This window comes from Rhizobium sp. BK176, from assembly GCF_024808055.1.
Genome location: NZ_JANUBV010000006.1, coordinates 1 through 113,515 on the forward strand (window position 1 = coordinate 1; position 113,515 = coordinate 113,515).

112 protein-coding genes, 1 tRNA gene, 1 other RNA gene and 1 riboswitch (1 of these 115 cut by a window edge) are annotated in these 113,515 nt (G+C 60.6%); of the genes, 58 read left to right on the forward strand and 56 right to left on the reverse strand.

Annotated elements, in window-relative coordinates:
* Positions 1-168 precede the first annotated feature (168 nt).
* The 7 genes from FHT76_RS19050 to FHT76_RS19080 are packed head-to-tail and all read left to right on the forward strand — an operon-like array spanning position 169 to position 7,627.
* On the forward strand, positions 169-1,194 hold the full coding sequence (locus tag FHT76_RS19050) for a LacI family DNA-binding transcriptional regulator (protein ID WP_183862041.1): 1,026 nt from the start codon (positions 169-171) through the stop codon (positions 1,192-1,194).
* Positions 1,195-1,213: 19 nt separating this feature from the next.
* Entirely contained in the window at positions 1,214-2,236 is a 1,023-nt protein-coding gene (locus FHT76_RS19055; RefSeq protein WP_183862043.1) for an ABC transporter substrate-binding protein, read from the forward strand.
* A 60-nt stretch (positions 2,237-2,296) separates the two neighbouring features.
* Entirely contained in the window at positions 2,297-3,124 is an 828-nt protein-coding gene (locus FHT76_RS19060; protein ID WP_183862045.1) for an ABC transporter permease, read from the forward strand.
* The gene (locus tag FHT76_RS19065; RefSeq protein ID WP_018859249.1) at positions 3,121-3,900 is read left to right on the forward strand and encodes an ABC transporter permease; all 780 of its coding nucleotides are present in this window, start codon (positions 3,121-3,123) and stop codon (positions 3,898-3,900) included. The genes FHT76_RS19060 and FHT76_RS19065 overlap by 4 nt, the downstream gene beginning before the upstream one ends.
* Positions 3,893-4,918 carry an ABC transporter ATP-binding protein gene (locus tag FHT76_RS19070; protein WP_183862047.1) on the forward strand — a complete coding sequence of 342 codons (1,026 nt, stop codon included), beginning with the start codon at positions 3,893-3,895 and terminating at the stop codon, positions 4,916-4,918. The genes FHT76_RS19065 and FHT76_RS19070 overlap by 8 nt, the downstream gene beginning before the upstream one ends.
* 4 nt (positions 4,919-4,922) lie before the next feature.
* Positions 4,923-5,843 (forward strand): nucleoside hydrolase, encoded by a 921-nt coding sequence (locus FHT76_RS19075; RefSeq protein WP_183862049.1) that lies wholly within the window; start codon positions 4,923-4,925, stop codon positions 5,841-5,843.
* The gene (locus tag FHT76_RS19080) at positions 5,840-7,627 is read left to right on the forward strand and encodes an adenine deaminase (RefSeq protein WP_183862051.1); all 1,788 of its coding nucleotides are present in this window, start codon (positions 5,840-5,842) and stop codon (positions 7,625-7,627) included. Before FHT76_RS19075 ends, FHT76_RS19080 begins: the two co-directional genes overlap by 4 nt.
* A gap of 56 nt (positions 7,628-7,683) precedes the next feature.
* On the opposite strand, the gene FHT76_RS19085 is transcribed toward FHT76_RS19080, so the two are convergent.
* On the reverse strand, positions 7,684-8,859 hold the full coding sequence (locus tag FHT76_RS19085) for a M20 aminoacylase family protein (RefSeq protein ID WP_183862053.1): 1,176 nt from the start codon (positions 8,857-8,859) through the stop codon (positions 7,684-7,686).
* 200 nt (positions 8,860-9,059) lie between these two features.
* Here FHT76_RS19085 and FHT76_RS19090 point away from each other — a divergent pair, with 200 nt between their 5' ends.
* A complete protein-coding gene (locus FHT76_RS19090; RefSeq protein ID WP_183862055.1) occupies positions 9,060-9,722 on the forward strand; it encodes a sulfite oxidase-like oxidoreductase in 663 nt (220 codons plus the stop codon).
* Positions 9,723-9,907: 185 nt separating this feature from the next.
* Positions 9,908-10,690, forward strand: a complete 783-nt coding sequence (locus FHT76_RS19095) for a helix-turn-helix transcriptional regulator (protein WP_246712604.1) — start codon at positions 9,908-9,910, stop codon at positions 10,688-10,690.
* Here the strand turns inward: FHT76_RS19095 and FHT76_RS19100 are convergent.
* From FHT76_RS19100 to FHT76_RS19110, 3 genes are read right to left on the reverse strand one after another with little or no spacing between them, the layout of a single operon-like run.
* Complete coding sequence (locus FHT76_RS19100) at positions 10,687-11,295, reverse strand: hypothetical protein (RefSeq protein ID WP_183862057.1); 609 nt, start codon at positions 11,293-11,295, stop codon at positions 10,687-10,689. The genes FHT76_RS19095 and FHT76_RS19100 overlap by 4 nt on opposite strands.
* 40 nt (positions 11,296-11,335) lie before the next feature.
* Entirely contained in the window at positions 11,336-12,079 is a 744-nt protein-coding gene (locus FHT76_RS19105; protein ID WP_183862059.1) for a CbtA family protein, read from the reverse strand.
* A 13-nt stretch (positions 12,080-12,092) separates the two neighbouring features.
* A complete protein-coding gene (locus FHT76_RS19110) occupies positions 12,093-12,302 on the reverse strand; it encodes a CbtB-domain containing protein (protein WP_183862061.1) in 210 nt (69 codons plus the stop codon).
* Between the two features lie 28 nt (positions 12,303-12,330).
* A riboswitch (cobalamin riboswitch) is annotated at positions 12,331-12,482 on the reverse strand.
* A gap of 43 nt (positions 12,483-12,525) precedes the next feature.
* Here FHT76_RS19110 and FHT76_RS19115 point away from each other — a divergent pair.
* From FHT76_RS19115 to FHT76_RS19125, 3 genes are all read left to right on the forward strand, one after another.
* A complete protein-coding gene (locus FHT76_RS19115) occupies positions 12,526-13,089 on the forward strand; it encodes a histidine phosphatase family protein (RefSeq protein WP_210296686.1) in 564 nt (187 codons plus the stop codon).
* A gap of 360 nt (positions 13,090-13,449) precedes the next feature.
* On the forward strand, positions 13,450-15,015 hold the full coding sequence (locus FHT76_RS19120) for a bifunctional diguanylate cyclase/phosphodiesterase (RefSeq protein ID WP_183862065.1): 1,566 nt from the start codon (positions 13,450-13,452) through the stop codon (positions 15,013-15,015).
* A gap of 221 nt (positions 15,016-15,236) precedes the next feature.
* Positions 15,237-15,860, forward strand: coding sequence for an outer membrane protein (locus FHT76_RS19125; protein ID WP_183862067.1), 624 nt, complete (start codon positions 15,237-15,239; stop codon positions 15,858-15,860).
* 260 nt (positions 15,861-16,120) lie between these two features.
* Here the strand turns inward: FHT76_RS19125 and FHT76_RS19130 are convergent, their stop codons facing one another.
* Both FHT76_RS19130 and FHT76_RS19135 read right to left on the reverse strand, forming a co-directional pair.
* Positions 16,121-16,381, reverse strand: coding sequence for a hypothetical protein (locus FHT76_RS19130; RefSeq protein WP_016557240.1), 261 nt, complete (start codon positions 16,379-16,381; stop codon positions 16,121-16,123).
* Between the two features lie 633 nt (positions 16,382-17,014).
* Positions 17,015-17,164, reverse strand: coding sequence for a hypothetical protein (locus tag FHT76_RS19135; protein ID WP_183755687.1), 150 nt, complete (start codon positions 17,162-17,164; stop codon positions 17,015-17,017).
* Between the two features lie 1,225 nt (positions 17,165-18,389).
* On the opposite strand from FHT76_RS19135, the gene FHT76_RS19140 reads away from it, so the two are divergent.
* Positions 18,390-18,575 (forward strand): hypothetical protein, encoded by a 186-nt coding sequence (locus tag FHT76_RS19140; RefSeq protein ID WP_183755689.1) that lies wholly within the window; start codon positions 18,390-18,392, stop codon positions 18,573-18,575.
* Between the two features lie 179 nt (positions 18,576-18,754).
* On the opposite strand, the gene FHT76_RS19145 is transcribed toward FHT76_RS19140, so the two are convergent.
* The 5 genes from FHT76_RS19145 to FHT76_RS19165 form a co-directional block, all read right to left on the reverse strand.
* A tRNA-Met gene (locus tag FHT76_RS19145) sits at positions 18,755-18,831 on the reverse strand.
* A 109-nt stretch (positions 18,832-18,940) separates the two neighbouring features.
* Positions 18,941-20,140: a tRNA 2-thiouridine(34) synthase MnmA gene (gene mnmA, locus FHT76_RS19150; protein ID WP_183755690.1), complete on the reverse strand. Its 1,200-nt coding sequence runs from the start codon at positions 20,138-20,140 to the stop codon at positions 18,941-18,943.
* 184 nt (positions 20,141-20,324) lie between these two features.
* Positions 20,325-21,737: a chromate efflux transporter gene (gene chrA, locus FHT76_RS19155; RefSeq protein ID WP_183862071.1), complete on the reverse strand. Its 1,413-nt coding sequence runs from the start codon at positions 21,735-21,737 to the stop codon at positions 20,325-20,327.
* A 1-nt stretch (position 21,738) separates the two neighbouring features.
* Positions 21,739-22,554, reverse strand: coding sequence for a sulfurtransferase/chromate resistance protein (locus tag FHT76_RS19160; RefSeq protein WP_183862073.1), 816 nt, complete (start codon positions 22,552-22,554; stop codon positions 21,739-21,741).
* 257 nt (positions 22,555-22,811) lie between these two features.
* On the reverse strand, positions 22,812-23,582 hold the full coding sequence (locus tag FHT76_RS19165) for a siderophore-interacting protein (RefSeq protein WP_183862075.1): 771 nt from the start codon (positions 23,580-23,582) through the stop codon (positions 22,812-22,814).
* A 293-nt stretch (positions 23,583-23,875) separates the two neighbouring features.
* On the opposite strand from FHT76_RS19165, the gene FHT76_RS19170 reads away from it, so the two are divergent.
* Positions 23,876-24,490 (forward strand): O-methyltransferase, encoded by a 615-nt coding sequence (locus tag FHT76_RS19170; protein ID WP_183862077.1) that lies wholly within the window; start codon positions 23,876-23,878, stop codon positions 24,488-24,490.
* 9 nt (positions 24,491-24,499) lie between these two features.
* Here the strand turns inward: FHT76_RS19170 and FHT76_RS19175 are convergent, their stop codons facing one another.
* Positions 24,500-25,651 carry a TDT family transporter gene (locus tag FHT76_RS19175; RefSeq protein ID WP_183755694.1) on the reverse strand — a complete coding sequence of 384 codons (1,152 nt, stop codon included), beginning with the start codon at positions 25,649-25,651 and terminating at the stop codon, positions 24,500-24,502.
* A gap of 115 nt (positions 25,652-25,766) precedes the next feature.
* Here FHT76_RS19175 and FHT76_RS19180 point away from each other — a divergent pair, with 115 nt between their 5' ends.
* The gene (locus tag FHT76_RS19180) at positions 25,767-26,666 is read left to right on the forward strand and encodes a LysR family transcriptional regulator (RefSeq protein WP_183862080.1); all 900 of its coding nucleotides are present in this window, start codon (positions 25,767-25,769) and stop codon (positions 26,664-26,666) included.
* Positions 26,667-26,886: 220 nt separating this feature from the next.
* Here FHT76_RS19180 and FHT76_RS19185 read toward each other — a convergent pair whose 3' ends face one another.
* Entirely contained in the window at positions 26,887-27,345 is a 459-nt protein-coding gene (locus FHT76_RS19185; protein WP_183755696.1) for a helix-turn-helix domain-containing protein, read from the reverse strand.
* A gap of 71 nt (positions 27,346-27,416) precedes the next feature.
* On the opposite strand from FHT76_RS19185, the gene FHT76_RS19190 reads away from it, so the two are divergent.
* A complete protein-coding gene (locus FHT76_RS19190) occupies positions 27,417-29,663 on the forward strand; it encodes a heavy metal translocating P-type ATPase (RefSeq protein ID WP_183862082.1) in 2,247 nt (748 codons plus the stop codon).
* Between the two features lie 43 nt (positions 29,664-29,706).
* Here the strand turns inward: FHT76_RS19190 and FHT76_RS19195 are convergent, their stop codons facing one another.
* From FHT76_RS19195 to ybgC, 16 genes are all read right to left on the reverse strand, one after another.
* Positions 29,707-30,879: a transporter substrate-binding domain-containing protein gene (locus tag FHT76_RS19195; protein ID WP_183862084.1), complete on the reverse strand. Its 1,173-nt coding sequence runs from the start codon at positions 30,877-30,879 to the stop codon at positions 29,707-29,709.
* 276 nt (positions 30,880-31,155) lie between these two features.
* Entirely contained in the window at positions 31,156-31,464 is a 309-nt protein-coding gene (locus tag FHT76_RS19200; RefSeq protein ID WP_183862086.1) for a hypothetical protein, read from the reverse strand.
* A 366-nt stretch (positions 31,465-31,830) separates the two neighbouring features.
* Entirely contained in the window at positions 31,831-33,426 is a 1,596-nt protein-coding gene (serA, locus tag FHT76_RS19210; RefSeq protein ID WP_183862088.1) for a phosphoglycerate dehydrogenase, read from the reverse strand.
* A gap of 86 nt (positions 33,427-33,512) precedes the next feature.
* The gene (locus FHT76_RS19215) at positions 33,513-34,694 is read right to left on the reverse strand and encodes a phosphoserine transaminase (protein ID WP_183862090.1); all 1,182 of its coding nucleotides are present in this window, start codon (positions 34,692-34,694) and stop codon (positions 33,513-33,515) included.
* A gap of 141 nt (positions 34,695-34,835) precedes the next feature.
* The gene (locus tag FHT76_RS19220) at positions 34,836-35,636 is read right to left on the reverse strand and encodes an outer membrane protein (protein WP_259129053.1); all 801 of its coding nucleotides are present in this window, start codon (positions 35,634-35,636) and stop codon (positions 34,836-34,838) included.
* 178 nt (positions 35,637-35,814) lie between these two features.
* Entirely contained in the window at positions 35,815-36,585 is a 771-nt protein-coding gene (locus FHT76_RS19225; protein ID WP_183862094.1) for an outer membrane protein, read from the reverse strand.
* Positions 36,586-36,776: 191 nt separating this feature from the next.
* Positions 36,777-38,129 (reverse strand): phosphoglucosamine mutase, encoded by a 1,353-nt coding sequence (gene glmM / locus FHT76_RS19230; RefSeq protein WP_114714619.1) that lies wholly within the window; start codon positions 38,127-38,129, stop codon positions 36,777-36,779.
* Positions 38,130-38,367: 238 nt separating this feature from the next.
* Complete coding sequence (gene ftsH, locus FHT76_RS19235) at positions 38,368-40,299, reverse strand: ATP-dependent zinc metalloprotease FtsH (RefSeq protein WP_183862096.1); 1,932 nt, start codon at positions 40,297-40,299, stop codon at positions 38,368-38,370.
* 98 nt (positions 40,300-40,397) lie between these two features.
* Entirely contained in the window at positions 40,398-41,717 is a 1,320-nt protein-coding gene (gene tilS, locus FHT76_RS19240; RefSeq protein ID WP_183862098.1) for a tRNA lysidine(34) synthetase TilS, read from the reverse strand.
* Positions 41,718-41,729: 12 nt separating this feature from the next.
* Positions 41,730-42,731, reverse strand: coding sequence for a tol-pal system protein YbgF (gene ybgF, locus FHT76_RS19245; RefSeq protein WP_183862100.1), 1,002 nt, complete (start codon positions 42,729-42,731; stop codon positions 41,730-41,732).
* A gap of 160 nt (positions 42,732-42,891) precedes the next feature.
* Positions 42,892-43,422: a peptidoglycan-associated lipoprotein Pal gene (gene pal / locus FHT76_RS19250; RefSeq protein WP_040675631.1), complete on the reverse strand. Its 531-nt coding sequence runs from the start codon at positions 43,420-43,422 to the stop codon at positions 42,892-42,894.
* Positions 43,423-43,578: 156 nt separating this feature from the next.
* Complete coding sequence (tolB, locus tag FHT76_RS19255; protein ID WP_016557211.1) at positions 43,579-44,889, reverse strand: Tol-Pal system beta propeller repeat protein TolB; 1,311 nt, start codon at positions 44,887-44,889, stop codon at positions 43,579-43,581.
* A gap of 22 nt (positions 44,890-44,911) precedes the next feature.
* Positions 44,912-46,042, reverse strand: a complete 1,131-nt coding sequence (locus FHT76_RS19260; RefSeq protein WP_183862102.1) for a hypothetical protein — start codon at positions 46,040-46,042, stop codon at positions 44,912-44,914.
* A gap of 8 nt (positions 46,043-46,050) precedes the next feature.
* Positions 46,051-46,506: a protein TolR gene (tolR, locus tag FHT76_RS19265; protein WP_025660914.1), complete on the reverse strand. Its 456-nt coding sequence runs from the start codon at positions 46,504-46,506 to the stop codon at positions 46,051-46,053.
* 29 nt (positions 46,507-46,535) lie between these two features.
* Positions 46,536-47,255 (reverse strand): protein TolQ, encoded by a 720-nt coding sequence (gene tolQ, locus FHT76_RS19270; protein ID WP_016557208.1) that lies wholly within the window; start codon positions 47,253-47,255, stop codon positions 46,536-46,538.
* A gap of 441 nt (positions 47,256-47,696) precedes the next feature.
* Entirely contained in the window at positions 47,697-48,161 is a 465-nt protein-coding gene (ybgC, locus tag FHT76_RS19275; protein WP_016557207.1) for a tol-pal system-associated acyl-CoA thioesterase, read from the reverse strand.
* Between the two features lie 119 nt (positions 48,162-48,280).
* On the opposite strand from ybgC, the gene FHT76_RS19280 reads away from it, so the two are divergent.
* The 7 genes from FHT76_RS19280 to FHT76_RS19310 all read left to right on the forward strand — a co-directional run bounded on the left by FHT76_RS19280 (position 48,281) and on the right by FHT76_RS19310 (position 54,465).
* A complete protein-coding gene (locus FHT76_RS19280) occupies positions 48,281-49,501 on the forward strand; it encodes an NAD-dependent epimerase/dehydratase family protein (RefSeq protein WP_183862104.1) in 1,221 nt (406 codons plus the stop codon).
* The gene (locus FHT76_RS19285; protein WP_183862106.1) at positions 49,498-50,319 is read left to right on the forward strand and encodes a glycosyltransferase; all 822 of its coding nucleotides are present in this window, start codon (positions 49,498-49,500) and stop codon (positions 50,317-50,319) included. The genes FHT76_RS19280 and FHT76_RS19285 overlap by 4 nt, the downstream gene beginning before the upstream one ends.
* On the forward strand, positions 50,316-51,200 hold the full coding sequence (locus tag FHT76_RS19290) for an NAD(P)-dependent oxidoreductase (protein ID WP_183862108.1): 885 nt from the start codon (positions 50,316-50,318) through the stop codon (positions 51,198-51,200). Before FHT76_RS19285 ends, FHT76_RS19290 begins: the two co-directional genes overlap by 4 nt.
* Before the next feature lie 65 nt (positions 51,201-51,265).
* Entirely contained in the window at positions 51,266-51,997 is a 732-nt protein-coding gene (locus tag FHT76_RS19295) for a hypothetical protein (RefSeq protein ID WP_183862110.1), read from the forward strand.
* 96 nt (positions 51,998-52,093) lie between these two features.
* Positions 52,094-52,681 (forward strand): 5-formyltetrahydrofolate cyclo-ligase, encoded by a 588-nt coding sequence (locus FHT76_RS19300; RefSeq protein ID WP_183755711.1) that lies wholly within the window; start codon positions 52,094-52,096, stop codon positions 52,679-52,681.
* A gap of 2 nt (positions 52,682-52,683) precedes the next feature.
* A complete protein-coding gene (locus tag FHT76_RS19305) occupies positions 52,684-53,508 on the forward strand; it encodes a TIGR00282 family metallophosphoesterase (RefSeq protein ID WP_183862112.1) in 825 nt (274 codons plus the stop codon).
* Between the two features lie 120 nt (positions 53,509-53,628).
* On the forward strand, positions 53,629-54,465 hold the full coding sequence (locus FHT76_RS19310; protein WP_259185768.1) for an MBL fold metallo-hydrolase: 837 nt from the start codon (positions 53,629-53,631) through the stop codon (positions 54,463-54,465).
* A 29-nt stretch (positions 54,466-54,494) separates the two neighbouring features.
* Here FHT76_RS19310 and FHT76_RS19315 read toward each other — a convergent pair whose 3' ends face one another.
* Positions 54,495-54,998, reverse strand: a complete 504-nt coding sequence (locus tag FHT76_RS19315) for a pyridoxamine 5'-phosphate oxidase family protein (RefSeq protein ID WP_183862116.1) — start codon at positions 54,996-54,998, stop codon at positions 54,495-54,497.
* Positions 54,999-55,172: 174 nt separating this feature from the next.
* On the opposite strand from FHT76_RS19315, the gene FHT76_RS19320 reads away from it, so the two are divergent.
* Both FHT76_RS19320 and FHT76_RS19325 read left to right on the forward strand, forming a co-directional pair.
* Positions 55,173-55,919 carry a YebC/PmpR family DNA-binding transcriptional regulator gene (locus FHT76_RS19320; protein ID WP_183755714.1) on the forward strand — a complete coding sequence of 249 codons (747 nt, stop codon included), beginning with the start codon at positions 55,173-55,175 and terminating at the stop codon, positions 55,917-55,919.
* Between the two features lie 221 nt (positions 55,920-56,140).
* The gene (locus FHT76_RS19325) at positions 56,141-56,629 is read left to right on the forward strand and encodes an invasion associated locus B family protein (protein WP_405049283.1); all 489 of its coding nucleotides are present in this window, start codon (positions 56,141-56,143) and stop codon (positions 56,627-56,629) included.
* A gap of 203 nt (positions 56,630-56,832) precedes the next feature.
* On the opposite strand, the gene FHT76_RS19330 is transcribed toward FHT76_RS19325, so the two are convergent.
* From FHT76_RS19330 to FHT76_RS19365, 8 genes are all read right to left on the reverse strand, one after another.
* Positions 56,833-57,168: a cytochrome C oxidase subunit IV family protein gene (locus tag FHT76_RS19330; RefSeq protein ID WP_183755716.1), complete on the reverse strand. Its 336-nt coding sequence runs from the start codon at positions 57,166-57,168 to the stop codon at positions 56,833-56,835.
* A gap of 8 nt (positions 57,169-57,176) precedes the next feature.
* Positions 57,177-57,905 (reverse strand): heme-copper oxidase subunit III family protein, encoded by a 729-nt coding sequence (locus FHT76_RS19335; RefSeq protein ID WP_183862120.1) that lies wholly within the window; start codon positions 57,903-57,905, stop codon positions 57,177-57,179.
* A 10-nt stretch (positions 57,906-57,915) separates the two neighbouring features.
* The gene (locus FHT76_RS19340) at positions 57,916-58,626 is read right to left on the reverse strand and encodes a cytochrome c oxidase subunit 3 (protein WP_183862122.1); all 711 of its coding nucleotides are present in this window, start codon (positions 58,624-58,626) and stop codon (positions 57,916-57,918) included.
* Entirely contained in the window at positions 58,623-60,398 is a 1,776-nt protein-coding gene (ctaD, locus tag FHT76_RS19345; RefSeq protein ID WP_183755719.1) for a cytochrome c oxidase subunit I, read from the reverse strand. Before ctaD ends, FHT76_RS19340 begins: the two co-directional genes overlap by 4 nt.
* Before the next feature lie 55 nt (positions 60,399-60,453).
* Positions 60,454-61,263: a cytochrome c oxidase subunit II gene (locus FHT76_RS19350; protein WP_183862125.1), complete on the reverse strand. Its 810-nt coding sequence runs from the start codon at positions 61,261-61,263 to the stop codon at positions 60,454-60,456.
* Between the two features lie 143 nt (positions 61,264-61,406).
* Positions 61,407-61,793 (reverse strand): cytochrome c family protein, encoded by a 387-nt coding sequence (locus FHT76_RS19355; RefSeq protein ID WP_183862127.1) that lies wholly within the window; start codon positions 61,791-61,793, stop codon positions 61,407-61,409.
* A 184-nt stretch (positions 61,794-61,977) separates the two neighbouring features.
* Complete coding sequence (locus tag FHT76_RS19360; RefSeq protein ID WP_183862529.1) at positions 61,978-62,979, reverse strand: LLM class flavin-dependent oxidoreductase; 1,002 nt, start codon at positions 62,977-62,979, stop codon at positions 61,978-61,980.
* 119 nt (positions 62,980-63,098) lie between these two features.
* The gene (locus FHT76_RS19365) at positions 63,099-65,408 is read right to left on the reverse strand and encodes a methyl-accepting chemotaxis protein (protein WP_183862129.1); all 2,310 of its coding nucleotides are present in this window, start codon (positions 65,406-65,408) and stop codon (positions 63,099-63,101) included.
* A 240-nt stretch (positions 65,409-65,648) separates the two neighbouring features.
* Between FHT76_RS19365 and ruvC the strand changes: the two genes are divergently transcribed.
* The 4 genes from ruvC (at position 65,649) to FHT76_RS19385 (ending at position 68,530) form a co-directional block, all read left to right on the forward strand.
* The gene (gene ruvC, locus FHT76_RS19370; protein WP_088693257.1) at positions 65,649-66,161 is read left to right on the forward strand and encodes a crossover junction endodeoxyribonuclease RuvC; all 513 of its coding nucleotides are present in this window, start codon (positions 65,649-65,651) and stop codon (positions 66,159-66,161) included.
* A 34-nt stretch (positions 66,162-66,195) separates the two neighbouring features.
* A complete protein-coding gene (gene ruvA / locus FHT76_RS19375) occupies positions 66,196-66,813 on the forward strand; it encodes a Holliday junction branch migration protein RuvA (protein ID WP_183755723.1) in 618 nt (205 codons plus the stop codon).
* A gap of 79 nt (positions 66,814-66,892) precedes the next feature.
* Positions 66,893-67,933, forward strand: coding sequence for a Holliday junction branch migration DNA helicase RuvB (gene ruvB / locus FHT76_RS19380; protein WP_007527359.1), 1,041 nt, complete (start codon positions 66,893-66,895; stop codon positions 67,931-67,933).
* A 33-nt stretch (positions 67,934-67,966) separates the two neighbouring features.
* Complete coding sequence (locus FHT76_RS19385; protein ID WP_183755724.1) at positions 67,967-68,530, forward strand: DinB family protein; 564 nt, start codon at positions 67,967-67,969, stop codon at positions 68,528-68,530.
* A gap of 21 nt (positions 68,531-68,551) precedes the next feature.
* Here the strand turns inward: FHT76_RS19385 and FHT76_RS19390 are convergent, their stop codons facing one another.
* The 7 genes from FHT76_RS19390 to FHT76_RS19425 all read right to left on the reverse strand — a co-directional run bounded on the left by FHT76_RS19390 (position 68,552) and on the right by FHT76_RS19425 (position 77,162).
* Positions 68,552-69,934 carry a virulence factor family protein gene (locus tag FHT76_RS19390; RefSeq protein WP_183755725.1) on the reverse strand — a complete coding sequence of 461 codons (1,383 nt, stop codon included), beginning with the start codon at positions 69,932-69,934 and terminating at the stop codon, positions 68,552-68,554.
* Complete coding sequence (gene mprF, locus FHT76_RS19395) at positions 69,931-72,534, reverse strand: bifunctional lysylphosphatidylglycerol flippase/synthetase MprF (protein ID WP_183755726.1); 2,604 nt, start codon at positions 72,532-72,534, stop codon at positions 69,931-69,933. Before mprF ends, FHT76_RS19390 begins: the two co-directional genes overlap by 4 nt.
* Positions 72,535-72,741: 207 nt before the next feature.
* Positions 72,742-74,868: a mechanosensitive ion channel family protein gene (locus tag FHT76_RS19400; protein WP_183862531.1), complete on the reverse strand. Its 2,127-nt coding sequence runs from the start codon at positions 74,866-74,868 to the stop codon at positions 72,742-72,744.
* Positions 74,869-74,974: 106 nt separating this feature from the next.
* The gene (gnd, locus tag FHT76_RS19405) at positions 74,975-75,994 is read right to left on the reverse strand and encodes a phosphogluconate dehydrogenase (NAD(+)-dependent, decarboxylating) (RefSeq protein WP_183862131.1); all 1,020 of its coding nucleotides are present in this window, start codon (positions 75,992-75,994) and stop codon (positions 74,975-74,977) included.
* A 282-nt stretch (positions 75,995-76,276) separates the two neighbouring features.
* A non-coding RNA gene (ssrS, locus tag FHT76_RS19415) (6S RNA) lies at positions 76,277-76,435 on the reverse strand.
* Between the two features lie 60 nt (positions 76,436-76,495).
* On the reverse strand, positions 76,496-76,873 hold the full coding sequence (locus FHT76_RS19420; protein WP_183862132.1) for a cell division protein ZapA: 378 nt from the start codon (positions 76,871-76,873) through the stop codon (positions 76,496-76,498).
* 13 nt (positions 76,874-76,886) lie between these two features.
* The gene (locus tag FHT76_RS19425) at positions 76,887-77,162 is read right to left on the reverse strand and encodes a DUF4164 domain-containing protein (RefSeq protein WP_114714520.1); all 276 of its coding nucleotides are present in this window, start codon (positions 77,160-77,162) and stop codon (positions 76,887-76,889) included.
* 334 nt (positions 77,163-77,496) lie between these two features.
* Between FHT76_RS19425 and tkt the strand changes: the two genes are divergently transcribed.
* The 8 genes from tkt to FHT76_RS19465 all read left to right on the forward strand — a co-directional run bounded on the left by tkt (position 77,497) and on the right by FHT76_RS19465 (position 87,008).
* Positions 77,497-79,470 (forward strand): transketolase, encoded by a 1,974-nt coding sequence (gene tkt / locus FHT76_RS19430; RefSeq protein ID WP_183862134.1) that lies wholly within the window; start codon positions 77,497-77,499, stop codon positions 79,468-79,470.
* Positions 79,471-79,532: 62 nt separating this feature from the next.
* Positions 79,533-80,543 carry a type I glyceraldehyde-3-phosphate dehydrogenase gene (gene gap / locus FHT76_RS19435; RefSeq protein WP_183862136.1) on the forward strand — a complete coding sequence of 337 codons (1,011 nt, stop codon included), beginning with the start codon at positions 79,533-79,535 and terminating at the stop codon, positions 80,541-80,543.
* A gap of 161 nt (positions 80,544-80,704) precedes the next feature.
* Entirely contained in the window at positions 80,705-80,845 is a 141-nt protein-coding gene (locus tag FHT76_RS19440) for a hypothetical protein (RefSeq protein WP_183755976.1), read from the forward strand.
* Positions 80,846-80,935: 90 nt separating this feature from the next.
* Positions 80,936-81,256: a hypothetical protein gene (locus FHT76_RS19445; protein WP_183862138.1), complete on the forward strand. Its 321-nt coding sequence runs from the start codon at positions 80,936-80,938 to the stop codon at positions 81,254-81,256.
* Between the two features lie 322 nt (positions 81,257-81,578).
* A complete protein-coding gene (locus tag FHT76_RS19450) occupies positions 81,579-83,429 on the forward strand; it encodes a potassium/proton antiporter (RefSeq protein WP_183862140.1) in 1,851 nt (616 codons plus the stop codon).
* A 70-nt stretch (positions 83,430-83,499) separates the two neighbouring features.
* Positions 83,500-84,702, forward strand: coding sequence for a phosphoglycerate kinase (locus FHT76_RS19455; RefSeq protein WP_183862142.1), 1,203 nt, complete (start codon positions 83,500-83,502; stop codon positions 84,700-84,702).
* Between the two features lie 223 nt (positions 84,703-84,925).
* Positions 84,926-85,951 carry a class I fructose-bisphosphate aldolase gene (locus FHT76_RS19460; protein ID WP_183862144.1) on the forward strand — a complete coding sequence of 342 codons (1,026 nt, stop codon included), beginning with the start codon at positions 84,926-84,928 and terminating at the stop codon, positions 85,949-85,951.
* A gap of 139 nt (positions 85,952-86,090) precedes the next feature.
* Entirely contained in the window at positions 86,091-87,008 is a 918-nt protein-coding gene (locus tag FHT76_RS19465; RefSeq protein ID WP_183862146.1) for a PhzF family phenazine biosynthesis protein, read from the forward strand.
* On the opposite strand, the gene FHT76_RS19470 is transcribed toward FHT76_RS19465, so the two are convergent.
* The gene (locus FHT76_RS19470; protein ID WP_016557171.1) at positions 87,005-87,169 is read right to left on the reverse strand and encodes a hypothetical protein; all 165 of its coding nucleotides are present in this window, start codon (positions 87,167-87,169) and stop codon (positions 87,005-87,007) included. The two genes, FHT76_RS19465 and FHT76_RS19470, sit on opposite strands and share 4 nt — an antisense overlap.
* Positions 87,170-87,342: 173 nt before the next feature.
* Between FHT76_RS19470 and FHT76_RS19475 the strand changes: the two genes are divergently transcribed.
* From FHT76_RS19475 to FHT76_RS19485, 3 genes are all read left to right on the forward strand, one after another.
* Positions 87,343-88,623, forward strand: coding sequence for an MFS transporter (locus FHT76_RS19475; RefSeq protein ID WP_183862148.1), 1,281 nt, complete (start codon positions 87,343-87,345; stop codon positions 88,621-88,623).
* A gap of 21 nt (positions 88,624-88,644) precedes the next feature.
* Entirely contained in the window at positions 88,645-88,836 is a 192-nt protein-coding gene (locus FHT76_RS19480) for a DUF1192 domain-containing protein (RefSeq protein WP_183862150.1), read from the forward strand.
* Between the two features lie 375 nt (positions 88,837-89,211).
* Positions 89,212-89,727, forward strand: coding sequence for a DUF1465 family protein (locus FHT76_RS19485; protein WP_016557168.1), 516 nt, complete (start codon positions 89,212-89,214; stop codon positions 89,725-89,727).
* An 81-nt stretch (positions 89,728-89,808) separates the two neighbouring features.
* On the opposite strand, the gene FHT76_RS19490 is transcribed toward FHT76_RS19485, so the two are convergent.
* The gene (locus FHT76_RS19490; RefSeq protein ID WP_183862152.1) at positions 89,809-90,279 is read right to left on the reverse strand and encodes a nucleoside deaminase; all 471 of its coding nucleotides are present in this window, start codon (positions 90,277-90,279) and stop codon (positions 89,809-89,811) included.
* Between the two features lie 166 nt (positions 90,280-90,445).
* Complete coding sequence (rpmE, locus tag FHT76_RS19495) at positions 90,446-90,667, reverse strand: 50S ribosomal protein L31 (protein ID WP_007527409.1); 222 nt, start codon at positions 90,665-90,667, stop codon at positions 90,446-90,448.
* Positions 90,668-90,859: 192 nt separating this feature from the next.
* Here rpmE and FHT76_RS19500 point away from each other — a divergent pair, with 192 nt between their 5' ends.
* From FHT76_RS19500 to FHT76_RS19510, 3 genes are all read left to right on the forward strand, one after another.
* Positions 90,860-92,662: an ABC transporter transmembrane domain-containing protein gene (locus tag FHT76_RS19500; RefSeq protein ID WP_259185770.1), complete on the forward strand. Its 1,803-nt coding sequence runs from the start codon at positions 90,860-90,862 to the stop codon at positions 92,660-92,662.
* A gap of 148 nt (positions 92,663-92,810) precedes the next feature.
* A complete protein-coding gene (locus tag FHT76_RS19505) occupies positions 92,811-93,254 on the forward strand; it encodes a hypothetical protein (protein WP_183755739.1) in 444 nt (147 codons plus the stop codon).
* Between the two features lie 136 nt (positions 93,255-93,390).
* Positions 93,391-93,579: a YegP family protein gene (locus FHT76_RS19510; protein WP_007527415.1), complete on the forward strand. Its 189-nt coding sequence runs from the start codon at positions 93,391-93,393 to the stop codon at positions 93,577-93,579.
* 29 nt (positions 93,580-93,608) lie between these two features.
* Here FHT76_RS19510 and FHT76_RS19515 read toward each other — a convergent pair whose 3' ends face one another.
* Positions 93,609-95,255 carry an FAD-binding dehydrogenase gene (locus tag FHT76_RS19515; RefSeq protein ID WP_405049282.1) on the reverse strand — a complete coding sequence of 549 codons (1,647 nt, stop codon included), beginning with the start codon at positions 95,253-95,255 and terminating at the stop codon, positions 93,609-93,611.
* Positions 95,256-95,473: 218 nt separating this feature from the next.
* Between FHT76_RS19515 and FHT76_RS19520 the strand changes: the two genes are divergently transcribed.
* Together FHT76_RS19520 and FHT76_RS19525 are read left to right on the forward strand one after the other, a co-directional pair.
* The gene (locus FHT76_RS19520) at positions 95,474-95,812 is read left to right on the forward strand and encodes a YciI family protein (RefSeq protein WP_016557162.1); all 339 of its coding nucleotides are present in this window, start codon (positions 95,474-95,476) and stop codon (positions 95,810-95,812) included.
* Between the two features lie 7 nt (positions 95,813-95,819).
* Entirely contained in the window at positions 95,820-97,070 is a 1,251-nt protein-coding gene (locus tag FHT76_RS19525) for an RNA polymerase sigma factor (RefSeq protein ID WP_183862158.1), read from the forward strand.
* A 2-nt stretch (positions 97,071-97,072) separates the two neighbouring features.
* Here FHT76_RS19525 and FHT76_RS19530 read toward each other — a convergent pair whose 3' ends face one another.
* From FHT76_RS19530 to FHT76_RS19540, 3 genes are all read right to left on the reverse strand, one after another.
* Positions 97,073-98,104, reverse strand: a complete 1,032-nt coding sequence (locus tag FHT76_RS19530; RefSeq protein WP_183862160.1) for a peptidoglycan -binding protein — start codon at positions 98,102-98,104, stop codon at positions 97,073-97,075.
* Positions 98,105-98,107: 3 nt separating this feature from the next.
* A complete protein-coding gene (locus FHT76_RS19535; RefSeq protein WP_183862161.1) occupies positions 98,108-99,208 on the reverse strand; it encodes a flagellar motor protein MotA in 1,101 nt (366 codons plus the stop codon).
* Between the two features lie 100 nt (positions 99,209-99,308).
* Positions 99,309-100,109, reverse strand: coding sequence for an inositol monophosphatase family protein (locus FHT76_RS19540; RefSeq protein WP_259185771.1), 801 nt, complete (start codon positions 100,107-100,109; stop codon positions 99,309-99,311).
* Between the two features lie 213 nt (positions 100,110-100,322).
* On the opposite strand from FHT76_RS19540, the gene FHT76_RS19545 reads away from it, so the two are divergent.
* Entirely contained in the window at positions 100,323-100,901 is a 579-nt protein-coding gene (locus FHT76_RS19545) for a TetR/AcrR family transcriptional regulator (RefSeq protein WP_183862163.1), read from the forward strand.
* A 72-nt stretch (positions 100,902-100,973) separates the two neighbouring features.
* On the forward strand, positions 100,974-101,714 hold the full coding sequence (locus FHT76_RS19550; RefSeq protein WP_183862165.1) for a 3-oxoacyl-ACP reductase family protein: 741 nt from the start codon (positions 100,974-100,976) through the stop codon (positions 101,712-101,714).
* A 106-nt stretch (positions 101,715-101,820) separates the two neighbouring features.
* On the opposite strand, the gene FHT76_RS19555 is transcribed toward FHT76_RS19550, so the two are convergent.
* Entirely contained in the window at positions 101,821-102,903 is a 1,083-nt protein-coding gene (locus FHT76_RS19555; protein ID WP_183755746.1) for a tetratricopeptide repeat protein, read from the reverse strand.
* Between the two features lie 10 nt (positions 102,904-102,913).
* On the reverse strand, positions 102,914-103,567 hold the full coding sequence (locus tag FHT76_RS19560; protein WP_183862167.1) for a thiamine phosphate synthase: 654 nt from the start codon (positions 103,565-103,567) through the stop codon (positions 102,914-102,916).
* A 108-nt stretch (positions 103,568-103,675) separates the two neighbouring features.
* Between FHT76_RS19560 and FHT76_RS19565 the strand changes: the two genes are divergently transcribed.
* Positions 103,676-104,440: a sulfite exporter TauE/SafE family protein gene (locus FHT76_RS19565; RefSeq protein WP_183862169.1), complete on the forward strand. Its 765-nt coding sequence runs from the start codon at positions 103,676-103,678 to the stop codon at positions 104,438-104,440.
* A 68-nt stretch (positions 104,441-104,508) separates the two neighbouring features.
* Positions 104,509-104,769 (forward strand): helix-turn-helix transcriptional regulator, encoded by a 261-nt coding sequence (locus FHT76_RS19570; RefSeq protein ID WP_016557152.1) that lies wholly within the window; start codon positions 104,509-104,511, stop codon positions 104,767-104,769.
* A 151-nt stretch (positions 104,770-104,920) separates the two neighbouring features.
* Here FHT76_RS19570 and FHT76_RS19575 read toward each other — a convergent pair whose 3' ends face one another.
* Positions 104,921-105,094 (reverse strand): YdcH family protein, encoded by a 174-nt coding sequence (locus tag FHT76_RS19575; RefSeq protein ID WP_016557151.1) that lies wholly within the window; start codon positions 105,092-105,094, stop codon positions 104,921-104,923.
* A gap of 229 nt (positions 105,095-105,323) precedes the next feature.
* Between FHT76_RS19575 and FHT76_RS19580 the strand changes: the two genes are divergently transcribed.
* The 9 genes from FHT76_RS19580 to FHT76_RS19620 all read left to right on the forward strand — a co-directional run bounded on the left by FHT76_RS19580 (position 105,324) and on the right by FHT76_RS19620 (position 112,847).
* The gene (locus FHT76_RS19580) at positions 105,324-105,527 is read left to right on the forward strand and encodes a YdcH family protein (RefSeq protein WP_016557150.1); all 204 of its coding nucleotides are present in this window, start codon (positions 105,324-105,326) and stop codon (positions 105,525-105,527) included.
* 16 nt (positions 105,528-105,543) lie between these two features.
* Positions 105,544-106,038 (forward strand): 5-(carboxyamino)imidazole ribonucleotide mutase, encoded by a 495-nt coding sequence (gene purE / locus FHT76_RS19585; protein ID WP_016557149.1) that lies wholly within the window; start codon positions 105,544-105,546, stop codon positions 106,036-106,038.
* Positions 106,035-107,111 (forward strand): 5-(carboxyamino)imidazole ribonucleotide synthase, encoded by a 1,077-nt coding sequence (locus tag FHT76_RS19590; protein ID WP_183862171.1) that lies wholly within the window; start codon positions 106,035-106,037, stop codon positions 107,109-107,111. The genes purE and FHT76_RS19590 overlap by 4 nt, the downstream gene beginning before the upstream one ends.
* 164 nt (positions 107,112-107,275) lie before the next feature.
* Positions 107,276-107,401, forward strand: a complete 126-nt coding sequence (gene ykgO / locus FHT76_RS19595) for a type B 50S ribosomal protein L36 (RefSeq protein WP_003582204.1) — start codon at positions 107,276-107,278, stop codon at positions 107,399-107,401.
* A 101-nt stretch (positions 107,402-107,502) separates the two neighbouring features.
* Positions 107,503-108,117, forward strand: a complete 615-nt coding sequence (locus FHT76_RS19600) for a hypothetical protein (RefSeq protein WP_183755750.1) — start codon at positions 107,503-107,505, stop codon at positions 108,115-108,117.
* Between the two features lie 64 nt (positions 108,118-108,181).
* Positions 108,182-109,255: an alpha/beta fold hydrolase gene (locus FHT76_RS19605; protein ID WP_183862173.1), complete on the forward strand. Its 1,074-nt coding sequence runs from the start codon at positions 108,182-108,184 to the stop codon at positions 109,253-109,255.
* Positions 109,256-109,355: 100 nt separating this feature from the next.
* On the forward strand, positions 109,356-111,095 hold the full coding sequence (gene ggt / locus FHT76_RS19610; RefSeq protein WP_183862175.1) for a gamma-glutamyltransferase: 1,740 nt from the start codon (positions 109,356-109,358) through the stop codon (positions 111,093-111,095).
* A 123-nt stretch (positions 111,096-111,218) separates the two neighbouring features.
* On the forward strand, positions 111,219-111,803 hold the full coding sequence (locus tag FHT76_RS19615) for an AraC family transcriptional regulator (RefSeq protein WP_259128927.1): 585 nt from the start codon (positions 111,219-111,221) through the stop codon (positions 111,801-111,803).
* A gap of 69 nt (positions 111,804-111,872) precedes the next feature.
* The gene (locus tag FHT76_RS19620; RefSeq protein ID WP_183862177.1) at positions 111,873-112,847 is read left to right on the forward strand and encodes a threonine/serine dehydratase; all 975 of its coding nucleotides are present in this window, start codon (positions 111,873-111,875) and stop codon (positions 112,845-112,847) included.
* 30 nt (positions 112,848-112,877) lie between these two features.
* Here the strand turns inward: FHT76_RS19620 and FHT76_RS19625 are convergent, their stop codons facing one another.
* A protein-coding gene (locus tag FHT76_RS19625) for an SDR family oxidoreductase (protein WP_183862178.1) crosses the window boundary here: on the reverse strand, positions 112,878-113,515 show its 3' portion. Its footprint extends 160 nt past the window's final position; the window shows 638 of its 798 coding nt (coding positions 161-798); its start codon lies beyond the right edge, outside the window — the gene reads right to left on this strand; the stop codon is at positions 112,878-112,880.

A 113,515-nucleotide genomic window follows, 5' to 3' on the forward strand; every position in this document is an offset into this window, starting at 1 on the left:
GGCGAGCTGAGCCACACGAGACAGAAAGCCCCGCAATCGCGGGGCTTTTTTATGGCCGCTATCGGTAGCCAAAGCCGATAATGACGGCAGCGGCGATTTTGGATTCGACAAGTTCGCCGGCCTGATGTACGCAGTGATTAAACGATTAATCTCCGTATGTCGGAAACCATGCCTCCAACGCGACCTGGACCGAACCTGAGCAGGATTGCGACGTCGCTTGGCGTATCTGTCGCGACGGTTTCCAATGCGCTCTCTGGCAAAGGCCGCGTTTCCGAACAACTGGCAGAGAGGATCAAGGAACATGCCGCCGAACTCGGCTACGTTCCGAGCCAGGCCGGACGCGCGCTTCGTACCGGGCGCAGCGGCGTCCTCGGCCTTGTTCTGCCTGACATCGCCAACCCAATTTTCCCGAAGCTCGCCCAGGCGATCGAATTCGCCGCCACTGCCGCCGGTTACGGCGTGCTCATCGCCGACTCCCGGGGGGACGTCGCCACCCAGACCGAGGCGATCAACCGTTTGGTCGAGCGCGGCGTCGAGGGTATGGTAATCATTCCGCGCCGCGCGACCCGAATTTCCGCCGCCGCCTGCCCGGTCGCCGTCATCGACACAGCCTCCACCCCTGGCAACACCGTGGCTGCCGATCACATGCAGGGCGGCTGGGCGATCGCCAACCATTTGGCCGAGCTTGGACATCGGCGCATCCTCATCATCGGCAACAATCCCGGCTCAAATGTTCAAAACGACCGCGTGGGCGGCATCCGCTCAGGTCTCCGCCCCGGAATGAGTTCGGCAACACTCTGGATCGAGACGCTGGAGCGGCAAAACGGCAGCGGGTGCAGTTTGGGACTCGCTGAGAAAGTGCGCGAGGGCTACACGGCGTTCGCAGCGCTGTCGGATTTGCAGGCCTTGCGAGCCCTCACAGAATTGCAGCGCGACGGCATTGATGTGCCAAGCGTCGCAAGCGTAACCGGCTTCGATGACCTCATCTGGTCACCCGTCATCACCCCATCCCTGACGACGGTGGCGATGGACATGCATACCATCGCAGAGATCGCCATTACGTCATTGCTGCAGACCATACAGACGCGCGGCAGCCGCGAGGGCGTGCTTGTCACGTCTGAGACCGACCGAGTTCCAATGCAACTGATCGTTCGCCAGTCCTCCGGGCCGGCGGACCCGACACGAATATCCTGACAGACGGAGAACAGCTGACATGAAGAATGCCCTCATCGCTTCGGCCGCGCTATTGGCGCTGTCGCCCCTCGCCGCGAAGGCAGAAGAAAAGACGCTTACGATTTCCGTCTATGCCTTTGCTCAGGATGACTTCAAGTCGATCGTCTACGATCCCTTCGAGGCCAAGTGCGGCTGCAAGCTTGTGGTCGAGACTGGCAACAGCGTCGAGCGGCTTGCCAAGATGGAGGCCAACAAGGCGAGCCCCGTTATCGACATGGCCGTCGTCTCCATGGCCGATGCCCTGTCGGCCACCCGCAAGGATCTGATCGACAAGGTCGACACCTCCAAACTCTCCAACTTCGGCAAGCTCTATGACCTCGCCAAGGACCCGAACGGCGACGGCATGAGCGTCGGCTACACCTTCTACGCCACCTCGATCGCCTATCGCTCCGACAAGATGAAGATCGAGTCCTGGGCAGACCTGTTGAAGCCTGAATATGTCGGCCATGTCGCCTTCCCGAACGTCACCACCAACCAGGGCCCTCCGGCGCTGTTCATGCTCGGACAGGCGCTCGGCAGCGACAAGCCGGATCTGAAGACGCCGATCGAGGCGGTCGGCGAGAAGAAGGACGAGATCGTCACCTTCTATGAGAAATCCTCGCAGCTGGTGCAGCTGATGCAGCAGGAAGAAATCTGGGCCGCCCCGATCGGCCGCTTCTCCTGGGCCGGCTTCACCAAGCTCGACGTTCCCGTCGCATGGGCAACGCCTAAGGAAGGCCAGACCGGCGGCATGAACGTGATGGTCGTGACCAAGGGCTCGAAGAACCGTGATCTCGCCCTGCAGTTCATGGACTTCTGGCTCTCCACCGAAATCCAGACGAAGCTTGCTGAAAAGCTCGTCGACAGCCCGGCGAACAAGGAGGTCAAGCTCTCCGAGGAAGCCGCCAACAACCTCACCTACGGCGAAGAAACCGCCAAGAGCCTGAAGCTCATCCCATCAGCAGCCGCGCTCGACAACCGCGATGCCTGGCTGAAGGAATGGAACGAGAAGGTCGGTCAGTAATTTCGAGGCCGGCTCCGGAACCTGCCGGAGCCGGCCCTTCAATCCGTCGAAAGTCGTTTCATGTTTCAGAACCGCGCAGAAGCCTTGGCGCTTGCCCTGCCCGCAGCAGTCTTTGCCGCGCTGGTCTTCCTGCTGCCCGTTGTCGTCCTCCTCTCCGAAGGCTACCGCATCGACGGCAGCTGGACGCTTGGCGCCTATACCGGCTTCTTTTCCGAGCAGCTGAATCGCACCGTCTTTCTGCGGACCTTTCGCCTAGGGCTTGAGGTTACGGCTGTCTCGGCCGTGATCGGCTATGCCGCAGCCTTCGCGATCGTCAACCTGCCACCGAAGGGCAAGGGCCGGATGATCGGCCTCATCACCCTGCCGTTGATGATCTCGCCGGTTGCCCGCACTTATGCCTGGATCGTCATTCTCGGCCGCACCGGCATCGTCAACCAGGCCATCCAGGGCCTCGGCCTCAGCGACGGCCCGCTGCGGCTGCTCTTCACCGAGACCGCCGTCTTCATCGGCCTGCTGCAGCTCTTCCTGCCGCTGATGATCCTGTCCCTGATCAGCGCGCTCGAGAATATGCCGAAGGATGCCATTCCCGCCGCCCGCGTGCTCGGCGCCAACTGGTTCCAGGTATTCTGGAAGGTGATCCTGCCGCTCACCCGCGAAGGCCTCGTCGTCGGCGGCACGCTCGTCTTCACCGGATCGCTGACCGCCTACATCACCCCCGCCGTTCTTGGCGGCTCGAAGGTGCTGATGCTGGAAACGCTGCTCTATCAGCAGGTGTCGGTTGCCAACAACTTCGTCTCGGCAAGCGTCATCGCCTTCATGCTGATCGTCATGAGCTTTGCCGCCAACATCCTGCTCAAGCGCCTTGCCACGGCGAGGAACAAGCGATGACCGCACGCATTCTTTCTCCGCTGGTCCTCGGCCTGTTGCTGATCTTCCTGATCGGCCCGTTCCTGATCATCATCGCCGCATCGCTCTCGGCCGGTGACACGCTGGCCTTCCCGCCACAGGGCCTTTCCCTCAAGTGGGTCGCCAAGGTCTTCACCATCGACAGCTTCCGCGAGAGCTTCGCCATGTCGATGTTCCTTGCCGTCTTCGGTACGCTGACAGCGCTCGTGCTCGGCATCCCCGCTGCCTATGCGCTCTCGCGCTACAAGCTCCCCTTCGGCGAAACCGTCCGTACGATCGTGTCGCTGCCGATCATCGTACCCGGCATCATCGTCGGTCTGGCATTGCTGCGCTACCTCGTCGTGCCTTTCGGCTTCAACATCACGCTGGCCCTGTTCATGGCGCACACGGCGCTCGTGCTGCCCTACGCCGTGCGCGTCGTCTCAGCCAGCCTCAACAACCTGCGCTCGGATATGGAGGAAGCAGCCGTCCTGCTCGGTTCCTCACGCGTCGGCGCCTTCTTCCGCGTCGTCATGCCGAATATCCGTGGCGGCATCCTGGCCGCCTTCATCCTCGGCTTCGTGACCAGCTTCAATCAGGTGCCGGTCTCGCTCTTCCTCTCCGGTCCCGGCGTGCGCACGCTGCCGATCGACATGCTGGGCTACATGGAGACCACTTACGATCCGTCGATCGCGGCGCTCTCCTCGCTGCTCGCCTTCCTTTCCATCGGCATCGTCTTCCTTGCCGAACGCTTCCTGGGATTCTCTCGTTATGTCTGACGCCTATCTCACACTCGACAAGCTGACGCTTGCCTACGGCGATACGGTCGCGGTCAAGGATCTGGATCTTACGATCGCCAAGGGCGAGCTCGTCGCCCTGCTCGGCCCCTCCGGATGCGGCAAGACGACGACGATGCGCTCGATCGCCGGCCTGCTTGCTCCGGCATCCGGCCGCATCACGCTCGATGGAACCGAGATAACCCGCGTCTCCGCCAACAAGCGCAATGTCGGCCTGGTCTTCCAGTCCTACGCGCTGTTCCCGCATCTGACGGTCTACGAGAACGTCGCCTTCGGCCTGCGCCTGAAGGGCATAGGCGGCAAGGATCTCGATACCAAGGTCACATCAGGCATCAAGTCCGTCGGCCTGGCCAAGTTCGCAGACCGAAAGCCTGTCGAACTCTCGGGCGGCCAGCAGCAGCGTGTGGCCCTTGCCCGCTCAATGGTGATGGAGCCGAAGGTTCTGCTGCTCGATGAGCCCCTTTCCAACCTCGACGCCCGCCTGCGCCTTGAAATGCGCGCCGAACTGCAGCGCGTCCAGAAGGAAACCGGCGTCACGATGATCTTCGTCACCCACGACCAGATCGAAGCCCTCGCGCTCGCCGACCGGATCGTGGTGATGCTGAACGGCGGCATCGAGCAGATCGGCACGCCGGAGGAAATCTACAACAAGCCCGTCTCGGCCTTCGTCGCCGATTTCGTCGGCTTCGAAAACGTCTTTGCGCTGGAAAACGGCAAGCTCGCGACATCCACCACATCAGTCGAGCTTTCCGGTCCGGCGCCGCAGGCCGCAAAGGGCCTGGCCTGGCGTCCGCGCATGGTGATCCTTGGTTCAGGTCCTTTCCAAGGCACCGTGCGCGGCACCTCGTTTGCCGGCAACACCCGCGAATACCTGCTCGACACGCCGCTTGGGCCGATCAAGGCCGAGGTCGATGCCGAACTTCCGACGCATGCGATCGGCTCGACGCATGCCTTCGATCTGCCGCTTGCCGCTGCAGCGCCCCTCTCACGTTACAGGTAACATCATGGGCGTCTGGATCGACACCGATATGGGCTTTGACGATATCGCCGCGATCCTCGTGGTGACGCACGCAAAGCTCGACATATCAGGCATCTCGCTCGTCTTCGGCAATACGCCGCTGCCGCAGGTGCGCGTCAACGCATCAGGCGCCGCCAAAGCCTTCGGCTGGACCTTCCCGATCCACAGCGGTCGCGCCATGCCCGTCCTCGGCTCGCTCGAAACCGCGCAGGCGATCCTCGGCGAGACAGGCATTCCGACATCAGGCCAAAGCCTGCCCACCGCCGCACCGCTGGTGGAGAGCGACGCGTTCACCGCCCTCTGCCGCTGGCTGGAGACCGATGGCCCCCATCGAATCCTCGCGCTCGGTCCCTTGACCAATCTCGCTGCCCTCGCATTGGCACGCCCGGACCTCGCCGCCCGCATCACCGAACTGACCTGGATGGGCGGCGGCGTCACGGCGGGCAATCACACGGCGTCCGCCGAGTTCAACGCGCTGGCCGACCCGGAAGCGCTTGCCATCGTTCTCGCCCATAATCTGCCGCTACTCATGGTCGATCTCGATCTTTGCCGTAAGGTTATCGCGACGCCTGACGACGTCGGCCCGGTGCGAGACGCTGGCGGTCACAATGCCGCGTTGCTGGCCGATATGCTCGACGGCTACATCGGCATCGGAACCAGCCGCGGCAGATCGGGAATGGCGATCTACGACCCGTCAGCCGCAGTTGCCTTCGTCGCGCCCGAGATTGTCACGTTCCGTCCGGCGCGCATCGATGCCGAATTGCAGGGCCAGCATACCCGTGGCCGCACCGTGGTCGAGACCCGGGCGACGCATGCAACCTTCAACGCCGAATACGCCATCGGTATCGACGCCGAAAAGGCCCGCGCCTTTATCCTCGGCGCACTGATCGATGAGGCCGGCCGATGAGCGTCACCGAACCGAAAGATCTCAACGATCCCGCACTTCGCGCCCGCGCCGTTGCCGCCGCGCGCGGTGACGCGCCCTTCGATCTGCTGATCTCGGGCGGACGCCTGCTCGATGTCGTCACCGGCCTGACCCGCGACGCCGACATCGGCGTCGTTGGACCGCTGATCGCAAGCGTTCACGCACCAGGTAGCCGCACCGACACTGCCAAGACCGTCGACGCAGCAGGCAGCATCGTTTCGCCCGGTCTCATCGATACGCACATGCATGTCGAAAGCTCGATGGTGACGCCCGCCGCCTATGCGGCAGCCGTCGTTCCGCGCGGCGTGACGACCATTGTCTGGGATCCGCACGAGTTCGGCAACGTGCATGGCCTGGACGGCGTACGCTGGGCAATCGAAGCGTCCCGCTGCCTACCGCTCCGGACCATCGTTCTCGCGCCTTCCTGCGTTCCTTCCGCTCCGGGGCTTGAAGTCGCCGGCGCGGATTTCGACGCATCTGTTATCACCGAAATGCTGCGGTGGCCTGGTGTAGGTGGTGTTGCCGAAGTCATGAACATGCGCGGTGTCATCGACGGCGATCCGCGCATGACCGACATTGTGAATGCCGGCCTCGCATCCGGGAAACTGGTCTGCGGCCATGCCCGTGGGCTCGAGGACGCTGACCTGAATGCTTTCATGGCCGCCGGCGTCACTTCGGATCACGAACTGACCTCCAGCGCCGACCTGCTGCAGAAGCTGGCCGCCGGGCTGACCATCGAGTTGCGCGGCTCGCATGACCATCTGCTGCAGGAATTCGTAACCGCTCTCAACGGTATCGGCCATCTGCCATCGACGGTCACGCTCTGCACCGACGATGTCTTCCCGGACGAACTGAAGGACGGCGGCGGTCTCGACGACGTCATCCGCCGGCTCGTCCGCTATGGGATGAAGCCGGAATGGGCGCTGAGAGCCGCCACCTTCAACGCGGCACAACGACTGAAGCGCTCGGATCTCGGCCTGATCGCTGCCGGTCGCCGCGCGGATCTCGTGCTCTTCAAAGACCTCATTGGCTTCGCCACGAAAGCCGTCATCGCCAATGGCGCAATCGTCTCAACATCGGGTGAAATGGACGCCCACTTGCGCTCGTTCGAGACGCAGGCATTGCAGAACTCGGTCAAGCTGACGTCCCTGACGGAAGATGACTTCAGGGTTCCCGCCACCGGCAAGCGCGTTCGTGTCGCCACGATTGACCGCCCCCGTTTCACCCAGTGGGGCGAGGCGGAAACTGGCGTCGACGGCGGTTTCGTCGTTCCGCCGGCCGGAAGCACCATGATCGCGGTCGCGCATCGGCACGGCAAGGTCGATGGCAGGCCACGCGTCGGCTTCCTCACCGGTTGGGGAGAATGGCGAGGAGCCTTCTGCACGACTGTCTCGCACGACAGCCACAACCTTACCGTCTTCGGCGGCAACGCTCGCGACATGGCAGTCGCCGCCAACGCGGTGATATCAGCGGGCGGCGGCATGGCCGTCGCCAAAGATGGCCAGATCGAAGCGCTTCTGCCGCTGCCGGTGTCGGGCCTCGTGACGGAAGCCCCATTGGCAGAAACGGCGGCGTCCTTCCGAGCGATCCGCAAGGCGATGGAAAAGATCGTTGACTGGAAACCGCCCTACCTAGTTTTCAAGGCATGCTTCGGCGCCACGCTTGCCTGCAACGTCGGCCCGCATCAGACGGATCGAGGGATATCCGACGTTCTGACCGGCGAAGTGCTCGAAAGCCCCGTAATCGAGATTCTCGAGAGCGAATAACCTCAGCATCCGGGCACTGCTGCCCGCCTGCTCAATCTATCAATCGCTCAAACGATCTACAGCGTAGCCTTCAGCTCACGCTCGACCAGAGCCGTCCAGAAGGCCGCGCCATAACCAAGCGCATGGTCATTGAAATCATAGGCGGTGTTGTGGTGCAGGGCGCCATCGACGGCAGGACCGTTCCCGAGCCAGACGTAACATCCCGGCGCATTCTGGCCGAAGAAGGCGAAATCATCGCCTGCCGTCGACGGCGGGAAGCTGGTACGCACCTTGTCCCCGAACACCGCTCCGGCAGCGCCTAACGCACGCGCGGTCGCATCGCTGTCGTTGACCACAGGCGGGATGCGCCGTTCGAACTGGTAATCAACAGCAATGCCGAACATCGCCGCCGTGCCCTTCGCAAGCCGTCCGATCTCTTCCTCGAGTTGGTCGCGGACCTCAGGCGAATAGGCGCGGGCGGTCCCCCCGATTTCGACGATATCGGGGATCACGTTCAACGCCTTGGGATCGCCCGCCTGCAGCGAACAGGCGCTGACGACCGCCGGCTGCAACGGATCGACGACACGTCCGACAATCGTCTGCAACGAGGTCAGGAAGGTGCCGGCTGCCGTGATCGGATCCTTGCCGAGGTGCGGCTTGGCACCATGCGTTCCGGTACCCCGGAAGGTCACACGCCAACTGTCCGAAGACGCCAGTTGCGGCCCTTCGACCACGGCGATCTCATCAACGGCGAGGCCAGGCATGTTGTGAAGGCCATAGACGGCATCACATGGGAAGTGCTTAAACAAGCCGTCCTCGACCATCTTGCGCGCCCCGCCTCTGCCCTCCTCGGCTGGCTGGAAGATGAAATGCACGGTTCCGGAAAACGCGCGCGTTGCCGCCAGATGCCGTGCCGCGCCGAGCAGCATGGTCGTATGTCCGTCATGCCCGCAGGCATGCATCTTGCCCGCAAATTTGGATTTATACGGGCGATCCGCGGTCTCCGGCATTGCAAGCGCATCCATATCGGCACGCAGCCCGATCGTGCGCGTCCCGCTGCCGACCTGCAACGTACCGACAACGCCGGTGCGGCCTAGGCCCAGATGAACCTTGATGCCCGCCTCTTCCAATAGCTGCGCGACGATGCCGCTCGTGCGCTCCTCCTCGAAGCCAAGTTCGGGATGCGCGTGCAGATCGCGACGCAGCGAGGTCAAGAATGGCAGATCGTTCTCGATCCGGGCGGGAATGGGCATGTGCCGGACGTCCTGTAAAAGCGCGCAGGCGTCAAAACTGCGCCATGGTGGTCCCTCTTATTCAGCAAATACCCCGGAAATTCAACCTCTTCGATGCTCTCGCCGCAGCCGATGGCCCGGATCCATGCGACGATCTAGGAGCGACGCTTGACAGTGCGCGGAGGTGAATGGCCTAATCGCTGCAACGCGAAAGGCCAGCAATGAGCGACGATCAAACCCCGACTGACAGCAAGCTCACGACGTCGAAGCGCCGCTGGGCAGCAGAAGGAAAGTTCCTCACCGGCCGCATCAGCCGCCCGCAAGCCGAGCGACTGCCACCCGGCCAGCATCTCGTCAAGAATTGGCCGGTCCTTGATCTGGGTCAGCAGCCAATCATCTCGACGGATACGTGGCGCCTTGAAGTCCGGGGGCTTGTCGAAACGCCGCTTGATCTTTCCTGGGCCGCCTTCCACGCGCTGGAGCAAAGCGTCAAGGTCACCGACATTCACTGCGTGACGACGTGGTCGCGCTATGACAACAAGTGGAAGGGCGTGTCGACCCGTGATCTGCTCGATCAGGCGATGCCAAAGCCGGAAGCCTCCTATGTGATGCTGACGAGCTATGACGGTTACACGACGAACCTGCCGCTCGCGGATTTCGCCGCCGAGGATGCGATCCTGGCAACATCCTGGGAAGGCGTGCCTCTGACGCGTGACCATGGCGGCCCAATGCGGCTCGTGGTTCCGCACCTCTATTTCTGGAAGAGCGCGAAGTGGCTGCGTCGTATCGAGCTGCTGCCGGCCGACGCCGCGGGTTTCTGGGAACAGAACGGCTATCATATGCATGGCGACCCGTGGCGGGAGCAGCGCTATTCTGGGGATTGATACCAGTAGCGATTGCTACTCCGCGCGGGACGACAGGACAGCGCCTCTCGCTTGCTCGCTATAGTTTCGCGAGACGCCCTCTCGGGGCCTCCTCAAACCGACAAGTAAGACCCGCATAGCGGGCAATTGGCGCGAACCGAAATTCACCCCAGAATAGAGATTGGAAGTAATGCATTTTCAAATTAATGCCTTATGACAATTTGAATGCTGTCACTATTGAACCTGCACCCATTTTAGGTTGTTGTTGCATGCCGATTCCAGATATCGCGTATGAGTTGATGAACAAGCACACCTCATTTCACACTGTCACGCAGAAACTGCTGGACGCGTGGCTGCATACCACGCCGCAGCCGCCTGCTGCGCCGGAAGACATCTATCGCGACGTTGTGGATCTCCTAACGATCAGAATGAGGATGACACTTGTGGTTCTCGATGGAGAGGATCCGCTGCAATGGTATCTCAAGGTCGTACGCTCCTCTGGCTTCAGCTCACGCCTGCTGAACATCAATAAGCTGTTCGCTGATCAACGCATCGGCGAGTTCAAGGACCGTACGTACATGGAAACGGCTGTCATCCCGCGCTATCGTGAGGTGATTGCGACGCAGAAACCGTCGATGGAACTGGTCAAAACGAGGGTCCTGGGCGTCAATCTCGGATATGAGCGACTGATCCTTCCCCAAAAGACAATGGCGCGGCGCCCGTCCTGGCTGCTGACAGTTTCGAACGGGCGGTTCATGTTCAACCCGCCTCAGCAGCAGGCTCGCATGGATGCGACCGACGAAGCGGTGATCCAGCTTTTGACCGAAGGGGCTACGGCCAAGGAGATCGCGGCTGATCTCGGTATTTCGCATCGAACCGTCGAACATCGGCTGGAGCGCATGAAAGAGCGCTACGGCGCGAAGAACACCGTGCACCTTACGGCGATGCTGGTTGCAACGCACTTCGACCGCGATGTCGAGAAAAGTTAGGGTGCGATCCGTCGAAGCAGGCGCCGCCCGCCATAGACCGCAGCCAGCAGCGCCGCCGCAAGCGCCGTCAACGTCGCCAGACTAGCGGGATGCAGCGGAACAGCGCTCCAGGAGGGACGAACGATATCTGCAGTGTTGAACGCCTCTCCGCTAAACTCGCAGGTGATCAACGCCAAGCCGCGCAGCACCATGCCGGCATCGATTGCCGAGACGATGGCCTCGGCTTCGACAGCCTCGCCGCCCATGCTCCGCATCGATAGCAGCACGGCCTTCGTTGCCGCGAGATAGGCGTGCGAGCATTCGTTGAACGGGCTGGCCTCGTCGGTCACCCCACCAGGCATTTTGCCCCACAAACAGTAGGCATGCTGGATTTGGGCGTAGTTCAGCACACGCCGGAATGGCTCTGTCGTGTCCGTCGCGCGGGCCGCGAGACCGATGATCCGATCGCGATACTCGGCGAACATGATCATTTCGCCATGTGAGATTTCGGCAATCGCAATGCCGGTATGAGGTCCGCTGCCGCTGCGCTGGTGTGCTTCCGCAACCGAGCAAAACTGTAGCAACGCGAGCAGGGACAAAAGGAAAATTGAGTGCCGAAAGATCATCGTTTGAATGAGGCTCCGGATCGCTCCGGAGCCCCTCCGATCAATGGAAGGCCGGCGCGTGAGCGCGCAGCTTTGCAACGGCGCCAAGCTTGCGCTCGGCGAGCGCACCGAAGGCCACACCGAGGACGCTCCACAAGATCAGGTGCATGCCGATCGAGGTCGTACGGAAACGCCAAAGGACCGCCGCCGAATAGTCTTCCGGCACCTCGTTGATCGGCGGGAGCAGATACTGCACGACACCGATGAAGACGACATAGGCGAGACCTGCTGAGATTCCTGCGTTCCAGGCACCGAACCGTGGAGTGAGACGGCGTGCAAACGCAATTGCGGCAACGAGCGCGGCGATCGAAACGACGATCATCAGGAAGAACAGCTCAGTCCTGACGCCGATCGTATCCGGATTGCCGACCGCCGGCGGATTGGCCGGGTATTTGATATTCGGCACGATAACAACGGAGACGAAGGCCGCAACCGCGATGACTGCCGACGTTCCACGTGCCCCGAGACCACTGAAGCGGCCTTGGACAAAGGCAAAAACCAGTGCGAACAGCCCACCGACAGCGATGCTGTAAGCCATCACGCCGGTGAAGAGACCAATGCCGGCCTGCATGGCGCGGCTGACGATCTCGGGTTCGGCCGTTTCGCCGGCTGCCTGCGCTGCGGCTTCCTCGAACGCAATCGCTTGGTCTACCAGCGGCTCACCGAAGGTGTGGGCAAAGGCAAACACGAGGATGCCAGCGATCAGGCCCGCGAGCATCCCGCGAAGCAAAAGATTTCCAACCATGTTCGGAACTCCCTTAGTGGCAGGGGAAGCCGAGAAGATGCCGGCCGTCATGCACGAACTCGTGCACGTACATACCGTTGAAAAGCGCCATCGCGCCCTCTTCGGTGCCGACGAAATAGATGGCGATGAGCATCAGCAGACCGCCGAAGATCGCCCAGGGCAAAAGCTCACCAACCGGAATCGGAGCGGGTATGGCGACGGGCGCAAAAGTAGAGTCAGACATGTATTCCTCCTGGAATGACGCGTTCAGTCGAGAATTGTTGCGTGGCAGGGTCTGACTTCCAGTCCGAGGTATCCTCATCCTGATCACAGTGGCGCGACCGCACCGGAATTTCACCGGTTTCCAAACCCACAACATAACCGTTATATCTGCGGCTTCGAGCCTGTCAACGAAACTTCATAGAGCGGCAGGTCCCCTTCCCCGTTATCCGGAGACGATCAACGTGATGACGCGCCTCACCTGGATCTGCCATGGTTCGACAGCCGCCAATCGCGAGGCGCGGTTCCCGCAGGACGAACCGCTGAACGACAAGGCAATCATTGCGACGAAGGCAATCGTCCCTCGGCTCCGGCGTGCCGATAGCGTGGTTGCCAGCCCGGCATTGCGCGCCCGGCAGACGGCCGAGGCGCTTGGCCTACAACCGGAATTTTCCGAGGCGCTCGCCGATTGTGACTTTGGCCGCTGGGCAGGACGCTCGATTGCGGAGATCCAGCAGGCGGAACCGGAAAATCTGGCGGTTTGGATGGCGCGACCGGAAGAAGCGCCGCACGGTGGCGAGGCAATCGCCGCCGTGTGCATGCGTGTAAACACCTGGATGAGCGAGCGCCTGCAGGCCGGTGGCCATAGCGTCGCCATCACTCATGCCGCGGTCATCAGGGCAGCAATCATCAACACGCTACAAGCTCCGGTGTCCTCCTTCTGGATCGCCGATATCGAACCTCTCGCTATTGTCCACATGACCAGCAATGGCAGCCGGTGGTCGCTGCGCGTGGAAGGCCCGGCAACCTAATTTTCTGAGCATTAATTTAGATCAGCCTTACGCAAGCGAACCATGCCATAGCTTTCCGACCCGACACAGTCGGGCCGTGTTCCTTGCCCCAAGGAGGACCAAATGCCTTATGATTGGAGCGGCGCGCAGATCCGGCGCACGCGCCTGCTACGCACGACTGCCGCCGTCACACTGCTCTTGCTCATCATTGGCGCATCCCTATTGATCCGTTGAGAGCGACAGGCGGGCGGTGGTACCGCTCGCCTTTCGAGCCGACCTCCTCTCACGGTAGGCGCAGATACCAAGAATTCGCCCTTTGGTTTCAACAAACGCTTCAGACTTCAATGATACACCGGCGCTCGGGTGGAGATGGAGTGAAGCATGCCGGTATTCTTCCAGAGCAGAGCCGGAAGGCAATGCCTGTTGGTCATGGCGTTGGGAGTAACGCTGTGGCTTGTCGGCGCGATCCTGGAATTGGATAACTGGCTCGTCGCCTTCGTCGGCGCTTACGAGAATTATGGTGCGGACAAACTCGTCCTCGCGCTCGGCATCGGCGGCGCGATGAGCTTCGTCTATTCGATCCTGCGCATCGTCGACCTTCGCAAGGAGATGGAGTTGCGGGCCAGCGCCCAGGCCAAGGCCGACTGGACGGCAACCCACGATCACCTCACCAAGCTTCCCAATCGCTATGCCTTCGAGCGTAAAGTCCTTCCGCGAAGGACGAAGACCGATGTCGAGGGCGACGAATGGGAGCAGAATGTTACAATCTTCTCCGTCGACCTTGATGGCTTCAAGAAGGTCAATGACCTTGTCGGCCACAATGGCGGCGATGCGCTGCTGATCGAAGTGGCAAAGCGCATCTGCGCGATCGGCAACGCTGATTGCGTCTACCGTTTTGGCGGTGACGAGTTCGTCGTCGTCGCGCTCGGCCTCTCCCCGCGGCACGAGGAGCGCTTCGCGTGCCTGCTTATCCAGGCCGTAACGCGCCCCATCAATATCAATGGCTTTGCCGTCGAAGTCGGCGCCAGTGTGGGTTATGATCGCTGGCAACAGGGTCGGGAGCCGTTGGAGGACGCCGCCCACCGTGCCGACCTCGCCATGTACGAGGCGAAGTCACGCGGCCCCAATCAGAACATGGCGTTTGAAGCCTCGATGCAGGATAAGGTGGCAAAACGCGCTACTCTGGAATCGAAGCTCCGGATTGCGATCCAAAAGAAGGCTATCCGGCCGTTCTATCAGCCGCTGATCGATCTCAAGACCGGCACGGTCTGCGGCTTCGAGGCGCTGGCGCGCTGGACGGATGAAGATGGCGTTGCCATTCCGCCGCCGGTCTTCATCAGCATTGCCGAAGAAACCGGCATGATCACCGAGCTCTTCGAGGATCTTCTTGCGCATGCCTGCCGCGATGCCTTGGCTTGGGATGATCACGTCATGCTGTCGTTCAACGTCTCTCCGGTACAGATGGAGGACAAGCTGCTAGCCTCGCGCATCTTCAAGGTGCTCTCGGCAAACGGCCTGCCGCCACGCCGCCTGGAGATCGAGATCACCGAGAATGCGCTGATCCAGGATCCGGCGGTTGCCGCCATCATTCTGGATGAACTCCACGACGCCGGCGTGCAGATCGCCCTGGACGATTTCGGCACGGGCTATTCCAGCCTCGCCCAACTCGCCCGATACCGGTTCGACAAGATCAAGATCGACAAGAGCTTCATTGCGACCTACCGCGATGACGAGCGCCAGGAGAAGATCATTCGCGCCATGCTTGGCCTCGGTCGCAGCCTCAACATACAGACGACCGCCGAAGGCATCGAGGAGCATCGCCAACTCGGTCACCTGCTTCAGCTCGGCTGCGATGTTGGCCAGGGCTATCTCTTCGGAAAACCCATGCCCGCCGAAGACACACACTCCTTCATCTTCGATCGCGATGTGACGCTGGCGAACGGATGAGCGCCGCGCAACGTACGCCACATCCGTACTGCTAGCATTCCCGCACATCAGAAATTCGTGATGGAACCTTCTCGGATAGGGCGGCGTTAGCGCCTTGGTCCTGTGGGCGGACATTTCCACTGAAAGTGTAATGCATGCCGCATGGCCACGATTATCGATCGGGGCTGGCCTTGGTCGGCGTGTAACTTGAGTGGACCCTTGTCATAGGAGAGGGATTTATCATGTATTTCCGTATAGTTGGCGTCTCCGCAGCTATGATTGCTCTCGCGGGAACCGCATCCGCCGCGGACCTTGTCAGCGAACCGCCGGCGGCCCCGGTTGCCGAAGCGGCGCCTGCATTCACCTGGAACGGCTTTTATCTAGGCCTGCAGGGTGGCGGCGCGTGGGGCAACGGTGACTTCTCCGGTATCGGCGACGCCAACCTCAACGGCGGCCTTGTCACCGGCTTTGCCGGATATAACTGGCAACTCGACAACAACATCGTCCTCGGTGTCGAAGGCGACGCTTCCTACAATTGGGACGAGGAAACGGTCGGCGGCAATGAATACAAGTTCGACACGACAGGCTCCGTTCGCGCCCGCGTCGGTTACGCTCTCGATCACGCGCTGTTTTATGTCGCTGCCGGCTGGACCGGCGCCAGGGGCCACGTAAGCACCCCTGTTGGCGATGATGATGCGACGTTCTCCGGCTGGACCGTTGGAGCCGGTCTCGACTATGCCTTCACCAACAATATCTTCGGGCGGGTCGAATATCGCTACAACGACTATGGCAGCAAGGACCTTCGCGGCGTCGATACCGACTTCAACCAAAACGTCGTGACCGTCGGCGTTGGCTACAAATTCTGAGAGCGCCGGCCCAAGCAAGTGGCAGGAAATGACAAAGCCCGGGCGAATGCCCGGGCTCTGACTTGACAGCGGTCGCCGTAAACGGCAGTCCGTTCGTAGTCTAGTGGTTTCCACCGCGGCTGCCATCACCCTGGCCGCCGCCGACTTAGCCGCCGCCACCCTGGCTGTTGCCACCCTGGTTGCCGCCACGCCGCGCGCTATTCTTGGGGCGTGATCCTCCGTTGCCTAGCCACCCGCATACCTACACGACCCCAAAGGAGCTAGTGGACCGACGGGTCTTCGTCTTCCAGAAATGTCTTGATCCCCTCACGGGCGACCGTGGCCAGAAACTCGTCGAAAGCCTCGCGATCGGTCGCGAAGGGCTCTTCCCATTCGATGAGATCCTCGTGCTGGGTCACCACCTCCATCTTCCAGTCGCCGTTCGAGCCGGCCGGGCGGAAGATATCGACGAGTACGGTCACACCATCCTCGGTAAACTCGCCGGCGAGCTCGGAATGTTCCAGTTTCGGTTTCTTTGCCATTCTCAAACCCGATCTGTGTTGCGCGCTGCTATCGTGCATATCGTGGCCGAATGAGAAAGGCGTACGGCCGAAGTTTATTGAAGGTTCCACGGAAGAATATGCGGTGCTTTACACAGGCGGGTGCGAGCCGGGCTATACAGCGATCAAACCCCGGTCAATCAACGCACGCAAATTCTCAAGCTTCGACCTTTGGTCCCTTTTGCGTGGAAATGCGCGGCCTGGACATGCGGCCGTGGCTTCGTAGCTGAAGGTAATTCTGAGTGCCGTCGTCGCTTTTGCTGAGAGCCTCAGTTCCATGATCGGGAGAGAAGCTCAGGCGTTGCCTCCGAAGAGCTAAGCTTCTCTCCCTCTGGCATTCGAGATTTCGTCCTGTACAGGATGCTCGGTCCCCGCTGCGCCCTGTGTAAGCCGCACCGTTCGGTTTGCCATGAGGTCACATTAGCGACCTCCAAAATAATTGAAATAGATTTCTGAATGTCTCCGGGAGCACTATGTGAGCTGCAACTCTCGGGACTTTGGTCCAACTATCCAATCGAGCCTAGACGACGTAATCGTGCGCTGTCCAAACCCATGGACACCGGAATGCTCCGGATTGCCCCCGCGGGCGCACCGGAGTATTCTGGACCCCAATCCCTATTTTTCTTCGACCGAAATTCCTTTTTCACCAATAGAAATGTCCACGCCCGAGGGCTTGCTCTGCTCGCGATAAATGTAGACCCCCAGGCCCACCACGACGACGAGCAAAGCACCGATAATTAGGAAGAGACCGTTACGACTATTCATGCCAACTCCTTGTTTGCGGACCCTTTGAGATAGGCGGAAACATCCGCTTGGCAACCGCGTTGCGGCCAAGGCTGCCTCCCGGTGACATCATTAGTTCATACACCGTTGGCACCATGGGCTGCCCGCGTATGGTGATCCGACTGCGCGTATGCGGTGATAGCGTGCTGATAACCGTCATACGAAGGAGAATGCCAATGAACCGCGCTCTCATGGCTGCAGCGGTCGCTGCACTCTTTGGTCTTTCGAACTTTGCGCCTGCTGCGGCGGCGTCATCGGCTGCGAAGAAAGGCACCCCAACAGCAGTGAGCAAGCAAACGACTGGATCCACCACACCGATGACCAATCGGTTTCTGACTCCCCGAATGATGGATCGCAAGCGCCCGATGAATCCGGTTTGCGACCAAGGCTTCAAACCGGGCGCCCCTTCGAGCTGTCACTACTGACTGTCAAATCCACCCTGATGAAGAGAGCCCACAGCCCCAAGAGGGATTAGCTTTACCATGGGCAGCAAGGTGCGTGCATAGCTGTTACCGGATATCCATCGTCTCAATATCCACGACGATCCGCCGCCGCAACATCAGCGCCGCACCCTTCGTCATGAAGGTTCCGAGGCAGATTGACGGCGTCTGGCTGCGCGATATCGGCAGAATGAATTGACCGATGCCGTTAGAGAGGCGGAACCGCGACCGTAGGGCCGAGGATCGAAGCCGTCACCAACAGCACGCAGGTAAGACCGACCAACACCGTAATGCTTAGACCGACGAATTGCTTCTTACTCATGCTTTAGAGATGGGACGATCCATAGTGCTCTACCAGTGCGGCTTCTCGTCACGCTCGATCGCCTGGTTCGGGCCGCGTCACCGGAGGGTAACCAGCCGCAGACCGATCAATTGCGCGAAATCGGGCTCTTGCGGCCGCGCGAGCAGACCGCACTGCCACTAAGACCAGGCAAATAACGATGGCGCCCTGTTTAGTCTGAAAATGAGGCCTAGGGCGACTTTCGCTCCGACCTAAGTCGAACAAATCGTTCGACTTTCGAAAGACGGCAAGGAGCCATTGATACTGTAGCCTTCCAAACGTCCTCATACCCTAGGACACAGTGCATCCCGGATATTGCGGACTGATCCCTCCACAGTATCCGGGAACCGCCTTTTTGACTGCGAGTAGATATCCTTGATCTGGCCTGCTGTCCTGCGCATCCTGCAAGTCAGAGGGAGAAACAGTCGTGAACGACAAACCCGCCTTTCTCGCATTCCGGTACTCTGATGGTACCTGGACTGTCATGATTGTCAGCGAGGACACAATCTCTGAGGTTCAAGATATGACGGCCGCCAAGCTAATCGAGATAATCGAGAGTTTGGAAATCATGAACGAAGCGGAAGAGAAAGACTGGTGGGATGTCTTCCACTAAGAAGACGCGAGTTGCCGTTAAGTGCCTGTCGGAAGAAGAGTGTTACAGTTCCGCACCACTACCATCGGTAGGAAGGCGCCGCCGTTGTCGTCCAACCGACCGACAACAAGCAAGCACTACTAAGTCGGATTAACGGCTACTGTCCAAGTTGGCTGATACGGAGCCGTCGTTGATAAGGATGGTAGCGGAGGAGGGATTTGAACCCCCGACACAAGGATTATGATTCCTCTGCTCTGACCTACTGAGCTACTCCGCCACTGGTCAACGGTGCCGTTCGCGTTGCGGCGGCCCGTGGGATGAGCGGCTTATAAGGTGCGCCTCGGCTTTGTGTCAAGCGCATGATCGAGAAAATACCACAGGCTTTTTCAGGCCGCGATAGGGCTTGCCAGCAACGCCTTCAGCGAAGCCTCCGCCGCCGGTTCGCGCTCGGAGCGTTCGATAAAACCACCGCCGTAGACGCGTGCGTCGTCGCCGGGCGCCGAATAGAGCGCGCAGGCTTGGCCCGGTGCAACACCGGCTTCGCCGACTGCGAGGTCGACATAAATCCCACTCGCATCGGCATGCAACACCGCGGGCGTCGGTGCGCGCGTGGAGCGGACCTTGGCGAAACACGCAAAGCCTTCACCCGAGGCAGCCGCGGCGAGCGGCTCGTCGCCCAGCCAGTTGACATCGCGCAAGTAGACGCGATGAGTCTCCAGTGCTTCCTTCGGGCCGACAATGACCCGGCGGGAGCGAGCATCAAGGTAGACCACGTAGAGCGGCTCGCCGGTGGCAATGCCGATGCCGCGGCGCTGGCCGATGGTGTAGTGCAGGATGCCGTCATGCTGGCCGAGAACGCGGCCGTCGAGATGGACGATCTCACCTGCGAGCGCCGCGTTCGGCTTCAGCTTGTTGATGATGTCGGAATACTTGCCCTGCGGCACGAAACAGATGTCCTGGCTGTCCGCCTTCTTGGCGACCACAAGACCCATGTCCTCGGCAAGCTTTCGGGTTTCGGCCTTCGGCAGGCCGCCGAGCGGAAAGCGCAGATAGTCGATCTGCTCCTGCGTCGTCGCGAAAAGGAAGTAGCTCTGGTCGCGATCGGAATCGGCCGGACGATAGAGCGCGCGACGACCGGGGTCGCCAGGCGCCGGATTGGGCCGCGAGCGAATGTAGTGGCCGGTCGCAAGTGCATCGGCGCCGAGCTCCTTGGCCGTTGCCAGCAGATCCGCGAACTTGACCGTCTGATTGCACGAGACACAGGGGATCGGCGTCTCGCCGGCGACATAGCTTTCCATGAATGGATTGATCACCGTGTCGCGGAAGCGCTTCTCATAGTCCAGTACATAGTGAGGAATGCCGAGCGTCTCACAAACCCGACGGGCATCGTCGATATCTTGGCCGGCACAGCAGGAGCCTGCGCGATGAACTGCGGCGCCGTGATCGTAAAGCTGCAGCGTAATGCCGAGCACGTCATAGCCCTGGCGCTTGAGAATGCCTGCCACCACGGAACTATCGACGCCGCCGGACATGGCGACGACAACGCGGGTATCTTCCGGCTTCTTTTCAAAATCCAGTGTGTTCACGGGTGACTGCCAATTCTAAGCTTGTTGTGATCCACCCATAAGATGCGGCGGATTTCATGCGTCCGCGCGGGATCGGCCGCCGGACTTTCGTTGGCGAGGATATAGAAAGGATTGGGTTCCGGCGCAAGAGGATGCAAGTTTCATCAGTGAAGTGTCGCTTGGCACATGCCTTGTGCTGCCGCTGTTACAGCGCCGCCCCGAGTAGCTTCCAAAGCATTCCGGCCACGGCACAAGCGATCAATGTGGGGATCACCGACAGTCTGAACCGGAAGATGGCAACGGCAGCCGCGATGCTGAGAACGAGCGACGGCAGAGCCAGCGATGACCAGACGGGTACCTCAATCCATACGAGGCCAAGCCGATGGATGCGCGTCTCGGTAAACAGGAAATGCAAGCCGAACCAGATTGCGAGGTTCAGGATGACGCCGACCACAGCAGCGGTAATGGCCGACATCGCGCTTGCGAGCGCTGCATTTCCCCTAAGCTTCTCGATGAACGGCGCACCCAGAAAGATCCACAGGAAGCACGGCACGAAGGTCACCCAGGTCGTGAGGATTGCGGCCAGCGTCGCGGCCACCATCGGATCGAGACCGCCTGGATCGCGGTGAGCTCCCATGAAGCCGACGAACTGGAGGACCATAATCAGGGGGCCGGGCGTCGTCTCGGCCATGCCGAGCCCATCCAGCATCTCCGTTGGGCGCAGCCAGCCATAATGCTGAACCGCCTCCTGCGCGACATAGGCAAGCACGGCGTACGCGCCCCCAAAGGTCACCACGGCCATCTTGCTGAAAAAGACGCCGATCTGCGTAAACACATCATCGCCGCCTCGGAGCACGTAAAGCAGCAAGAGCGGTCCGAGCCACAACGCCAGCATGACGGCCGAAATCTTCAACGACCATAGCAGGTTCGGCCGCGCGTGGAGCGGCGTTTCCTTTCCGAGCGCGGAATCGACGTCGGCCAGCACGCGACCGGCAGCGGCCTTATGGCCATTGCCTGTCTGGAAGGGCTTCGAGCCGGTTGCCGAACCCAAAAAGCCGATGATCGCCGCCGCCAGGATGATCAACGGGAACGAGATATGCAGAATATAGATCCCCACGAACGCCGCGGCCGCGATGGCGACCATCGCCGGATTTTTCAGCGCTCTACCACCGATCCGGATGACGGCTTGCAAAACGACCGCAAGAACAGCCGCCTTGAGACCGAAGAACATGCCTTCGATGGCGTCGACGTTTCCAAACAGCACGTAGACGTAGCTGAGGGCAAGGATGGACAGGAAACCAGGCAAAACGAAAAGGATGCCGGCGACAAGCCCGCCTGCCGTCCTGTGCATGAGCCAGCCGATATAGATGGCGAGCTGTTGCGCTTCTGGTCCCGGCAACAGCATGCAGTAGTTCAGGGCATGCAGAAAACGATGCTCGCCGATCCACTTCTTTTCGTCGACGACGATCCTGTGCATGACGGCGATCTGCCCGGCCGGGCCGCCGAAGCTCAGCGCCGCCACCCGCAACCAGACGCGGAAGGCTTCGCCGAAGGAGACACCGTGACCCGTCCCGCCCGTCATGTTGTCGGCGGGTGTATCCGTGACAAGGTTGGCCATCTCAGCTTCCCTTCTTCGCCGAGGGCCAATTGTGCGTCTCGTCGGTCGCGTCCCGGCACCATCGATAGAAGGCATCGTATAGGGTCATGCCTGCTTCCAATTGCTCAAGGTCGTCGGCAAACATCCGCGAAAGCCCGAGTGAAGCCGCCAGCAATCCGGCCGCTTCAGGCGCAAGATCGAGTCTTGCGGTATCGGCCGCCCGGACAACCGTCGCAAGCCTGAGGAGCGCGTCGGATTGAATGGCAAATTCCTCCACCATGATGTCGAAGGAGCAGCGATCGCCGCGATGGCTCCAGAAGACACCCTCGATATCGAAGGGTGTCGCCCCGAAACGGTCGGCGACCATCAAGACCTCCGCGGTCGGAACAAACAGAAAGACGGCCGACGGATCGACGAAGCGACGGATCAGCCAGGGGCATGCGATACGGTCGATCTTCGGGCGCGCGCGCGTGACCCAAACGGTTCGTCCCTTGGCATCACGAGACGGCAACTTCTCCGAGGGCACAGCAAGGCCGCTCGTCTTGATCCATGCTTCGAACCCGCCTTCCAGCGTTTCGGCCTGCACGCCCATGAAGCGAAGATGCGCGGCAACGCCGTGGCTGAGCTTGGCGCCATGGTGGCAGATGATCACCGCTGGACTCTGGATTTCATGGCCCCATTGGTCCACCTCCCTGAACGGCCTGCGGATTGACCCGGGAATGAGACGAGGATCGGCAGAAAAATCCTCATCGTTGCGCACATCGATCAACACCGGCGCACCGGGCGTGCCAATGAGGCGGTTGAGTTTGTCGGCTGAGATTTCGGTGAATGACGGCATCGCGCGTCCCTCCGTGTTAGCGGCTTCGTTGGACGCGACTCTTCGGCTGGCGCCTCGTGGGGTGATCGCGACCCCATGAGGCGTATGATCCATGGTGGATCCGGGTGTGTCAAACACTTTCCAACCGCGCGTTGCTTGCGAAGATCCGAGATGCAGCGACGTTGCGAACACGGATTTCACGCTGGAAAGGGCCCTTCAGAGGCCGTAGGAGCAGGGAGCGAGGCGTCTGCGTGACGCGCGCGCCTCCTGAACAGAACCTAGTCGAACTTCTCCGTGGTATCGGCCTTGCCCTTGACCCAGTACCCGGAAGCCTTGATCCAGTGCAACGGATAGCCCCGCTCCGTAACAAGATAGGCGCGGATTGCGCGGGTAACCGACGCCTCGGCTGCGACCCAGACGAAAGTTTCCGGCCGAATATCGACTCCCCGCAATATGCTCAGAAGCGGTCCGGCATCCGTCGCATCCGAAGGCGATCGTTCCGCCCAATGCATATGTAGATCCGCCTTGGTTTCGAAGATCTGCCTCTCCGCCTGCCCTGCCACCGCCGCGATCGCGGTGATCACCATGCCGACATCGCTTTCCTCGATCCGGCGTCCCATGGCAGGCAGCGCGGTTTCGTCGCCGATCAGCAGCCACCGGGTCACGGTTGAGGACACCACCGCTGAGCCTCGCGGCCCGCCGATCGCAAGCGTATCGCCCACGGATGCCTCAATCGCCCACTGGGTCACCGGGCCGGCTTCATGCAAGGCAAAGTCGATCGTCAACGTGCGGGCATCGTTGTCGTACCGCCGTGGCGTATAGTCGCGACGGGCCTCGCCCTCGAGCGCAGGCACAAAGACTTTCACGTGATCATCCGGCGCTAGGCTGATGAAGTCCGCAAGGTCGTCGCCCGTCAGGACGATGCGGCGCATGCCCGGCGTGATGTCCGTGACTTCGGCGACCGTCAGGGAGCGGCGACGTAGTTCATGACGAACCCGTTCGATCTGTGGAGCCGGCAGGCTGTAAGTTGAGTTCTGATTGCTATCCATCGTGTCCTTCAGAGGCTCTTCACCTCGATCCGCAGGACACAGTCGCGCAGATCGAAGCCGCAGAGCCGTTCGATCATACGCGTTAAGTGACGTTAACGCTTACGCGGCCGAGCGACGCCCGACCGTTGACGCGCCGGATGTAACCGACATCTCAGGGCCGTGCAACAACGCTTGGCGGTAAATGGCGATTGTTGCCAAAGTTTAACTTTCATGCCGGCGACTACCGAGCAAATCTTGTCAGCAGGGCCGCGCATGTGGGTGTCTCAACGCGGGCACCCCTCGAGGAGTCGAAGATGGACAGCAAGATTCAAGACGTGCTTGATACCTACCATGTCATGATCCGCGAGGAGCAGAACAGCCCTCGCCAGCTTGTGCCCGGCGGCCGCGACGGAGGGCAGGACATGCGTTTGCGCGCGGTCGGTCGGGAAACCGGGCAACTTATCAACATTCTCGCCAAGAGCCTCGAAAAGCCGGTCATTCTCGAGCTTGGCACTTCCTTCGGCTATTCCGGCATCTGGCTGGCGGAAGCGGCGCGGGCGGCAGGCGGCAGGCTGATCACCATGGAGTTGCACGAGTATAAGTCGGCACATGCCAAAGAGATGGCGACAAAGGCTAGGCTCGCGGACTGGATCGATTTCCGGATCGGTGACGCGGTCGAAATGATCGGTGACCTCACCGATGGCATCGACTTTGTCCTCGTGGATCTCTGGAAGGACTTGTATCTGCCTTGCCTCGAGGCCTTCTATCCCAAGCTCAATCCCGGCGCGATTGTCGTTGCGGACAACATGCTCCGTCCCGGCGACGAGAACGTCAGGCAATACGGCAAGGCGATCCGGGCCAGGCCCGGCATTACCAGCGTGCTTTTGCCGGTCGGCAGCGGAATCGAGGTGAGTCGCTTCGACCGATGAACTCAAGCCTTACCGAGTGAGGCCCGACGGAGCCCCGTCAGCCAAACTAGGATCTACAAATAGTGTGCCGTCCACGGCCCCGAAGCAGGTTCTGACGGCAACGACAATCCAGATCGCCGCGAGCACGATCACAAGAACGGCACCGAGCATCGCGAGCGCCGGAAAATGGACCGCCGCCGCAAGACGCAGCGTTGCAACCGCGTAGACACCGATCGGAAAGGTGTATCCCCACCAGCCGAGGTTGAATGGCAGGCCATTCGCCACGTAGCGGGCAGTTATGGCCAGCGCCATGCCCAACCACCACAACCCATAGGCCCAAAGCAAGATCGCGCCGAGGAATGCGGCACCCGACATTGCGCCGGCAAAGAGGCCGAGACCATTGGCGGCGAGCACCGCGTTCCCGTTCAGCGCAAAAAGGATCAGTCCGAGCGCCCCGGTCCCTATCGGGCCGAGCGACAGGAAAGCGGTCGACGCCATGCTGGCCGGAGGCAAGTTGTGAAGCACCATCCGCAGGAAGAGGATGCTGAGCAGCCCAAGCGCCAGCGGCACGGAAGCGGCCCAGAGCACGTAACTCGCAAACAGCACCGTCATCTGGTTACCCGCGCCGGGAATGTGAGGAAGCAGCAACCCGCCGCTTGCCGCGGTGACTTCGCAGGCAACCACCGGCAACAGCCACACCGCACTCATCTCTTCGAGCACATGCGTCTGCCGGGTGACCATCGCGAACGGAATCGCAAGACCGGAAAGCACCGCAAGCGCCGCATCGAACCACCACAGGCCAACCGCCACCGAGATGGCGGCTTGGCCAAACCACGCTGCGCCAAAGATCACCGTTCCATTTATGATGGTCGCCAGCCCCATCGGGACGCACCCAAAAAACATCGACACGACAGGGTGGGCGAACACACGCAGGGCATCCCGCGGGTACAGGATCCATTTGCTTGCATATAGAGCCGAAAGGCTGGCGAACAGCACGATGTTCGCCAGCCACAACACTTCCCCGAAGATCGACAATGCCGGCGCATTCGGGAACTGCGCGAGACAGATGGCAAAAATGCCCGTACCCATCGTTGCCGCGAACCAGTTCGGCGTAAAATGCAGGATGCGCCAGTGTCCTTCGGACGGCGTGGGTCGAATGCCTGGAACGGAAAATGCGGTCATGGCTGTATCCTTCGTTATCGCTCTTGGATACGCCGCTAAATCAATCGACTCCAACGAATTATAATTGTAATTTTGTTCGACAAAATCGAATGATTAATTTAGGATCGGTATTCCTTTGACCCTTGAACAGCTTCGAATCTTCGTTGCAGTCGCCGCGCGAGAGCACATCACTCAGGCGGCTGCCGACCTCAACATGACGCAATCGGCCGTCAGCGCAGCAATCACCGCGCTCGAAAGCAGGCATCGCGTTGCGCTGTTTGACCGTGTCGGTCGCTCGATCGTGCTGAACCAAGCTGGGCGGATGTTCCTCAAGGAAGCGCACGCGGTCCTCGCGAGCGCACGCGCCGCCGAAGCGGCCTTGATGGATCTTTCCGGCCTGATGCACGGCGAACTATCGATCATGGCGAGCCAGACTGTCGCCGGCTACTGGCTTGCACCGCGTCTCGCGGAATATCGCAGGCATCATTCCGGCATCGCGTTGAACGTCAAGATCGGCAATACGGAGGAAGTGACGGATGCTGTAGCGGAAGGGCGAGCAGAAATCGGCCTCATCGAATGGCCACAGCATCGCCGGGGCCTGTCGATGAGAAAGATTGCCACCGACGAGATGATTGTCGTCGTAGCGCCCGGGCACGCCTGGGCCGACGGAAAACCGCGAACCATCAGAGATTTCACCCAAACCGCGTGGATCCTGCGCGAGACAGGTTCCGGAACCCGACGCGCTTTCGAGAGCCTTCTCCAAACAGCCGGACTGACGGTCGCGAAGCTGGATGTTCCCATGTCTCTGCCGGGCAACGAGACGGTGATTGGCACTGTCGAGGCCGGACTGGGTGCAACGCTGATATCACGAAGCATCGCCACCCCGTTTCTCCGGGCCGGAACTCTTAAGGAAGCGAACATTCCTCCCTTGCCCCGGCCGTTCTTTCTGCTCCGCCATCAGGAGCGCTACCGCAGCAAGGCGGCGGACGCGTTTGACGCTATGGCGTCAGCAGCCGATGCCGGCGACCAGAGGTAAATACGCTGCCGTCAATCAAAACTTCGTCTCAGCCTGCAGCATCGGGCGGCGGCCCAGTAGGAGCCATGCACCTTCAGCGGTACCTTCTGCGACTGCTCTTCGGTTTTGATCCTAAAAGCAGGGATCGGTCGGGCGTGCACAGAAAATCTAAATACGATCAAAATTATAAATCGCAGAAGCTATAGGCGAAACGCCTGCGTATTGTGCAAGGCTGAAAGATTCAGGCTCCCTGGAGCCTTCCGATTTCATTCCACCGCGAGTGATGAGCATGACTGCACTGACCGTGATCGGCCAGCACCTCGATGACGCGGCACTGATCGACGCGCCCGTGCCCGCAGCCTTCAACCATCAGCTCAAGCTCAGCCTTCAACGCCATCAAGCTCCGGATCCTCTGCTCGACTTCGATTAGGCGAGCCTTGGCGATCGCATCTGCGGACGCGCAGGACTGGTGCGGATCGTCCTGCAGGGTGAGGAGAGTGCGGATCGCCTCCACCTCGAACCCAAGCTCGCGGGCGTGACGGATGAAGGCAAGCCTGCGCAGATCGGCCGGCTCGTAGGAGCGTTGATTGCCCTCGCTACGATTTGGCTCCGCAAGGAGGCCGATGCTCTCATAGTAGCGGATTGTCGGTACCTTGACGCCGCTTTTCCGGGACGCTTCCCCGATCGTGATCTTTTTCATGATTTTCCTCTTGCACCTCTAGTCGCTAGAGGATGTAGGAAAGATGCTTCGAACTGACAAGGAAGCGGATCATGGGCGAAACGGTCGAGAAGCGATACAGGGTCGGCGGCATGGATTGCGCCAGTTGCGCAGCCAAGATCGACACGGCCGTCCGACGTATGCCCGGCGTCGAAGACGTTTCGGTTTCGGTGACCGCCGGAACGATGACCGTACGCCACGACGGCAGCAGCGACCTTGTCGCCATCGAAAAGAAAGTCACGAGCCTAGGCTATAGCGTCTCGCAAGCGGCCGGCAGGTTGCCGGCGGATACGGAGCAGGCAGGCCGTTCCCACCATGACCATGACCATGACCATGGTGACCACGATCACGCCGGGCACAACCATCAGGCTCACGATCATGCGGCGGAGCAGGCGCCGGATGCACTGGAAGGGCTCCACGGCCACGACGCGCCGATGGTTGGTCCCTGGTGGCAAAGCAGGAAAGGTCGCCTGACCATATTCTCCGGTGTGGCGCTCGTGGTCGCCTACGTCATCGGCCACCTTGTGCCTTCCATTGCGCCTTATGCATTCGTCGTTGCGATGCTCGTCGGGCTTGTTCCGATCGCTCGTCGCGCAGTCACGGCTGCCTTGTCGGGCACACCGTTTTCGATCGAAATGTTGATGACCATCGCGGCAGTCGGCGCGGTGATCATTCATGCCGGCGAGGAAGCCGCAACCGTGGTTTTCCTGTTTCTGGTTGGCGAACTGCTGGAAGGCGTCGCCGCAGGCAAGGCACGGGCAAGCATCCAGTCCCTGACGACTTTGGTTCCCAAACGAGCCTTTATCGAGGAAGGTGGCACGACCCGGGAAGTGCCGGCCGAAAGCCTCGCCGTCGGCGCGATTATTCTGGTTCGACCTGGTGACCGCATCGCGGCGGACGGCACCATCCTGTCTGGCGAGAGTGCAATCGACGAAGCGCCGGTCACAGGCGAAAGCACACCGGTACGCAAAGGTGAAGGTGAAACGGTTTTTGCCGGCACGGTCAACGGTGATGCGGCACTTCGGGTCAAGGTGACCGCAGCGGCCGCCGACAACACAATCGCGCGTGTCGTCCGACTGGTGGAGGAGGCACAGGAGTCGAAGGCTCCGACCGAACGCTTTATCGATCGTTTCTCGCGCTACTACACGCCGGGTGTGGTCGTCGTTGCTGCTCTGGTTGCCATCATGCCGCCGCTTCTTATGGGAGCTGCTTGGGACGAATGGATCTACAAGGGTCTCGCCATACTGCTGATCGGCTGCCCCTGCGCCCTTGTGATTTCGACCCCGGCCGCGATTGCCGCCTCGCTTTCTTCGGGAGCGCGCCGCGGCTTGCTGCTGAAGGGCGGCGCAGTGCTCGAGACGCTCGGCAAAGTCACCGCCGTCGCCCTCGACAAGACAGGCACGCTAACCGAAGGCAAGCCGCAGGTGACCGATGTAATCGCCTTCGCAAGGGATGAGGCGGATGTCCTGAGGTATGCTGCCGCCCTTGAGACAGGCTCGAGCCATCCGCTGGCGCTGGCGATCCTGGCACGGGCAACAGCTGTGGGTATCCCGGTACCCGCAGTGAACGGCGCCAAGGCCCTGGGAGGGAAAGGCATCGCCGGGACAGTCGAGGGTCAGCCTGTGTTCTTCGGATCTCCGAAAGCTGCCGGCGAGCAAGTTCCGCTCTCATCCGATCAGACCGCGCGTATCACGGCACTCAATGACGATGGGAAAACAGTTTCGGTGCTGATCGTCGGCGACACGCTGGCAGGAGCGATCGCCATGCGCGACGAGCCGCGCGACGACGCCAAGTCCGGTCTTGAAGCGCTGACTGTAGCGGGTATCAAGACTGTCATGCTCACGGGCGATAATCACCGCGCTGCCGAGGCCATCGGCAAAGAACTCGGCATCCAAGTCCGAGCCGAACTGATGCCGGAGGACAAGCAGCGCATCGTGAACGAGCTGAAGCGCGGCGGCTTGATCGTTGCCAAGGTCGGCGACGGCATCAATGACGCCCCTGCCCTTGCGACCGCCGATGTCGGCATCGCCATGGGCGGCGGTACCGATGTGGCGCTGGAAACGGCCGACGCCGCCATCCTTCATGGACGTGTCAGCGATGTGGCGGCAATGATCGAACTCTCGAAGCGCACCATGCGCAATATCGTCCAAAACATCAGCATCGCGCTGGGCCTGAAGGCGGTGTTCCTTGTGACGACCATCGCTGGCATCACCGGCCTGTGGCCCGCGATCCTGGCCGATACCGGTGCGACGGTGCTCGTCACAATCAACGCACTGAGGCTCCTGAAGCCGGCGAAGTAGACCGCGCGGCGAACGGCAATAACGGAGACGTCGGTCGCCCGCGCTACTGCTTCTCCCCCAGATATTGAAACAGCGTCCGCTTCCAACGCTGATCGTGAACTGCCTGAAGGACGGCGACATCGATCGCCTTGCGATAGGGCCGTCCAAGGGGCATCGCGAGCCCGTAGCTCTGAGGTTCGAAATCGACATCCAGCACTTGAACCGTGCTGGAGAAGCGTTGTTCGACGGTCCAGGCAAGCAACGGTTTGTCGTACACGAAAGCATCGATCGATCCTGCTTCCAGCGCCTTGAGCCCGTCGGCCACCTGAGGAAACGTCCGATGTTTGATGCGTTCGCCGTCCAGGAAACCGATGGTCGCCGAGTTGGCAAGCGTCCCGACGCGCACGCCCGGCAGATCCTCGACGCCGTTGACCAGCCCGCGCATCTGCCTTGTCGTCAACGCGGAGGTGACGCTGGCCGTAAAGACCGCGATCGTGATGATCGAGACCACCATCCAAATAATCGCGAGCGCCCTGCCCGCGATTGTGATCGGCCCGCGGTGACCGGTGCTTGCCTGGGTCATGGCCTCCGCCGACCACCAGATGCTTGCTCCCAAACCACGTCCAAGCGGCCCGCCGAAGTCGTCGTTATGACGCCGCTCGAACAGCCACACCAACGCGCCGACAAGCAGAGAGATGCCGATCAACGCTCCTGCCGCCTGCAGGAAGCCCGCCGAAATCATTGTCCGGATGATCTCGCGCCATACTGATACGCTATTGACCGAAACAGCTATTCCCAGCCCTGTATCGTAGAAAGGCTGACTGAAATCGACGATCCGCTCGCGATCGGCGGTGATGGTGATCGCCGCCACGGAAACATCGTAGTCGCCTCGCGATGTCGCTTCGAGGAGTTTCTGGACGTTGGGTTCCTCGGTGAGGCGAAACTTCAGTCCGAGCTTCTCGGCAACTTCCCGCCAGAGGTCAATGGAAATACCTGTCCAATTTCCGTCGGCATCCTTCATCGCAAAGGGTGGCGCCTCCTTGGTGCCGATCACCAGCTCTCGCTGTGGAAACTCTTGTCTGTCGGACGGCTGCGGCATTTGGGCGTGAGCGTTTTCGCTCCCCATCGCTGCTAAAAGCATCACGGCGACGAATGCCCAGTGCCCCCGGTGAAATGCGGCATGCAGGCGTGCATGTACGTGGCGCGCGAAGAGGGCCGCAAAGGGAATTGCCATCATGCTCGTTCGCACCCGGCCTCCAACATCGAAAGGTTCTCTGCAACGGCTCTCAAGCCGGTCGCGGCCTCGCCCTCGAGATCCAAATCCACGCGAAGAGGCGATCTTAGCGAGACACGAGCAGGCGTAAATTGGAAGTACGTTACTGTAAAATTGACTGCAATGGGACCGGCAAGCCCATGAGCATTCGCGGATTCGAGCGCGTCATCCTGGCGGCTCACATAACCTTCACGGAGATTTGCGCGTATCGGAACATTTTACCCGTCTGGGAGTTAACGTTTAGAGGAGGACTAACATGACGAATGACTTCAACAAGCCGAACCCGGTGAACACATCGGCATCGAAGAGCAGGACGATCTGGATTGTGCTCGCAGCGATCGTTGTCATCGTTGCCTTGGCGGCTACATATTGGCCGAGATCACAGAGTTCTTCGACAGCGACAGCACCAGCGCCGACGGCGTCCGAGCCAGCTTCGCCGCCTGCGTCGACTGCACCAGCATCACCGCCTGCAGCAAACCCGCCCGCGAGCGCTCCGGCGACCCCTGCCGCTCCAGCCGCTCCGGCCCCCGCTGCTCCGGCTCCGGCCACGCCGCAGTAACGGCAAGCCCGCTTGGTCTGGCGGGCAGATGCTTCGTAGGCGTAGAAGGCCGGCAGCGTCTCTCAGTTCGCGCCGGCCCTGAGGATACGATGCGTGCTTTGATCCAGCGCACTACTCGCCTCCCGGCCGTCCTTGGCAAGACCATTCGCCGTATTTGCGCAGGATGACAGGCTCACAAGAGATGAGAGCGCAAGGACGATAATCACGGCTGACTTTGTCATGGACGCACCCGAATAGGTGAAAGGAACGATAGTCGCTCGCGACAGTGATTATCAACGCGAGTGATCAACAGGCAAAACGAGAAAACCCGGCGCAGGTTCCCGCGCCGGGTTTTCTCATTGCCTTGGGAGCAAAACTCAGTCGACTGCGAAAACCAGCGGCTTTGCCTGACGGATCGCCGGATTTGCCGTCAGCTTGGCAAGGACCTCGTCGCCGATCGGACCGTCGACATAAAGCAGCGCGATCGCATCGCCGCCCTGCTTGTCGCGGCCGAGCTGGAAGTTCGCGATATTGACGCCGGCAGCGCCAAGCGTGGTGCCGATGAAGCCGATCATGCCGGGAACGTCGGTGTTCGTGAGGTAGACCATGTGCGAACCGACATCGGCATCGAGATTGATGCCCTTGATCTGGATAAAGCGGGGCTTGCCGTCCGAGAAGACCGTGCCGGCGATCGATCGGGTCATCGTGTCGGTCTTGACGGTGAGCTTGATGTAGCCGTCGAAGACGCCGGTCTTGTCGCGCTTGACCTCGGAGAGGACGATGCCCTTTTCCTTGATCATAACAGGAGCCGAGACCATGTTGACATCGGCGACCTGCGGCCGGATCAGGCCGGCAAGCAGCGCGCTCGTCAACGCCCGCGTATTCATGCCAGCCGTCGCACCGTCAAAGAGGATCTCGATTTCCTTGATCGGCTCTTCCGTCACCTGGCCGACGAAGGCACCGAGAACATCGGCGAGCCGGATGAACGGCTTGAGGATCGGTGCTTCCTCAGCAGTGATCGAGGGCATGTTGATGGCGTTGGAAACGGCACCCTTCACCAGATAGTCCGACATCTGCTCGGCAACCTGCAGGGCCACGTTCTCCTGGGCTTCCGTCGTCGACGCGCCGAGATGCGGAGTGCAAACCACGTTCGGCAGGCCGAACAGCGGGCTTTCTTTGGCGGGCTCGACTTCGAAAACGTCGAAACCGGCTCCGGCGACGTGACCGGACTTGATGGCCTCGGCAAGTGCTGCCTCATCGACCAGGCCGCCACGGGCGCAGTTGATGATGCGAACGCCGGGCTTGGTCTTTGCGAGGTTTTCCTTGCCGAGAATGCCGCGCGTCTTGTCGGTCATCGGTACGTGCAAGGTGATGAAGTCGGCCTTGGCGAGCAGCTCGTCCAGCTCGACCTTGGTGACGCCCATCTCCTGGGCGCGCTCGGCCGAGAGGAAGGGGTCGTAGGCGAGAACATGCATGCCGAGGCCGATGGCCTTCTTGCAGACGATGCCGCCGATATTGCCGGCGCCGATGACGCCGAGCGTCTTGCCGGTGATTTCGACGCCCATGAACTTCGACTTTTCCCACTTGCCGGCCTGCGTCGAGCTGTCTGCCTGCGGCAGCTGGCGGGCAACGGCGAACATCAGAGCGATGGCGTGTTCGGCCGTGGTGATCGAGTTGCCGAACGGCGTGTTCATGACGATGATACCGCGCTTGGAAGCGGCCGGGATATCGACATTGTCGACGCCGATGCCGGCGCGGCCGATGACCTTGAGGTTGGTCGCGGCGGCGATCAGCTTTTCCGTTGCCTTGGTGGCGGAGCGGATAGCGAGGCCGTCGTAGTTGCCGATGATTTCGGCAAGCTTGTCCTTGTCCTTGCCGAGCTGCGGCTGGAAATCGACTTCGACGCCGCGATCACGGAAGATCTGGACGGCAGTTTCCGACAGTTCGTCGGATACGAGAACGCGAGGTGCCATTGGGGGCTTCCTTCAAAAGGTTCAACGATGGAATGTAATCGGGATTGCGAGGCTCCGCCCGTTCGGCGGAGCCGGATGCGATCAACTCAGGCGGCAGCCTGGGAAAGCGTCGCCTTCTGCGTTTCGAACGCCCAGGAAAGCCACGGCATCAGCTTCTGCATGTCTGCAGTTTCGATCGTGGCGCCGGCCCAGATGCGCAGGCCAGACGGAGCGTCACGGTAATGGCCGATGTCGTAGGCGACACCTTCCTTGTCGAGCAGGCTGACGATGCCCTTGGCGAAGTTCGCCTGGCCGTCGGCGTCGAGTGCCAGAACGTCCTTATCGGTAATCTTCAGGCAGACCGAGGTGTTGGAAGCCGTCTCGGCCTTGACGGCCAGGTTGGCGATCCAGTCATTGGCGGCGACGAAGTCGGCGATGACCTTGGCATTGGCGTCGGCGCGGGCCATCAGGCCCTTCAGGCCGCCAACATCCTTCGACCAGAGCAGTGCGTCGATATAGTCCTCGACGCAGAGCATCGACGGCGTGTTGATGGTTTCGCCGGTGAATATGCCCTCGATCAGCTTGCCGCCCGAGGTCATGCGGAAGATTTTCGGCAGCGGCCAGGCCGGTGCGTAAGTCGTCAGACGCTCGACAGCGCGCGGCGACAGGATGATGACGCCATGAGCGCCCTCGCCGCCGAGAACCTTCTGCCAGGAGAAGGTGACAACGTCGAGCTTGGCAAAATCGAGGTTCTGCGCAAAAGCAGCCGAGGTGGCATCGCAGATCGTCAGGCCCTTGCGGTCGGCCGGGATGAAGTCGCCGTTCGGAACGCGAACGCCCGAGGTGGTGCCGTTCCAGGTGAAGACGACGTCGCGGTCGAAATCGATGGTCGAAAGGTCCGGCAGCTCGCCGTAACCGGCTTCGATCTTGCGGACGTCTTTCAGCTTCAGCTGCTTGACGACATCGGTGACCCAGCCGGCGCCGAAGCTTTCCCAGGCGACCATGTCGACGCCGCGCTCGCCGAGCAGCGACCAGAGCGCCATTTCGACGGCGCCGGTGTCGGAAGCGGGCACGATGCCGATGCGGTAATCGGCAGGCACTTCGAGAATTTCACGGGTAAGGTCGATGGCCTGCTTGAGCTTCATCTTTCCGATCTTCGCGCGGTGCGAACGGCCAAGCGGCGCGTCGGAAAGGGCTTCGAGCGACCAACCGGGACGCTTCGAGCAAGGGCCAGAAGAAAAATGAGTGTTGTTCGGACGGACGTCCGGCTTTGCGGTGGCAGCGGCCATATGTATACCCTTCCAGGTAATTAGCCTCTCGTTGGGGAGAGGTGTCCCGCCGCCGTGGATATAGATCGCGCCTGACATAGTCAACGGGCAAGCGTCGCAACTGGAGGATTTTTTGGTCTACACGCGTCATTGCGTCGCGGACTACCAGCCGGCGATACGCAAGCCGATACGAATCTCGTGCCGCGTCAATCCGTCGTCGCGGCCGCTGGTCCCGGAGGGGCCGGCAAACATGCTGCCGCCGGCGATATCGGAGAAGCGATAGCCCAAATCGACCTTGATGTTGTTGGTGATTTCATAACTGAGGCCCGCCATCAGTGCATAAGTGAAGCGCCAGTTGTTTTCGCCATTGAAATCTTGGGGCGGAAACGTGACCCCAGAGCAGGCCGAACCACCATCGACGCACTCGGGTTGCGAACGTACGCTGCCCCATCTGACGTTGGTTACCCCTATGCCGGCGCCGACATACGGGGTGAAGCCGGCAACGGTCGCAAGGTCCGCATAGCCGTTGGTCATGACGCCATAGGCCCGAAGATCGGCGCGCACACCGGAGGTGCAGCCGGTCCCGGCAGGCGCGGATGCGGCACAAGGCAGATCAGTGTTGGCCGTGCCGGTAAAATCGCTTTTGAAGAAATCCCCCGTCAGGTCGGCGCGCCAGATGTCGGTGAATTGATAGCCAATCCCCGCACCGCCAGAAACGGGCTTCGAGAAGCGTGCCGAATCGAACTCGTGGATAGCCCCATCATCGAAGCGGTAGTCCGGCGTTTCGTTGCCGGTCCATGGAGCATAACCAAGATCACCGCGGAGATACCAGCCGGTCGTGGACGAGTCGCCCGGAATGCTTATCTCCGGTGCCTCAGCAATAGGGGGCTCCTCCGCCATCGCCCGCCCACCAAGCAGGACAAGGCTTGCCGCAGTGGCGAGGATCGTGATGGACGATTTCATTGCAATTCCCGACCGGGCAAAGCGGTGCCCGCATGACTGACCATGCGGTATTATTCCAGCGAGTTGCTAACGCGCGGTTAACCATATTTGTTAACTTCGATTGAGGTTCAAACCACGAAAAAGGCCGCCGTGACGGCGGCCTTGAAGTCGAAAGCTCCTCCAACGATGAACGAATTGGCTATTGCAGCGAGTAGCGCAGGCCGAGTTTGAAGTCGTGCGAGGTAATGTTGTTGAAGTGCATCGGGCCGGTGTTAACGGTGTCATCATAGGAGCGGAGCCGGCCGCTTTTTGCGTCACCAAGGTCAACATAGCTATAGCCGAAATCGACGGTCAGGCGGTCGGTCACTTGATAGCCGATCCCGGCATGCAGCGCCCATGCAAAGTTCCAAGTGGAGTCGCTGTCCCCGTATGCAACTCCGAGCGTAGGGACATTAACATCGCGGAAACGAGAGATCGTATTGCGTGACGCACCGATACCGGCGCCCACATACGGCGTGATGCCCTCCCAGGTGCCGATATCGACATAGGCGTTGGCCATCAACAGCCATTCCGACTTGGCACCGTCGTAGTCATTCGTGGCATCCCAGACAGCCGTGCCCGTTGCATCGGTGTGTCCATAACGATCAAGCGCAGAGAAATCAGTCTTGCCGCGATACTGGACGATCGCATCGCCACGAAGCCACTGGTTGAATTGATAGCCAACACCAAGTCCACCGAGCGGCCCGCTGTCAAAGCTGCCGTCATCGACAAATTCGCGAAAATCCACGTCGTCAAACAGCTCGTGCTGCATGCTGCCAAGACGCTGATTGGTCATGCCTATATCGCCGCGCAAGTACCATCCGCCAAAGACGGGAACTGGTGGCGGCGCCGGGTCGACATAGAGATCGGCAGCGAGAGCTGGGACACCTCCCATCAGCGCCGCAGCCGCGGCAATCAAAAATCTCTTCATAGTATTCTCCAGGAACAATCAATACCCAGCACGCGCCACTAGACCGCGTCTGACCTTTATTCAGCCTGGACTCTTACAAATCAGAGTTAATGTCCGATTAAATTTACAAGATATTTATCATGATGTTACGGGAACGGACGCGCGCCAGCTGGGAAGCTGGCGGCACCCGACAAAAAGCGTGCATGTCGACTTCAGGCTGCGGAGCGCACGTTCGAAATCGTGCCGATCAATTCGTTGACGATCCGCTCGATCTGCGAGCGGTCATCGCCCTCGGCCATGACGCGGATTAGCGGTTCCGTACCGGACGGGCGGATGACCAGGCGGCCATTCTTTGCGAGCTCGGCCTCCGCATCGGCAATCGCCTTCTGCACCTGAATATCCTCGAGCGGCTTGCCGCCGGAGATACGGACGTTGCGGAGGAGCTGCGGCACGGGGTCAAAGCGACGGCATACTTCGCTGACGGTCCTGCCGGTCCGTTTGACCGCAGCAAGGATCTGCAGCGCAGCCACCAAACCGTCGCCCGTCGTGCCATAGTCCGACAACACGATGTGTCCGGACTGTTCACCGCCGACATTGTAGTTGTGCTGGCGCATGTGCTCGACAACGTAGCGGTCACCGACCATCGTACGCACGAGACCAAGTCCCTTGTCGTCGAGGAAGCGCTCGAGCCCGAGATTGGACATCACGGTCGCGACAATGCCGCCGCCGCGAAGCTGCTGGCTCTCGGCGTAGCTTTCGGCGATCACAGCCATCAGCTGGTCGCCATCGACAACCGCACCGTTCTCGTCGACGATGATGACGCGGTCGGCGTCGCCGTCGAGCGCAATGCCGATATCGGCGCGCACTTCATCGACCTTCTTCTGCAGCGCGACCGGGCTGGTAGAACCGCAATTGAGATTGATGTTCGTGCCGTTCGGCTCGTTGCCAATGGTCACAACGTCGGCACCGAGTTCCCAGAGGACAGCTGGAGCCACCTTGTAGGCAGCGCCGTTTGCGCAGTCGATCGCGATCCTCAATCCCTGCAACGTCACGTCGCGCGGCAGCGTGCGCTTAGCGTGCTCGATGTAGCGGTCGTGAACGCCGTCAACGCGCTTGGCGCGGCCGATGTCATCCGACTTCGCAAGCTGCGAGGACAGATCCTTCTCAAGCAAATCCTCAATCTGCGACTCCAGATCGTCGGACAATTTGTAGCCATCCGGCCCAAAGAGCTTGATGCCGTTGTCCTCGTAGGGATTATGCGAGGCGGAGATCATGACACCGATATCAGCACGCAAGGACCGCGTCAGCATAGCTACGGCCGGTGTCGGTATAGGACCGAGAACGAACGCATCGACGCCTGCAGCGGTGAAGCCGGCCACCATTGCGTTTTCGAGCATGTAGCCCGAAAGGCGGGTGTCCTTGCCTATGACGACGCGATGACGGTGGTTGCCTCTCCGGAAGATCGTTCCAACTGCGATACCAACTCGCATCGCAAGATCCGGTGTCATCGGGAACACGTTGGATTGACCGCGAATGCCATCCGTACCGAAATAGCGTCTTTTCATATGCACCCCTGTGCCTTGGCGCGCCTACAGGCTGCGCATTACCACTTGCAAAAAATGAGCCGCCACAGGCGGAATTATCGCTACAAGAGCCCCAAATGAGGCCTCGCTATGTCACCGGCATGACATAAATCGCGGTGTCCATCACGTAAATTAGCAAGAAAACCCATTACATCGCGTTACCGACGCGAAAGGCCGGCGTCCTAACGGACCCGGCCTTTCGGTCATTCTGCAAGAGAAATCAATGCGGCTGCGGCTCCAGGCCACCCTCCGGCTCGTCACCCTTTGTCGCTGGGCGCGTGCCGGTCTTCGGCACGGCCGAACCGCGGCTGGGCGGCGCGTCATCGCCGAGATCGCGCGACGGCTTCTCGCCGCGAATCAACGCTTTGATCTCTTCGCCCGTCAGCGTTTCGTACTCGAGCAGCCCCTCGGCGATCGCCACGAACTCCTCGTGGTGGTCGGTGAGAATGCGGCGCGCTTCCGAATAGGCGTCGTCGATCAGGCGACGGACTTCGGTGTCGATCGTCTGAGCGGTGGCCTCGGAAACATTCTTCGACTGCGAAACCGAGTGACCAAGGAACACTTCCTGCTGGTTTTCACCGTAGGAGACCTGGCCAAGCGCATCCGAAAAGCCCCACTGCGTGACCATTGCACGCGCAAGCTTGGTGGCCTGCTCGATATCGGACGATGCGCCGGAGGTGATGTTTTCCTTGCCGAATGTCAGCTCTTCTGCAACGCGACCACCCATCATGATGACGAGGCGCGACACCATCCACTTGTAGCTCATGGAGTAGCGGTCGCCTTCAGGCAACTGCATCACCATGCCCAGCGCACGGCCGCGCGGAATGATGGTTGCCTTGTGCAGGGGATCCGCAACGGGAACCTTCAACGCGGTGATGGCATGACCGGCTTCGTGATAGGCCGTCAGCTTCTTCTCCGCCTCGGTCATCGCCGAAGAGCGGCGCTCGGCGCCCATCATGATCTTGTCCTTGGCGTCTTCGAACTCCTGCATGGTGACGACGCGCTTGTTGCGGCGTGCAGCCATCAGGGCAGCTTCGTTGACGAGGTTCATCAGGTCAGCACCGGAGAAGCCAGGCGTACCGCGAGCCAGGACCTTGAGATCGACGTTCGGTGCCAGCGGCACATTGCGGGCGTGGACCTTCAGGATGCGCTCGCGGCCGACGATATCGGGGTTCGGAACGACGACCTGGCGGTCGAAACGGCCCGGACGCAGCAGTGCCGGATCGAGAACGTCGGGACGGTTGGTCGCAGCGATCAGGATGATGCCCTCGTTGGCTTCAAAGCCGTCCATCTCGACCAGCAACTGGTTCAGCGTCTGCTCGCGTTCATCGTTACCGCCGCCGAGACCGGCGCCACGATGGCGGCCGACGGCGTCGATTTCGTCGATGAAGATGATGCAAGGCGCGTTCTTCTTGGCCTGCTCGAACATGTCGCGCACACGGGATGCGCCGACACCGACGAACATTTCAACGAAGTCGGAACCCGAGATCGTGAAGAACGGCACGTTCGCTTCGCCGGCGACAGAACGGGCGAGCAGCGTCTTACCGGTGCCAGGAGGGCCGACCAGCAACACGCCGCGCGGAATCTTGCCGCCGAGGCGCTGGAACTTCTGCGGATCGCGCAGGAATTCAACAATTTCCTCGAGGTCCTGCTTGGCTTCGTCAACGCCGGCGACGTCATCGAAGGTCACGCGGCCGTGCGCTTCAGTCAGAAGTTTAGCCTTGGACTTGCCAAAGCCCATCGCGCCGCGCGAACCCCCTTGCATCTGCCGCATGAAGAACAGCCAGACGCCCAGGATCAGCAGCATCGGCAGCAACGTGCCGATATAGCTCAAGAAGCCCGACGAACCGTCGGTTTCCGGGCGCGCCGAAACCAGGACGTTCTTCTGCTGCAGGCGATCGAGCAGGTTGTCATCAACGACAGGGGTATAAGTCTGGAAGGTGGTGCCATTTTCAACATAGCTGCCAGACACGCGGTTGCCCGTGACGACGACTTCCTTGACGCGGCCCGCATCCACTTCACGCAAGAATTGCGAATAAGGGATTTCGCGGGAGCTGGTCTGCGCCGGCGACGTCTGGAACATGCTGAACAGAGCAATCAGCAGCAGAGCTATGATTGCCCACAAGGCGAAATTACGTAAGTTAGGGTTCATCGAACTCCCCAGCACTGGAACAGCCGCCTCATGGCGACCGTCTTATTTGGCCTCTAACATAGGATTGCCTCAGGTGAATGCCAAGGCAAACTGGACTGTTAGATAGATTTTCCGTCAATAAGACCTAAAGGCGGTTTTGGATAGGGGCGTGTACCAAAGGCAGCCGCAAGGCTATCTGCGAAGATGAAATCAAATCGTGTCAAAAAACGGTCGAAGGGCGAAAAATAGGGGGTGATCCTTACTTTCTCGCCAACACTGGCAAGTGGATCTTCTCCTGCGAAATCAACGATGCGTGGTGCCGCCGTCAAGGCTCGCCGAACAACATCCCTGGGCAGTCGACCGCTGACGGGCCCGTGTTGACCTGCAAGAATAGTGATGTCGTCCGGAGATCCGTTTTCAACGAGGAACCGGCTGTCCCAGAGACCGCGCGCACCCGGCGTCAACGTCAACGGCAAAATGCCGCGGCTTTCGCGGACAAGAAAGAGCCCGTCGCGCCGAAGATCGAAGACCACCCTGCCCGCGGTCATCCGGCCCGGCTTCCCACTTTCAACGAGACCGAGCACATCATCCGTCTGTTTTCGCCCGAGCGGGAATGCCTGTCCGCCGAACACTGCCGCAAGGCGTGGAACGGCATAACAAAGCGTCTCTCGATCGGCGAGCCCGGCCGGCATCACCTGACCTATCCAAGGAGAATGCAGGGCAAAATACCTATGCAACCATCGGCCCGCCGAAGTGGCGAGCGCCGCGCGCACAATTGCCCCGTCCGCACCAGACGCGACCTCCGCTTCCCCCGCCAGCCGCAAGCGCACCCGAACGCGCTCATACTTCGGATCGTCGTTGCTCGGGTCATCGATCCAGGCAACCTGTCGCGCACGGAGAAAGTCGCGAATAGCTTGCCGTCTGCAGCCGAGCAGTGGCCGGGCTATCCAGAGGCTTCGATCGAAAAGGACGAGGTCCGCAATACCGGTGCTCGCTTGCTCAGAGCGCTCCTTGCGCATGGCAAGCGTCTCGCGCTGGTCGTCTGCCGTATGCCCGGTCACGACAATGTCGGCTTTCAGGCTTTTGGCGACATCGGCAAGCAGCTGGTAGCGAGCGTCGCGTGCTGCCGCCATGATGCCTGATTTGGGCTTCTCACCCTGCCACACCTTGACCAAGTGCGGGATACCAAGAGAGCTGCAGAAGGCTGCAACCTCGCGCGCCTCCTCGGCCGATTCTGCCCGCAAGGTATGGTCGACAGTTGCCGCACAAAGAGAGATTTTTGAATTGGGTATGGCCTTGAGGGCTTCAACAAGCGCCAGAAGCAGGCCGGTTGAATCGCTTCCACCTGAAATCGCGACAAGAATGCGCGTGGGTTTGGTCAGCGATGCAAGAAAACGGCGCGCTGCCGTCTCAGGTAGAAGGGGGCCGTCCGGGCACAAAACCGGAAGACCTTAGCAGGCGAGGCGTTTTTGCTCGCTGGCGACCTTGGTTATGACGGCACGCGAAGCCTTGGGGTAACGCTTCGGGACTTCCCGCAGCGTGGCGCATGCGGTTTCCGTATTGTCGAGCGCTGCGAGCGACATGCCGAGCTTCAGCAGCATTTCCGGCGCCTTTTCAGAGCTGCCGTACTTCTTGTGCGCATCCAGAAACCGCTTGGCGGCTTCGTTATACTTGCCCTGCGAGTAAAGCGCCTCGCCAAGCCAGAAATTCGCGTCGGCTGCCCGTGCGCTGCTTGGATATTGAGCGATATACTGGGTGAACTCCTGCTCTGCCGTCGAGTAGTCACCGGACAGAACATGGCCGTAGGCAGCCTTGTACTGATCGGCTTCGCTGCCGAGCGACGCAGTCTGCGACGAACGACCGGAATCGACACCCGGAACCGGGCCTGATCCAACCGTGGCATTCTCGTTGACCGAGCCGCCGACCGGATTGCCGTTCTTGTCGAACTCCATCGAGCCGAGCTGCTTCGGCGGCTGACCGAGACCCTCGTTTGTCGGAACATCGGTCGAGGGAGCCGTTTCGGCTCCCTGTGGTGCTTGGATCACGCGGGCGACATCATCGCCGCTCTGACCCTGAACCGGAGGAGGCACATCGGCCTCGCTCTTCTTCATCGTCTTGGTGCTACCGCCGGCACTGCTGCCACCGCCGCCTTTTTCCAGCTCCTGGAAGCGGAATTCGTTGTCTTCCTGCGCCTTGCGGATCGTTTCCTGCATCTGCAGCAGCTGGAAGCTCATCTCCTCGATGCGGCCGTTCAGCTGGCGCAGTTGCTCTTCAAGCTGCTGGACGCGAACTTCAGCTCCGCCGGCCTGCACGTTTACGACCGGTGCCTGAGCCTGCCGATCCGCGGCTTTGCCGCCGATCTGCCAACCCAAAATCGACGTCGCACTCGCCGATTGGCCCGCCCCGGCCACGGCCGCGAGGCACAGCATGCCCGCAACGACAAGTTTTTTCATATGGTTCGTCCTGTCCCAGTGATTCTTCGCACCCTTTGGCACGAACAGGAGATTTTTCCAATTGCTTTCAAAAAGCAACGGAAACTGGCCAAAGTGTGTTCAAAAAGAAAAGGCGGCCCGCAATGGAGCCGCCTTTCGAAATTGTAATATTTCCCGGCAATTACATGCCGGCGCCACCCAGAACGGTGACCGCGCGGCGGTTCTGCGACCAGCAGGAAATATCGTCGCAGACGGCGACCGGGCGTTCCTTGCCGTAGGAGATGGTCTTCATGCGCTGAGCCGGAACACCGCGCGAAGCAAGGTAATCCTTGGTAGCGGCTGCACGGCGAGCACCGAGGGCAAGGTTGTATTCGCGCGTGCCGCGTTCGTCGGCGTGACCTTCGACGGTGATGGCATACTTCGGATAGCGAGCGAGCCACTGAGCCTGACGGTCGAGCGTCTGGGCGGCGTCCGCGCGGATCGAGGTGGAATCGGTGTCGAAGAAGATGCGGTCGCCGACGTTGACGGTGAAGTCCTGAGCCGAACCCGGCGTTGCGGCGCCGGCGCCAAGGCCGAGATCACCGGCGCTGTTGGCCATGTTCTTCTTGTTGGCGCAACCGGCCAGAGCAAGACCGGCGACAAGCGCGATCATGACGGGGTTGCGGGCGAAATTCTGCATGCGGCTCATTGCCGGGGTGTGAATTCGGCTCATGGCCGGTCTCCTTGCGACTTGATTAAGGTTGCCGGACTGTAACCGTATTGGGTTAATCGGCATTCAAGAATTATGGTTAACAGATGGTTGATTTGTCCCTCAGTCGCCCCAATCAGGGATTTTTGCGGCGACAAAAAGGCACATCCACAGGCTTTTCTACTCGAGAAGCGGCGACCAGGCGGGGTCGGAAGCGTAGGTCGGGGTCTTGATGAGCTGCTCGTTATAGCCCGTCAGATCGATCGAGTAGAGCTGCGGACCGCCAGCACCGGCCGCCTGGCGGAAGAACATGATGACGCGGCCATTTGGTGCCCAGGTCGGGCCCTCGTTGTGGAAGCCCGTCGTCAGGATGCGCTCGCCCGAACCGTCCGGCTTCATCACGCCGATCGAGAACTTGCCACCCGACTGCTTGGTGAAGGCGATCAGATCGCCACGCGGAGACCAGACCGGCGTGGAGTAGTTGCCGTCGCCGAAGGAGATACGCGTCTGGCCGGAGCCGTCGGCATTCATGACGTAGATCTGCTGCTTGCCGCCGCGGTCGCTTTCGAACACGATCCGTCCGCCGTCCGGCGAATAGGAGGGCGAGGTATCGATGGCCGCCGTCGAGGTCAGGCGCGTCGTCGTGCGCGAACGCAGGTCCATCGTGTAGATGTTGGCGTTGCCTTCCTGCTGAAGGCTCATCACGACCTTCTGGCCATCCGGCGAGAAGCGCGGGGAGAAGGTCATGCCCGGGAAGTTGCCGACAACTTCGCGCTGTCCCGTCTCGAGCTGCAGCAGGTAGACCCGCGGCTGCTGGTTGGCGAAGGACATGTAGGTGACTTCCTGGCGGTTCGGCGAGAAGCGCGGCGTGAGAACGAGGTCGCTGCCGTTCGTCAGCATGCGGACGTTGAAGCCGTCCTGGTCCATGATGGCGAGCTGGCGCTTGCGCTCCTGCTTGGTGCCGGACTCCGAAACGAACACGACACGCGTATCGAAGTAGCCTTCCTCGCCGGTGATCTGCTTGTAGATCGCGTCGGCGATGATGTGAGCAACGCGGCGCCAGTTCTCCGGCTGCGTGTAGAACTGCTGCCCGGTCATCTGCGTGCCGGCAAACGTATCCCAGAGGCGGAACTCGGCGCGCAGACGTCCGTCGCTTTCCTGCGTCACGCGACCCGTCACGAGTGCCTGCGCATTGATGACCTTCCAGTCCTCGAAGCGCGGAGCGGCATCCGGATTGGAGATCTTCTCGATGAAGGCGTTCTTGTCGATCGGCTTGAAAAGGCCCGAGCGCTGAAGGTCGGCGGCAATCACCTGCGAAACCTGCGCACCCATGTCGCCCTGCAGGAAGTCGGTGATCGCGATCGGCAACGGCTCGACATTGCCCTTGTTGATGTTGATTTCGACAAGCGCGTTGGCCGGCGTGGCGACAACCGCAGTGGTTATCATGCCGACGGCGACCATCAAGGCGCGAATGAGGGAACACTTGGTCATGGAGGACAAGCCTTTCAGCATTTTAAAGGGCTAGATCGCTGGGATCGAAATTGACGATAACCTCGCCCCAGGCGTCATATTTGTCTTTCGGGAGAGTCGTGAAGGGCGACGACTTCATGACGGCACGCTTGGCACCGCTTGCCAACGCCATGCGCGTCGCCTCGTTGGTGCCGCCAACCGCTTCGACCTCGGGCGAACCGATGATGTTGCCATCCGGGTCCAGCTTCATGTGGACCTTGATGCGAACGTCGCTGGCACCTTCCATCCCGGGGATAACCGACCAGTTGCCGGCGATCGCGCTGCGCAGCGCATCCATCTCGCTCATCGAGAGCTTGGAGCCGCCGGTAGCCTTCTTGGCACCGAGCGACGCAACCTCGGTCGAACTCTTGGCGCCACCATTCGACGGGTCCTGCTTGTTCAGCAGCGCCGCGATATCATCGGCGTTGAAGTCGCTCTGCTTGGAGGAGGCGGACTTGGCCTTCTCCTGCTTCTTGTCGGCCTTCTTCTTGTCCGTCGGCTTCTCGTCCGCCTTCGCCTGATCCTCGGTCTTTTTCTCCGGGGGCTTTTCGGCCGGCTTCTGTTCCGGCGGCTTGGCTTGCGGCTTCACGACCGGAGTCGGAACCTTGTCCGGCAGCGCCTCGGCGTCCGGCTTCGGTGGCTCCGGCTGTTCCTGTGGCGTTTCCTCAGGCTTTGGCGGCGTCGGCGGGGTGATTTCGGGCTTCGGCGGCGTAATGGACGCGACCTGCTTCGGCTCGACGTCCGTCTCCTCCTTCATGATCTCCTTCACCTCGTTGGGCACGGGATCATTCTGAGGAAGAGGCTTTTCAACGGCCTTGGGGGCAGCAGCGCTCTCGTTATTGTTGGGCTTGGCGTTCGGGACTGGCGGCGTCTTGAGGTCGACCTTGTTCTCGCCCATGTTCTCGGCGTTTTCGACATTGGTCGGCTTGGCCGTCGGCTTCGGCGCCGGCTTTTCACTCGGCTTGGCCGTCTTGTCGCCCTGCTGCATCTGCGTCATTTCTTCGACGGGCACGAGGTCGACGGGCATCGCCTCGAAATCCTCGACCTTGAACTGCTCCGGGGAGCCGATCGAGATCAGCGCCCAGGCAAGCAGTGCACAGTGCAGAGCCGCAGATGTGACGATACTGGCCTTCATAGCGTTCGCTATTGGTCCTTCTTCTGCTGCGTCACGAGGCCGATGTTCTTGTAGCCGGCACCCTGGATGCGAGCCATGACGTCGGCGATCACGCCATAGGGCGCGGTCGCGTCGCCGCGAACGAAGATGCGTTCATTATAGCCGGTCGTTGCGATCGCCTCGAGCTTCGCGGCAATCTCTTCGACCGGGATCGGTGTTTCCTGCAGGAACACCTGGCCGTCGTTCTTCACCGAGATCGTGATCGGCTGCGTTTCAGAATTCAGCGCCTTGGCCTGTGTTTCCGGCAAGTCGACGGGCACGCCGACCGTCATCATCGGTGCTGCCACCATGAAGATGATCAAAAGCACGAGCATGACGTCGACGAGCGGCGTCACATTGATTTCGGAGATGGCACCACCTCTGTGGCCACCGCGACGACGACCACCGCGACCACCGCCGCTACCGCCACCGCTTGGAGCACCCATACCCATATCGTTGACTCCGTTCCCGTCGATTACTGCGCGGCCTGGCGCGGCTGCAGTTTCTCGTCGATCTGGCGCGAAAGGATGGCGGAGAATTCATCCGCGAAGCCTTCCATGCGGCCCGAAAGCTTGCCGGCATCGGCAGTGAACTTGTTGTAGGCGATAACGGCCGGGATAGCAGCAACAAGCCCGATTGCGGTTGCAAGCAGCGCTTCGGCGATACCGGGAGCAACGACCGCGAGGTTCGTCGACTTCGAGCCGGCGATTGCCTGGAACGAGGTCATGATACCAACGACCGTACCGAACAGGCCGATGAACGGACCGGCGGAACCAATCGTTGCCAGCGAGCCGAGGCGGGCTGAGAGGAATTCGGATTCACGCGCCAATGTCACGTCCATGGCGCGGTCGATACGCATCTGCAGACCGATCGGGGAGCGCGCACCGCGCTCGAACGACTTCTTCCATTCGCGCATCGCCGCAACGAAGATCGCGGCAAGGCCGGTATTGTTGCGCTCCGATAGAGTGCGATAAAGCTCTTCCAGCGACTGGCCCGACCAGAATACCTGCTCGAACTTCTCGAACTGGCGCCGTGCGCGGCCGTAGGCCAGATATTTGTCGATGACGATCGCCCAGGTCCAGACCGAGGCTGCGATGAGCCCGAGCATGACCAGCTTGACGACGAGACCTGCCTGCATAAACAGCGACCAGAGGCTGACGTCGGCCGTTGCTGCTGCCAATCCTACTTGTTCCATTGATCCAAAATCCCCGAATCCAAACGCCCGGCACTTGACCGGGCGGCACAAAGTGATCTCGCAAGAAGTGTCTGGCGGCCGCCGCCCAAAGCCCTGGTCAAGCTTCCAAGCTCTTATCCGCCTTCCTTGCCGTCAAATTTGGTCAAAGGAAGGCGTGCACCGCACAAACTCTGACAATCCGAGTAAGACACTATTATGGTTAACAGTTCGTTAGCGCCGGATCATGACAGCGAAACTATCGGAGAAAGATTTATCCCTTGGATTACTTGGTCAGATCTAGCTCGATGACCACAACAGCGCTTATCTTCCAGCGCGTGAATTCCTTCACACAAAACTCATGTTTATGCAAGGCCGGAATCCCGCGTCTTTTCAGCGTTCACGATCAATCCAAGCGAATCGCCGCACGCAAACCGTGTCGATCACATTGAGCGCGGCAAGGGCTCAGGGCCCGCGGAGCGGCTTGCTGCCTTCAAGAAATTTCTCGGCGAGTGTCTCCGGCAATCGTCGCGGCCTGGCATTGGCATTGATGACGGCGATGATCACCTTGGCGGCGATCAGCAGCGTTTCGCCGCGCCGGATCTCCTGATTGAGGACCATCTTGGCCCCGCCGGCTTTTTCGGTGTGGGTCAGGACGGTCAGGATATCATCCATCCGCGCCGGCTGCTTGAAGTCGATCTCCATGCGGTGGACGACGAAGACAAGCCCCTCCTCGTCGGCATTGATCAGCTCCCGCTGCTCAACGCCGAGACAACGGAGGTAATCGGTGCGGCCGCGCTCGAGGAAGTGAAGATAACGCGCATGGTAGACGAGGCCGGAAAAATCGGTGTCCTCGTAATAAACCCGCTGCAGGAGCCGGTGACCCGTTTCCGTGAGTTCACCCGAAATCGAAAAACCGTTGTCCGCCATAATTTTCTCCAAAGTCACGCGCCCTCTTTGGCGGAAGACATTCCGCCTTGCAAGCATTGAACAATTGTCACGCTTCCTAAGTAATTTTTGACAGAGACATTCAAGCAGGAGACGACGCGATGAAGATTGCAGTGATGGGCGGGGACGGATTCATTGGCTGGCCGACATCATTGCATCTCTCCGACACCGGACACGACGTTCACATTCTCGACAACCTCTCGCGGCGCTGGATCGACACTGAACTTGGGGTTCAGTCACTGACCCCGATGGACTCGATCCAGGAGCGAACGCGCATCTGGCACGCCGAAACCGGCCGGCGCATTCATTTCAACCTGATCGACCTCGCCAAGGACTACGAACTGCTGAAGAAGTGGCTAGCTGAGAACCGGCCTGATGCCATCATTCATTTCGCCGAACAGCGCGCGGCGCCCTACTCGATGAAGAGCGACCGCCACAAGAACTACACGGTAAACAACAACGTCAACGCCACCCATAACCTCCTGAATGCGCTTGTCGAACTCCAACTCGACGCGCATCTGATCCACCTCGGCACGATGGGCGTCTACGGCTATTCGACAGTTGGCGCAGCGATCCCCGAGGGCTATCTGCCGGTTGGCATCGAGACGGCGAACGGCGAGACCGTTAGCCAGGAAATCCTCTACCCCTCCAATCCAGGCTCGATCTATCACATGACCAAGTGCCTGGATCAGCTGCTCTTCCATTTCTATGCCAAGAACGACGGCCTGCGCATCACCGACCTGCACCAGGGCATTGTCTGGGGCACCCACACCGAGCAGACGCGTCGGCATCCGCAGCTGATCAATCGCTTCGACTATGACGGCGATTATGGCACAGTGTTGAACCGCTTCCTGATCCAGGCGGCGATCGGATATCCGCTGACAGTCCACGGCACCGGCGGCCAGACCCGCGCCTTCATCCACATCCAGGATTCGGTCCGCTGCATCGAGCTTGCCTTGAACAACCCGCCTGCCCGAGGCGCCCGCGTCGAGATCTTCAACCAGATGACCGAAACGCATCGGGTGCGAGATCTGGCGGAAATGATCGCCAAGCTGAGCGGCGGCGAGATCGCCTGGCTGCCGAACCCACGCAAGGAGGCGCCGGAAAACGAACTCATCGTCAAGAACGAGAAATTCCGCAAGCTCGGTCTCGATCCGATCACCCTGCAGACAGGTCTTCTGAGCGAGATCGTCGACGTCGCCAAGAAATTTGCCTACCGCGTCGATCGGTCGCGCGTCCCCGCGATCTCTGCCTGGACGAAAGACATTGCGGCGACGATCAACCGTGATCCGGAAGGTAGGAGGCTGAAGTCCGTTTCATGAGTGAGCCTCGGCACGCCTATGTCACTCTCGTCACCAACCACGATTACGCCATGGGCGCCAAGGCGCTTGCGGTATCGTTGCGCCGAACCGCCACTCCAGCGGATATCGTCATCCTCCATACGGCAGGCGCCGACCAAGCCAGTCTTGACCTGCTTCTGCAACTCGGCTGTCGCCTGGTGCCGGTCGACCATCTGCCCCTGTCAGCGGAGTTCAATGAGCGTCATGCTCGATCCAGTCTGCACGCCGCCGCTCCCTTTACGAAGGGACGCAAGCCTGCGTTTCATTCCCCGCTCGACAATTTCTGCAAGCTGCGCCTATGGCAATTGACCGAATACGCCAGCTGCGTCTTCATCGACGCCGACGCGATCGTGTTGCGAAACATCGACAAGCTCTTCCGCTATCCGGAGTTTTCCGCCGCCCCGAACGTCTATGAGTCCCTGGCGGACTTCCACCGGCTGAATTCCGGCGTCTTCGTCGCGCAGCCGTCCGAAGACACATTCCAGCGAATGCTGGAACGGCTGGATCGGCCGGGGGTGTTCTGGAAGCGGACGGACCAGACCTTCCTGCAGGAGTTTTTCCCGGATTGGCACGGCTTGCCCGTCTATTTCAACATGCTCCAGTACGTGTGGTTCACCATGCCCCGGCTTTGGGACTGGCAGAGTATTTCCGTCCTGCATTACCAGTATGAGAAGCCGTGGGAGACGAATCATCCGAAGGCCGATAAACTGCGGCCGCTGATCGACCTTTGGCATGCATTCTATGCCGGCGATGACCTGCCGGATCCATCGACAATGTCCAACCCTGACGAGGCGGCATGAAGGTATTGGTATCGGGGGGAACAGGTCTCGTCGGACGTTATATCGTCGAAGAACTGCTCGCCGCCGGCTATACCGTGATCATCGGCGGTCGCCACGCTCCCCTGCCCCGCTTCTTTTCAAGACCGGTCGAATTCGCCCCGCTCTCGCTCGATCCGACGCGTGATCATATCGAAGCCTTTGACGACGCCTATTTCTTCGTGCACGCCGCCTTCCACCACCTGCCCGGCAACTACCGCGGCGGCGAGGGCGATGACCCGGAGACGTTCAAGCACCTTAACCTTGACGGCAGCGTCCGGCTTTTCGAAGCGGCCAAACGCGCCGGCACACGCCGCTGCATCTTCATTTCGAGCCGCGCCGCCTATGGCGAGCACCCTCCGGGAACCACGCTGACAGAAGGCATGGCTGAGAAGCCCGAGACCCTCTACGGTCAGGTCAAGCTCGACGCCGAACGCAGCCTCGCGCATCTCGCGGCGCCCGGCTTCGCAACGACCAGCTTGCGCTTGACCGGCGTCTACGGCGACCTTCGGCCCAACAAATGGGACAAGCTGATCGAGGATTACCTCGCCGGCCGCCATCTGCCATCACGTGCCGGCACCGAGGTCCACGGAAGAGACGTCGGCGGCGCGGTTCGGCTGATGCTGGAAGCGGACACCGCGCGTATATCAGGCGAGACCTTCAACGTCTCCGATGTCACACTCGATACCTGGGACATCCTGGAACACATTCGCTGGGAGCGCGATTGCCTGAACAGGCTGCCGCTTCCTGCCGACAAGTCACAGCTGACGCCGATGGACACGGCGAAAATCCGCGCCCTCGGTTGGTCACCGGGCGGCATGCCGCTGTTCAATGAAACGATCCATACGCTCGCCACGCGTACGTAGGTGGCACAGGCCCACGCAAGCCTGAAGTTGCAGACTACGCCGGATCGTGCAATCCGGAGGATAGTATGCAAGTCGGTTCCGCATCAGCGCTCAACATCCTGCGCACCACTTACTCCTCCGACAATCTCACTACGTCGACCGACAGCACCAGCGCGCGCCTGAAGATCTTGCAGAATGCGGCAAGGGCACAGGAAAGCCTGCGTGAGAGCATGGCGACATCGGCCGAAGCGGCCAAAGCCCGTGCGGCACGCAAGCTTGAGGAAGCCAAGCAGCAGCTCGAAATGCTGAAGAGTGGCGGCTACCCACCGGAGGTCGTTGCCCGGCTTGCAGCCGAACTTGCCCACAAGATCAGCGCCGCTGCGGCGGAATTTGCCTCGGCTGTTGCGGCCAGTGCAACAAACATCGCTTCCACAGCCAATGCCTCTGCGGCAACGACCGATACCGGAGCGGCGTCGGCAGATGCCGCAACCGATACATCAGGCACAGACGCGGCCGCGGCGGCGGACAGCTCCGACACGAGCGCCCCCCAAGCGGACGAACCCGACGGCGCAACTGCGGCGCGCAACGCCTACCAGAGCGTCGTCGAAGACGGACAGCAGGCGTCCGCAGGGATCTCCACCGAAGACCGAAAGACGATGGAAGAGTTCAAGGCCATCCTGCAGGAGGTTCGTCAGTTGATGGACAAGGCGATGCGCGACTTGCGCGAGAGAACCGGCCAGCAGGCATCCGGAGTGAACGCCTACTCGTTTGAGGCGCAGGCCGACACCTCAGTCATGCCGACCAGCATCACGATTTGATCCGATTGGCTAAGGCGGGCGGTCAAAGGTCGTATTGTCCCGTTGAAATGATCGGCAGGACCTTTATCGTCTGCTGAAAACAGCGCGATGGACCGTATGACCCCAAAAGAACAGAAAGCCGAAATGCGAGCCGGCCGGCTTACACTGCGCGACGCGATCCCGGAGGCCACGCGCATCGAGATGAGCCTGGCCATGGCCGAGCATGCCGGCGAGGCCGTCGCCTTCGATCCGGGCACTGTCGTCTCCGGCTTCCTGCCGATCCGTTCGGAGGCCGACATCCGGCCGCTTCTGGCGCGCTTCCAGGCACGTGGAGCCCGGCTTTGCGTGCCTGCCATCCTCGACAAGCAGACGATAGTGTTTCGCGAACTTGTGCGCGGCGCGCCGTTGGTCAGCACGGGCTTCGGCACCTCCGGCCCGCCGGCGGACGCCGCCGTGCTCGATCCCGAAATCATGCTGGTGCCGCTCTCCGCCTTCGACAATCGCGGTCACCGCATTGGCTACGGCGCCGGCTATTACGACCGTGCCATCGAGCGTTTGCGGCAAAAAGGCCAGCATCCCAAGCTGATCGGCATTGCATTCGACTGCCAGGAAGTGGCACATGTGCCCGACGAGCCGCACGATGTCAGCCTAGACGCCCTCCTGACGGAAAGCGGGCTTCGCTTTTTTGCCTCTTGGATTGGATAGCAATGCGACTGCTTTTTCTGGGTGACATGGTGGGTAAGACCGGACGCACCGCCGTCTGGAACCGCCTCCCCGGCCTCATTTCCGACCTCAAGCTAGATTTCGTCGTCGTCAACGGCGAGAACGCCGCCGGCGGCTTCGGCATCACCGAGGATATCTTCCTCGAGACGATCAATGCCGGCGCCGATGTCGTGACGACGGGCAACCACGTCTGGGACCAGAAGGAAGCCGTCGCCTTTGCCGGACGTCACGACCAGTTCCTGCGGCCCGCGAACTACCCGCAGGGCACGCCGGGTCGCGGCTCAGGGCTGTTCTATGCCCGCAACGGCGCACGCGTGCTTGTCGCAAATGTCATGGGCCGCGTCTTCATGCATCCCGAACTCGACGATCCCTTCAAATCCGCCGAAGCGATCCTCGACGCCTGCCCGCTCAAGGAACAGGCCGATGCGATCATTTTCGACTTCCACGCCGAAGCGACTAGCGAGAAGCAGTGCTTCGGCCATTTCGTCGACGGCCGCGCCAGCTTCGTCGTCGGCACGCACACCCATGTCCCGACCGCCGATCATCAGATCCTGAATGGCGGCACCGCCTACATGTCTGACGCCGGCATGTGCGGCGACTACGATTCCTCGCTCGGCATGGACAAGGAGGAGCCGCTGAACCGGTTCATCTCGAAGATGCCGAAAGGCCGCATGGAGGCGGCGACCGGCCCGGCAACCATCTGCGGCGTCGGCGTCGAGATCTCCGATACGACCGGCCTGGCTGAAAAGATCGCTCCACTGCGGCTCGGCCCGCGGCTTGCCGAGACCATTCCGGAGTTCTGGCGCTAGTTCAGGCAGGCGTCTGCCATGACGCAAAAGTGAGCAGCGGTCCCGGCATTTCAACTGGACCACTGCGGCGCCTTGCCGCATCCTCCCGAGCCTACCCGTGAGCGCGCTGGAGGAAGTGGCATGAAGCCGCGTTTTCTTGTTTTCGCAATCGCCTGCCTGATGGTCTTGGTTGCCGTGGAAGTGGCCGCCGCTCAGGAGGAACGGCGAAACGTCAGCCAGTGCCAGGCTATCGCCCAATCGATCCCACAAGCGACCTTTGCGAGTTTCACAGGCCCGGCCCCAGTCATCGACGCCGGCGCCATCAATCAATCGGTTGCGCTGACCTACATTGGGCACTCCACCTTCCTCATTGAAACGCCGGGCGGTGTGACGATCGCGACCGATTACAGCGGCTGGTACTCGCCGCCGCAGGCGCCGATGGTCGTCACCATGAACCGCGCCCATTCCTCGCACTATACTCTGGTGACCGACCCGGCCATCAAGTATGTGCTGCATGGATGGGGTGACGTGCCGGGCGAAAAAGCCAAGATCAACCTGGTAGTCGGCGACACCTACATTCGCAATGTCACCACCGATATCAGGGGCGGTTTCGGCGCGCCGCAGCAGGATGGGAACTCAATCTTCATCTTCGAGGTTGCCGGCCTCTGCATCGGCCATCTTGGCCATCTGCACTACGAACTGACGGAAACCCACTACGCGGAAATCGGCCGACTGGATGTCGTGATGGTGCCAGTGGATGGTGGCCTGACAATGGGCTCCGACAGCATGAGCCGCGTCATCAAGCGCCTGCGCGCCTCGCTGATCCTGCCGATGCATCAACCGCGCCCGCTGCAAAGCTTCCTGTCGATGTTCGGACCCGATTTCGACATCAGCTACGCGCCGACGAACACGATCTCCGTTTCGCTGCTCACCTTGCCGAAAAAGCCGCTGATCTATGTCGCAAAGGGCATGCAATAAAAGACCCGGACTGCGCCGGGTCTGTTCTTTCAAGCAAACTGCAAGTGCTGCCTGATGCCGACATCGGGCATCTTGTCATCGTCGAGATTGGCCTTGGCGATCTCCCAGCCGAACCTCAGCTTGCTACCCGTCGAAACCCAGATTTCGGCGTCGTCGACATGCATTGCGAGCATCGTGAGATTCGGATCCTTCTTGCCGTCATCATACCAGGCGGCGACAACTGAGTTCCAATATTCGTCAATCTTCGACGGGTCGGGCCGCACCTCGATCTTGCCTGCGAGGCAGGCATGGTAGTCGTGATCCTTGCCGACCACGCAGAAATGTGCCCGCGTACCCGGCTTGATGGCACGCACGATCGCTGCGTCCGATTTCGTGTAGAACCATATCGTATTCGTCTTCGGATCAGCATTCGGCGCCATCGGCTGCATGTGCATGTCCGCTCCATCCACGCCGAGCATGCCTGCATGGATGTCGTTCACCTGGTCCCAGAGCTGGCGTGCCGGGTGTTCCCGCGCTTCGTTGAAACTGGCCATAGCACTTCCTTCCGTTTCGAGGGTCCGTGCTTTGAAACGTCAGCTTCCGGGCTTTGTTCCGCCTTTCGGGCTGTATGAGCAACACGCGCGGTGGAGCCGTTTTCCCTTGAATACGGCCCATTTCGCTCTTATAAGGCGGCCCATTCCTAACAATATGACGTGAACAGGGGTGCCATGGCTGGCCATTCACAGTTTAAAAACATCATGCATCGCAAGGGCCGTCAGGATGCCGTGCGGTCGAAAATGTTCTCCAAGCTCGCGCGCGAAATCACCGTTGCCGCCAAGGCCGGTCTGCCTGATCCTTCGATGAACGCCCGCCTGCGTCTTGCGATCCAGAACGCCAAGGCGCAGTCCATGCCGAAGGATAACATCGACCGTGCCATCAAGAAGGCTGCGGGCGCCGACGGCGAGAACTACGATGAAGTCCGCTACGAAGGTTACGGCCCGGGCGGCACGGCGATCATCGTCGAGGCCCTGACCGACAACCGCAACCGCACCGCCTCCAACGTCCGCTCGATCTTCACGAAGGCCGGCGGCGCTCTTGGTGAAACAGGCTCGGTTTCCTTCTCCTTCGACCACGTCGGTGAAATCACCTACAAGCTTGAGGCAGGCGATGCCGACAAGATGATGGAAGCCGCCATTGAAGCCGGTGCCGACGACGTCGAGACCGACGAGGAAGGCCACTACATCACCTGCGGCTTCGAAGCCCTCGGCGAAGTCGCTAAGGCGCTCGAAACCTCGCTCGGCGAAGCCGAAACCGTCAAGGCTGTCTGGCGCGCCCAGAACAACGTGCCGGTCGACGAAGAACGGGCCCAGTCGCTGCTGAAGCTGATCGACAGCCTCGAAGACGACGACGACGTTCAGAACGTCTACTCGAATTTCGAAGTGGATGAAGAGGTTCTGGCCAAGCTTTCGGCCTGATCTATTTCAACCATTTATTCAAAGCCGGTCCCGGAAACGTGGCCGGCTCTTTTGTTTTTGGGCTTTCCATTCACATCAGACGATCGATCGGTCACACGTTCGTTACCCCCAACCCGCCATTAAGGTCTCGGTAACCCTCTCCGCCTTGAATGCCCCGCGTTCGCTCCAGCCGGTCTGTTCCAAGGCCAGCACCTCTCACACTTTCGGCGGGGAAAATGCCCATGAAAAGAATAGCTCTCGTACTCTCCTTCACACTTGCCGGTGCAATCTCCGCCAACGCGCAGCCGACAATGGTCAAGCAGTTCGAGGATTGGGGCGTCTATTCCTACAGCAAGGGCGGGCAGACAGTGTGCTATTTGCTGACTGTTCCGACAACCAAGCAACCGGCAAGCGTCGATCATGGCAGCAATTTCTTCGTGATCGGCCGGGCGCCGAGTGCCGGGTATGAGCCGCAGGCAATCATGGGCTACGAACTGAAGCCGGGCTCGCGGGTCAAGGTCGCGATCGGCGACGAGACGTTCACGATGTTCACCAGGGGCAAGTCCGCGTGGGTGCTTGAAGAGTCCCGCGAACCTGACGTCATCGGCGCCATGCGCTCCGGTAGCGACATGACGGTCGAAGCCGTCTCCCAGCGCGGCACTGCGACGACCTACACCTATTCCTTGAATGGGGTGACCGCGGCCCTGAAGCGCATGGCAACCTGCAACTAAGCCATGTCACGATACCCCACAGCACGCCGGCTCGGCGTGCTGGCTGCGGGCTGCTTGCTCGGCATCATGCTCGCCAGCCAACCGACATCAGCCGCTCCAACCCCGCAACAGTCGATCAGGTCCAACGGTTCGTCGGGCGCGAAACGGGGCTTCGCGTGCCCCGTTTCCGAACGAGAAGATCATCTAACCCTCCCATGGTCCACCTAGGGACCAGCGCCGCCGAGGAATGTCAGCCGGGTGAAGATCGTATAATGCGACTCCGATGCCATCATCGCCACGAAGACCAGGACGAGCAGCGGTGGCAGCAAGATTGCGTAGACCAGCGCCAGCCGCTCCCAGGCCATATGCATGAAGATGGCAACGATCAGGCCGGCCTTCAGCATCATGAAAACGATGATGAGCGTCCAGCGCGGGTAGCCCTGGATGCCGAGATAATCGACCAGATAGGAGAACGTGCTGAGGACGAACAGCAACCCCCACACCACGAGGTAAAGCCTGATTGGATGCTGCTGGCCGGAATGCGCTTGTGCCTGTGCCATGATGCGCCTCACCACAGATAGAAGAACGCGAAAATGAAAACCCAGACGAGGTCGACGAAGTGCCAGTAGAGGCCCATGATCTCGACGATCTCATAATTGCCCTTGCGGCTTGTGAAGAAGCCCCGCCGGCCCGTATCGAAGTCTCCGCGCCATACCTTGCGCGCGGTAATCAAAAGGAAGATCACGCCGAAGGTCACGTGCGTACCGTGAAACCCGGTGATCATGAAGAAGGATGATCCGAACTGCGCCGCACCCCATGGGTTCTCCCAGGGGCGCACGCCTTCGGTGATAAGCTTTGTCCACTCGAAAGCCTGCATTCCGACGAAAGAGGCGCCGAGCAGCGCGGTCAAAAGCATCAACGCTGCCGTCTTCCCGCGCTCGCGGCGATAACCGAAATTGACGGCCATGGCCATCGTGCCGCTGCTGCTGATCAGGATGAAGGTCATGATGGCGATGAGGATCAGCGGAACCTGCTGCCCGCCGATCTCAAGTGCAAAAACCTCGCTCGGATTGGGCCATGGGATCGGCGTCGACATCCGAGCCGTCATGTAGGCAAGCAGGAAACAGCCGAAGATGAAGGTGTCGCTGAGGAGGAAGATCCACATCATGGCCTTGCCCCAGGAAACGTTCTTGAACGCTCGTTGATCCGAGGCAAAATCCGCAGCCACACCACTCAGACCGCCGGTATGGCTGCCATGGGCGACGGGTTCTGTTTCAACTCGGGTGAGTTCGGCCATTGTCTGCCCCTTAAGAAACGAGTTGACGGCAGAGGTCGACAAAGTCGTTTGCCCAGCCGGTAAAGAGCGCAAAGAGAAGCAGCCACACGACGAGCATGAAGTGCCAGTAGGTGGCGCAGAGCTCGATGCCGAGGCGCAGCCTGGCGGGCGCCGTGGCGCTGCCCGCGAGCAGCTTCACCCGCGTCCGTGCAAGGACCGCCAGCCCGCCGAGGATGTGGAGACCGTGCAGCCCAGTCAGCATGTAGAAGAAGCTGTTTGCCGGGTTATCGGCAAGCACATAACCGGCCGCAACGAGTTGCAGCCAGGCAACGATCTGCCCCGCAAGAAACAGCACTGCTGTCGCCAGTGCTGCATCGAGGCCCAGTCGTACACCGTCATCGGCGCCCCGCCGCGCTTGAACCACCGTCCACTGCAGCGCCGCGCAGCTCAAGATCAGCACCGCCGTATTCGCCCAAAGAAGCCGTGGAATGGGGATCGCCCACCAATCGGCGCCGCTCATCCGGGCGAGATAGGCGCTTGCCAGCAAGGAAAAGAGGGCCCCGACAACCGCAAGAAAAATACCGAGGCCGATCTTGGCCGTCGGGATCGGCGGCTTAGCCGGTTGGTGGATATCGTCGAGCGTGCCGACCTCCAACCATGGCTTCGACATCAACCGCTGTCCGGACATCCACCAAATGACGATGGCGGCAACGCCTGCGAGGAAAATCAGCACGACGCTCATGCTGGCGCCCTCGACAGTCCAGCCGTTGGCGGCTGGTTCTGCGGTATGAAGTCTTCGGCAGCGCCGGGGACACTATAGTCGTATGCCCAGCGGTAGACGACCGGCAGCTCCTTGCCCCAATTGCCATGGGCCGGCGGCGTCTCGGGCGTCTGCCATTCCAACGACGTCGCCCGCCACGGATTGCCACCCGCCTCTCGACCATGGAACAGGCTCCAGACGACATTGAACAGGAAAACGAGTTGAGCCGCGCCGACAATTAGCGCTGCGACAGAAATGAACATGTTCAAATCGTGCACTGACGGTGGAATGAATACCGTGTCGCCAAGCTCGAAGTAGCGGCGCGGCACGCCGACAAGACCGACATAATGCATTGGGAAGAAAATCGCGTAGGCGCCGATGAAGGTGACCCAGAAATGGATCCGCCCGAGAACCTCGTCGAGCATCCGCCCGGTAATCTTCGGGTACCAGTGGTAGATGGCGCCGAAGACCACCATGATGGGTGCAACGCCCATCACCATGTGGAAATGTGCGACGACGAACATCGTGTCGGACAGCGGCACATCAACCACCACATTGCCGAGGAAAAGCCCAGTCAACCCACCATTGACGAACGTCACGATGAAGCCGATGGCAAACAGCATCGGCAAAGTCAGGTGAATATCCCCCCGCCAAAGCGTCAAGACCCAGTTGTAGACCTTGATCGCCGTCGGGACGGCTATGATGAGCGTTGTCGTGGCGAAGAAGAACCCGAAATTCGGGTTCATGCCGCTAACATACATGTGGTGCGCCCAGACGATGAAGCTCAGCGCCCCGATGATCACGATCGCCCAAACCATCATGCGGTAGCCGAAGATGTTCTTGCGCGCATGCGTGCTGATCAGATCTGAGACAATGCCGAATGCCGGAAGCGCCACGATATAGACCTCCGGATGCCCGAAGAACCAGAAGAGGTGCTGGAACAGGATCGGGCTTCCGCCATCCGATTTCAGCTGTTCGCCCATCTCGACGATTGCAGGCATGAAGAAGCTGGTGCCGAGCAGCCGGTCGAACAGCATCATGACCGCGGCGACGAACAATGCCGGGAAAGCCAGCAGCGCCATGACGGTGGCGGTGAAGATGCCCCAGACGGTCAAAGGCATCCGCATCAAAGTCATGCCGCGCGCCCTTCCCTGCAGCACGGTGACGACGTAGTTCAGGCCGCCCATGGTGAAGCCGATGATGAAGATGATCAGCGATGAGAGCATCAGGATGATGCCCCAGTCGCGCCCGCCCGGCGTACCTGATGTCAATGCCTGCGGCGGATAGAGCGTCCAGCCAGCACCCGTCGGCCCGCCGGGCGCAAAGAAACCGGCGACAAGCACGATCACGGCGAGCAGGTAGAGCCAGTAGCTCAGCATGTTCGCATAGGGGAACACCATATCGCGAGCGCCCACCATCAGGGGAATGAGATAGTTGCCGAAGCCGCCGAGGAAGAGTGCGGTCAGCAGATAGATTACCATGATCATCCCGTGCATCGTGATGAACTGATAGTAGTGGTCGGCGTCGATGAAGGAGAAATAGCCGGGGAAGCCGAGCTGCAGACGTATCAGCCAGGAGAGGACGAGCGCCACGAAACCGATCGCGAACGCCGTCATGGAATACTGGATGGCAATGACCTTGGCATCCTGGCTGAAGACGTATTTCGTCCACCAGCTCCTCGGATGGTAAAGTTCTACATCCGCCACTTCGGCTGGCGGAATGACGTCGGCGGCACTGGTTGGAATATCAACCATCGCATGCTTTCCTTCCTCCTCCCGTTACGACCGCTCCCCCGGTCGCAACGCCGGCCTAGTTGGCCGGTTCAACCGCTGCCATCAGCTGCGAGAACGTCTGCTGCTGCGCGAGCCACGCCTGATAGGCGTTCGCCTCGTCGACAACGACAGTCCCTCGCATCTGCGGGTGTCCAACACCGCAAAGCTCCGCGCATAGCACTTCGAATGTGCCCGTCCGCGTCGGTGTGAACCAGAAATAGGTGACCGAGCCGGGGATCATGTCCATTTTCGCCCGGAACTCGGGAACATAGAAATCATGCAAGACGTCAACCGATCGCAGGTGCACGCGAACCGGTTTTCCGATCGGCAAATGCAGTTCGCCACCTGAAATGATGATGTCATCGAGGCCCGCCGGATCACTCCTGATGACGCCGAGCGGATTGTCTGCTGTCACCGCTCGATTGTCAGCCCTGCCAAGCTTACCATCCACTCCCGGCAACCGGAAATTCCACAGCCACTGCTGCCCGACGACTTCGATTTCCCCAGCATCCGCCGGGACAGTCACGAACTGGTGCCATACGAAGAGACCAGGTGCCAACATCGCACCCACCCCGAGAGCGGTGCTGCCGGCAAGCCACCATTCCAGACGCTTGTTTTCTGGTTCATAGGCCGCCCGGTTGCCCGGCCGATGGCGAAAACGAAAGATGCAATAGGCCATAAAGGAGATCACCGCGACGAAGACAAAGCCAGTGATCCAGAACGTGATGGTGATGGTGTGGTCGATGTAGCTCCAGTTCGAGGCGATCGGAGTCCACCACCACGGGCTGAGCAGATGGAATGCCACCGACCCGACGACGATCAGAACGAGAACCAGCACGACAACCATGCGTTCCTCCCAAACCGCCACAATGTGCGGAAATTACCCGCAATCGTCGGCAGTTGCGTTAGGACTATCTCATAAACAATGCATCACGGCAATGGCGCGAGCGAGCCTCCCAAATCAGTGGGCTCGGTCGCAATCGGCTGATTTCATTTCGAGAATTGTTTAAGGTAGGCGATCAGATTGGTGATCTCGCCATCATCCTTTAGGCCAACGAACACCATCTTCGTTCCCTTTACCTTCAACTTGGGGTCGTGAAGATAATCGCGCAGCGTCGCGTCATCCCAGACCAATCCGGCTGTGCCCGCAGCCTTCATGGCCGACGAATAGGCAAAGTTCGGATGGGTTCCGGCGGTGCGACCGAACACGTGGTTCAGCGACGGTCCGACCTTGTTCTTGTCGGTGTCGGCAATGTGACAGACCGCGCATTTCTTGAATACCGTTTCCCCGGCCGCCGCATCACCCTCTTGGGCAATGGCAGCCGAGGTGGAAAGACAGAGCAGTGAAATCAAAACAGCAAGACCACGGTAACGCATAGCAATCCTCATCCTCCAAAGGTTGCTCGAAACCGGCCGCGCCATTTTTGGCGCGCCGTCCCATCGCACCTGCATCGCCGCAACTCTACGAACGATAGTGCAATCAGACGAAGCTATGGTGCGACTGCGTTAAGTCAATTCGCACAAATGGCTGTGGGGCCCGGCCTGGCCGGGACGCGCGGCATTACGCCGCAGCGCGAAGGAAGTTTCCAAGCCCGGCAAAAAGCTCCACCGACGTCAATCTCGCCTCTATGTCGTGGATAGGCATCGAGATGATGACTTCGTCGGCCTGTGTCTCCGCCAGGAACTCGGTGAGCTTCGCCTCTGCCGTTTTCTGGGAACCGACGACGGCGTACCGCAGCGTATGTTCCACCGTCAGCTTCTCCATCGGCGACCAGAAGCTCTCCATGTCCTTGACCGGGCGCGGGAACTGGCCGCGCACATTTCGGCGCAGATTGACGAACTGCTGCTGGGCAGAGGTGAAATGATATTGTGCCTCCTCGTCCGTCGCAGCAACGGAACCCATGACTCCGACCATGACATAGGGCTTGTCGAGCACGGCGGACGGCGTGAAGCGGCTGCGATAGATATCGATCGCATCAAGCAGCGAATCCGGCGCGAAATGCGAAGCGAAGGCATAGGGTAGCCCGAGCATTGCCGCGAGCTGTGCGCTATAGAGGCTGGAGCCCAGCAGCCAGATCGGCACATTGGAATTCATGCCCGGGACAGCGAGGATCGCCTGGTTCTCGATTGGCGCTCCGAGTAGCTGCTGTAATTCGACCACATCATTCGGGAAGCTCTGCGCCCCGGCGTCCAGATTGCGGCGCAGCGCCTGGGCAGTTCGCATGTCGGTGCCGGGCGCGCGTCCAAGACCGAGATCGACCCGCCCTGGAAACAGCGCCTCCAGCGTTCCGAACTGCTCGGCAATGACAAGCGGTGAGTGGTTCGGCAACATGATGCCGCCGGAGCCGATACGGATGCGCTTGGTCGCCGCGCCGACATGGCCGATGACAACCGCCGTCGCTGCGCTGGCGATCCCCGGCATGCCGTGATGCTCCGCAAGCCAGAAGCGCTTGTACCCGAACTCTTCGGCCTTCTGCGCCATGCGCGCCGAACTCTCGAGCGACTGGCGGATCGTCCCGCCGTCTGGCACCGGAGCGAGATCGAGAATGGAAAAGGGAACCATGGCGAAGCCTGTCGGTGGTTGGAAGGACACGTCTATGTAGGTGTGCTCTTCTTCCATTCCAAACGGGCCGGCAAAGAAAAGGGCCGGTCACCCGGCCCCTTGTTTTGTCAACGCTCGGTTCAGGCCCGACGTCTTAGCCCGTGCACCTCAGCGCTCTGATGCTCATGCGCCAGTGTGAAATTCGCCAGTTGCCGATCCATTTCGACCGCTTCCGTAGCGAGCCGGTGAATAGCCGCGGTGGTTTCCTCGACCATTGCCGCATTCTGCTGCGTCATCGCGTCCAGCTCGGACACCGCCGTGTTGATCTGGCGCAGCGTGTCCGCCTCTTCACGAGTCGTTTCCATGATCTCGCTGATCTGGCCGTTGATCGCCTCGACGTGGCTGCCGATCCCGGTCAACGCGTCTCCGGCGCGCTCGACGAGCGATACGCCCAGCTCAACCTCATGCGTGGATTTTTGTAGCAGGCTCCCGATTTCCTTTGCTGCACTCGACGAACGCTGCGCCAGTTCGCGCACTTCCATGGCGACGACAGCGAAGCCCTTGCCGGACTCCCCTGCTCGCGCCGCTTCGACGCCCGCATTGAGCGCCAGAAGGTTCGTCTGGAAGGCGATCGAGTCGATCACGGCGATGATAGAGTTGATCTGGCGCGACGATGCCTGGATTGCTTCCATTGCAGCGATCGTCTCTTGCATGATCTGGCTGGAGCCGGCCGTTTCGCGCTTGGCGTCACGGGCAATGCGTTCGGCCTGCTCGGCGCGCTCGATCTGAACCCGGACAGACTGGGTGATCGCATCGATTGCGTTTGCAGTCTCGGTGATCGAAGCGGCCTGGCGCTCGGTACGACCGGCAAGCTCGTCGGCGCCGGTGCGCATTTCCTCGGAGCCCGCGCGTACCGCCATGGAGTTGCCGCCGATCGCCGTCATCGTTTCGCTGAGCGCTGCCAGCGCCTCGTTGAAATTGACGCGCAGGCCCTCGAGTTCGCTCGGGAAGCGTGTTTCGATCTGATAGGCAAGATCGCCATTGGCGAGATGGTGCAGACCCTCGTCGATCGCCTGGACGACTTCCTGCAGTGTCTGGGCCTCGGCCTCGCGCTCGGCCATATGTTGCTGGCGATCCCGCTCGGCGCGCGCCCGCGTTTCATTGCTGGCAGCTTCCAGCTCGCGGCCTTCGACCAGCGATTGCTTGAACCGCGCCAGGGCCTTGGCCATCGTGCCGATCTCGTCGCCGCGGTTCTGGCTGCCGATCTCGACGTCGAGGTTGCCATCGGCAACGTCGCGGGTGACGCCGGCAAGACGGGCGAGCGGCGAGAACAGCAGCTTGGTGATCATCCAGGTCGCCACCGCCATGACGACCAGAACGCCAAATGCGATCATCGTCAGCAGGGTCGCGATTTCGAGCGAGCCGGCGTTGAGCTCGCTGAGACGCACACTTTCCACGACGAGGAAACGGGAGCCCTGATAGTCGATGCCACGGACATAGGCGCGCGCCTGACCATCGGCGCGATCGAAGTCGTCGACCGTCATCCCCTTTGCCGAAAGCGCGTCCTTAGCGAACGTGAACGGCGCCGTATCCAGCATGACAAGCTGGCCAGCGCTGTTCACGCCAACAGCCGAGCCATCTTCCGAGATGATCGCGGCCTGTGCGGTGCTGCCGGCCACGATACCCTTGGCGAGGATACTGGTAATGATGTCATCGCGCACCTTGAAGAGCATCACGCCCTTGGGAGCGCCGAGCTTGACGATCGGCACGGCGTAGAAGATTGCCGACTTACCATTTGCTGCATCGACGCGAAGACCTGAAAAGCCGGTCGGCGCGGAATCGTCCTTCGCCTTGGCGGTGTTCTCGATGGCCTTGGCAAAGGCGAGACCGGCGCCGGTCGACTTCCACGCATCGGTCTTCAGGTTTTCGGCGAAGTCGTCGTTCTTCTTGTAGGAATAGAGAACGTTGCCATCGAGATCGGCAATCAGCAGGTCGCTGAAGGCGGTGTTCTCGAGGTCGCGGGCCACCTCGCCCTGCGTCGTTTCGTGATTGGAGAAGTAGAAGCCGCTCGGAGCTTCCGGCTTGATCAGTTTTTCGCGCTGGTCTGCCGGATTGGGATTGCTGGTGATGAACACCTTTTTCAATTCGGCGCGCGCATCGCCTGACGTCTTCTCGATTGTCTTCCAACCGCTCTTCAGGCTCGTGATCGACATCTGCAGCGCTTCGATGCGCGCAATCGAGTTCGCCTGGTTTTCCAGCTGCTGAAGCTGATCCTGCAGCATGTCGCCGCGGAAGATCAGCACGCTCTCCTTTGCCTTGAGCGCCTGCTCGCCGGATATGCGGCTGCTGGCGAAATAAGCGAGGACGTTGATGACCGCGATCGACAGCGCGGTGAGCAGAATGAATGTAGCAATGACCTTAAAGGACAGGGATTGAAATCTCTGAACCATGAACGACGAACCCTTCCGGAACGGCTCATACCGGCGGAACGGGAACGCCCTGCCGGCTGACCTGTAAACAGAACACGGGAGCCTTACCTCCTGAAGAAGGGAGCTCCTCTGACATTTTGTGGATCAAAAGTCGGCTACGGAGCTTAAATTGCCGTAAACAGCGCGGCTGAAAAACAAGGAATGTTTTTGTTTTGTTCACATATCGATGGCAGTTATTTTGCGAGTGCAATAGGGTGAAGCATGCAAAATACGATTCGCATCATCGGCGTTGATCCGGGCCTGCGCCGCACCGGCTGGGGAATTATCGACACACTCGGCAATTCCTTGCGCTTTGTCGCGTCCGGCACCGTCACCTCGGATGGCGACATGGACCTGGCTTCGCGCCTCTGCCAACTGCATGACGGTCTGGCGGATGTCGTCCATAGCTACAAGCCGGATGAGGCCGCTGTAGAACAGACCTTCGTCAACAAGGATGCCGTCGCGACGCTGAAACTCGGTCAGGCGCGCGGCATTGCGATGCTGGTCCCTGCCCGTGCCGGATTGCCGGTCGCTGAATACGCGCCGAACGCGGTCAAGAAGGCAGTCATCGGTGTCGGCCACGGCGAGAAGCAGCAAATCCACATGATGCTGAAAATCCTGATGCCCAAGGTCGAATTCAAAGGCAACGACGCCGCCGACGCGTTGGCGATCGCAATTTGCCATGCGCACAACCGCGGCAGCAACCGCATGCGGCAGGCAGCACTTGCCGGCTAATCTTCACTGACAACCCACCGAACGGACCATTTGCATGATCGGCAAGCTCAAAGGCACCATCGAAGAAATCGGCGACGACTATGTCCTCGTCGATGTCCACGGCGTGTGCTACGTCGCCTTCTGCTCGGCGCGCACCCTGTCTCGCCTCGGCTCGGTGGGCGAAGCCTGTGTGCTCTTCATCGAAACCTATGTTCGCGAAGACCAGTTGAAACTCTTCGGTTTCATGACCGCGCTCGAGAGGGAATGGTTCACCCTCCTGCAAAGCGTACAAGGCGTTGGTGCAAAGGTGGCTCTCGCCGTGCTCTCGACGCTGCCTCCAAGCGAACTGGCGAACGCCATTGCGCTGCAGGATCGCACGTCAGTCGCCCGCGCTCAGGGTGTCGGACCCAAGGTCGCAGTGCGTATCGTCACCGAACTGAAGAACAAGGCGCCGGCCTTTGCCGGTGAAGCGTCCGGTACCATCGGCCTCAAGCAGGAGTTGGGCGAAGGCGTCGCAGCTGCTCCGGTCGCCGACGCGGTCTCCGCACTGACGAATCTCGGCTATTCCCGCGATCAGGCGGCCAACGCCGTTGCAGCGGCCATGAAGACCGCCGGTGAAGGTGCCGACAGCGCCAAGCTCATCCGTCTCGGCTTGAAGGAACTGGCTCGCTGATCCAATTGCCCGAGCGGGTGCCAAAAGCGTTCGGCTTGGTGTATTGGTCACGAGCGTTTGAAGATTGGGAAATGCCAGCATGAGTGAAGCCGCGCGCCTGATATCGGCCGAGAAACGAGGCGAAGACCTGGATGTGACGCTGCGGCCGCAATCGCTGGACGAGTTCACCGGCCAGGCGGAAGCACGCGCAAACCTGAAGGTGTTCATCGAGGCGGCGAAGAACCGCGGCGAGGCGCTCGACCACGTCCTTTTCGTTGGCCCGCCCGGCCTCGGCAAGACCACGCTGGCGCAGATCATGGCCAAGGAACTCGGCGTCAATTTCCGCTCGACCTCCGGCCCAGTCATCGCCAAGGCGGGCGATCTCGCAGCCCTCCTGACCAATCTCGAAGAGCGCGACGTGCTCTTCATCGATGAAATCCACCGACTCAATCCGGCCGTCGAGGAAATCCTCTATCCCGCGATGGAGGACTTCCAGCTCGACCTGATCATCGGCGAAGGTCCGGCGGCGCGCTCCGTCAAGATCGACCTGTCCAAATTCACCCTCGTTGCCGCAACGACACGCCTTGGCCTTTTGACAACGCCGCTGCGCGACCGTTTCGGCATTCCCGTCCGCCTGAGCTTCTACACGGTAGAGGAACTGGAATTGATCGTTCGTCGCGGCGCGCGCTTGATGAACCTGCCGATGACCGACGAGGGTGCGCGCGAAATTGCCCGGCGCGCCCGCGGCACGCCGCGTATCGCCGGTCGCCTGCTGCGGCGTGTGCGCGACTTCGCCGAAGTAGCGAAGGCCGAAGCCGTCACCCGCGAGATTGCCGATGAGGCGCTGACCCGCCTGCTCGTCGACAACATGGGCCTCGACCAGCTCGACAAACGTTACCTCAACATGATCGCGGTCAACTTCGGCGGCGGCCCGGTTGGCATCGAAACCATCGCCGCCGGTCTTTCCGAACCGCGCGATGCGATCGAGGACATCATCGAGCCCTATATGATCCAGCAAGGTTTCATTCAGCGTACGCCGCGCGGTCGCGTGCTCACGGCAACTGCTTGGAAGCACCTCGGCATGCAGCCCCCAAAGGATCTCGAGGCCGCGCAGTTCCGCTTGTTTCAGGAAGACGACTGATGCTGCGGAAGGGCGTCAAAACGGAGTTAACCGATGCCCACGTTCGACCCCTGTAGAACCGCACGCAAGCTCGCTTACAACAATGCGCTTGCGAACCATCGCCTGCATGAAGCCTGTAGCAAGTTGATGCCGGGAGAGTTCGAGGCAACTCGGGTAAGCTTCTTCCCGTCGATCAAGGCAACGCTCAACCATATTCTGACCGTCGACTGGTTCTACGTCGATGCCTTAGAAGGCGGCACACTAGGGCCTGCCGCCTGGGACGTCGAGGAGCCATTCGGCGACATCGCGGCGCTTGCCGCAGAGCAGGCCAAGGTCGATTGTCGGCTGGTTGCCCTTTGCGAGGCGGCAACGCCGGAAAAGCTGGCATCGACGACCGAGCTCCATCGTTCTGGGCGCATTCAGCGCGAGCGGATGGAAGACGTTTTGAACCACCTGTTCCAGCACCAGACACACCATCGCGGCCAGGTCCATGCCATGTTGGCAGGAACGAGCGTATCACCACCACAACTCGATGAATTCATTGTCGCCGATGATGGCCGCTTCCGGAGCGCCGATATCGCCGCTCTCGGCTGGAGTGAAGACTATTTGATGCGCTAGCGGCAAGGCGCGGAGTGCAGCCTAGTCCTGAAGTCGCGCCTTCAGTCCGTCGATGATCGTCTTGCTCAAGAGTTCGTAATTCTCATCGAAGTGATGGTCGCCGGCAAGCGCGATCACATCGACACCGCTATCCTTGAGGTCAGGGCAAGCCACCTCGTCGTCGTCTTCCTTGCCGTAGATGCACTGGACGATCTTCGCGTCGACCTTTTTCAGGTCATCAACGGGATCGCCGCCTGCACCTTCCGTCTTCTGGCCGAGCCAGCCCATGACGGAGATCTGGTAATCCACCTCATGCGAGAGCGATAGGAGCGACATCTGCGCGATGGAACCCTTCGCAGCCGGCTTCAGTCGCGTATAGGCAGCAGGCACGACATCGGCACCGAATGAATAGCCGATCAGCAGAACATGCTTCACTTGCCACTGCTTGCGATAAAGCTCGATGATCTTGCCGAGATCGTCTGCCGTTTGCTGCGGCTGGCGCTCCGACCAGAAGTAATGCAGCGAGTCGATGCCAACGACAGGGACGCCCTGCTTCTGCAACGCCGCACCGACCTCCTTGTCGATATCGCGCCATCCGCCATCGCCGGAGTAAATGATCGCCATTGTGTCGAAGGCAGGCTTGGCATCGAGAATGGTGAGCGGCAAACCGAGCGGATTGTCGGCGCTGCCGGAGGCATCGATCAGGTCCGAGAGCGTATCGGCGAGCGTCGTCTGGGCATCGTCCCCGGAATCGCGGATATCGATGCCCGAGTGCTGCTTCTTGAGTTCTTCGACGTGCGCACGACCGTCCTTGTTCGCCGACGCTGTGAACGAAGCGATGATCGGGTCCGGAAGAGCTATATCGCTAAGCCCGTATACCATGCGATCGCCGACCGTCTGCTTCTTAGCCGGCGTGCATAGTTCCTTGGTGAGCGGAATGCCGGCAGCCGGATCGATCGCCAGCGTCTGGCCGATCGTCGCATCCGGGGTCTGCGCCGCAATCGCCAGTGCCAGCGCGCCGCCCTCGCCGACGCCGGCAACGATCGGCAGATGGTATGCGCTGTTGCCCGCCGCGCGCTGCACCTGCTGGCTCAGCGATTCAAGGTCGGACACCATGTAGATGCAGCCGTCATTCTGGCTGACGTCGTAATTCCTGAGCGCATCCATGTAGGTCGTAAAGTCGATGCCAATGACGACGGCGCCCTGTTGGACGAGCCGATCAGCCTCCGCTTTCTCGTTGTCGCCCCAGCCGGCGCCATCGGAAATCAGGACGACCGCCCCCTTCACATCTCCATCGGGCAGGAAGATGTGCGGGGAAGGAATTGTCCCTGTCTCAAAGCTCTGCGTCGTCTCGGTCGCGGCCATTGCCGCCGGGGCGGACAAAGACAGGGCGAAGACGGCTGCAAGAAGGTGTCTCTTCATCATTTTCTCACTACCCCTCTCAATCCGCCGCCGATCAGGAATGTCGCGTCCATGAGAGCGATCATCGGATTGCCTCCACCGGAAACCGCAAGATACCGCGGATGCCAGTGTGGATGGAACTTTGATTTGAAGGCCCGAAGACCCTTGAAGTTATAGAAGCGCTCACCGTGCTCGAAGACGGTGCTGCCGACACGGTCCCACACCGGCGCAATCTCGCGCTTCGACATGCCCGAGAGCGGCGCCATGCCGAGGTTGAAATGCGCAAAGCCTTCGCCGCGCAGATACTCCATGATCTGGACGAAGAGGAAGTCCATCGATCCTTTCGGCGCATCCGGAGAGAAGCGCATCAAATCGATCGTGCCCTCGTCCCTCGCGGCCGTTATCAGGATGTTGGCGAATGCCACGATCCTGCCCTCGAGCTTGAGAATGCCAACCGGCTGCGCAAGGATATAGTCCGGATCGAACGCACCGAGCGAGAAGCCCTTCTCCTTGGCATTGTGGTCCTCAAGCCAGGCATTCGAAACCGCAGCGAGCTCATCCATCGCTGCCGGAACGTTTTCCGGTGTGATCACCTCGAATTCCAGGCCGTCGCGTTGCGCACGGCTCGCGGTCTGCCGTAGGTTCGCCCACTTGCCGCCCTTCATCTCGAAGGTCTTCAGATCGGCGACGGCAAGCTCGCCAAGCTTGAAGGCCCGCAGCCCCGCATCAGCGCAGTGGGAAAGAAGCGCCGGGGAGATCTGATAGAACACAGCGCGACAGCCGGCTGCGCGCGCCGACTCCACGAAGCGCCAGACGAGTTCCGGAATCGCACTGCGCTCGCCGATCGGATCGAAGAGAGCGATCCAGGAGCGACCCTGCCGTCCGTACATGATGAAGGCGTCGCCCTTCTCAGAGAACATGATGCTTTTGTCGCCCATGCGCACGAGATTGGCGTCGGCATATCGCTGTTTTTCGACGATCTCGACCGCCCGCTGCAAAGAGTCCGCCGAAGCAGGCTCTGGCTTGATCGCTACAGGGCGAAGCAGGCTGAAGATCGCGATTGCCGAGGAAATGATCGTCAACCCGAGCACGGCACGCAGGCCGCGGGGCGCCTCGCCGGCAAATTCGAACTGCCACCACAGCTCGCTGCTGTACTCGACGTCCCGATAGACGAAGAGCAGGATGACGATGGCGCCGACGCAGATCACGGCAATGGCGGTCAGCCACGAGGCCGTCAGCGTCTGGTTGAGAAGGGACGCATGCCTACGGAACAGCCGGCGGCTGACGAAAAGGCCGAATATCAGGAAGCCAAGGAAACAGGCTTCGACCAGCGCGATCGCCTTCAGTAGCGACAAGGTGAGCGCGGCCGCGGCCGACAGAATCGATACCCACCAGGCGCCGTCAAGCTTCTGGCCGAGGCCGCGGGCGGCAACGACCAGCGCTAGCCCGAGCAGGCTCGACAAGAAATGCGCGCCTTCGACGATCGGCAGGGGAAGGTAGTTGGCAAGAAACTCGAGATTCTGGTCGGGTGTCGGGGTGACGCTCGAGAAGATGAGCATGACGCCGAGAAGCAGCGACAGCGTCGAGAGCAACTGCGGCATCAGCCGGATCCCGATCCGCCGGATACCCGAGGCAACCGGATGATCCGCGAACCGACGAAGTTCGGTCGCCGAAACGGCAAGGACCGCGATCAGCAGCGGCAGAACATTGTAGATGAGGCGATAGAGCACCAGCGAGCCGAGCACTGCGTCGATGTTCACCGCACTGCCAAGCGAGGCGATGATAATGGTCTCGAATACGCCGAGACCGGCCGGCACGTGGCTTAGGACGCCAAGCCCGACGGCGATCGCATAGACGGCCAGGAACACCGGCCAGCTGATCGCCGCCTGCGGCAGAAGGACGTAGAGGACCGTCGCCGAGGCGGCGATGTCGAAAGCGGTGACCAGGAACTGCCGGGACCATGTCCGCGAGTCCGGCAACCGGACCTCGACCGGACCGAGATGAATTACGCGCCCGTCGCGCCCCATGAACATTATGACGCCCAAGCCGGCGATCACCGCACCGGCCAGCAGCCGCAGCGTAAGGCTACCGACATCGATCAGAGGCGCAATCTCATCGGCGATGATCAGAAGCGCGATCGCCGCGACCCCCGCAAGCCCGAGCCCGAAAGACAGTGTCACGAAGGCGATGACGCGGCCGATCTCTTCCGGCGTCAGGCCAAGGCGCGAATAGGCACGATACCGGATCGCGCCGCCGCTCAACGCACCGAATCCCGCCGTGTTGCCAACCGCATAGGCGCTGAAGGCCGTCAGTGCCACCTGCGGAAATGGCAGCTTCCGGCCAACATATTCGATGGCATTCACGTCGTAGAAAACAAGGGCAAGGAAGCTCAGGCCAGTGAACACCAGGGCCAACAGGATCGAGCTGACCTTGGTGTCGGCCAGTGCCTGCACAACGTCGTCGTAACGCACTTCGTTCGTGAGCTGCACGATCGCGAAGCCGACGAGACAGAAGAGGGCGAGCGTCACCAGGGCCGTCAGGTGCGCGCGATAGCGCCTGAAGAACCCGCGTATTGCAGATTCGTCGGCGTCTTCGATTTCGTCTAGTTTGCCGTGCCCCGACATCTCGTACCGTCACAATTTCCTGTTTAGCGGATGATGTTCGAAGCACGTAACATAGGCGGCATGCAAGTTCTATGAATGCGCGTCTGCCCCGACCCAAGCCCGTCCGTTGTCGCCTCCTTCATCTCCAATTGGGGCAAATTTGGCGCAAGACGCAGCTCTGCGCATTGCAATTTCGTAAGGTTGATCGGACTGGGGCTGAGCGCCGGGCTATGCCGCTGGCTCACCCGAGCCCGAGAGCTGCGACAGATGGCGGGCAGCGGCCGCATGATCAGCCTCGTGGCTCTCGCTCGATACCTGCACGGTCGGCACAGCGAACTCGATGCCGTTTTCCTTGAAGGCGTTGCGGATCATTGCCAATGCGTTACGTCGTATGACGAACTGCTCGCCGGGCTTGGTCATCATTGCCAGCCGGATGACGATTGCGAAGTCGCCAAACTGCTCCACGCCCTTCATCTTCAACGTTTCGATGATGTGCGGGCTGTAATCGGGATTGTCCAGCAGTTGTTGCCCAATCTGTTTGATCACCTTCTTCACCTTCACGAGGTCGGTGTCGTAGGTCACGTTGAGGGTGATCTTGTCGATCGTCCAGTCGCGGTTCAGGTTCTTGACTGCGCCGAGCTCACCAAACGGTACCGTCGTCAGTGGTCCACGGTGATGCCTGAGCCGAACCGATCGCAGGCTGAAGGCCTCAACGACACCCTTGTGGCTGCCGCTTTCGATATACTCACCGACGCGGAAGGCGTCGTCCCACAGGTAGAACATACCGCTGATCACATCCTTCACGATGGTCTGCGCGCCGAAACCAACGGCAACGCCGACCACCCCGGCACCGGCGATCAGCGGACCGATCTCGACACCGAGGCCCGACAACACCATCAGCACAGCAATGACGGCGATGACGACGGCGAGAATATTCCGGAAGATCGGGAGCAGCGTCTGCAACCTCGCACGGCTGGCCTTGTCCTCATCTGTCAGCGCCCCGTCGATACGAGAGTCGTCGAGCTTGCCGTTAATGTAGGCCCGCGCCAGATGCCACAGCAGATCGGCAGCAAGCAGGATGACAATGCCACCGATCGCACCACGGGCGATCCGATCGATCATTGTTTCTCCCGCCGCCATCCTGTCGGCGGCAAGCCCGATCATGCGCCCCAGCCAGAAAGCTGCGACCGCGATGATGAGGGCGCGAACGCCGCGATCAAGCAGTACAGTAGCGATGCGTCGCCCTGCAAGAAAGCCTGCCTCCGCCTGATGTAGGGAACGAACGGCGAGCGTCGCAACACTAAGGGCACGCGGCAGAAGCACGACATAGATGCCGATCCAAAGCAGTACGTTGAATCCCGAAACCCACAGAAGCCAAAGCAGACCGAAATAGAGAGTCAGCCCCCAGGAAAGGGACAGGCTACGGTGCTCTCCCTCTTCCACAGGGCGGGACCAAACGGCCTCAACCGCGATAGCAAACAGTCCAAGACCGAGGATGTAGCCGACGAAATAGCGCGCGCCTTCGGAAAAGCCGAGCGGCGCCATGAGTTGGATCACTGCCCAGCCGAAGGCGAAGTAGATGACGAAGACCGCGCAGCGGCGGAACCAGAAAAGCGCCCGTGCCCGTGAGATCTGGCGTTCGCCATCCGCGCGTGGCAAGGTGACCAAAGCTACCAGCAGCCGCCCCAATGCGACGGTAAAGCGGGCGACGATGAGCGCGATCGCGATTGCGATCGCCATGGAGCGCGTGATCGGCGGCCAACTGAAGGCAAGCAGCGGAACAAGCGTCGCAATGGCAAAGACGATCGCCGGAACAATGCGATAAAGCAGATTTGCCGTTGCATGGTGGGCAACGGTCACAGCCCCGTCGTCTGTCTGCCGGATCCGTGGCTTGGGCACGATAAGGCGGAAGACCAGCTCGACAGCCAAGCCGGCAAGGAACAGAGCAACGACCTCCGCGGTTATCAGCAGCCAGCCGCTGGGAACGACCTCGCGTTCAACGACCTCAGAGGCGGTTTCCACTTCGCCAGGAAACTCCATCGCCGCGTCCGAGACCATCTCGACATGACGGCGGGCGTGACCGACAAGCTCGGAAAGCGCCGACATTTCGCCGGTCTGCGGCTGTGTGGGTGCGGTCGGCGCAGGCTTCGTCTGCGTCGCCATCCACTCTTTCACCTGCGGTTTCTGCATCAGTTCGAGTATTTGCCGCACTTCCGCCGGCGGTTCGGCAGCGGTCGCCGCGGAGGGTGTTGAAGCGGGAGCGGTCTGGGCGGCGGAGGCGCCGGCAAACGCGAACAGGAACATCATCGATACCAGCAGCTGCATCATGCCGCGTGCGCCAATTGCAGGACCCATCATTCCTTGCCCCCTCGATGCGATCCCCCGACAATATATCGTGCTGTTTAAAAGAAAAGCCCGCACAGGCATCGCTGCGCGGGCGTGGAAAACGAAAAGTTGCGACCTAGCTCTTCGGCTTCTCGACGTGCCCGCCGAAACCTGCGCGCATAGCGGAGAGCACCTTGTTGGCGAACTCGTCATTGTCGCGCGACGAGAACCGGCCGTGCAGCGCGGCGCTGAGCACCGGCGTCGGCACGCTTTCATCGATTGCCGCCATGATCGTCCAGCGGCCCTCGCCAGAATCGGAAACGCGACCGGCATACTTGGTGAGGACCGGATCGGCATGCAGCGCGTCGGCGGTCAAATCGAGCAGCCAGGATGTGATCACGCTGCCACGACGCCATACTTCGGCAATATCAGGCAGGTTGAGGTCATAGCGGTAATACTCGGGGTGGGCCAATGGGGCGGTTTCCGCGTCAACCTCGTGGGTCGTCGCACCGATGTTCGCATGTTTCAGGATATTCAGCCCTTCCGCATATGCGGCCATGAGGCCGTATTCGATGCCGTTATGCACCATCTTGACGAAATGACCGGCGCCGTGCGGACCACAATGAAGGAAGCCTTGTTCGGCAGTGCTCTCCGGATGCGCGCTGCGCCCCGCCGAAGGAGCAATATCTCCCTGCCCGGGCGCCAGGGATGCAAAGATCGGCGACAGCGACTGGACGATTCCTTTCTCGCCGCCGATCATCAGGCAATAGCCGCGTTCGAGACCGAATACGCCGCCGCTGGTGCCGACATCGACATAGTGGATGCCCTTGGTGATGAGTTCGGCGCCACGTCGGATGTCGTCGTGATAGTACGAGTTGCCGCCGTCGATGATGATGTCGTCGTCGTGCAGCAACGGCACGATCTGGGCGATGACCTTGTCCGTGATCGCCGCCGGCAGCATCAGCCAGATCGCGCGCGGGCGCGACAGCTTCGAGACGAATTCCTCAAGCGAGGCTGTCCCGACAGCCCCCTTGCCAACGAGATCGGCAACGCTCTCCGGCTTGGCGTCGTAGACGACGCATTCATGGCCGCCGCGCATCAATCGCTGAACCATGTAGTTGCCCATGCGGCCCAAACCTACCATCCCAAGCTGCATCTCAAATCTCCTGGAAATTAAATCGATATGATGCGGAAACTAGCACTCGCTATGCAGCAAGCAAGCGAACTCTCTGTCGCATGGATCAGACAATTCGGGCGACCGACCTGAAACAACAGAATTCCAAGGCGGGAGGCACGGTCTCGCCGTTCAATATTCCGGCGCGGTCGCCTGCTCGCCCCGCATCTCACTGAGGAAGAAACCTTCCCGCAGATTGATGCCGTATTCGACGAACGGGTCGTGCGGGCACACGCGCAAAAAGCAACGGAGATGGAGAGGGAAGCGCGATCCACGGCAACCGATGGATGTTTACGATCCTGGGTGCCTACAAACGTAGGTGGGCACCGTGTGTCCAGGCCCACGAGCCTGGTCAGGGACAGCTCCCTTTGGATCGAGTATGGCCCCAGGGATTGTGGTTCCTGTCGAGAGGCGCAGACCGCACCCGATATATAAGACTGATTTCCGCGGCGCGCCAGAGGGGACCCGGAGCGCCCTTCCGATTTAATTGAGCTCGGCTGGCGCTCTGCCGTTCAGCTTGTCGGTGATACCGCGAATGCGGCTCGTCACCTCGCCGAGCGCGGCCGCAAGCGTCTCTTCGGTGCGGGCGTTCGTCGCCAGCACCGTATCGCTGCTGTTGCGCAAGGCGCCCAGTTCGGATTCAAGGTCCGCAATCCGGCGGGTCAACTCGGAGATCTCGTCCATGACCATGATGCCTGCCATGACGGTGATGCGCAGGTCGCCGATTTCACCGAATTGGCCTTTGAGGTGGCCGACGTAATTGTCGAAGCGCGTTGCGAGATCCGTCAGGTGATCTTCCTGCCCTTCCTCGCAAGCCATCCGGTAGGCCTTGCCGTCGATCGTTACCGTTACCTGCGCCATCTGCCGCGCCTTTCTATCGGTCGAGAACCGCGCGAATAGTCTCCATGGCCGTCACCAGCCGCCGCGAGACCTCGCGATTGACTTCTTCCAGCCGGTTCGCGCGGAATTCGGCTTGGTCCAATTCCTGGGCAAGCTTAGAGCGATCCGCGTGGATCCGGCGAACCTCGCCTTCGACCTCGCCCTGCTCTCGCTGGTGCTCGATACGCATGTCGACTGCGTTCTCGAGCCCCGATATCGCTTGCCGCAGCTCGTTCAGTGCCGCTTCCATGATTTTGCCTGTAGGCGTCATGTCTCTCCGGTTCCCCGCGCAAGACCCGCGAATCGGCGCGTGCGCCCGATTCAGTATTTTCAAAAGGATACGCACCTCGCCAACGGCGCGTCAATAAAGCCGGTACCGCAGCCGCAGACCTATTCTGTGGATGACAAAAATCAATCGCTGCCGCGTGTGGCATTCAACTTTTGTAAAAATTGATGGTCAAATGTCTAAAATCGATTGGAGCAGCTTTTGCTACGCCTTCATTTTATTGACTTGGCCGTTCCAACTGCTATGTGTCACCCGCTCTCATTGATGGTCTCCACAGGCTTGAGGCCATCCCCCGACACCGGAACCCCGTGGAACAGCCATGACCTCTCCTGAACAAAACGACCGGATGGCAAATGCGATCCGTTTCCTCGCCATGGATGCAGTCGAAAAGGCAAATTCCGGGCACCCAGGCATGCCGATGGGCATGGCCGACGTAGCGACCATCCTCTTCACGAAGTATCTCCGGTTCGACCCGAAGAAGCCGCATTGGCCAAACCGCGACCGCTTCGTGCTGTCGGCCGGCCACGGCTCGATGCTGTTGTACTCGCTGCTCTATTTGACCGGGTATCCCGACATGACGGTCGAAGACCTGAAGCAGTTCCGCCAGCTCGGCTCGAAGACCGCCGGCCATCCGGAATATGGCCATGCGACCGGCATTGAGACGACGACCGGACCGCTTGGCCAGGGCATTGCCAATTCCGTTGGCATGGCGATCGCCGAGCGCAAGCTGCGCGAGGAGTTCGGGGCAGAACTGCAGGATCACTACACCTATGCGATCTGCGGCGACGGCTGCCTGATGGAAGGCATCAGCCATGAAGCGATTGCGCTTGCCGGCCACCTGAAGCTCAACAAGCTCGTTCTCTTCTGGGACAACAACTCGATCACCATCGACGGCGCTGTCTCGCTCTCTGACTCGACCGACCAGATTGCCCGCTTCAAGGCCGTTCACTGGAACACGATCGAGATCGACGGCCACGACCAGGCTGCCATCTCCGCCGCCATCGAAGCCGCCCACAAATCCGACCGTCCGACCTTCATCGCCTGCAAGACGATCATCGGCTTCGGCGCTCCGAACAAGCAGGGCACTCACAAGGTCCACGGCAACCCGCTCGGCGCCGATGAAATCGCAGCCACCCGCAAGGCGCTGAATTGGGAATACGAGCCCTTTGTCATTCCCTCTGACATCCTCGACGCATGGCGCGCAGCCGGCAGCCGTTCGGTTGACCTTGTCAAGTCGTGGGAAGACGGTCTCGCCAAATCCGCACACAAGGCTGAGTTCACTCGCCGCTTTGCCGGCGACCTGCCGGAAGGCTTCGACGCAGCGATCAGCGACTACAAGAAGAAGCTCATCGAGACCAAGCCAGTCATCGCTACTCGGAAGGCATCGGAAGACGCCCTCGAAGTTATCAATGGCTTCCTACCGGAAACGCTCGGCGGTTCGGCCGATCTGACGCCGTCGAACAACACCAAGACCAGCCAGATGCATTCGATCACGCCAACGGATTTCGCCGGACGCTACATGCACTGGGGCATCCGCGAGCACGGCATGGCTTCGGCGATGAACGGCATCGCGCTGCACGGCGGTCTCATTCCCTATGGCGGCGGCTTCATGATCTTCTCGGATTATTGCCGCCCGCCGATCCGCCTCGCCAGCCTCATGGGCATCCGGGTCATCCACGTCCTGACGCACGACTCGATCGGCGTCGGCGAAGACGGCCCGACGCACCAGCCGGTCGAGCAGATCGCCGGCCTGCGTGCCGTTCCGAACCTGCGGGTCTTCCGTCCGGCCGACCCGACCGAGACGGCCGAGTGCTGGCAGATCGCCATCAAGACGAAAGACCACCCGTCCGCCCTCGCGCTGACCCGCCAGAATCTGACGCCGGTGCGTACCGAGTACAGCGAAAAGAACCTCTGCGAGTTGGGTGCCTACACGCTGGCTGGTAATGCCGACGCGAAGGTGACGATCTTCGCTTCGGGCTCCGAAGTCGAACTGGCCGTTGCGGCCCGCGCAACGCTCGAAGGCAAGGGTGTTTCCACCCGCGTCGTCTCGGTTCCCTGCACGGAACTGTTCTTTGACCAGCCGGCGGCCTACCGCAAGGAAGTCATCGGCAACTCGCCGGTCAAGGTCGCCGTTGAAGCCGCCGTCCGCGAAGGCTGGGATGCGTTCATCGGTCCGGAAGGTAGCTTCGTCGGCATGAAGGGCTTCGGCGCATCGGGCCCTGCAAAGAAGGTCTTCGAACATTTCGGCATCACCGCGGACGCCGTGGTCGCGGCCGCAGAAGCAAAGCTATAAAGGGAGCGCACAAGCGCTCTCCAATTCAATCCGCAAGCCCCATCTCTAGGGAGTGAATGCACATGACTGTAAAGGTTGCCATCAACGGCTTCGGCCGCATCGGCCGCAACGTTCTCCGCGCTATTGTCGAATCTGGCCGCACCGACATTGAAGTCGTCGCGATCAACGACCTCGGCCCGGTCGAGACCAATGCCCACCTGCTGCGCTACGACTCCATCCACGGCAAGTTCCCAGCCGAGGTGAAGGTCGAAGGCGACACGATCACTGTTGGCGGTGGCAAGCCGATCAAGGTGACGGCGATCAAGGACCCGGCGACGCTGCCGCACAAGGAACTCGGCGTCGACATCGCGATGGAATGCACCGGCATCTTCACTTCGCGTGAAAAGGCTGCCCTGCACCTGGCTGCAGGCGCCAAGCGCGTCATCGTTTCGGCCCCTGCCGACGGTGCTGACCTGACCGTCGTTTTCGGCGTCAACCACGACCAGCTCACCAAGGAGCACCTGGTCATCTCCAACGCATCCTGCACGACGAACTGCCTCGTACCGGTTGTGAAGGTTCTCGATGACGCGGTCGGCATCGACCACGGCTTCATGACCACGATCCACTCCTACACCGGCGACCAGCCGACGCTCGACACCATGCACAAGGACCTGTACCGCGCCCGCGCCGCAGCCCTGTCCATGATCCCGACGTCGACGGGCGCAGCCAAGGCCGTTGGCCTCGTCATGCCGCATCTGAAGGGCAAGCTTGACGGTACGTCGATCCGCGTTCCGACCCCGAACGTCTCGGTCGTCGACTTCAAGTTCGTCGCCAAGAAGGCCACGACGGTCGGCGAAATCAACGAAGCGATCAAGGCGGCCGCAAACGGCAAACTGAAGGGCATTCTCGGCTACACCGACGAGCCGCTCGTTTCCCGCGACTTCAACCACGACAGCCACTCCTCGATCTTCGCGACCGATCAGACCAAGGTCATGGAAGGCAACTTCGTGCGCGTCCTGTCCTGGTACGACAACGAGTGGGGCTTCTCCAGCCGCATGTCCGACACGGCCGTCGCTTTCGCGAAGCTCATCTAACAGCCCTGCCGAATTATCTCGGAAAGCGGCCCGGACAATCGGGCCGCTTTTCTTATGGCCAGTCCGATGGCCGTGGCGAGTGGGTCCTTCCGCTTGCGTCCCATCGTCAAACTGGCTAGCGTCACAGGCATAAGAGATGCCGGATTGCCGACGAGTCCCCCATGAAAATTCTCATGACGATCATTGTTGTTTGTATGATCGCGAGCGTGTTGAGCTTGAGCCTCGTTGGCGGTCGCAGTTCCAAGCAGATCGCGGAGGGGCAACCGCTGCTGGCGTCCACGCAGGTCATGGGACCGCGATAATCGTTATCCTTAAAGGATAGTGCTGGCGCGGGGTGTTCGATCACCGTACTGTCGCTGTCAAGCGGATGGTGCGCAGGCGAAGGAATTCTGATGGACTACTTTACGATCGAAATCGATGGACAACCAGTCGCAAGCTTCCGCTCCGAGGACGCCGACGATGCCAAGACCTTCTTCGAGGCTGAGGATTTCCGGGAGGATCTCACGGTCCTGCAATCTCAAGGCAAGCCGGTTTGGGACGGAGTTGCTCCGCTCAGCCTGCGCAAGGCAACCGCCGAAGAGGCGAGCGAAGTCGAGCACGCCTACGAGTTCGACGACGATCCGGAGCGCACCATCGATGACGAATTCGTCGTCTTCCTGGTCCCAATTTCCGACATCGGCGATGACGAAGGCGATGAGGACGACGACATCTGATCTGAGGCCTCGACGCGGTTCACTTCCGACAAGAAACTGATCGCCAGGAAAAGCGCGCGAGCGCCGCTTCTGCCCTGCTATCGCCCGATTTGCTCATACACTCTTTCAAGCTCCTTCGTGAGCGCTCATCCAGCTTTGCCGTTCGGCACGCCAAAACAGCAGCATGAAGCCGCAAAACAGCAGGGGTTCGACCGCAAGGCCTACCCATCCCGTTTGTTTTGCCGTTTACTCGCAGCAAGCTTGGATGACGACGAAAGGGTGACTGGGAATGGGCTGCGGGACCGGGGGTGGTCTGCATTGAATTGCAGGTAAGGGGATAGGCATGGAAGCGTTCTATATCGTCGTACTGGTGTCGACGACGCTCGTGCTCCTCGCCGCGTTCTCCAGCCTGCTCGCGTTCCGCTTCGGCGCGCCCCTCCTCCTGCTCTTCCTGGCGATCGGATTGCTTGCCGGAACGGATGGCCTGGGCATCGAATTCACCAACAACTATCTCGCCTATATCCTCGGTTCCATCGCGCTCGCGATCATCTTGTTCGACTCCGGCTTTGGAACGCCAGTGCAGTCGTTCAAGCTCGCCGCCATGCCCTCGCTGACACTCGCCTCGGTCGGTGTCCTGATAACGGCGGCATTGGTTGGCGTCGTCGCCATGTGGTTGCTGAACTTTACGTGGCTGGAAGGTCTGCTGCTCGGCTCCATCGTTGCCTCTACCGACGCGGCAGCGGTCTTCTTCCTGCTGCGCATCGGCGGCATCAATATCCGCGACAAAGTGCGGTCGACCCTTGAAGTGGAATCCGGCTCCAACGACCCGATGGCGATCTTCCTGACTATTGCGCTCGTTGAGGTTCTTGCTAGCGGCGAACGGTATCACGGCATCAACATCGGCATGCTTGCCATGTTCGTGCAGCAGATGGGCCTCGGCGTCATCCTCGGCCTGCTCGGCGGCATGATGATCGTTTTGATCGTCAGCAGGCTGGAGACGGATCGCGGCCTGACACCGATCTTCGTGCTGGCCCTGGCGCTGCTGGTCTTTTCAGCGACAGGCGCAGTCGGCGGCAGCGGCTTCCTCGCCGTCTACGTTGCCGGCATCTACGCGGGCAGCCGCAAACTCCACGGTTATGCCGCCATCAAGCGCTTCCAGGACGGCATGACCTGGCTTGCACAAATCATTATGTTCCTCGTTCTCGGGCTCCTTGCAACACCGTCGCAGTTTCCGTCGATCGCCATTCCAGCGATACTGCTTGCCCTGTTCCTGATCTTCGTTGCGCGCCCGCTTGCCATCTGGTTGTCTCTGCTGCCCTTCGACTACACGCAGCAAGAGATTGGCTTTGTCGCATGGGTCGGGTTGCGTGGCGCGGTGTCGATCCTGCTTGCGATCATGCCCATCCTTGGTGGATTGGAGAATGGCCAGGTCTATTTCAATACCGCCTTCATCATCGTGCTCGTCTCGCTGCTCGTACAGGGGTGGACGATCAAACCGGTTGCCAAGAAGCTCGGGCTCATCACCCCACCGCGGATGGGTGCCGTCGACAAGGTGGAAGTAGATCTGCCGGGCGCGGCAAACCATGAGCTTCTCTCCTACCGCGTCGTCAAGGATAGCCCGGTCTTGCGCGGTGAGCGTATCCCGCGTTGGGCAACGCCCTCGCTCGTCATCCGAGATGGCAAGTCGATGCGCTATCAGTATGCCGGACGGCTGCGCGAAAACGATCTCGTCTATCTCTTCGTAGTTCCCTCCTATTCGCGGCTGCTCGACAAGCTCTTTGCCAGCCGAGTTCCTGTCGAGGAGGACGATGCGGATTTCTTCGGCGCCTTCGCACTTTCACCGGCTCGCCCCGCCGCAGATCTCGACGCCGCCTATGGCCCTGGACTGCTGAACGAATCCGAGAAGGGACTGACGATCGCCGAGTTGATGAAGCATCGTCTCGGTGGCAAGGCCGACTATGCCGACCGGGTGCGCCTCGGCTCCATTATCCTGATCGTCCGCGATCTCGACGACCAGGACCACATCACTTCGGTCGGCATGTCGCTCGAGGCTCTCGAGCCCGCCACCGCCCTGCCGATCTTCCTTAATCTGCATGACATCATCGACCGCGTCCGTGACCGCTTTAAAGGTCGCAAGAACCGTGAAGCAGCCGCCGCAGCGACGTCCGGCAAGGGTGATGAAAAGCGGCAATGACCGCCTTGCGTCTCCAGTCATCCTTGGTATGGTCCCCGCATCTTTTGGGCAATAACGAACGGACTTCTCCATGCCTTCCTTCAAGACCCTCGACGACCTCAACGACATTGCCGGCAAGCGCGTCCTCGTTCGCGTTGACCTGAACGTCCCGGTCAAAGACGGCAAAGTGACCGACACCACGCGCATCGAGCGTGTTGCCCCGACGATCCTGGAACTGTCGAAGAAGGGCGCCAAGGTCATCCTGCTCGCGCATTTCGGTCGCCCCAAGGATGGCCCGTCGCCAGATCTTTCGCTGTCCCTGATCGCGCCCTCCGTCGAGGAAGTCCTTGACCACTCGGTCTCGACCGCCGACGACTGCATTGGCGCCGTGGCTAGCGACGCCGTTGCGGCGATGAAGAACGGCGACATCCTGCTCATGGAAAATACGCGCTTCCATAAGGGCGAAGAGAAGAACGACCCGGATTTCGTCAAGGCGCTAGCCGCGCAGGGAGACATCTACGTCAATGATGCCTTCTCCGCCGCCCACCGTGCGCACGCCTCGACGGAAGGCCTCGCCCATCATCTTCCCGCTCATGCCGGCCGCACCATGCAGGCTGAGCTCGAAGCACTTGAGACCGGCCTCGGCAATCCGGCCCGACCGGTCGTTGCCATCGTCGGCGGCGCTAAGGTCTCGACCAAGATTGATCTCTTGATGAACCTCGTAAAGAGGGTCGACGCGCTGGTAATCGGCGGCGGCATGGCAAATACCTTTATCGCCGCGCGTGGCACGAATGTCGGCAAGTCGCTCTGCGAGCACGACCTTGCCGACACCGCAAAGCAGATCATGATCGAAGCGGCCACGGCGGGCTGCGCCATCATTCTCCCCGAAGACGGCGTTGTTGCCCGCGAGTTCAAAGCAAACGCCGCCAACGAGACGGTCGCGATCGATGCGATCCCCAGCGACGCGATGGTGCTGGACGTCGGTCCGAAGTCGGTCGAGGCGATCAAGGCCTGGATCGAGCGCGCCAATACGCTCGTCTGGAACGGTCCGCTTGGCGCGTTCGAGATCGAACCGTTCGACAAGGCAACCGTCGCGGCAGCGAAGTTTGCGGCCGAGCGCACCAAGGCTGGCAAGCTGACTTCGGTCGCCGGTGGTGGTGATACGGTCTCCGCGCTGAACCATGCCGGCGTTGCCGATGATTTCAGCTATGTATCGACCGCGGGTGGTGCCTTCCTTGAATGGATGGAAGGGAAAGTCCTTCCGGGCGTCGCGGTCCTCAACAAGGCCAAATGATCCGAACAGTCGAATTTAACAGATTTTACATGTAGATAGACCGTGGCGCGGAAGCGCCGCGGTCTTTTGCTCAAAGCAAGAACAAAAGCCCGAACTTTCAAACGATTAAAAAAAATTCAAACGTTTCAAAGAATTTTGCTGCCGTTTTCCCGACCATAAACTTCTGTTATCCGCGACCTATATTCACCGGTTGACGATTTTTCTTTGCTGTGGAGAGAACGATATGAGCGAACGTTTGGAAGACATTGCCGTGCGTATGGTAACTGGTGGCCGTGGGCTGCTTGCAGCGGATGAATCGACGAGCACAATCGGCAAGCGGTTCGATACGATTGGACTTGAATCGACAGAAACGAGCCGCCGTGACTACCGCGAGATGCTGTTCCGTACCGACGAGGCGATGCGTCAGTATATTTCCGGCGTCATTCTCTACGAAGAGACCCTCCACCAGAAAGCCGCAGACGGCACGCCCTTCGTTGACATCATCCGCGCAGCAGACAGCATTCCGGGCATCAAGGTCGATATCGGCGCAAAACCGATGGCAGCCTATCCCGGCGAAACCATCACCGAAGGTTTGGACGGCCTCGCAGATCGCCTGGCGAAGTATTATGAAGCCGGCGCTCGCTTCGCCAAGTGGCGCGGCGTCATCGCAATTTCCTCCTCGCTGCCGACTTGGGGCTCCATGAAGGCCAATGCGCACGCGCTTGCCCGCTATGCCGCACTCTGCCAGCAGGCCAACATCGTTCCGATTGTCGAGCCGGAATGCCTGATGGATGGCAAGCCGGGCGACCACAACATCGACCGCTGTGCGGAGGTCACAGAATGGACGCTGCGCACCGTCTTCGAGGAACTGGCCGATGCCCGTGTAAGCCTCGAAGGCATGATCCTGAAGCCGAACATGGTCATCGACGGCAAGAACGCCCGCAAGGCGTCTGTCGCCGAAGTCGCCGAGCGTACCGTCGAAGTTCTGAAGCGCACCGTTCCCTCCGCCGTTCCCGGCATTGCCTTCCTCTCCGGCGGCCAGTCGACCGAAGAAGCGTCGGCGCATCTATCTGCGATCAACTCGGGCTACGACCTGCCCTGGGCGGTCACCTTCTCCTATGGCCGCGCCCTGCAGGATACGGCCCTCAAGGCCTGGGGTGGCAAGGCGGAGAATGTCGCCGCCGGACAACGTGCCTTCGCCCACCGCGCCGAGATGAACAGCCTCGCTGCCAAGGGCAGCTGGAAGAAGGACCTCGAACAGGCCGCTTAAGCCCTTCTCGGCTTACAAGACAAACAGAACCGGTCGCCCAAAGCGGCCGGTTTTTCTATTGTAACAGCGACAAGTTTCCAGCTTCTGCAGCCAGCCGTTCGCAAGTAAGGATCAAGGCATCAGCCCGTTCGGAGCCGCCATGAAAACCGTTGCCTTCACGACCGTCGATGTTTTCACCTCCACCCGTTTCGAAGGCAACCCGCTGGCTGTCATGAGTGACGCGCGTGGTCTGACCGATACCGACATGCAGAGCATCGCCGCGGAGTTCGGCTATTCGGAAGTCACCTTCGTGCTGCCGCCGGAGGATCCCGCCAATACCGCCTGTATCCGTATCTTCACGCCGACCATGGAGGTGCCCTTTGCGGGCCATCCGAACGTTGGTACCGCCTATGTGCTTGGGCGGCAGGGCGAGGTGTTCGGTCGGCCCACCGGAGACAAGCTGCGCTTCGAGGAGAAGGCGGGACTCGTCGAAGTTGACCTCAAGCGGGACCGTGGCGAGGTGCTGTCCGCATCCATTCGCGCGCCGAGACCGCTTGCTGTCGGCGACACAATCTCGGGGCACACCGTTGCCCGCTGCATCGCCATCGAACCAGACGAAATCCGCGTGTCCACGCATGGACCTGTTGTCCTATCGGTTGGGCTGAGTTTCGTAGTCGCCGAACTCGCGGACCTTGCCGCCCTCGGCCGCGCCCGACCGAACCTTTCATATTTTCAGGATGCGGCAGGGTCGACCATTGAAGGCAACCACGACTTCTCGCTGTTCGTCTACGTCCGCTCGCAGGAAAACCCGTGGATGATCCGCGCACGGATGTTTGCGCCGCTCGACAACGTGCCGGAGGATCCGGCAACCGGCAGCGCCTCGGCAGCCTTGGGCGCCTACCTCGTTTCGCTGGAGCCGGATGCGACTATGAGCGTTTCGCTGACCATAGAGCAAGGCGTCGAAATGGGACGCCGCAGCCTCATCGGGATCGACGTGGTCAAGCAGGAGGGGACGGTCACCGACGTCACGATTTCCGGAAGCTGCGCGCCAGTCATGCGCGGCGAAATCGCGTATTAGACGAAGAGGTCGCGGCCGATCAGCGCCAGCGCCCAGATTGCGAAGGCGATCAGCGCGATCTTCCAGAAATCCATGCGCCGACGCAGCCCTGGGACACCCAGCGGCTTGATCAACTGGATCGCCATCGCCAGGATGAGCAGCAGGGCGATCAGCTTGGTCATGTCTTTATTTTTCCATCTCTTCTGATTGTCACAGGACCGACATTTTTTCGCGTCACGACTGCATTTATTCATGCCGTAAAGGCATTTGGGGGCACAATCAATCTTCTCGAGGCTGGGCGACACCCGTGTGTTGCCATATGTCCTTTGACATTCAACGCATAGAGTCTGGGTATATGAAAAGAAATCTGCTGTCCGTCGCCTCACTTCTTTTCGGGACGCTCTTTCTCTTCATGGGCAACGGCTTGCAGGGCATCCTGCTTCCAGTGCGTGGCAACCTGGAAGGTTACGCAACGACCACCCTTGGGCTGCTCGGCACCTCCTGGGCGGCCGGCTTCGTCATCGGCTGCCTCGTTGCCCCCAAACTGGTGCGCCGTGTCGGCCACGTTCGCGCCTTCTCCGGCTTCATTGCGATTATCGCGATTATCGCGCTCGTAAGCGGTATCATCATCCATCCGGTCTGGTGGGTCCTGTTGCGCGCCGTAACCGGCTTTGCGACAGCCGGCACGTCGATGATCATCGAGAGTTGGCTGAACGAGCGCGCCACCAACGAAAGCCGCGGCGCGATCTTCTCGCTTTATATCTCCATCACGCTCTTCGGCGTCGTGGCCGGCCAGATGATGATTCCGCTGGAGGATGTGCGCACGCCCGTGCTCTTCATGATCTGCGGCATCTTCTACTGCATCGCGATGCTTCCGACGACGCTCTCGACCGCGGCCTCCCCGCAGCCGCTGAAGGCCGTCAAGCTCGATCTGCCGGCCCTTTACCGCAACTCTCCCGTCTCTTGCCTTGGCATTCTCCTCGTCGGTATCGCCAACGGCGCCTACGGTACGCTGGGCGCCGTCTTTGGTGCTGGCGCTGGCCTGTCCGATACGAGTATCGCGATCATGATGAGTTCCACGATCTTCGCCGGCGCCGTGATGCAACTGCCGGCCGGCCGCCTCTCGGACCGTATCGACCGTCGCTATGTCTTGGCGGCAATGTCGGCGATTGCCGCTCTCGCCGGCCTGCTGCTGGCGATCCTGCACCCCGACTCGCCCTACTTCATTATCGGTCTCGTCGTGCTTTATGGCGCTGTTGCCAACACGCTCTATCCGATCGCCGTTGCGCACGCGAACGACTTTGCCTCCGCAGAGGACTTCGTAAAAGTCTCCGGCGGGTTGCTGCTCCTTTACGGCATCGGCACGATCATCGGCCCGACCATCGGCGGGCCCGTGATGTCGATGATCAACCCGCATGCCCTCTTCCTAGTGACGGCGATCGCCCATGTGCTGATCACCGCCTATGCCATCATCCGCAGCCGCATGCGCGCCGCCGTTCCGGTCGGCGACCGCGACGCGTTTACGACTCTTTCGACTGCCACCTCACAAACGCTAACGCCCGAAAGCATGTCGCTTGCCGACCGCGGAACCGCCAAGACTCCCGAAACCGGCGATCCTGCCCTAAAATATAACTGAGGCAGACAAGGGAGGATTGAGATGAGCTTCATCGATGACGACCGGCCGCAGAAGAAGGTTGCGCATGAGATCGGTGGCGATCTTTCCGCCGTCTCGGTCGACGAATTGAGATCGCGCATTGAGCTGCTCAAGGCCGAGATCGCGAGAATCGAAGCTGAGGTGGCCAGCAAGACCTCGACAAGATCAGCGGCCGAAAGCCTCTTCCGCTCCTGATCGCCGGTTGGCTAAAGCAGCAAATCATGCCGCCGGAAAGGACTAAACCGGGACAGGTTTAAGCCGCGATTAAGCTTTATAAGGTATTACTGTACTCATCCAGATCTTCTCTGGATCTCAGACAGTTTTCCATGCGGTGAATTGGTCTGATTTTTCTCCCTGTTTTACCTTGAGAGCCGCTTTTGCGGCTCTTCTTTTTTATTGCGTTGGGGACCATTTCCATGAAACTGTGGAAGTTAACCCTTTCTTAAGAAACGCCTTGCGCAATTCCGCTAAAGCTACCATCTTAAAAGCATAAAGAGCGGCCGGAGAACCTTTTGCCTTCGGTCGACGTTACCTGACCATAAGTAGATGCGTGCAACAGGGACTATTTAAATGTCAGAGCTTGGATTGAACACGATCAGTTTTGCAGGTCGCGCTGCCTCATCCTCGCAGTTCAAGACACTGTATTCGGAAGGCATGTCGCTGGTTGAAGAAACCGCCGCCTATCTCGATGGCCAGGGCCGCGCAGCCTCGAAGGTTCTGCCGCGCATGGCATCCGTCCTCTATGCCGCTGAATCGATGCGCCTCACCACCCGCCTGATGCAGATGGCGTCCTGGCTGCTTTTGCAGCGCGCCGTCAACAACGGCGAGATGTCGCGCGATCAGGTTTTGGCCGAGAAGAACAAGGTTCGCCTCGACGGTTTCAACGTCGATCGCAACGCGCCGGGCTGGGGCGACCTGCCGGAATCCTTCCGCGATCTGATCGAACGCTCGCTGCGCCTGCAGAACCGCGTCGCCCTGCTCGACCGCGAAATCTACCGTCCGGCCGAAGCCCCGATCGTTCCTGACAACCAGAATAGCGTCCAGGCTCAGCTTAGCTTGCTGCAGACGGCTTTCAGCAACAACTAAGCCGCCTCGATACCGCATTCATGAAACCGGCTGCGTGGTGCGCGGCCGGTTTGTCTTTTGCGCGCCACGAGCTTTCAGCCGCTACGCTCTACCCAGATGCTTTGGCCAGAATTCCTGATGGACGGCAGCAGCTTCGTCTTCGATGTTCGGGCCATCGACGACGACGATGCGCGCGCCGGTTTCCAATATTGCCCGGCTCGGAACGTTCAGGCCGATCCCGGCAATCTCACCAAGTCGCGTCTCGGAGCACGCAAACACCATGCGCCCGATCCCCGACCAGTAGATCGCCCCGGAACACATCGCACACGGCTCGGTGCTGGTATAGAGAGTGCAATCCGACAGGAAAGCAGCATCGTACTTCTGCGCAGCGAGCTTGATCAGGTTCAACTCGGCGTGGTTCGTCATGTCGCGGCCGGTGAATACGCTGTTTTCGGCGCGCAGAATGACCGTCCCGTCCTTGACCAGCACTGAGCCAAACGGCTCGTCACCCCGTTCCATCGCAGATTTCGAAAGCGCGATCGCTTCTCTTAGAAACGGCTCGTGATTTTCCATCCCAGTCCCCTTCAAAGCTGGAGCTGGATGATCTTGTCTTGGATCGAACGGATTTCCAAGAGGCCGTAACGCGGGTTCAAGAAAGCAAACAGTCTCGCGGGCAGAAAGCACGCAACAAAAAACCCCGCCGAAGCGGGGTTCTTTCAATTCCACCAAGCGGCAGCGATTAGAGGCCGAGGCCGCCGAAACGCTTGTTGAACTTGGAAACGCGGCCGCCGCGGTCCATGAGCTGCTGGTTGCCACCAGTCCATGCCGGATGCGACTTGGAGTCGATTTCGAGGTTCATGACTGCGCCTTCAGAACCCCAGGTCGAGCGGGTTTCGTATTCGGTGCCGTCGGTCATGACTACCTTGATCGTGTGATAGTCGGGATGGATATCTGCCTTCATAACAATCTTCCTGCCATGCAACGTCCAATTTGACGCATATTCGTTGCGACAAGAGGACCGATTGAATAAATGAAGCCGCAGACGCAAAGGCTACGGCTTCCCATTAGGATGGGCTGCCTATACATGAAGGCCGGCAGGATAACAAGAGCCATCAGCCGCGGATGAGCGGTGTTGTAGGGGATCGGAGACGAATTGGCATACGCGGGTCAAGCAGGGGAAAAGAAGTCGCGATCGCTGAAGCCGCTAGGCCGGCTGACGCCCTATGTCGTGCGCTATCGCGGCCTGGTCGCCGGCGCTCTCGCGTCGCTTGCGCTTGCGGCCGTGACCTCGCTCGCCCTGCCGCTCGCCGTACGCCGCATGATCGATCACGGCTTCACGCAGGCCGATGGCAGCTTCATCAACAGCTATTTCCTCATGCTGATGATCATGGCGGTCGTGCTAGCCGTTGCGAGCGCCCTTCGCTATTACTTCGTCATCACGCTTGGCGAGCGCGTCGTCGCCGACCTTCGCCGCGACGTCTTCAGTCACGTGACGCGGCTGTCGCCGGCGTTCTTCGACGTCAACCAGTCGGGCGAGATCGTCTCGCGCCTGACGGCAGATACGACGCAGATCAAGTCGGCCGTCGGTGCAACGGCCTCTGTGGCCCTACGCAACCTCATCCTCTGTCTCGGCGCGATGGGCATGATGATCGTGACCTCTCCAAAGCTGTCCAGCCTGGTGATCGGTGCGATCCCGCTGATCGTCTTCCCGCTCGTCGGCTTCGGCCGCTCGGTGCGGAAACGCTCGCGTTTTGCCCAGGATACACTGGCCGATGCCTCCGCCTTCGCCAACGAGACCATCGCCGCCAGCCGCACCGTCCAGGCTTTTGGCGGAGAAGACGCTGCGGCGGACCGTTATGGATCGGCCGTCGAAACGGCCTATGCTGCCGCCCGCGCCGCGATCCGCTCGCGCGCCCTGCTGACGGGAATCGCCATCACCCTTATCTTCGGCAGCGTCGTCGCTGTTCTCTGGGTCGGAGCCCACAACGTTCTCGCGGGCACGCTCTCTGCGGGCACGCTCGGCCAGTTCCTTCTCTACGCAGTTATCGCCGCCGGCTCGCTCGGCGCTCTGTCGGAAGTCTGGGGCGAGCTTTCGCAGGCCGCGGGTGCGGCCGACCGGCTGACGGAACTGCTCGACGAGGTTTCCCCAATCGCGGCGCCGGCCGCGCCTGTTGCGCTGCCTGCTCCTGCGCTTGGCCGTGTGCAGTTCAGTGACGTGCACTTCGCCTATCCATCACGCCCCGAACGATCCGCGCTGCATGGCGTGAGCTTCGACGTCGCTCCCGGCGAAACCGTTGCGATTGTCGGCCCCTCCGGCGCCGGCAAAAGTACAGTCTTCTCGCTGCTGCTCCGTTTCTACGACCCGCAACAGGGCGCGGTGAAGATCGACGGTATCGAAGCGACGAGCACCGATCCCGACGAACTGCGCAAACGCCTCGCGATCGTGCCGCAGGATGTCACCATCTTTGCGGCTTCTATTCACGACAACATCGCCTTCGGGCGCCCCGAGGCTACGCGCGAAGAGGTGCGTGCCGCTGCGATCGCCGCCCAGGCCGACGAATTCGTTGCCCGCCTGGAGAAGGGATATGACACGGAAGTTGGCGAGCGCGGTATCACGCTCTCCGGCGGTCAACGTCAGCGGATCGCGATCGCCCGTGCCATTCTGAAAGATGCACCAGTGCTCCTGCTCGACGAGGCGACGTCGGCGCTGGACGCCGAAAGCGAAACACTTGTGCAAAAGGCCCTCGATGGGCTCATGACCGGGCGCACGACGCTTGTCATTGCCCATCGCCTCGCCACCGTGCTGAAGGTTGACCGGATTCTCGTTATGGATCAGGGCCGTGTTGTCGAAGAGGGAACGCATCAGACCCTCATTCGAGATGGGGGCATCTACGCCAAGCTCGCCAAGTTGCAGTTCGAAACTGGCGCCGGCGACTTTCTTGCCGCCGTGAAGTGATCATCGAATTACACGTCCCTTCTCAGCGAGCAGCCTGCGACGGTTGCATCGGCGTGTAATCTTTGCGTGTATATTGACATAATACACGCAAAGATTACACTCGGTTTCATGGACAGATTCATGTCGCAGCGCTCTGAGGGAGGCTCTGGTGAATTTAATAAGCTTTGCCAATATGTTGGTTGTGCTCGTCGCCATCGCCGTGGTGATATCGATGCTGCTGTGCTACCGCTCGCTCCGGGAGGCCCACGATTGGTCGCTGACCGACGCCCTGTCTGAGGAAGTCGAGTTGACGAAAACTGACGCAGCCGGAACCCCCATCGACGCCGCTGGCATCCCCCTCGCCGCCGGGCAGCTCCCACTAACCGTCACGATGATGAAAGCGAGTTCGAGCCGTTTCATCGCCCTTGTCGGAACCGTCGCGATACTGATGTTATACGTCGGCTTCGGCCTTGCCTGCCTTTATCGCTTTGCCAGCGTCAACGAGATACCCGACATGACGAAGGCGGCGAATTTCTTCTATTCCGGCCTCGTGCTTTTCGCGCCATACCTGATTAACAAGTTCTCGTCGGTCTTCTCGATCTTCAAGCCGTGATACCAGCGATTTCCTTTTCAGACCCGTCAGTCGCGTCGGTTGCAGAGCGCGCAAATATCCCGATGGAATAGTTGCGTTTTTTGTTCTACGCTGCGGCTGTAGATAGGACAACATCCTGATTCCGGGAGAAAAATCGATGTATAAGTTCGAAGTTTACAAGGACAAGGCTGGCGAGTTCCGTTTCCGTTTCAAAGCGCCGAACGGCGAATCCATGTTCGGCTCCGAAGGCTATAAGGCCAAGGCATCGGCGCTGAGCGCCATCGAATCCATCAAGAAGAATTCTCCCGGCGCAGAAGTCGTCGACACGACGAAGGCTGAGGCCTGACCCATCAGGCGGCGCTAAAAGCGCCGCCTCTACACTGCTCGTCCGGCGACCCTGCCGGAAAAGATGCAACCGCCGAGGAAAGTTCCCTCGAGCGCATTGTATCCGTGCATACCTCCACCACCAAAACCTGCTACTTCGCCCGCGGCATAAAGCCCTGGAACCGGATCGCCGCCATGGCCGATCACGCGCGCGGATAGATCCGTCTCCAGACCACCCAGCGACTTGCGTGTCAGGATGTGCAGTCGCACGGCAATGAGCGGCCCAGCCCGCGGGTCAAGCAGCGCGTGCGGCTTCGCCGTCCGCATCAGCTTGTCCCCCAGATATCGTCGCGCACCGCGGATGGCGGTGACCTGGGCGTCCTTGGAAAAGGCATTGGCGATCTCCCGGTCACGCGCCTCGATCTGCGTCCTGAGGCGGCTCGCGTCCACACGCTTCTCGCCGGTCAGTCCGTTCATGCCATCAACAAGCGCTTCGAGCGTGTCGCGAACGATGAAATCCTCGCCCCTATCCATGAACGCCTGGACCGGCCCTGGCGGCTCCTTGCCCAACCGCTTGAGAAGCAGGCGAATGTCCTTACCCGTAATGTCAGGATTCTGCTCGGAACCAGAAAGGGCAAACTCCTTCTTGATGATCGCCTTGGTGAGGATGAACCAGCTGTAGTCATGCCCAGTCGCGCAGATGGCTTTGAGCGTCGCCAGCGTATCGAAGCCGGGCATGGCAGGCGCATCAAAGCGGTTCCCATTGGCATCACACCAGAAGGAGGACGGACCCGGCAGGATACGTATCCCGTGATTGCGCCAGATGGGATCCCAGTTCTTCAGCCCCTCCGTATAGTGCCACATCCGGTCCGAATTGATCTCGCGGCCACCTGCGCGTTCGGAGATCTCGATCATTCGACCATCCACATGGGCAGGCACGCCAGCGACCATATCGGCCGGGGGCCGCCCCAGCCGCTCGACCGGCCATCTCCGGCGCACCGCGTCGTGATTACCCCCGATACCTCCTGATGTGACGATCGTCACATCGGCCCGAACCTCGAAGAGCCCCGAAAAAATGCGGTTCGTCTCCCGCCCTCGCACGGAGGCGTCGGACTGAAGGACGGTGCCGCGGGCGCCGCAGACAATGCCGTCCTGAACAAGGAGATCATCCACCTGATGCCGGAACAAAAGCGTCAAAAGACCCTTCGCTTCCGCTTCACGCACCCGACGGACAAATGGTGCAAGCACAGCAGGCCCGGTTCCCCACGTCACATGGAAGCGTGGCACGGAATTTCCGTGGCCATGCGCCAACCCGCCTCCCCGCTCGGCCCAGCCGACGACCGGGAACCAGCGCATGCCGTGCTGATGAAGCCACGAACGCTTTTCGCTTGCGGCAAATTCGAGATAGGCTTCCGCCCAGCGGCGCGGCCAATAGTCTTCCGGCCGGTCAAACGACGCTGACCCCATCCAATCCTGGCGTGCCAGGCCAAGGCTGTCACGGATCCCCATCAGCCGCTGTTCCGGGCTGTCGACGAAAAACAATCCGCCCAACGACCAGAAGGCCTGCCCGCCGAGGCTTTGTTCGCCTTCCTGTTCAACGATGCAGACCTTCCGCCCGCGATCCGCCGCTTCCGCCGCCGCCACCAAGCCGGCAAGTCCCGCGCCGATGACCAGCACATCGCATTCAATCAAAAGCATTCTCCCCCAAATCTCCGCGAGCCTACGCGGAGCCCCGCTTGGCGACAACGCCACTTTCTTGTCACCGAGATTTTTTTCGCCGGATGTCGAAATGGGCTGATGTCACGTCTCATTGTATCGGAACGGTCTTCCGCCGATCCCCGAACGTTGCAGCTTTTCAGTTTTGGTTCTTAGATGCCTGCACGCCGGTCAACGCAACGAATCTGGAGGAACGCCACATGCAATATGCGCTCATCGTTCGTGAATCATCGCGGGATTTTGCCCGCCGCACCGATCCCACCTATCGCGACGGCTGGATCGCCTACACGCAGGCTCTGATTCAGGCCGGCATCATGACCGGCGGCGCCGGGCTGACCGCACCCGAAACCGGCACGGTGGTGCGACGCAAGGGCGAGGACCACGATGTCCAGGACGGCCCCTATCCCGAAGGTAAGGAACAATTGGGTGGCTTCTATCTGATCGACGTTCCGGATTTCGACACGGCGCTCGAATGGGCGACCCGTGTTCCGGTCTCCGCAGAAGGCTCGGTCGAGGTGCGCCCTCGCCTTCAAATGTGAGGTGGGCATGACCGCCGAAGCCGAGCGCGCCGCCGAAAGGGTGGCGCGCCAATCCTATGGCAAGTTGGTTGCCTTTCTGGCGGCCCGCTCCCGTGATTTGCCGGCCGCCGAGGATGCGCTGTCGCAAGCGCTCGTCGATGCCCTGCGGGTCTGGCCGGAGCGCGGCATTCCCGACAGGCCGGAGGCGTGGCTGCTGGTCGCCGCGCGGCGCAATCTCATGCAGGGGGCGCGCCACCGAAGTGTCCAGGAAAATGCTCGCCCGACCATCGCCCTGGCCTTCGAGGAGGCGGAGGCGAGGATGAACGACGCTGCTGCCGATGCATTTCCGGACGACCGCCTGAAGCTGCTTTTCGTCTGCACCCATCCGCAAATCGATAAGAGCATCCACACCCCGCTGATGCTGCAAGTCGTGCTAGGTATTGACGCAAAAGCCATCGCGCAGGCCTTCGTCGTTTCTCCTGCTGCAATGGGGCAGAGGTTGGTCCGGGCCAAGGCGAACATTCGCGATATCGGCATTGGATTTGCGATACCCGATCGACGCTCGCTGCCCGAGCGTCTGTCCGCCGTGCTCTCTGCAATCTACGCCGCCTACGGGCTTGGTTGGGACGATCTCGATGGTGCCGATGGCGGTCGCAGTGCACTTTCCAGTGAAGCCATCTGGCTCTGCCGCGCGCTGCTTTCGATGCTTCCCGACGAACCGGAGGTTATCGGGTTGCTTGCCTTGATGCTCTATTGCGAAGGTCGGCGGGCCGCGCGGCGTAATGCCGAGGGTGACTACGTCGCGCTGGAACAACAGTCGACGGACCGCTGGAATGCGATCATGCTTGCCGAAGCTGATGCGCTGCTCCGCAAGGCAGGTGCGGTCAACCGCTTCGGTCCGTTCCAATGCATGGCCGCCATTCAGTCCGTACATACTGCGCGTCGTCTGACCGGCACGACGAATTGGGATGCTCTCCTAACCTTCTATGATGCCCTGCTGATGATGCAGCCGACGGTCGGCGCCCGCGTCAGCCGTGCTGCCGTCCTCAGCCGCACCAAAGGTGCCCAAGCCGGACTGGATTGCCTGGCCAGCATGGACGCAAAGGAAATCAAAGCCTATCAACCCTATTGGGCCGTTCGCGCGCATCTGCTGACGGAAGTCAGGAACTATCGGGAAGCGGAGACCGCCTATCTCTCGGCAATCGGCCTCAGCGACAGCCCCGCTGTGCGTGGCTTTCTCCTCGATCGCCTCGCGAACGTTCGAACGGGCGTCGCATAAACCTACTTTTCGGTCAGCTTCAGCTCGATACGACGGTTGGTGGCGCGCGCCTCCGGCGTATCGCCTGGCGTGATCGGCTGGAACTCGCCGAAACCGGCGGCGACGAGACGGTCGGCCGGCACGCCGCGGGAGATCAGGAACTTGACGACCGAGATCGCACGCGCGGACGACAGCTGCCAGTTGTCGCCATAACGACCGGTGCCGGCGAGCGGGACGTTGTCGGTATGCCCGTCGACACGCAGCACCCAGTTGATCTCGGGCGGGATTTCCTTGGCGACGTCGAGAAGCGCGGTCGCAAGCTTTTCCATCTCGACCTGCCCATCCGGATTGAGGTCCGCGCCGCCGGAAGGAAACAGTACTTCCGACTGGAAGACGAACCGGTCACCGACGATCCTGATGTTTTCGCGATCGGACAGAATTTCGCGCAGGCGCCCAAAGAAATCGGAGCGGTAGCGGTTGAGCTCCTGCACGCGTTGCGCGAGCGCGACGTTCAGGCGACGGCCAAGATCCGCGATCTTCGTCTGCGAGCTCTGGTCCTTCTGCTCGGAGGCCTGCAGCGCGGCTTCAATGGCGGCGATCTGGCTACGCAGGGCAGCAATCTGCTGGTTCAGCAACTCGACCTGGCTCATCGCCCGGTCGCTCATCTGCTTCTGTTCGTCGAGCTCTTTTGTCAGATTACCGACACGCGCTTCCGCAGCGCTCTGGCCGCCCGAGCCGGCATCAAGCAGCGCTTTCAACCGCGATCGCTCACCTTCAGCCGACGACAGGGCCGCCTGCAGATTGGCGACACTGTCCTCAAGATCCTGATTGCTTCCCTTCTCCAGCGCCAGAAGCTGCGTCAACTCGTTGATCTGGCTGTTCAGACGGTTGAGAACCTCGTCCCGGCCGGAGATTTCACGACTCAGGATATACTGGCCGACCACGAACACGGTCAGCACGAACATGATGGAGATCAGCAGCGTCGACAATGCATCGACGAAACCTGGCCAATAGTCTATCACGCGCTGAGGGCGACGATTGCGGGCGAGAGCCATGGGTTACTTGCCCTCGGTCTTTTCGGTTTGCGGCACGCGTTGAGAGCGTTCGCTCGAACCGTGCTTTTCTTGGGCGCCGATCCGCTCGGCTAGGCGATCGAGAGTGCGACGCATCGCTTTCGTCTCGTCTTGCTGGGCCTCGATCCAGTCACGCAGCATTTGCTGCTCATTTCGCATGTTCTTGACCAAACCCTGAATGCCTTCGGCAAGGTTCGCCATTGCCGCGACCGACCTCTGCGTGCCGCCGCTGCCCTCTTCCGAGATCCTGCGCATATATTCGGAAAGCGCGCGAACGTCGTCCGGCGAGACTGCCGAGTTGGGACTGATCGCGGGCATGGCCACATCCGAGCCGACATCTGTCACCGACGAAAGCCAGTTCTCCAGTTCCATGTAGAAGCGGTTCTGCGCACGGCCTGCCTGCAGATCGAGGAAACCCAGGATGAGCGAGCCGGACAGACCAAGCAGCGAAGACGAGAACGCCTGGCCCATGCCGGAAAGCGGCATCGACAGCCCTTCCTTCAGTGCACCGAGAACATCGGTCGAACCATTCGAACCCGCGTCAAGCGTCTGAATGACCGAACTGATCGAGCCGATCGTACCGATAAGACCCCAAAAGGTGCCGAGCAGACCGAGGAACACCAGGAGGCCGATCAGATAGCGCGACACGTCGCGCGATTCATCGAGACGGTTGGCAATGGAATCGAGAATGGAGCGGAATGCCGCGGTCGAAATGCCTGCCGAAGCGCTGCGGTTGCCAATCAGAGTCCGCATCGGCGCGAGCAGCTTCGGGTTGCGGCCGACCTTGTCGGCGCTGCCCGCAGCACGGAATGAATTGAACCACCGCACTTCCGGCCTGAGCGACAGCACATGGCTGAAAACCAGGATGATGCCGACGGCCAAGACCCCGAGGATCAAACCGTTGAGGCCGGGATTGTGCATGAAGGCAGTCTGGGCTTGCCGGAATAGAATGGCGGCAATGAACCCGACGATGATCAGAAACAACACCATCGTCCAAAGAAACGGCATCGGACTGGAAAGTTTATAGCTGTAATTGCCCGTGGTTTTTTCGGTCGAGCCGAACTCCGCCACATTCACATTTTCCATAGGTTCCGCAGCCTCCGGATTCATTTCAGCCGGAGACTAGAGCAACATTGCGCCGAATTGAAGTATGCGGGAACGAAAACCGTGTCTTTACAACAGCGATTTACCGTGCGGGAACCGGACGCTTGGCTACTTCAAGTAGTGCCTTCTGGATATATTCGTTGCCCGCGACAACCGAACCGGTTTCGAGAATGGACGAACCGCCATCCCAATCCGAGACATAGCCACCGGCTTCGCGGATAAGGAGGATGCCCGCCGCAATATCCCAGGCCGACAGCCCCGTTTCCCAGTAACCGTCGAAGCGACCCGCCGCCACGTAGGCAAGATCCAGCGACGCCGCGCCCATGCGGCGAATGCCGGCAACTTCACCCATCACGTGGCGAAGCTCAACGAGGAACTTGCCGTGATTGCCGCGACCGAGATGAGGGACACCGCAGGCAATGACGGAGTCCGAAAGCACGCGCCGAGCGCCGACGCGCAGCCGGCGATCGTTCAGGAAGGCGCCACCGCCGCGCTCGGCGGTATAGAGTTCGTCGGTTGCAGGATTGAAGACGACGCCGGCGACGATCTCATTGTCGCGCTCGAGCGCGATCGAGACTGCAAACATTGGAATGCCGTGCAGGAAGTTGGTCGTGCCGTCGAGCGGATCGACGATCCAGCGATGCGCGCCGTCCGTGCCCTTGATCTCCTCGCTCTCCTCGCCGAGAAAGCCGTAGGTGGGGCGCGCCTTCAGGAGCTCGTCCTTGACGATCTTCTCCGCCTTGCGGTCGGCATTGGAGACGAAGTCACCCGGGCCCTTCACCGAAACCTGCAGGTTCTGTACTTCCCCGAAATCACGCCCCAGCGATTTGCCTGCCTTGATGGCAGCCTGAACCATGACATTGAGGAGAGCTGAACGAGCCATGTGAGCACTTTTCCTTGAGCGATAATACGGTACGCGCTGTCAGGGCGGGGTGGGTCCCTGATCGCCAGATAGGGCAGCGCTTATAAGATTGGCGGCCTCAAGACCACAAAATAGGGAAAATTTCAAGAGGAGACCGCCGCGCCGCCCTTCACTCGCACAAATGACCGCAATAATATTCTGGACAGAACGATCTAAAATCGCTATTTGTACGTCATGGCAAGACACAAGGAATTCGAAAAGGACAAGGCTCTCGACGCCGCGATCGGCGTCTTCGCTCAGCATGGCTATGAGGGAAGCTCCACAGACGCGCTGCTGTCAGCGATGAAGATCAGCCGCCAGAGCATGTACGATACGTTCGGCGACAAGCGCAGCCTCTATCTGCAGGCTCTGAAACGCTACAATACCGCCAGCATTCAGCAGATCATCGCCGACATGCAGGACAGCGACCAGCCGCTTGACGCGCTGGAGGGCGCCCTCTTTGCCTTTGCATCGAGACCAACATCGGAGGCGTCGAAAGGCTGCCTTGGTGTCAGCGCGATTTGCGAGTTCGGCCGGACCGATACCGAGGTGTCGCTTCTGACCGACAGCGCCTCCACCGTGCTGGGCAAGGCAATCCATGCGCTCCTCCTGGACAGCCGGACGAAAGGGCAGCTGTCCACCGAAATTGACCCAGAGGCCGCCACCCAGTTCCTTGGTGCTACTCTCTCCGGCATGAAGGTCAGCGCCCGCAACGGTGCCAGCACCGAAACGCTGCGCGCCATCGCCGGTCTCGCTATCCGCAGCTTACGATAACAGATCAATCGAAGAAGGATGACTTCCCATGTTCGATTCTAGACTAAACAGTCCAATAAGGAGAAAAACAAGATGACCAAACCACTTGAAGGAAAAGTCGCAATCGTGACAGGCGGCTCGCGCGGCATCGGCGCGGCGATCGTGCGGAGACTGGCTGCGGATGGCGCCTCGGTCGCCTTCACCTTTGCCAACTCGAAAGACAAGGCCGAGGCGATCGTCAGTGAAATCAAGGCGAAGGGCGGCAGGGCATTTGCAATTCACGCCGACAGCGCGGACGCGGCGGCGGTGCAAAGGGCCATCGACACGGCCGTCGACCATTTCGGCACGCTCGACATTCTCGTGAACAATGCAGGAATTCTGTTGCTGAATAGCCTGGAAGATTTCCCGCTTGAGGACTTCGATCGTATGTTTGCAGTCAACGTCAGAGCGGTCTTTGCCGGCACGCAGGCGGCGGCAAAATACATGCAAACCGGCGGCCGCGTCATAAACATCGGTAGCGTGGTTGCCGAGCGCAGCGGCTTTCCGACATCCGCCGTTTACAGCATGACCAAAGGCGCTGTCGCCGCCATGACACGTGGCCTCGCACGCGATCTCGGTCCGCGAGGCATCACCGTCAACGCCATCCAGCCCGGCCCCACAGAAACCGACATGAATCCTGACCCGCACTCAAACGACATGTTGAAGGGCTTGATGGCACTCGGCCGCCTCGGGGAGGATCGAGAAATCGCAAGCTTCGTGGCCTACCTTGCAAGCCCGGAAGCTTCCTTCATCACCGGCGCCGGCCTGACGATCGACGGTGGCTATCTGGCCTGAGCAATGCCGGCGGCCCGGGCCGTCGGACGTTCAAAACTTCTGCTGCGTGATCAGGACCTCACGGGCAATCTGATCGAAGACCTCTTCGCAGACGCCCTCTTCTAAATTATTGGAACCGGCGGAACTTGTTGGCGGCATCGATGGCCGCCTTCTGCTGGTCTTCCTCGATGCCGAGGTAGAAATCTTCGAGGGCCGGGTCAGGCAGGCCGGCGCGACGCGATAGCACATACCATTTCGCGGCCTCGACCGGGTCCGGCTTGGTACCGAGGGCGTTGATGTAGAGGTGCGCCAGCTTGTTTTGAGCCACCACGTTGCCGCGATTGGCCGCAAGCCGCAACCATTGGAAACCCTTGACGAAATCGCGCGGCCCATTCTGGCCGTTGACCAACCAGATGCCAAGATCGACCTGGGCGGTGTCGTAGCCCGCATGCGCAGCGCGCGCCATCCATTCGCGCGCCAGCTGCTTCTTTTCGTCCGGCAGGTCGGGCAGCGAGGCGTAAATCTCGGCCACCGCATACTGCGCGTCGGCGATGCCCTGTTCGGCAGCCCTCTCGTAGTACGGCAGCGCGAGCTTCAGTCCCTTGTCACCCGGATTGTCGGCCGTCAGGATCTGGCCCCAATTGAACTGTGCAGACGAATTTCCGGCGTCGGCCGCCTTGTGCATATATTCGTCGGCCTTGGCCTTGTCGCGTTTGACGAACCGCCCCTCGATCAGCATCAGCGAATACTTGAACATCGCCGCAGGGTCGCCGCCTTCCGCACCCTTGCTGTACCAGAAAGCCGCGTTCTTCATGTCGCGCTTGACACCCAGGCCGTCCGCCAGGAGTTCACCCATCAGCGTCTGCGCGGCCGGATCGCCAAGCTGGGCGCGCGGCAGAGCTCTTTCCATCGCCGTCAGATAGTAGCCACGCTGATAGGCTCCGTAGGCCTCGTCAACCTGTCCCTTATAGTCCTTTTCCGGCGGCAGATCGGGCAGCTTGGCGCCCATGCGGTCAAAGACCCCGACGCCGGTCGATGGACCAGTGCCGTCTGCCTGGGGCCGTCCTGTTTTCAGTGTCTCCGGGGCGGTCGAGAGCGGCCGCGTCACGACGTTGTCGACCGTCTGGGCGAAAACGCCATGCGTCAGCCCCGCCAGGATGACGACGGCAAAGGCAGCGGAAACGCGCAGGGAGCGGGACAGGATCGGCATGTGCGCGATATCAATCCTCAAACCGTGGCGCTTTTTCGTCCAACAGCGCATTGACCTCGGCGACGATGATTGGCGCACGTCCGGCGTCGCCGAAAACCGCAAGCCGCAACGCCACGAACTCAGCCCCAGTCTCCGCCACCGCGAGCGCGGAAGCCGGATCCGTTCCACCCATCACGATGCAGGGGATCTCGATCATCGAAGCCCACCACTCACCGAGTGCGAGGTTTTTGGGATGCGCCTCCGGCTTGATGTCGCCGTCGAGCTTGCCGAAGAAGATATAATCCGGGCGTTCCTCGCCAATTTCCAGTGCATGATGGCGGTCGGCGGCATTGCCGCCGCCGACGATCAGCTTATCGGCATACTTGTCGATCGCCTCAGAAATTTCGCTGGCCGGACCGGTCAGATGCAGGCCATCCGCCTTGGTGCGCCCGACAACGCGGCTGTCGCCCGCAAGTAGCGCTGCAGCGCCCGCGTGCTGGATGATTGGAACCAGCTTTTCGGCATGCTTCTGAAACTCGCCATCGTTGAGAGCGTATTGCGGCACGATCACCGAGGCGACGTCACCGCCCTTCAAGGCATCGCCGACGACCTTTGCCTGCTCATCAGCATCGGCAAGGTCGGGAGCAATCAGAACTAGGCGGCAGCGGTTTTCCGGTTCGGTCATGAACTCTTTCCATTTACAGCGGAACAGGCCGTTTTGCGGCCGATCTGCACTCGTCCTGTGTGAGTAATTCCGTTAGACGGGGCTGGCAAGGGGAGGATTTTCAAAAGCATGCCGATGGACCTGTCATTTTATTACGCCGCCGTTCCCGCTGTCATTCTGGTTGGACTTGCAAAGGGCGGCATGGGCGATGCGCTGTCACTGATCGGACTACCCTTTCTCGCCCTCGTTGTCTCACCCGTTCAGGCGGCTGCAATCCTGCTTCCGATCCTCATTTTCATGGACATGATCTCACTCGTGATCTGGCGCAAGCACGGCGACTGGACAACGCTGAGGATCATGCTGCCGGGAGCGCTGTTCGGGATCGCCCTCGGCTGGGCAACCTCCGCCCTCGTGCCGGGCAATGTGCTTCGCGTCGTCATTGGCGTCGTCACTATCCTCTTTTGCCTGCGCTATTTCTGGAACAACTTTGGCCCCGCCGCCGGAAAGAACACACCACCCCACGGCCAGCGACCGCTGCTGGCGACGATCTGGGGAAGCCTCTCAGGCTATGGTAGTTTCGTCGCCCATGCCGGCGGCGCGCCGTTCCAGATCTATGCACTGCCGCTGCAGATGCAACCCCGCGAATATACCGGCACGAGCGTCCGCTTCTTCGCGATCCTCAATGCCGTAAAGCTCATTCCGTACTTCGCGCTTGGCCAGCTCGACACGCAGAACCTCGCCACATCCGCCACGCTTCTGCCGTTTGCCCCGCTTGCGACAATTGCCGGCGCCTGGTGCGTGCGTCGTATGAAGCCGGCGATCTTCTATCCTTTCATGTATGCGATGGCCCTCGTTGCGGCGGTTTTGATCGCTAAGGAAGGCGCCGGTTTCTAACAATTTTGGGTTTCGTTGCGCCGCACAATTTCCTTGCCCGATTGCGCCGTTTGACGTAGCTTTCCGGCATGTCGAACACGGATCCCTTCACTGCGATAGCCGATCCCCACCGGCGCTTCCTGCTGGAAGAACTTCGACGTGCGCCGAAGACCGTGAACGAGCTTGCCGAGGGGCTTCCCATCAGCCGCCCTGCCGTCTCCCAGCACCTCAAGGCGCTGCTGGATTGCAATCTGGTTTCGGTCACCGCAGAGGGCACGCGACGCATCTACGCCGTCAACAATCGTGGTTTTGACAAGCTCAATCTCTGGCTCGATCAGTTCTGGGCCTGACAGCTCCCTCAAACGAAAAACGCCGGCTCGCGACTTTCCGTCGGAACCGGCGTATATTTGCCTGTCGAGCACGAACTCATCTAAACTTCTGATGAAATTGGACTTTTGCCTTCTCCGTTTAGGACCGCACTCGGTAATTCATGCATCGTTCTCAATGGAAAGATGATTTCAGGCGCTCAATCTCGTCCTTGATCCGCAATTTTCTGCGTTTGCACTCAGCAACTTCATTATCGTTTCGGGAGGGGGATATCATAAGCGTATGCAACTCCTCCTCGAGAGCAACATGCTTTTTCTGGAGTGACTCAAGATGAGCTTGAACAGTCATTTGACCCTTCCTTCCTCTTACCTCTCCCCGGCCAACACCGCCGGAGATCCAAGGCGTCAACCTTTTGACTGTGACATATTTTTGAAGGCTTGTCGAAGGTGAAAACAAGGAGAACACGTGGCAAAATCATGACGAACAGCCGCTAGCCGTTACCTCCATTTGGTGATAGGAGCTTGCGGAAATCATCGGCAAAACGGACGATGTCCGAAGACGGTTATGGGGAATGCATATGGCCGATCAGGAACAGGCAGAAATCAGGCTCATAGTGGCGCGACTGCGCCAGGAGCACGAAGATTACGATGCCGCGATCAATGCCATGATTGCCACCGGATGTGATGCATTGCGCGTCCAGCGTATGAAAAAGAAGAAACTGGTGATCAAAGACAAGCTGACGAAGCTCGAAGACCAGATCATCCCTGATATCATCGCCTGAGGGGAACGCCGTGACGATGACAGACAGACCGCCCGTTGCCATCATCATGGGAAGCCAATCCGATTGGGAGACCATGAAGAATGCTGCGGACACGCTTGAGGCGCTCGAAATTCCCTATGATGCGCGCATCATATCGGCCCATCGCACGCCGGATCGCCTGGTAAACTTCGCCAAGACCGCACGCGATGAAGGCTTTAAGGTGATTATCGCCGGCGCGGGCGGCGCAGCTCATCTGCCGGGCATGGCCGCAGCCATGACGCCGCTTCCCGTTTTCGGCGTCCCCGTTCAATCGAAGGCGCTGTCCGGTCAGGATAGTCTCCTCTCCATCGTCCAGATGCCGGGCGGAATTCCGGTCGGTACACTTGCCATCGGCAAGCCCGGAGCGATCAATGCAGCGCTTCTGGCTGCTGCAGTCCTGGCATTGTCGGATGAGGACATTGCCGAGCGGCTTGACGACTGGCGCGAGCGCCAGAGCGCGGCCGTTGCCGAATATCCAATGGACGACCTATGACTGTAAGAACAATCGGCATCATCGGTGGCGGTCAGCTTGGCCGCATGCTTGCCATGGCCGCAGCGCGACTGAACTTCCGCACCGTCGTTCTGGAACCGCAGCCCGACTGTCCGGCAGCGCAGGTCGCCAACGAACAGATTGTCGCCGCCTACGATGATCCTGCCGCGCTCACCGAGCTTGCGACGGCGTGCGAGGTCGTCACATACGAGTTCGAGAACGTCCCGGTTGCCGCGGCGGAAGCGCTTGCGAGCACGGTCCCGGTTTATCCACCGCCGAAGGCGCTCGAGGCTGCCCAGGACCGCCTGGTCGAAAAGCGCTTCATCAACGGCTGCGGCATCCCGACAGCGGGCTTTCACGCCGTCGACAGTCAGGCCGACCTCGAGGCGGCGCTCAGCGATTTCGGCGGCCGCGGCGTCCTGAAGACCCGTCGGCTTGGCTACGACGGCAAGGGGCAGAAGGTATTCCGCTCTGCGGCTGACACGCCGGATGGCGCCTTTGCCGCCCTCGGCAACGTGCCACTCATTCTCGAGAGCTTTGTTTCATTCGAGCGCGAGATCTCGATCATTGCAGCGCGTGCAACCGACGGCACTATCGTTTGCTACGATCCCGCCGAAAATGTTCACCGCGACGGCATCCTGCACACCTCAACGGTGCCGGCTTCCGTCCCGGCGACTGCGGCAGCCGACGCCCGCGAGGCGGCCGGAAAGATCCTGACGGCCCTCGGCTACGTCGGTGTTATCGGCATCGAATTCTTTGTGCTAGCGGACGGCAGCCTGATCGCCAATGAAATGGCGCCTCGCGTCCATAATTCTGGCCACTGGACGGAAGCTGCTTGCATCATCTCGCAGTTCGAGCAGCATATCCGGGCGGTTGCCGGCCTGCCGCTAGGCAATGCCGACCGCCACTCGGACTGCGTGATGCAGAACCTGATCGGCGACGATATTCTGGCGCTCCCGGACTGGCTGCGGCGGGCGGATACGCTGGTGCACCTCTACGGCAAGACGGAATCGCGTCCTGGCCGCAAGATGGGGCACGTCACGACGTTGACCGCGAAATTGCCGGTTTTCCCCTGACAAAAGCCGCTTCGGCCATGGGAAAAACACGGTCATGTGGTTGACACGGGGAAGTCGTCGGGTTATCTGCACGCCCAACCTGAAGAGCGCGCCCTGAGCGCGCTTTTGAATGTAATAGATACGGGCGAATGTGAATTCCCCCTCAAACATCGCGGATCAAAACAATGAAGATCAAGAATTCGCTCAAGTCGCTCAAGGCTCGTCACCGTGACAACCGCCTGGTTCGCCGCAAGGGCCGCATCTACATCATCAACAAGCTGAACCCGCGCTACAAGGCTCGTCAGGGCTGATTTAGCGCGTCTGGACGTTCGTGGCATTTGCCCGCGACTGCCCAGGGATTGCCTCGGCAATCAAATCAAATTGCTTTGATCTTCAGCGATGGCGGGCTACTATGCCCGCCATGCGCTTTTTTGCTATGACGTGCGCGGCGCTGCCGCTATCCCTCGTTCTGCTCGCTCCCGTTGTTCCTGCCGCCGCCGCGGAAAAGGAAGTCATTGTCGAGCAACCGGACGCAAACCTCACACCCAGGCAGCATCTGGATCAGCTCTATGCACAGCTGAAGCGGGAACGCGATCCGGACAAAGCGAGCGGCATTGCCAATGAAATCCGTACCGAATGGAACGACTCCGGCAGTGCGACCGTCAACCTCCTGATGCAATGGGCCGACAAGGCGATCGAGGAGAAGCGCACTGCCGCCGCCCTCGATTTCCTCGACCAGGCGATCGCCCTCAAGCCAGATTACGCCGAAAGCTGGAATCGCCGCGCGACCCTCAACTATGCCAATGACAGCTATCGCAAGTCGATGTCTGACATCGAGCATGTGCTTGACCTCGAGCCACGCCATTTCGGCGCGCTTTCCGGCATGGCCGCCATTCTTACGGAAACCGGCAACGACCAGTTGGCCCTGAAAGCCTGGGAACGTTTCCTGGAGATCTATCCAGCCAATCGAAGCGCCCAGGAGCAGATGAATACGCTCTCTGAAAAGCTGGCCGGCAGCCGCACCTGATCTTGACGCCAGCGCCGGCAGCCCAATCTTACGCGTCGGTTACGTGATCTCAGCAGATATTGCCATGCTTGCCGAAGCTTCCGTTTTCATTGCCTCTGTTGCCGCCGCTCTTGGCTACTCCGCCTACAAGGAACGGCGGTTCGAGGCTGATTGTCCGAACATCGGCCAACTGACGGATATCGGCGGATATCGGCTGAATGCCTTTCACGTCCCTCGCCCCAAAACTGCCGATCTGCCGCCGCTCGTGTTCATCCACGGTGCGGCCGGAAATCTGCTTGACCAAGTCGGTGCCTTCCTGCAGCCGTTGGGGGGCCGCGCGGAAATGCTGTTCGTCGACCGCCCGGGTCATGGTTATTCGGAGCGCGGCGGTTCCGAGAATGCCCTGCCCTCGGGGCAGGCGGACGCGATCGCGAAACTGATGAAAAAACGAGGCATCAAGCGGGCCATTATCGTCGGTCATTCCTTCGGCGGCGCCATTGCCGCCGCTTTCGGCGTCCGCCACCCCGAGATGACCGAGGGCCTGCTCTTCCTCGCTCCAGCGACGCATCCCTGGCCTGGCGGACTGGACTGGTACTATAATGTCGCGGCGATGCCCGTGCTTGGCTGGCTCTTCAACCACACAATCGTCGTGCCGCTCGGCCTGCGGCGCCTCGAACAAGCGACATTGAATGTCTTCCGGCCCAATCCACGCCCGGATGATTACATCGCAAAGACGGGACCGACCCTGGTGCTACGCCCAACTGCCTTCTACAACAACGCCGTCGATTGCATGCGCCTCCTGCCTTATCTCAAGGCCCATTCTCCGCAGTACGCCAATATCACCGCGCCAACCGTCATCGTCACCGGTGACAGCGATGCCATCGTTTGGGAACACCTTCATTCGCAGGGTCTGGCCCGTGATATCGCCGGTTCCGAGCTGGTTAGAATCCGCGGCCTCGGCCATAAGCCGGATTACGTGGTCACCGATGTCGCCGTTGCCGCCATGGAGAAGATCGGCGGCGCTGCTCGCGACCTGCAGGCCCTCGCGCGCCAGGCAGAACGTCGCCTGATCGTTGAAGAACCTGCACAATTGGCGGACACCGTTGCGCCTTTCGGCCACCCGGCGGGGCTGACGCCGCCGGTAACAACGGGAAACTGATAAACAGCACGTTCTTATGTACCAACCTCGGCGGTTGCCCACATTGCCGAGCGCTGGCTGCGTCCCATATCCATTGCACTATCATGCTTTGAGGGAAGTCATGGATCACCCCTATTTTCGGATATCTGCCGTCGTCGCGGCGTTCTCATTTGTTCTCGCGCCATCGGCGTTCGCCGCTTCACCGGCGCCGGTCGAGGCCGAGCACGGTATGGTCGTAACCGCCCAGCACCTAGCGACCGATGTCGGCGTCGATGTGCTGAAGAATGGCGGCAATGCCGTCGATGCCGCGGTCGCCGTCGGCTACGCGCTCGCCGTCGTCTATCCGACGGCCGGCAATCTCGGTGGCGGCGGCTTCATGACAATCCGGCTGAAGGACGGCAAGACGACATTCCTCGATTTCCGCGAGCGCGCGCCATTGGCAGCCACCAAGGCCATGTATCTTGACGGCAAGGGCGATATCGTTCCCCGTGCCAGCCTTGACGGCTATCTTGCCGTCGGCGTGCCAGGATCCGTAAAGGGCTTCGAGATGGCCCGCGAGAAGTACGGCACCAAGTCGCGGCAGGATCTGTTGGCGCCCGCCATCCGCTACGCCAAGGAAGGCTTCACGCTGGAACAGGGCGACGTCGCCAGCATTGGCGGTAGCGCGAAGCGGCTCGCGAAGGACGAGGCCGCGGCAAAGATCTTTCTGAAAGCGGAGGGCAAACCGTACGCCGTCGGCGAGAAGCTTGTGCAACCCGACCTTGCCGCCGTTCTATCCAGCATCGCTGACACAGGACCCGACGCTTTCTACAAGGGCACGCCCGCAGAGGCGATCGTCAAGGCGAGCCAGGCGAAGGGCGGCATACTCGCCAAGGAGGATTTCGAGCAATACGCGGTGCGTGAACTGAAGCCGGTCGAGTGCAGCTATCGCGGCTACGACATCATCTCGTCGCCTCCTCCCTCCTCGGGCGGCGTCATCATCTGCGAAATCCTCAACGTTCTGGAAGACTATCCTCTTTCCTTCCTCGGCTACGGCTCGGCCGAGACGGTGCACCTGATGGTCGAGGCGATGCGCTACGCCTATGTCGATCGCAACGCCGCCCTTGGCGACCCTGACTTCGTCGACAACCCCGTCTCGACAATGCTCGACAAAGGTTACGCCAAGGCGATCCGCGCCAAGATCGATCCCTACAAGGCGGGCACCTCCGCCAACCTGAAACCTCTGGGCGCTAAGGAAAGCGTCGAAACCACGCATTATTCGATCATCGACGACGAAGGAAATGCCGTCGCCGTCACTTACACGCTGAACGGCAACTTCGGCGCCGGCGTCGTCGCTCCCGGTACCGGCGTTCTGCTCAACAACGAAATGGACGATTTCACTTCGAAGCCCGGCGTTCCCAATCTCTACGGGCTCATCCAAGGCGAGGCCAATGCGATCGCACCGAAGAAAACGCCGCTCTCCTCCATGAGCCCGACGATCGTGACCAAGGACGGCAAACCCTTCATGGTCATCGGCAGCCCTGGTGGCTCGCGCATTATCACTATCACGCTGGAGACCATCCTCAACGTGATCGATTTCGGCATGGACATCAGTCAGGCGGTCAACGCCCCGCGCATTCACCATCAATGGCAACCGGACAAGATCTACTTCGAGCCCTACACTTTGTCGCCCGATACGATCCGGGCATTGATCGCCATGGGGCACACGCTGGACGATGGCAGCGGCCCGCCGCAATGGGGACAGGCCGCTGGTATCCTTGTCGGCGGCAAGAGCCTTGCCGATATCGCGAAGGGCGGCGGAGCACGCTACTACGGCGCGATGGACAGCCGCGCCGCCGAAGGTTCCGCCAGCGGATACTGATCACGGATACGCGCGTGGACGAAATCGCCTTCGACGCTGACGCGCGGCCGGGCGCCGGGCACACTTGGTTCCAGGCTATCGACGTAAGAAGCTTTGGCGATGACGGAATAGTGGATCACTGGCGTGGCGCTGATCGCCTCGGCAACGGCCGATATCGCCATCAGTCTCGACCTCGAGCAGAGCGGTGGTCTCCATGCCGGCGCGATTGTCACGCTTGGCAACGTGATCACGCTCCTGATTCTCGGCACCGCGGCGTCGATCGCGAGCGGCAGTCAGTCGATCGCCGCGACCCCTTCGGAACCGCCCGCCCCACCCGCACCGAGTCAGGAAGACGATACGATTGCCAGCGCGCTCGAAAATCTGATGCGCTCCCGAGAGCTCTACCGTGATCCCGACCTCAATCTCGGCCGCATCGCCCGCAAGATGAGTCTTCCGGCCCGGCGCGTTTCGATGGCGGTCAACCGCGTCCATAGTGTCAGCGTCTCGCAATATGTGAACGACTTTCGTATCCGCGCGGCCTGTCAGGCACTTGTGAACATGGACGAGCCGGTTACGCGGCTGATGTTCGATTGCGGCTTCATCAGCAAGTCGAATTTCAATCGCGAGTTCCTGCGCGTCACCGGCACCAACCCGACCGAATTCAGGCGACGCCGCCGTCACAAATCGGAGGCCGTCGCTACGCAACCGACGCTTTTTGTGTCACGGTGACAAAGTCACCGTTCACAAGCGTCGCGTGTGGTCCTATGCAGGGGCGTACCGTCATTCGAAAGAGTCTCCATGGCCAGCATTGAAATGATCGTTGCCGCCCGCGCCCGCCTGCGCGGACATGCGCGCCGCACGCCGCTTCTTTCTTCTCCCTTTATCGATGAGCTTGCCGGACGGCGGGTATTGGTGAAGGCCGAGTGCTTGCAGCACACCGGCTCCTTCAAATTCCGTGGCGGCTGGTCCGCCGTCTCCGCGCTCGATCCTGCCGTTCGCAGCCGCGGCGTCATCGCTTTCTCGTCAGGCAATCACGCGCAGGGCGTGGCGCTCGCCGCCAAGCTGCATGGCGTGCCGTCAGTCATCATCATGCCGTCGGACGCGCCAAAACTGAAGATCGCCAACACGCGTGCGCTCGGCGCCGAAGTCGTGCTCTACGATCGCGCGACACAGGATCGCGACGCCATTGGCGCTGAACTCTCTGCTGCGCGCGGCCTGACGCTGATCAAGCCTTTCGACGAACCGCAGGTGATCGCCGGACAGGGTACGACAGGTCTGGAAATTGCCGAACAGGCAGACGAGGAAGGCATCAGCTCGGCCGAGGTATTGGTCCCCTGCGGCGGCGGCGGCCTTTCCTCGGGGATAGCGCTTGCACTCGAAGCCAGTGCGCCTGCGTTCCGAGTGCGCCCCTGCGAGCCGGACGGCTTCGACGACTTCACGCGGTCGCTGGCATCAGGCAAGATCGAGCGCAACGCCACCATGACCGGCTCGATCTGCGACGCCATCATCACGCCGCAGCCAGGCAACATCACCTTTCCGATATTGCAGCGCCTCGCCGGCGCCGGCATCGTCGTGACGGACGAGGAGGCGCTCCGCGCCATGGCCCTTGCCTTTGTCCGGCTCAAGATCGTCGTCGAGCCCGGTGGGGCGGTGGCGCTTGCCGCAGCGCTCTTCCATGGCGATGAGTTGGAAGACGACAACGTCTTCGTCGTTACCTCGGGAGGCAATGTCGACGCCGATATCTTCGCCGAGGCATTGGCCCGGCACGGATAAAGGCAGGCGAAAGCCTGCCTCCAACCTCGCTTAGGCGGCCTTATAGCGTGCCGCAGGTGCCGAGCGTGACAGGTGCGGCATCAATGCCTGACGCGCACCCTCGTAGGCCGTCAGCAGCCCTCCATCTTCAAGAGCCGGGATCGTCGCGAGCTCACCTTGATCGAAACCGACAAGGGCGGCATCCACCATATCTTCCGCCGACATGACGATTTCGGTTGGCAGGTGCTCGACTGGCGTGCCGGCGATGTTCCAGAATTCGGTCGCCGTCGCTCCCGGCAGCACCGCCTGGATGCGGATGTTCTTGTCCGCAAGCTCGTGCTTCAACGATTGGCTGAAGGCAAGAACGAAAGCCTTGCTGGCGCCATAGACGCCGTTCAGCACTTCAGGCGCGATCGCGACGATCGAAGCGATGTTGATGATCGCGCCGCCGCCGCGCGCCACAAAACCGGGCACGCCGGCATAGCTCAGCCGCATCAACGCCGTGACGTTGAGATCGATCATCGCCTGCATCTTGTCGACATCGGCGGCAAGCAGCGGTGCCGTGCCACCGACGCCGGCATTGTTGACCAGAAGCGTAATGCTGCGGTCGCTCTTCAGAACCGACTCGACGCGCGCCAGGTCGGCCTTGTTGCCGAGGTCGGCCGGAATGGTTTCGACCGTCCTGCCTG

Coding starts and splice junctions, on each gene's coding strand:
- FHT76_RS19050 (WP_183862041.1), top strand. CDS start 169: ATGCCTCCAACGCGACCTGGACCGAACCTGAGCAGGATTGCGACGTCG.
- FHT76_RS19055 (WP_183862043.1), top strand. CDS start 1,214: ATGAAGAATGCCCTCATCGCTTCGGCCGCGCTATTGGCGCTGTCGCCC.
- FHT76_RS19060 (WP_183862045.1), top strand. CDS start 2,297: ATGTTTCAGAACCGCGCAGAAGCCTTGGCGCTTGCCCTGCCCGCAGCA.
- FHT76_RS19065 (WP_018859249.1), top strand. CDS start 3,121: ATGACCGCACGCATTCTTTCTCCGCTGGTCCTCGGCCTGTTGCTGATC.
- FHT76_RS19070 (WP_183862047.1), top strand. CDS start 3,893: ATGTCTGACGCCTATCTCACACTCGACAAGCTGACGCTTGCCTACGGC.
- FHT76_RS19075 (WP_183862049.1), top strand. CDS start 4,923: ATGGGCGTCTGGATCGACACCGATATGGGCTTTGACGATATCGCCGCG.
- FHT76_RS19080 (WP_183862051.1), top strand. CDS start 5,840: ATGAGCGTCACCGAACCGAAAGATCTCAACGATCCCGCACTTCGCGCC.
- FHT76_RS19085 (WP_183862053.1), bottom strand. CDS start 8,859: ATGCCCATTCCCGCCCGGATCGAGAACGATCTGCCATTCTTGACCTCG.
- FHT76_RS19090 (WP_183862055.1), top strand. CDS start 9,060: ATGAGCGACGATCAAACCCCGACTGACAGCAAGCTCACGACGTCGAAG.
- FHT76_RS19095 (WP_246712604.1), top strand. CDS start 9,908: ATGCCTTATGACAATTTGAATGCTGTCACTATTGAACCTGCACCCATT.
- FHT76_RS19100 (WP_183862057.1), bottom strand. CDS start 11,295: ATGATCTTTCGGCACTCAATTTTCCTTTTGTCCCTGCTCGCGTTGCTA.
- FHT76_RS19105 (WP_183862059.1), bottom strand. CDS start 12,079: ATGGTTGGAAATCTTTTGCTTCGCGGGATGCTCGCGGGCCTGATCGCT.
- FHT76_RS19110 (WP_183862061.1), bottom strand. CDS start 12,302: ATGTCTGACTCTACTTTTGCGCCCGTCGCCATACCCGCTCCGATTCCG.
- FHT76_RS19115 (WP_210296686.1), top strand. CDS start 12,526: ATGACGCGCCTCACCTGGATCTGCCATGGTTCGACAGCCGCCAATCGC.
- FHT76_RS19120 (WP_183862065.1), top strand. CDS start 13,450: ATGCCGGTATTCTTCCAGAGCAGAGCCGGAAGGCAATGCCTGTTGGTC.
- FHT76_RS19125 (WP_183862067.1), top strand. CDS start 15,237: ATGTATTTCCGTATAGTTGGCGTCTCCGCAGCTATGATTGCTCTCGCG.
- FHT76_RS19130 (WP_016557240.1), bottom strand. CDS start 16,381: ATGGCAAAGAAACCGAAACTGGAACATTCCGAGCTCGCCGGCGAGTTT.
- FHT76_RS19135 (WP_183755687.1), bottom strand. CDS start 17,164: ATGAATAGTCGTAACGGTCTCTTCCTAATTATCGGTGCTTTGCTCGTC.
- chrA (WP_183862071.1), bottom strand. CDS start 21,737: ATGGCCAACCTTGTCACGGATACACCCGCCGACAACATGACGGGCGGG.
- FHT76_RS19160 (WP_183862073.1), bottom strand. CDS start 22,554: ATGCCGTCATTCACCGAAATCTCAGCCGACAAACTCAACCGCCTCATT.
- FHT76_RS19165 (WP_183862075.1), bottom strand. CDS start 23,582: ATGGATAGCAATCAGAACTCAACTTACAGCCTGCCGGCTCCACAGATC.
- FHT76_RS19170 (WP_183862077.1), top strand. CDS start 23,876: ATGGACAGCAAGATTCAAGACGTGCTTGATACCTACCATGTCATGATC.
- FHT76_RS19175 (WP_183755694.1), bottom strand. CDS start 25,651: ATGACCGCATTTTCCGTTCCAGGCATTCGACCCACGCCGTCCGAAGGA.
- FHT76_RS19185 (WP_183755696.1), bottom strand. CDS start 27,345: ATGAAAAAGATCACGATCGGGGAAGCGTCCCGGAAAAGCGGCGTCAAG.
- FHT76_RS19190 (WP_183862082.1), top strand. CDS start 27,417: ATGGGCGAAACGGTCGAGAAGCGATACAGGGTCGGCGGCATGGATTGC.
- FHT76_RS19195 (WP_183862084.1), bottom strand. CDS start 30,879: ATGATGGCAATTCCCTTTGCGGCCCTCTTCGCGCGCCACGTACATGCA.
- serA (WP_183862088.1), bottom strand. CDS start 33,426: ATGGCACCTCGCGTTCTCGTATCCGACGAACTGTCGGAAACTGCCGTC.
- FHT76_RS19215 (WP_183862090.1), bottom strand. CDS start 34,694: ATGGCCGCTGCCACCGCAAAGCCGGACGTCCGTCCGAACAACACTCAT.
- FHT76_RS19220 (WP_259129053.1), bottom strand. CDS start 35,636: ATGAAATCGTCCATCACGATCCTCGCCACTGCGGCAAGCCTTGTCCTG.
- FHT76_RS19225 (WP_183862094.1), bottom strand. CDS start 36,585: ATGAAGAGATTTTTGATTGCCGCGGCTGCGGCGCTGATGGGAGGTGTC.
- glmM (WP_114714619.1), bottom strand. CDS start 38,129: ATGAAAAGACGCTATTTCGGTACGGATGGCATTCGCGGTCAATCCAAC.
- ftsH (WP_183862096.1), bottom strand. CDS start 40,299: ATGAACCCTAACTTACGTAATTTCGCCTTGTGGGCAATCATAGCTCTG.
- ybgF (WP_183862100.1), bottom strand. CDS start 42,731: ATGAAAAAACTTGTCGTTGCGGGCATGCTGTGCCTCGCGGCCGTGGCC.
- pal (WP_040675631.1), bottom strand. CDS start 43,422: ATGAGCCGAATTCACACCCCGGCAATGAGCCGCATGCAGAATTTCGCC.
- tolB (WP_016557211.1), bottom strand. CDS start 44,889: ATGACCAAGTGTTCCCTCATTCGCGCCTTGATGGTCGCCGTCGGCATG.
- FHT76_RS19260 (WP_183862102.1), bottom strand. CDS start 46,042: ATGAAGGCCAGTATCGTCACATCTGCGGCTCTGCACTGTGCACTGCTT.
- tolR (WP_025660914.1), bottom strand. CDS start 46,506: ATGGGTGCTCCAAGCGGTGGCGGTAGCGGCGGTGGTCGCGGTGGTCGT.
- tolQ (WP_016557208.1), bottom strand. CDS start 47,255: ATGGAACAAGTAGGATTGGCAGCAGCAACGGCCGACGTCAGCCTCTGG.
- ybgC (WP_016557207.1), bottom strand. CDS start 48,161: ATGGCGGACAACGGTTTTTCGATTTCGGGTGAACTCACGGAAACGGGT.
- FHT76_RS19280 (WP_183862104.1), top strand. CDS start 48,281: ATGAAGATTGCAGTGATGGGCGGGGACGGATTCATTGGCTGGCCGACA.
- FHT76_RS19285 (WP_183862106.1), top strand. CDS start 49,498: ATGAGTGAGCCTCGGCACGCCTATGTCACTCTCGTCACCAACCACGAT.
- FHT76_RS19290 (WP_183862108.1), top strand. CDS start 50,316: ATGAAGGTATTGGTATCGGGGGGAACAGGTCTCGTCGGACGTTATATC.
- FHT76_RS19295 (WP_183862110.1), top strand. CDS start 51,266: ATGCAAGTCGGTTCCGCATCAGCGCTCAACATCCTGCGCACCACTTAC.
- FHT76_RS19300 (WP_183755711.1), top strand. CDS start 52,094: ATGACCCCAAAAGAACAGAAAGCCGAAATGCGAGCCGGCCGGCTTACA.
- FHT76_RS19305 (WP_183862112.1), top strand. CDS start 52,684: ATGCGACTGCTTTTTCTGGGTGACATGGTGGGTAAGACCGGACGCACC.
- FHT76_RS19310 (WP_259185768.1), top strand. CDS start 53,629: ATGAAGCCGCGTTTTCTTGTTTTCGCAATCGCCTGCCTGATGGTCTTG.
- FHT76_RS19315 (WP_183862116.1), bottom strand. CDS start 54,998: ATGGCCAGTTTCAACGAAGCGCGGGAACACCCGGCACGCCAGCTCTGG.
- FHT76_RS19320 (WP_183755714.1), top strand. CDS start 55,173: ATGGCTGGCCATTCACAGTTTAAAAACATCATGCATCGCAAGGGCCGT.
- FHT76_RS19325 (WP_405049283.1), top strand. CDS start 56,141: ATGAAAAGAATAGCTCTCGTACTCTCCTTCACACTTGCCGGTGCAATC.
- FHT76_RS19330 (WP_183755716.1), bottom strand. CDS start 57,168: ATGGCACAGGCACAAGCGCATTCCGGCCAGCAGCATCCAATCAGGCTT.
- FHT76_RS19335 (WP_183862120.1), bottom strand. CDS start 57,905: ATGGCCGAACTCACCCGAGTTGAAACAGAACCCGTCGCCCATGGCAGC.
- FHT76_RS19340 (WP_183862122.1), bottom strand. CDS start 58,626: ATGAGCGTCGTGCTGATTTTCCTCGCAGGCGTTGCCGCCATCGTCATT.
- ctaD (WP_183755719.1), bottom strand. CDS start 60,398: ATGGTTGATATTCCAACCAGTGCCGCCGACGTCATTCCGCCAGCCGAA.
- FHT76_RS19350 (WP_183862125.1), bottom strand. CDS start 61,263: ATGGTTGTCGTGCTGGTTCTCGTTCTGATCGTCGTCGGGTCGGTGGCA.
- FHT76_RS19355 (WP_183862127.1), bottom strand. CDS start 61,793: ATGCGTTACCGTGGTCTTGCTGTTTTGATTTCACTGCTCTGTCTTTCC.
- FHT76_RS19360 (WP_183862529.1), bottom strand. CDS start 62,979: ATGGTTCCCTTTTCCATTCTCGATCTCGCTCCGGTGCCAGACGGCGGG.
- FHT76_RS19365 (WP_183862129.1), bottom strand. CDS start 65,408: ATGGTTCAGAGATTTCAATCCCTGTCCTTTAAGGTCATTGCTACATTC.
- ruvC (WP_088693257.1), top strand. CDS start 65,649: ATGCAAAATACGATTCGCATCATCGGCGTTGATCCGGGCCTGCGCCGC.
- ruvA (WP_183755723.1), top strand. CDS start 66,196: ATGATCGGCAAGCTCAAAGGCACCATCGAAGAAATCGGCGACGACTAT.
- ruvB (WP_007527359.1), top strand. CDS start 66,893: ATGAGTGAAGCCGCGCGCCTGATATCGGCCGAGAAACGAGGCGAAGAC.
- FHT76_RS19385 (WP_183755724.1), top strand. CDS start 67,967: ATGCCCACGTTCGACCCCTGTAGAACCGCACGCAAGCTCGCTTACAAC.
- FHT76_RS19390 (WP_183755725.1), bottom strand. CDS start 69,934: ATGATGAAGAGACACCTTCTTGCAGCCGTCTTCGCCCTGTCTTTGTCC.
- mprF (WP_183755726.1), bottom strand. CDS start 72,534: ATGTCGGGGCACGGCAAACTAGACGAAATCGAAGACGCCGACGAATCT.
- FHT76_RS19400 (WP_183862531.1), bottom strand. CDS start 74,868: ATGGGTCCTGCAATTGGCGCACGCGGCATGATGCAGCTGCTGGTATCG.
- gnd (WP_183862131.1), bottom strand. CDS start 75,994: ATGCAGCTTGGGATGGTAGGTTTGGGCCGCATGGGCAACTACATGGTT.
- FHT76_RS19420 (WP_183862132.1), bottom strand. CDS start 76,873: ATGGCGCAGGTAACGGTAACGATCGACGGCAAGGCCTACCGGATGGCT.
- FHT76_RS19425 (WP_114714520.1), bottom strand. CDS start 77,162: ATGACGCCTACAGGCAAAATCATGGAAGCGGCACTGAACGAGCTGCGG.
- tkt (WP_183862134.1), top strand. CDS start 77,497: ATGACCTCTCCTGAACAAAACGACCGGATGGCAAATGCGATCCGTTTC.
- gap (WP_183862136.1), top strand. CDS start 79,533: ATGACTGTAAAGGTTGCCATCAACGGCTTCGGCCGCATCGGCCGCAAC.
- FHT76_RS19440 (WP_183755976.1), top strand. CDS start 80,705: ATGAAAATTCTCATGACGATCATTGTTGTTTGTATGATCGCGAGCGTG.
- FHT76_RS19445 (WP_183862138.1), top strand. CDS start 80,936: ATGGACTACTTTACGATCGAAATCGATGGACAACCAGTCGCAAGCTTC.
- FHT76_RS19450 (WP_183862140.1), top strand. CDS start 81,579: ATGGAAGCGTTCTATATCGTCGTACTGGTGTCGACGACGCTCGTGCTC.
- FHT76_RS19455 (WP_183862142.1), top strand. CDS start 83,500: ATGCCTTCCTTCAAGACCCTCGACGACCTCAACGACATTGCCGGCAAG.
- FHT76_RS19460 (WP_183862144.1), top strand. CDS start 84,926: ATGAGCGAACGTTTGGAAGACATTGCCGTGCGTATGGTAACTGGTGGC.
- FHT76_RS19465 (WP_183862146.1), top strand. CDS start 86,091: ATGAAAACCGTTGCCTTCACGACCGTCGATGTTTTCACCTCCACCCGT.
- FHT76_RS19470 (WP_016557171.1), bottom strand. CDS start 87,169: ATGACCAAGCTGATCGCCCTGCTGCTCATCCTGGCGATGGCGATCCAG.
- FHT76_RS19475 (WP_183862148.1), top strand. CDS start 87,343: ATGAAAAGAAATCTGCTGTCCGTCGCCTCACTTCTTTTCGGGACGCTC.
- FHT76_RS19480 (WP_183862150.1), top strand. CDS start 88,645: ATGAGCTTCATCGATGACGACCGGCCGCAGAAGAAGGTTGCGCATGAG.
- FHT76_RS19485 (WP_016557168.1), top strand. CDS start 89,212: ATGTCAGAGCTTGGATTGAACACGATCAGTTTTGCAGGTCGCGCTGCC.
- FHT76_RS19490 (WP_183862152.1), bottom strand. CDS start 90,279: ATGGAAAATCACGAGCCGTTTCTAAGAGAAGCGATCGCGCTTTCGAAA.
- rpmE (WP_007527409.1), bottom strand. CDS start 90,667: ATGAAGGCAGATATCCATCCCGACTATCACACGATCAAGGTAGTCATG.
- FHT76_RS19510 (WP_007527415.1), top strand. CDS start 93,391: ATGTATAAGTTCGAAGTTTACAAGGACAAGGCTGGCGAGTTCCGTTTC.
- FHT76_RS19515 (WP_405049282.1), bottom strand. CDS start 95,255: ATGCTTTTGATTGAATGCGATGTGCTGGTCATCGGCGCGGGACTTGCC.
- FHT76_RS19520 (WP_016557162.1), top strand. CDS start 95,474: ATGCAATATGCGCTCATCGTTCGTGAATCATCGCGGGATTTTGCCCGC.
- FHT76_RS19525 (WP_183862158.1), top strand. CDS start 95,820: ATGACCGCCGAAGCCGAGCGCGCCGCCGAAAGGGTGGCGCGCCAATCC.
- FHT76_RS19530 (WP_183862160.1), bottom strand. CDS start 98,104: ATGGCTCTCGCCCGCAATCGTCGCCCTCAGCGCGTGATAGACTATTGG.
- FHT76_RS19535 (WP_183862161.1), bottom strand. CDS start 99,208: ATGGAAAATGTGAATGTGGCGGAGTTCGGCTCGACCGAAAAAACCACG.
- FHT76_RS19540 (WP_259185771.1), bottom strand. CDS start 100,109: ATGGCTCGTTCAGCTCTCCTCAATGTCATGGTTCAGGCTGCCATCAAG.
- FHT76_RS19545 (WP_183862163.1), top strand. CDS start 100,323: ATGGCAAGACACAAGGAATTCGAAAAGGACAAGGCTCTCGACGCCGCG.
- FHT76_RS19550 (WP_183862165.1), top strand. CDS start 100,974: ATGACCAAACCACTTGAAGGAAAAGTCGCAATCGTGACAGGCGGCTCG.
- FHT76_RS19555 (WP_183755746.1), bottom strand. CDS start 102,903: ATGCCGATCCTGTCCCGCTCCCTGCGCGTTTCCGCTGCCTTTGCCGTC.
- FHT76_RS19560 (WP_183862167.1), bottom strand. CDS start 103,567: ATGACCGAACCGGAAAACCGCTGCCGCCTAGTTCTGATTGCTCCCGAC.
- FHT76_RS19565 (WP_183862169.1), top strand. CDS start 103,676: ATGCCGATGGACCTGTCATTTTATTACGCCGCCGTTCCCGCTGTCATT.
- FHT76_RS19570 (WP_016557152.1), top strand. CDS start 104,509: ATGTCGAACACGGATCCCTTCACTGCGATAGCCGATCCCCACCGGCGC.
- FHT76_RS19575 (WP_016557151.1), bottom strand. CDS start 105,094: ATGACTGTTCAAGCTCATCTTGAGTCACTCCAGAAAAAGCATGTTGCT.
- FHT76_RS19580 (WP_016557150.1), top strand. CDS start 105,324: ATGGCCGATCAGGAACAGGCAGAAATCAGGCTCATAGTGGCGCGACTG.
- purE (WP_016557149.1), top strand. CDS start 105,544: ATGACAGACAGACCGCCCGTTGCCATCATCATGGGAAGCCAATCCGAT.
- FHT76_RS19590 (WP_183862171.1), top strand. CDS start 106,035: ATGACTGTAAGAACAATCGGCATCATCGGTGGCGGTCAGCTTGGCCGC.
- ykgO (WP_003582204.1), top strand. CDS start 107,276: ATGAAGATCAAGAATTCGCTCAAGTCGCTCAAGGCTCGTCACCGTGAC.
- FHT76_RS19600 (WP_183755750.1), top strand. CDS start 107,503: ATGCCCGCCATGCGCTTTTTTGCTATGACGTGCGCGGCGCTGCCGCTA.
- FHT76_RS19605 (WP_183862173.1), top strand. CDS start 108,182: ATGCTTGCCGAAGCTTCCGTTTTCATTGCCTCTGTTGCCGCCGCTCTT.
- ggt (WP_183862175.1), top strand. CDS start 109,356: ATGGATCACCCCTATTTTCGGATATCTGCCGTCGTCGCGGCGTTCTCA.
- FHT76_RS19620 (WP_183862177.1), top strand. CDS start 111,873: ATGGCCAGCATTGAAATGATCGTTGCCGCCCGCGCCCGCCTGCGCGGA.